Annotated in this window: 106 protein-coding genes, 2 pseudogenes and 1 riboswitch (2 of these 109 cut by a window edge); of the genes and pseudogenes, 63 read left to right on the top strand and 45 right to left on the bottom strand. The window is 44.3% G+C overall.

Annotated features, from left to right (window positions below; translation table 11 throughout):
- The 3 genes in view from OCV19_RS15775 to OCV19_RS15765 are tightly spaced (at most 4 nt apart) and all read left to right on the top strand, a layout consistent with a single transcriptional unit that may run on beyond the window.
- Positions 1 to 582, top strand: the 3' end of a protein-coding gene (locus OCV19_RS15775) for a type I restriction-modification system subunit M (protein WP_065677643.1). Its footprint begins 1,053 nt before the window's first position; the window shows 582 of its 1,635 coding nt (coding positions 1,054-1,635); its start codon lies off the left edge, out of view; it ends in the stop codon at positions 580 to 582.
- A 4-nt stretch (positions 583 to 586) separates the two neighbouring features.
- Positions 587 to 1,816, top strand: a complete 1,230-nt coding sequence (locus tag OCV19_RS15770; protein WP_065677642.1) for a restriction endonuclease subunit S — start codon at positions 587 to 589, stop codon at positions 1,814 to 1,816.
- Positions 1,813 to 3,513 carry an AAA family ATPase gene (locus OCV19_RS15765; protein ID WP_065677641.1) on the top strand — a complete coding sequence of 567 codons (1,701 nt, stop codon included), beginning with the start codon at positions 1,813 to 1,815 and terminating at the stop codon, positions 3,511 to 3,513. Before OCV19_RS15770 ends, OCV19_RS15765 begins: the two co-directional genes overlap by 4 nt.
- 303 nt (positions 3,514 to 3,816) lie before the next feature.
- On the opposite strand, the pseudogene tnpC reads toward OCV19_RS15765, so the two are convergent.
- The 4 genes and pseudogenes from tnpC to tnpA all read right to left on the bottom strand — a co-directional run bounded on the left by tnpC (position 3,817) and on the right by tnpA (position 6,072).
- Positions 3,817 to 5,344: pseudogene (tnpC, locus tag OCV19_RS15760) on the bottom strand (IS66 family transposase).
- Between the two features lie 86 nt (positions 5,345 to 5,430).
- Complete coding sequence (gene tnpB / locus OCV19_RS24985; protein ID WP_390904178.1) at positions 5,431 to 5,619, bottom strand: IS66 family insertion sequence element accessory protein TnpB; 189 nt, start codon at positions 5,617 to 5,619, stop codon at positions 5,431 to 5,433.
- A 7-nt stretch (positions 5,620 to 5,626) separates the two neighbouring features.
- A complete protein-coding gene (gene tnpB, locus OCV19_RS15755; RefSeq protein ID WP_261875682.1) occupies positions 5,627 to 5,776 on the bottom strand; it encodes an IS66 family insertion sequence element accessory protein TnpB in 150 nt (49 codons plus the stop codon).
- Entirely contained in the window at positions 5,773 to 6,072 is a 300-nt protein-coding gene (tnpA, locus tag OCV19_RS15750; protein ID WP_065677713.1) for an IS66 family insertion sequence element accessory protein TnpA, read from the bottom strand. Before tnpA ends, tnpB (OCV19_RS15755) begins: the two co-directional genes overlap by 4 nt.
- Positions 6,073 to 6,148: 76 nt before the next feature.
- Here tnpA and istA point away from each other — a divergent pair.
- From istA to OCV19_RS15725, 5 genes and pseudogenes are all read left to right on the top strand, one after another.
- Positions 6,149 to 7,650, top strand: a pseudogene (istA, locus tag OCV19_RS15745) (IS21 family transposase).
- A gap of 10 nt (positions 7,651 to 7,660) precedes the next feature.
- Positions 7,661 to 8,401, top strand: a complete 741-nt coding sequence (gene istB, locus OCV19_RS15740) for an IS21-like element ISVch3 family helper ATPase IstB (protein WP_065677598.1) — start codon at positions 7,661 to 7,663, stop codon at positions 8,399 to 8,401.
- Positions 8,402 to 8,748: 347 nt separating this feature from the next.
- Positions 8,749 to 9,330: a hypothetical protein gene (locus tag OCV19_RS15735; RefSeq protein ID WP_244499593.1), complete on the top strand. Its 582-nt coding sequence runs from the start codon at positions 8,749 to 8,751 to the stop codon at positions 9,328 to 9,330.
- Between the two features lie 2 nt (positions 9,331 to 9,332).
- Entirely contained in the window at positions 9,333 to 12,527 is a 3,195-nt protein-coding gene (locus tag OCV19_RS15730) for a type I restriction endonuclease subunit R (protein WP_065675940.1), read from the top strand.
- Positions 12,528 to 12,531: 4 nt separating this feature from the next.
- On the top strand, positions 12,532 to 13,590 hold the full coding sequence (locus OCV19_RS15725) for a TniQ family protein (RefSeq protein WP_065675941.1): 1,059 nt from the start codon (positions 12,532 to 12,534) through the stop codon (positions 13,588 to 13,590).
- Positions 13,591 to 14,423: 833 nt separating this feature from the next.
- Here the strand turns inward: OCV19_RS15725 and OCV19_RS15720 are convergent.
- The 3 genes from OCV19_RS15720 to OCV19_RS15710 form a co-directional block, all read right to left on the bottom strand.
- Positions 14,424 to 14,720 (bottom strand): hypothetical protein, encoded by a 297-nt coding sequence (locus OCV19_RS15720; RefSeq protein WP_065675942.1) that lies wholly within the window; start codon positions 14,718 to 14,720, stop codon positions 14,424 to 14,426.
- Positions 14,721 to 14,995: 275 nt separating this feature from the next.
- Positions 14,996 to 15,247, bottom strand: coding sequence for a hypothetical protein (locus OCV19_RS15715; protein WP_065675943.1), 252 nt, complete (start codon positions 15,245 to 15,247; stop codon positions 14,996 to 14,998).
- A gap of 355 nt (positions 15,248 to 15,602) precedes the next feature.
- Positions 15,603 to 16,496, bottom strand: a complete 894-nt coding sequence (locus OCV19_RS15710; RefSeq protein WP_048607574.1) for a DMT family transporter — start codon at positions 16,494 to 16,496, stop codon at positions 15,603 to 15,605.
- A 138-nt stretch (positions 16,497 to 16,634) separates the two neighbouring features.
- Here OCV19_RS15710 and rmuC point away from each other — a divergent pair, with 138 nt between their 5' ends.
- The 7 genes from rmuC to tatC all read left to right on the top strand — a co-directional run bounded on the left by rmuC (position 16,635) and on the right by tatC (position 22,970).
- Positions 16,635 to 18,167 carry a DNA recombination protein RmuC gene (gene rmuC, locus OCV19_RS15705; RefSeq protein ID WP_065675944.1) on the top strand — a complete coding sequence of 511 codons (1,533 nt, stop codon included), beginning with the start codon at positions 16,635 to 16,637 and terminating at the stop codon, positions 18,165 to 18,167.
- A gap of 65 nt (positions 18,168 to 18,232) precedes the next feature.
- A complete protein-coding gene (gene ubiE / locus OCV19_RS15700; protein WP_026012235.1) occupies positions 18,233 to 19,012 on the top strand; it encodes a bifunctional demethylmenaquinone methyltransferase/2-methoxy-6-polyprenyl-1,4-benzoquinol methylase UbiE in 780 nt (259 codons plus the stop codon).
- 98 nt (positions 19,013 to 19,110) lie between these two features.
- Positions 19,111 to 19,716 (top strand): ubiquinone biosynthesis accessory factor UbiJ, encoded by a 606-nt coding sequence (locus OCV19_RS15695; RefSeq protein WP_065675945.1) that lies wholly within the window; start codon positions 19,111 to 19,113, stop codon positions 19,714 to 19,716.
- Positions 19,713 to 21,347: a ubiquinone biosynthesis regulatory protein kinase UbiB gene (gene ubiB / locus OCV19_RS15690; protein ID WP_065675946.1), complete on the top strand. Its 1,635-nt coding sequence runs from the start codon at positions 19,713 to 19,715 to the stop codon at positions 21,345 to 21,347. The genes OCV19_RS15695 and ubiB overlap by 4 nt, the downstream gene beginning before the upstream one ends.
- A 53-nt stretch (positions 21,348 to 21,400) precedes the next feature.
- Complete coding sequence (gene tatA, locus OCV19_RS15685) at positions 21,401 to 21,655, top strand: Sec-independent protein translocase subunit TatA (RefSeq protein WP_017060154.1); 255 nt, start codon at positions 21,401 to 21,403, stop codon at positions 21,653 to 21,655.
- A gap of 3 nt (positions 21,656 to 21,658) precedes the next feature.
- The gene (gene tatB / locus OCV19_RS15680) at positions 21,659 to 22,066 is read left to right on the top strand and encodes a Sec-independent protein translocase protein TatB (protein WP_048612432.1); all 408 of its coding nucleotides are present in this window, start codon (positions 21,659 to 21,661) and stop codon (positions 22,064 to 22,066) included.
- 148 nt (positions 22,067 to 22,214) lie between these two features.
- Positions 22,215 to 22,970 carry a twin-arginine translocase subunit TatC gene (gene tatC, locus OCV19_RS15675; protein WP_017060156.1) on the top strand — a complete coding sequence of 252 codons (756 nt, stop codon included), beginning with the start codon at positions 22,215 to 22,217 and terminating at the stop codon, positions 22,968 to 22,970.
- Positions 22,971 to 23,258: 288 nt separating this feature from the next.
- Here tatC and OCV19_RS15670 read toward each other — a convergent pair whose 3' ends face one another.
- Positions 23,259 to 24,020 (bottom strand): TatD family hydrolase, encoded by a 762-nt coding sequence (locus OCV19_RS15670; protein ID WP_048612433.1) that lies wholly within the window; start codon positions 24,018 to 24,020, stop codon positions 23,259 to 23,261.
- 208 nt (positions 24,021 to 24,228) lie between these two features.
- On the opposite strand from OCV19_RS15670, the gene hemB reads away from it, so the two are divergent.
- The 4 genes from hemB to OCV19_RS25105 all read left to right on the top strand — a co-directional run bounded on the left by hemB (position 24,229) and on the right by OCV19_RS25105 (position 29,502).
- Entirely contained in the window at positions 24,229 to 25,272 is a 1,044-nt protein-coding gene (gene hemB / locus OCV19_RS15665; protein WP_017060158.1) for a porphobilinogen synthase, read from the top strand.
- Positions 25,273 to 25,348: 76 nt separating this feature from the next.
- Positions 25,349 to 25,783, top strand: a complete 435-nt coding sequence (locus OCV19_RS15660; protein ID WP_065675947.1) for a GNAT family N-acetyltransferase — start codon at positions 25,349 to 25,351, stop codon at positions 25,781 to 25,783.
- Positions 25,784 to 26,462: 679 nt separating this feature from the next.
- Positions 26,463 to 29,261, top strand: a complete 2,799-nt coding sequence (polA, locus tag OCV19_RS15655; RefSeq protein ID WP_065675948.1) for a DNA polymerase I — start codon at positions 26,463 to 26,465, stop codon at positions 29,259 to 29,261.
- Positions 29,262 to 29,454: 193 nt separating this feature from the next.
- Positions 29,455 to 29,502 carry a hypothetical protein gene (locus tag OCV19_RS25105; RefSeq protein WP_438356636.1) on the top strand — a complete coding sequence of 16 codons (48 nt, stop codon included), beginning with the start codon at positions 29,455 to 29,457 and terminating at the stop codon, positions 29,500 to 29,502.
- A gap of 266 nt (positions 29,503 to 29,768) precedes the next feature.
- Here OCV19_RS25105 and OCV19_RS15650 read toward each other — a convergent pair whose 3' ends face one another.
- Positions 29,769 to 30,368 (bottom strand): GTP-binding protein, encoded by a 600-nt coding sequence (locus OCV19_RS15650; protein WP_065675949.1) that lies wholly within the window; start codon positions 30,366 to 30,368, stop codon positions 29,769 to 29,771.
- A gap of 218 nt (positions 30,369 to 30,586) precedes the next feature.
- Entirely contained in the window at positions 30,587 to 31,246 is a 660-nt protein-coding gene (yihA, locus tag OCV19_RS15645; RefSeq protein WP_065675950.1) for a ribosome biogenesis GTP-binding protein YihA/YsxC, read from the bottom strand.
- A gap of 148 nt (positions 31,247 to 31,394) precedes the next feature.
- On the opposite strand from yihA, the gene OCV19_RS15640 reads away from it, so the two are divergent.
- The 5 genes from OCV19_RS15640 to hemN all read left to right on the top strand — a co-directional run bounded on the left by OCV19_RS15640 (position 31,395) and on the right by hemN (position 35,935).
- Positions 31,395 to 32,012, top strand: coding sequence for a c-type cytochrome (locus OCV19_RS15640; protein ID WP_012602993.1), 618 nt, complete (start codon positions 31,395 to 31,397; stop codon positions 32,010 to 32,012).
- Positions 32,013 to 32,569: 557 nt separating this feature from the next.
- Positions 32,570 to 33,208, top strand: coding sequence for a class I SAM-dependent methyltransferase (locus OCV19_RS15635; protein WP_019826511.1), 639 nt, complete (start codon positions 32,570 to 32,572; stop codon positions 33,206 to 33,208).
- The gene (yihI, locus tag OCV19_RS15630; RefSeq protein ID WP_017060163.1) at positions 33,208 to 33,765 is read left to right on the top strand and encodes a Der GTPase-activating protein YihI; all 558 of its coding nucleotides are present in this window, start codon (positions 33,208 to 33,210) and stop codon (positions 33,763 to 33,765) included. The genes OCV19_RS15635 and yihI overlap by 1 nt, the downstream gene beginning before the upstream one ends.
- Before the next feature lie 6 nt (positions 33,766 to 33,771).
- Positions 33,772 to 34,260, top strand: a complete 489-nt coding sequence (locus OCV19_RS15625; RefSeq protein WP_017060164.1) for a DUF2489 domain-containing protein — start codon at positions 33,772 to 33,774, stop codon at positions 34,258 to 34,260.
- Between the two features lie 283 nt (positions 34,261 to 34,543).
- Entirely contained in the window at positions 34,544 to 35,935 is a 1,392-nt protein-coding gene (gene hemN / locus OCV19_RS15620; protein ID WP_065675951.1) for an oxygen-independent coproporphyrinogen III oxidase, read from the top strand.
- Between the two features lie 83 nt (positions 35,936 to 36,018).
- On the opposite strand, the gene gepA is transcribed toward hemN, so the two are convergent.
- The 5 genes from gepA to glnA form a co-directional block, all read right to left on the bottom strand.
- Positions 36,019 to 38,601: a phosphodiesterase GepA gene (gene gepA / locus OCV19_RS15615; protein WP_065675952.1), complete on the bottom strand. Its 2,583-nt coding sequence runs from the start codon at positions 38,599 to 38,601 to the stop codon at positions 36,019 to 36,021.
- Positions 38,602 to 38,708: 107 nt separating this feature from the next.
- A complete protein-coding gene (gene glnG, locus OCV19_RS15610) occupies positions 38,709 to 40,112 on the bottom strand; it encodes a nitrogen regulation protein NR(I) (RefSeq protein WP_065675953.1) in 1,404 nt (467 codons plus the stop codon).
- A gap of 121 nt (positions 40,113 to 40,233) precedes the next feature.
- Positions 40,234 to 41,310: a nitrogen regulation protein NR(II) gene (gene glnL, locus OCV19_RS15605; protein WP_019826501.1), complete on the bottom strand. Its 1,077-nt coding sequence runs from the start codon at positions 41,308 to 41,310 to the stop codon at positions 40,234 to 40,236.
- A gap of 168 nt (positions 41,311 to 41,478) precedes the next feature.
- The gene (locus tag OCV19_RS15600) at positions 41,479 to 42,042 is read right to left on the bottom strand and encodes a DUF4124 domain-containing protein (RefSeq protein ID WP_065675954.1); all 564 of its coding nucleotides are present in this window, start codon (positions 42,040 to 42,042) and stop codon (positions 41,479 to 41,481) included.
- Between the two features lie 233 nt (positions 42,043 to 42,275).
- The gene (gene glnA, locus OCV19_RS15595; RefSeq protein WP_065675955.1) at positions 42,276 to 43,685 is read right to left on the bottom strand and encodes a glutamate--ammonia ligase; all 1,410 of its coding nucleotides are present in this window, start codon (positions 43,683 to 43,685) and stop codon (positions 42,276 to 42,278) included.
- 562 nt (positions 43,686 to 44,247) lie between these two features.
- On the opposite strand from glnA, the gene typA reads away from it, so the two are divergent.
- Positions 44,248 to 46,083, top strand: a complete 1,836-nt coding sequence (gene typA / locus OCV19_RS15590) for a translational GTPase TypA (protein WP_017059220.1) — start codon at positions 44,248 to 44,250, stop codon at positions 46,081 to 46,083.
- A 168-nt stretch (positions 46,084 to 46,251) separates the two neighbouring features.
- On the opposite strand, the gene OCV19_RS15585 is transcribed toward typA, so the two are convergent.
- A complete protein-coding gene (locus OCV19_RS15585) occupies positions 46,252 to 46,782 on the bottom strand; it encodes an AAA family ATPase (RefSeq protein ID WP_065675956.1) in 531 nt (176 codons plus the stop codon).
- A 20-nt stretch (positions 46,783 to 46,802) separates the two neighbouring features.
- Complete coding sequence (locus OCV19_RS15580) at positions 46,803 to 47,444, bottom strand: DUF2959 domain-containing protein (protein ID WP_065675957.1); 642 nt, start codon at positions 47,442 to 47,444, stop codon at positions 46,803 to 46,805.
- 206 nt (positions 47,445 to 47,650) lie between these two features.
- On the opposite strand from OCV19_RS15580, the gene OCV19_RS15575 reads away from it, so the two are divergent.
- Genes OCV19_RS15575 through OCV19_RS15565 form a run of 3 tightly spaced genes read left to right on the top strand, consistent with a single transcriptional unit; the run spans position 47,651 to position 49,950 of the window.
- Complete coding sequence (locus OCV19_RS15575; RefSeq protein ID WP_054542072.1) at positions 47,651 to 48,592, top strand: virulence factor BrkB family protein; 942 nt, start codon at positions 47,651 to 47,653, stop codon at positions 48,590 to 48,592.
- The gene (dtd, locus tag OCV19_RS15570; RefSeq protein ID WP_004735590.1) at positions 48,564 to 48,998 is read left to right on the top strand and encodes a D-aminoacyl-tRNA deacylase; all 435 of its coding nucleotides are present in this window, start codon (positions 48,564 to 48,566) and stop codon (positions 48,996 to 48,998) included. The genes OCV19_RS15575 and dtd overlap by 29 nt, the downstream gene beginning before the upstream one ends.
- 16 nt (positions 48,999 to 49,014) lie before the next feature.
- The gene (locus tag OCV19_RS15565; RefSeq protein WP_048607606.1) at positions 49,015 to 49,950 is read left to right on the top strand and encodes a bifunctional GNAT family N-acetyltransferase/hotdog fold thioesterase; all 936 of its coding nucleotides are present in this window, start codon (positions 49,015 to 49,017) and stop codon (positions 49,948 to 49,950) included.
- A gap of 37 nt (positions 49,951 to 49,987) precedes the next feature.
- Here the strand turns inward: OCV19_RS15565 and OCV19_RS15560 are convergent, their stop codons facing one another.
- The 4 genes from OCV19_RS15560 to hslR form a co-directional block, all read right to left on the bottom strand.
- A complete protein-coding gene (locus OCV19_RS15560) occupies positions 49,988 to 51,958 on the bottom strand; it encodes an AsmA family protein (protein WP_065675958.1) in 1,971 nt (656 codons plus the stop codon).
- Between the two features lie 154 nt (positions 51,959 to 52,112).
- Complete coding sequence (pckA, locus tag OCV19_RS15555; protein ID WP_048661293.1) at positions 52,113 to 53,738, bottom strand: phosphoenolpyruvate carboxykinase (ATP); 1,626 nt, start codon at positions 53,736 to 53,738, stop codon at positions 52,113 to 52,115.
- Between the two features lie 337 nt (positions 53,739 to 54,075).
- Positions 54,076 to 54,969, bottom strand: a complete 894-nt coding sequence (hslO, locus tag OCV19_RS15550) for an Hsp33 family molecular chaperone HslO (RefSeq protein ID WP_065675959.1) — start codon at positions 54,967 to 54,969, stop codon at positions 54,076 to 54,078.
- 18 nt (positions 54,970 to 54,987) lie between these two features.
- Positions 54,988 to 55,374 (bottom strand): ribosome-associated heat shock protein Hsp15, encoded by a 387-nt coding sequence (gene hslR, locus OCV19_RS15545; RefSeq protein WP_017062490.1) that lies wholly within the window; start codon positions 55,372 to 55,374, stop codon positions 54,988 to 54,990.
- Positions 55,375 to 55,705: 331 nt separating this feature from the next.
- On the opposite strand from hslR, the gene gspC reads away from it, so the two are divergent.
- The 12 genes from gspC to OCV19_RS15485 all read left to right on the top strand — a co-directional run bounded on the left by gspC (position 55,706) and on the right by OCV19_RS15485 (position 67,271).
- On the top strand, positions 55,706 to 56,587 hold the full coding sequence (gene gspC / locus OCV19_RS15540) for a type II secretion system protein GspC (protein ID WP_065675960.1): 882 nt from the start codon (positions 55,706 to 55,708) through the stop codon (positions 56,585 to 56,587).
- Positions 56,588 to 56,628: 41 nt separating this feature from the next.
- The gene (gene gspD / locus OCV19_RS15535; RefSeq protein ID WP_065675961.1) at positions 56,629 to 58,650 is read left to right on the top strand and encodes a type II secretion system secretin GspD; all 2,022 of its coding nucleotides are present in this window, start codon (positions 56,629 to 56,631) and stop codon (positions 58,648 to 58,650) included.
- On the top strand, positions 58,650 to 60,152 hold the full coding sequence (gspE, locus tag OCV19_RS15530; protein WP_065675962.1) for a type II secretion system ATPase GspE: 1,503 nt from the start codon (positions 58,650 to 58,652) through the stop codon (positions 60,150 to 60,152). Before gspD ends, gspE begins: the two co-directional genes overlap by 1 nt.
- 1 nt (position 60,153) lies before the next feature.
- Positions 60,154 to 61,374: a type II secretion system inner membrane protein GspF gene (gene gspF / locus OCV19_RS15525; protein ID WP_065675963.1), complete on the top strand. Its 1,221-nt coding sequence runs from the start codon at positions 60,154 to 60,156 to the stop codon at positions 61,372 to 61,374.
- A gap of 88 nt (positions 61,375 to 61,462) precedes the next feature.
- Entirely contained in the window at positions 61,463 to 61,906 is a 444-nt protein-coding gene (gspG, locus tag OCV19_RS15520) for a type II secretion system major pseudopilin GspG (protein WP_017062485.1), read from the top strand.
- Between the two features lie 96 nt (positions 61,907 to 62,002).
- The gene (locus OCV19_RS15515; RefSeq protein WP_065675964.1) at positions 62,003 to 62,596 is read left to right on the top strand and encodes a prepilin-type N-terminal cleavage/methylation domain-containing protein; all 594 of its coding nucleotides are present in this window, start codon (positions 62,003 to 62,005) and stop codon (positions 62,594 to 62,596) included.
- Positions 62,583 to 62,978, top strand: a complete 396-nt coding sequence (gene gspI, locus OCV19_RS15510; RefSeq protein ID WP_048607624.1) for a type II secretion system minor pseudopilin GspI — start codon at positions 62,583 to 62,585, stop codon at positions 62,976 to 62,978. The genes OCV19_RS15515 and gspI overlap by 14 nt, the downstream gene beginning before the upstream one ends.
- The gene (gene gspJ, locus OCV19_RS15505; RefSeq protein WP_065675965.1) at positions 62,965 to 63,732 is read left to right on the top strand and encodes a type II secretion system minor pseudopilin GspJ; all 768 of its coding nucleotides are present in this window, start codon (positions 62,965 to 62,967) and stop codon (positions 63,730 to 63,732) included. Before gspI ends, gspJ begins: the two co-directional genes overlap by 14 nt.
- The gene (gene gspK / locus OCV19_RS15500) at positions 63,716 to 64,765 is read left to right on the top strand and encodes a type II secretion system minor pseudopilin GspK (RefSeq protein WP_048612451.1); all 1,050 of its coding nucleotides are present in this window, start codon (positions 63,716 to 63,718) and stop codon (positions 64,763 to 64,765) included. Before gspJ ends, gspK begins: the two co-directional genes overlap by 17 nt.
- The gene (gene gspL / locus OCV19_RS15495) at positions 64,734 to 65,981 is read left to right on the top strand and encodes a type II secretion system protein GspL (protein WP_065675966.1); all 1,248 of its coding nucleotides are present in this window, start codon (positions 64,734 to 64,736) and stop codon (positions 65,979 to 65,981) included. The genes gspK and gspL overlap by 32 nt, the downstream gene beginning before the upstream one ends.
- 20 nt (positions 65,982 to 66,001) lie before the next feature.
- Positions 66,002 to 66,490 (top strand): type II secretion system protein M, encoded by a 489-nt coding sequence (locus tag OCV19_RS15490; RefSeq protein ID WP_019826466.1) that lies wholly within the window; start codon positions 66,002 to 66,004, stop codon positions 66,488 to 66,490.
- A gap of 1 nt (position 66,491) precedes the next feature.
- Positions 66,492 to 67,271, top strand: a complete 780-nt coding sequence (locus OCV19_RS15485) for a type II secretion system protein N (protein ID WP_065675967.1) — start codon at positions 66,492 to 66,494, stop codon at positions 67,269 to 67,271.
- Between the two features lie 102 nt (positions 67,272 to 67,373).
- Here OCV19_RS15485 and cysQ read toward each other — a convergent pair whose 3' ends face one another.
- The 4 genes from cysQ to OCV19_RS15465 form a co-directional block, all read right to left on the bottom strand.
- A complete protein-coding gene (cysQ, locus tag OCV19_RS15480; protein WP_017062477.1) occupies positions 67,374 to 68,201 on the bottom strand; it encodes a 3'(2'),5'-bisphosphate nucleotidase CysQ in 828 nt (275 codons plus the stop codon).
- A 36-nt stretch (positions 68,202 to 68,237) separates the two neighbouring features.
- Positions 68,238 to 68,789: an ADP compounds hydrolase NudE gene (gene nudE, locus OCV19_RS15475; RefSeq protein ID WP_019826462.1), complete on the bottom strand. Its 552-nt coding sequence runs from the start codon at positions 68,787 to 68,789 to the stop codon at positions 68,238 to 68,240.
- Between the two features lie 287 nt (positions 68,790 to 69,076).
- Positions 69,077 to 69,661, bottom strand: coding sequence for a Fe-S biogenesis protein NfuA (nfuA, locus tag OCV19_RS15470; RefSeq protein WP_029405734.1), 585 nt, complete (start codon positions 69,659 to 69,661; stop codon positions 69,077 to 69,079).
- Positions 69,662 to 69,771: 110 nt separating this feature from the next.
- Complete coding sequence (locus OCV19_RS15465) at positions 69,772 to 70,485, bottom strand: ComF family protein (protein WP_167352281.1); 714 nt, start codon at positions 70,483 to 70,485, stop codon at positions 69,772 to 69,774.
- Positions 70,486 to 70,578: 93 nt separating this feature from the next.
- Here OCV19_RS15465 and bioH point away from each other — a divergent pair, with 93 nt between their 5' ends.
- Together bioH and OCV19_RS15455 are read left to right on the top strand one after the other, a co-directional pair.
- Positions 70,579 to 71,355: a pimeloyl-ACP methyl ester esterase BioH gene (gene bioH / locus OCV19_RS15460; protein WP_065675969.1), complete on the top strand. Its 777-nt coding sequence runs from the start codon at positions 70,579 to 70,581 to the stop codon at positions 71,353 to 71,355.
- 341 nt (positions 71,356 to 71,696) lie between these two features.
- A complete protein-coding gene (locus tag OCV19_RS15455) occupies positions 71,697 to 72,170 on the top strand; it encodes an ATP-dependent Lon protease (RefSeq protein ID WP_065675970.1) in 474 nt (157 codons plus the stop codon).
- 253 nt (positions 72,171 to 72,423) lie between these two features.
- Here OCV19_RS15455 and OCV19_RS15450 read toward each other — a convergent pair whose 3' ends face one another.
- On the bottom strand, positions 72,424 to 74,754 hold the full coding sequence (locus tag OCV19_RS15450; RefSeq protein ID WP_065675971.1) for a Tex family protein: 2,331 nt from the start codon (positions 74,752 to 74,754) through the stop codon (positions 72,424 to 72,426).
- Positions 74,755 to 75,418: 664 nt separating this feature from the next.
- On the bottom strand, positions 75,419 to 75,901 hold the full coding sequence (gene greB, locus OCV19_RS15445; RefSeq protein ID WP_048607646.1) for a transcription elongation factor GreB: 483 nt from the start codon (positions 75,899 to 75,901) through the stop codon (positions 75,419 to 75,421).
- A gap of 170 nt (positions 75,902 to 76,071) precedes the next feature.
- Here greB and ompR point away from each other — a divergent pair, with 170 nt between their 5' ends.
- Both ompR and envZ read left to right on the top strand, forming a co-directional pair.
- Positions 76,072 to 76,791: an osmolarity response regulator transcription factor OmpR gene (gene ompR, locus OCV19_RS15440; protein ID WP_008218409.1), complete on the top strand. Its 720-nt coding sequence runs from the start codon at positions 76,072 to 76,074 to the stop codon at positions 76,789 to 76,791.
- Between the two features lie 153 nt (positions 76,792 to 76,944).
- Entirely contained in the window at positions 76,945 to 78,240 is a 1,296-nt protein-coding gene (gene envZ, locus OCV19_RS15435; protein ID WP_065675972.1) for a two-component system sensor histidine kinase EnvZ, read from the top strand.
- Between the two features lie 258 nt (positions 78,241 to 78,498).
- Here envZ and recG read toward each other — a convergent pair whose 3' ends face one another.
- The 4 genes from recG to gmk all read right to left on the bottom strand — a co-directional run bounded on the left by recG (position 78,499) and on the right by gmk (position 84,337).
- Positions 78,499 to 80,577, bottom strand: a complete 2,079-nt coding sequence (gene recG, locus OCV19_RS15430; RefSeq protein WP_065675973.1) for an ATP-dependent DNA helicase RecG — start codon at positions 80,575 to 80,577, stop codon at positions 78,499 to 78,501.
- A 418-nt stretch (positions 80,578 to 80,995) separates the two neighbouring features.
- Positions 80,996 to 83,122 carry a bifunctional GTP diphosphokinase/guanosine-3',5'-bis pyrophosphate 3'-pyrophosphohydrolase gene (gene spoT / locus OCV19_RS15425; protein ID WP_065675974.1) on the bottom strand — a complete coding sequence of 709 codons (2,127 nt, stop codon included), beginning with the start codon at positions 83,120 to 83,122 and terminating at the stop codon, positions 80,996 to 80,998.
- Positions 83,123 to 83,161: 39 nt separating this feature from the next.
- Entirely contained in the window at positions 83,162 to 83,434 is a 273-nt protein-coding gene (rpoZ, locus tag OCV19_RS15420) for a DNA-directed RNA polymerase subunit omega (RefSeq protein ID WP_009848003.1), read from the bottom strand.
- Between the two features lie 279 nt (positions 83,435 to 83,713).
- Positions 83,714 to 84,337 carry a guanylate kinase gene (gene gmk / locus OCV19_RS15415; protein ID WP_065675975.1) on the bottom strand — a complete coding sequence of 208 codons (624 nt, stop codon included), beginning with the start codon at positions 84,335 to 84,337 and terminating at the stop codon, positions 83,714 to 83,716.
- Between the two features lie 348 nt (positions 84,338 to 84,685).
- Positions 84,686 to 84,785, top strand: a riboswitch (purine riboswitch).
- A gap of 58 nt (positions 84,786 to 84,843) precedes the next feature.
- Here gmk and OCV19_RS15410 point away from each other — a divergent pair.
- The 4 genes from OCV19_RS15410 (at position 84,844) to cspE (ending at position 90,138) form a co-directional block, all read left to right on the top strand.
- On the top strand, positions 84,844 to 86,214 hold the full coding sequence (locus tag OCV19_RS15410) for an NCS2 family permease (RefSeq protein WP_065675976.1): 1,371 nt from the start codon (positions 84,844 to 84,846) through the stop codon (positions 86,212 to 86,214).
- A gap of 565 nt (positions 86,215 to 86,779) precedes the next feature.
- Positions 86,780 to 88,912: a bifunctional 2',3'-cyclic-nucleotide 2'-phosphodiesterase/3'-nucleotidase gene (locus OCV19_RS15405; RefSeq protein WP_065675977.1), complete on the top strand. Its 2,133-nt coding sequence runs from the start codon at positions 86,780 to 86,782 to the stop codon at positions 88,910 to 88,912.
- 276 nt (positions 88,913 to 89,188) lie between these two features.
- Positions 89,189 to 89,614 carry a phosphate-starvation-inducible protein PsiE gene (locus tag OCV19_RS15400; RefSeq protein WP_017062464.1) on the top strand — a complete coding sequence of 142 codons (426 nt, stop codon included), beginning with the start codon at positions 89,189 to 89,191 and terminating at the stop codon, positions 89,612 to 89,614.
- Between the two features lie 311 nt (positions 89,615 to 89,925).
- Positions 89,926 to 90,138: a transcription antiterminator/RNA stability regulator CspE gene (gene cspE / locus OCV19_RS15395; protein ID WP_017071067.1), complete on the top strand. Its 213-nt coding sequence runs from the start codon at positions 89,926 to 89,928 to the stop codon at positions 90,136 to 90,138.
- 332 nt (positions 90,139 to 90,470) lie between these two features.
- Here cspE and OCV19_RS15390 read toward each other — a convergent pair whose 3' ends face one another.
- Complete coding sequence (locus OCV19_RS15390) at positions 90,471 to 91,337, bottom strand: YicC/YloC family endoribonuclease (RefSeq protein WP_065675978.1); 867 nt, start codon at positions 91,335 to 91,337, stop codon at positions 90,471 to 90,473.
- 248 nt (positions 91,338 to 91,585) lie between these two features.
- Here OCV19_RS15390 and rph point away from each other — a divergent pair, with 248 nt between their 5' ends.
- Positions 91,586 to 92,302: a ribonuclease PH gene (gene rph, locus OCV19_RS15385; RefSeq protein WP_009847983.1), complete on the top strand. Its 717-nt coding sequence runs from the start codon at positions 91,586 to 91,588 to the stop codon at positions 92,300 to 92,302.
- A 107-nt stretch (positions 92,303 to 92,409) separates the two neighbouring features.
- The gene (gene pyrE, locus OCV19_RS15380) at positions 92,410 to 93,051 is read left to right on the top strand and encodes an orotate phosphoribosyltransferase (protein WP_048607662.1); all 642 of its coding nucleotides are present in this window, start codon (positions 92,410 to 92,412) and stop codon (positions 93,049 to 93,051) included.
- Positions 93,052 to 93,128: 77 nt separating this feature from the next.
- On the opposite strand, the gene lpxL is transcribed toward pyrE, so the two are convergent.
- From lpxL to coaBC, 3 genes are all read right to left on the bottom strand, one after another.
- Positions 93,129 to 94,109, bottom strand: a complete 981-nt coding sequence (gene lpxL / locus OCV19_RS15375) for an LpxL/LpxP family Kdo(2)-lipid IV(A) lauroyl/palmitoleoyl acyltransferase (protein WP_050652095.1) — start codon at positions 94,107 to 94,109, stop codon at positions 93,129 to 93,131.
- 39 nt (positions 94,110 to 94,148) lie between these two features.
- Positions 94,149 to 94,739, bottom strand: coding sequence for a nucleoid occlusion factor SlmA (gene slmA, locus OCV19_RS15370; RefSeq protein WP_050644492.1), 591 nt, complete (start codon positions 94,737 to 94,739; stop codon positions 94,149 to 94,151).
- A gap of 139 nt (positions 94,740 to 94,878) precedes the next feature.
- The gene (coaBC, locus tag OCV19_RS15365; protein WP_065675979.1) at positions 94,879 to 96,120 is read right to left on the bottom strand and encodes a bifunctional phosphopantothenoylcysteine decarboxylase/phosphopantothenate--cysteine ligase CoaBC; all 1,242 of its coding nucleotides are present in this window, start codon (positions 96,118 to 96,120) and stop codon (positions 94,879 to 94,881) included.
- 223 nt (positions 96,121 to 96,343) lie between these two features.
- On the opposite strand from coaBC, the gene radC reads away from it, so the two are divergent.
- The 5 genes from radC to mutM all read left to right on the top strand — a co-directional run bounded on the left by radC (position 96,344) and on the right by mutM (position 99,328).
- On the top strand, positions 96,344 to 97,018 hold the full coding sequence (gene radC / locus OCV19_RS15360) for a RadC family protein (protein ID WP_065676007.1): 675 nt from the start codon (positions 96,344 to 96,346) through the stop codon (positions 97,016 to 97,018).
- Positions 97,019 to 97,310: 292 nt separating this feature from the next.
- Entirely contained in the window at positions 97,311 to 97,547 is a 237-nt protein-coding gene (gene rpmB, locus OCV19_RS15355) for a 50S ribosomal protein L28 (protein WP_004728407.1), read from the top strand.
- Between the two features lie 13 nt (positions 97,548 to 97,560).
- Positions 97,561 to 97,728, top strand: coding sequence for a 50S ribosomal protein L33 (rpmG, locus tag OCV19_RS15350; protein ID WP_002535344.1), 168 nt, complete (start codon positions 97,561 to 97,563; stop codon positions 97,726 to 97,728).
- Positions 97,729 to 97,931: 203 nt separating this feature from the next.
- Positions 97,932 to 98,516, top strand: coding sequence for a hypothetical protein (locus OCV19_RS15345; protein ID WP_083994284.1), 585 nt, complete (start codon positions 97,932 to 97,934; stop codon positions 98,514 to 98,516).
- Between the two features lie 2 nt (positions 98,517 to 98,518).
- Entirely contained in the window at positions 98,519 to 99,328 is an 810-nt protein-coding gene (gene mutM, locus OCV19_RS15340) for a bifunctional DNA-formamidopyrimidine glycosylase/DNA-(apurinic or apyrimidinic site) lyase (RefSeq protein ID WP_065675981.1), read from the top strand.
- 24 nt (positions 99,329 to 99,352) lie between these two features.
- On the opposite strand, the gene OCV19_RS15335 is transcribed toward mutM, so the two are convergent.
- Genes OCV19_RS15335 through OCV19_RS15315 form a run of 5 tightly spaced genes read right to left on the bottom strand, consistent with a single transcriptional unit; the run spans position 99,353 to position 103,636 of the window.
- Positions 99,353 to 100,288, bottom strand: a complete 936-nt coding sequence (locus OCV19_RS15335) for a glycosyl transferase family 90 (RefSeq protein ID WP_065675982.1) — start codon at positions 100,286 to 100,288, stop codon at positions 99,353 to 99,355.
- On the bottom strand, positions 100,285 to 100,764 hold the full coding sequence (gene coaD, locus OCV19_RS15330) for a pantetheine-phosphate adenylyltransferase (protein WP_065675983.1): 480 nt from the start codon (positions 100,762 to 100,764) through the stop codon (positions 100,285 to 100,287). Before coaD ends, OCV19_RS15335 begins: the two co-directional genes overlap by 4 nt.
- Positions 100,733 to 101,791, bottom strand: coding sequence for a glycosyltransferase family 4 protein (locus OCV19_RS15325; protein WP_065675984.1), 1,059 nt, complete (start codon positions 101,789 to 101,791; stop codon positions 100,733 to 100,735). Before OCV19_RS15325 ends, coaD begins: the two co-directional genes overlap by 32 nt.
- Before the next feature lies 1 nt (position 101,792).
- On the bottom strand, positions 101,793 to 102,575 hold the full coding sequence (locus OCV19_RS15320) for a glycosyltransferase family 2 protein (protein WP_065675985.1): 783 nt from the start codon (positions 102,573 to 102,575) through the stop codon (positions 101,793 to 101,795).
- A gap of 8 nt (positions 102,576 to 102,583) precedes the next feature.
- Positions 102,584 to 103,636, bottom strand: a complete 1,053-nt coding sequence (locus OCV19_RS15315) for a glycosyltransferase family 9 protein (protein WP_065676008.1) — start codon at positions 103,634 to 103,636, stop codon at positions 102,584 to 102,586.
- Positions 103,637 to 103,733: 97 nt separating this feature from the next.
- On the opposite strand from OCV19_RS15315, the gene OCV19_RS15310 reads away from it, so the two are divergent.
- The 7 genes from OCV19_RS15310 to OCV19_RS15280 all read left to right on the top strand — a co-directional run bounded on the left by OCV19_RS15310 (position 103,734) and on the right by OCV19_RS15280 (position 109,947).
- Entirely contained in the window at positions 103,734 to 104,441 is a 708-nt protein-coding gene (locus tag OCV19_RS15310) for a 3-deoxy-D-manno-octulosonic acid kinase (protein ID WP_065675986.1), read from the top strand.
- 92 nt (positions 104,442 to 104,533) lie between these two features.
- A complete protein-coding gene (rfbB, locus tag OCV19_RS15305) occupies positions 104,534 to 105,601 on the top strand; it encodes a dTDP-glucose 4,6-dehydratase (protein ID WP_065675987.1) in 1,068 nt (355 codons plus the stop codon).
- On the top strand, positions 105,598 to 106,476 hold the full coding sequence (gene rfbA / locus OCV19_RS15300; RefSeq protein WP_065675988.1) for a glucose-1-phosphate thymidylyltransferase RfbA: 879 nt from the start codon (positions 105,598 to 105,600) through the stop codon (positions 106,474 to 106,476). Before rfbB ends, rfbA begins: the two co-directional genes overlap by 4 nt.
- Positions 106,466 to 107,554, top strand: a complete 1,089-nt coding sequence (locus OCV19_RS15295) for a DegT/DnrJ/EryC1/StrS aminotransferase family protein (RefSeq protein WP_065675989.1) — start codon at positions 106,466 to 106,468, stop codon at positions 107,552 to 107,554. Before rfbA ends, OCV19_RS15295 begins: the two co-directional genes overlap by 11 nt.
- The gene (locus OCV19_RS15290) at positions 107,547 to 108,272 is read left to right on the top strand and encodes a dTDP-4-amino-4,6-dideoxyglucose formyltransferase (protein ID WP_065675990.1); all 726 of its coding nucleotides are present in this window, start codon (positions 107,547 to 107,549) and stop codon (positions 108,270 to 108,272) included. The genes OCV19_RS15295 and OCV19_RS15290 overlap by 8 nt, the downstream gene beginning before the upstream one ends.
- Positions 108,272 to 109,114: a glycosyltransferase family 2 protein gene (locus OCV19_RS15285; protein ID WP_065675991.1), complete on the top strand. Its 843-nt coding sequence runs from the start codon at positions 108,272 to 108,274 to the stop codon at positions 109,112 to 109,114. Before OCV19_RS15290 ends, OCV19_RS15285 begins: the two co-directional genes overlap by 1 nt.
- Entirely contained in the window at positions 109,111 to 109,947 is an 837-nt protein-coding gene (locus OCV19_RS15280) for a polysaccharide pyruvyl transferase family protein (RefSeq protein ID WP_083994285.1), read from the top strand. The genes OCV19_RS15285 and OCV19_RS15280 overlap by 4 nt, the downstream gene beginning before the upstream one ends.
- Positions 109,948 to 109,988: 41 nt before the next feature.
- Here OCV19_RS15280 and OCV19_RS15275 read toward each other — a convergent pair whose 3' ends face one another.
- From OCV19_RS15275 to rfaD, 5 genes are all read right to left on the bottom strand, one after another.
- Entirely contained in the window at positions 109,989 to 110,708 is a 720-nt protein-coding gene (locus OCV19_RS15275) for a glycosyltransferase family 25 protein (protein WP_065675992.1), read from the bottom strand.
- Positions 110,689 to 111,966 (bottom strand): lipid IV(A) 3-deoxy-D-manno-octulosonic acid transferase, encoded by a 1,278-nt coding sequence (gene waaA / locus OCV19_RS15270; RefSeq protein ID WP_065675993.1) that lies wholly within the window; start codon positions 111,964 to 111,966, stop codon positions 110,689 to 110,691. Before waaA ends, OCV19_RS15275 begins: the two co-directional genes overlap by 20 nt.
- Positions 111,960 to 113,018 carry a lipopolysaccharide heptosyltransferase II gene (gene waaF / locus OCV19_RS15265; RefSeq protein WP_065675994.1) on the bottom strand — a complete coding sequence of 353 codons (1,059 nt, stop codon included), beginning with the start codon at positions 113,016 to 113,018 and terminating at the stop codon, positions 111,960 to 111,962. The genes waaA and waaF overlap by 7 nt, the downstream gene beginning before the upstream one ends.
- The gene (gene lpxM / locus OCV19_RS15260) at positions 113,018 to 114,004 is read right to left on the bottom strand and encodes a lauroyl-Kdo(2)-lipid IV(A) myristoyltransferase (protein WP_086738332.1); all 987 of its coding nucleotides are present in this window, start codon (positions 114,002 to 114,004) and stop codon (positions 113,018 to 113,020) included. The genes waaF and lpxM overlap by 1 nt, the downstream gene beginning before the upstream one ends.
- 96 nt (positions 114,005 to 114,100) lie before the next feature.
- Positions 114,101 to 115,042, bottom strand: a complete 942-nt coding sequence (gene rfaD, locus OCV19_RS15255; RefSeq protein ID WP_065675996.1) for an ADP-glyceromanno-heptose 6-epimerase — start codon at positions 115,040 to 115,042, stop codon at positions 114,101 to 114,103.
- Positions 115,043 to 115,193: 151 nt separating this feature from the next.
- Here rfaD and OCV19_RS15250 point away from each other — a divergent pair, with 151 nt between their 5' ends.
- Positions 115,194 to 115,343, top strand: the 5' end (the start) of a protein-coding gene (locus OCV19_RS15250; RefSeq protein WP_065675997.1) for a nucleotide sugar dehydrogenase. The gene runs 1,014 nt beyond the window's last position; only the first 150 of its 1,164 coding nucleotides appear in the window; it begins with the start codon at positions 115,194 to 115,196; its stop codon lies beyond the right edge, outside the window.

Below are 115,343 nucleotides of genomic sequence, written 5' to 3'. Positions count from 1 at the left end.
ATACGTCAAAAGTTGATTGAAGAAGATGTGGTTGATGTAATGGTTGCTGTTTCGACTAACTTTTTTTACACAGTAACTCTACCTTGTGCATTATGGTTTTTAGATAAAAATAAGCCAATTCATAACAAGGATAAAGTGCTGTTTATCGATGCGCGCCCTATCTTCCGTCAAGTGACCCGTGCTGTGCGTGACTATACCAGTGAGCAGTTGAACTTCATTGCTAATATTGTTCGCTTATATCGTGGTCAAGCGGTTGATAATACTTATTTAGAAACACATCCGGATGCAGGGAATGATGGATGTTATACGCTTGAACAGTTTTTTAAAAATGAAGCTGGTGAACTAGATTACAAAAATATCGCTGGTCTTTGTAAAGTTGCATCAAAAGCAGAAATAATTGAACAAGGTTACAGCTTAAACCCTGGTAGATATGTGGGTGTCGCGGAAGGTGAAAAGCTAGAAGATAAAGATTTTAGTTTACAATTCAAAACACTACTTGAAGAGCTAGAAGTTTTAAATATTGAAGCCCATGAATTGGAAACTGTGATTTCCCAAAACGCTAATGCAATTCTAGGTCGCTAATTCGATGACTATTCTAACAAAAGTTAAAATTCAAGACCTTGGTAGAGTATTTACTGGAAGTACACCTCCAACTAAAGATGAAATGATGTGGGGAGGGGATCACCTTTTCGTTAAACCTTCAGATTTAGTTAAAGGTTCAAGACGAATAAATTCCACCGAAAATATGTTAACTGAAGCCGCAACTAAAACTGCCAAAGGTAGGCTATTACCAGCAGGGACCACATGTGTTGTAACAATAGGAACTATTGGGAAACTGTGTCAGTTACATAAACCTGCTGCAACAAACCAACAAATTAATTCCATTGTTGTGGATAGAGACAAATACGACGAAGACTACATTTATTATCTGATGTCTCAAAGTATTGATAAAGTAAGAGTTGTTGAGGGGGGATCTGCTTCTGGGAGAGAGCATGTCAAAAAAAGTACTTTTGAACAAATTGAATTAGAAGTACTTCCACTTGAGAGTCAGAGAAAGGTATCAAAATTAGTTGCTCAATATGACAATCTAATCGAAAACAACAATCGCCGTATCGCTATTTTAGAAGAGATGGCGCAATCACTTTATCGTGAATGGTTTGTGAATTTCTCCTATCCAGGCCATGCGGATTGTGCCCAGAGCAGCAAAAAACCAACCCTAATAGACTCTCCCTTAGGTAGCCCAATCCCCGACGGTTGGGAGGTTAATTCACTTAATGAGCTTATCGACTTTAAGAGGAATACAGTTAAAAAAGGAAATGTTTCTCCTAAGACACCATACATGGGGTTAGAGCATTTCCCTCGTAAATCGATTGCCTTAGCCAATTGGGATGAAGTCGATGAGATTGGTAGTAATAAACTTGCTTTTGAGCGTGGAGATATCCTATTTGGAAAAATAAGACCTAACTTCCATAAAGTGGGCGTTGCGCAAATTGATGGGCTTTGCTCATCAGATACGTTTGTATTATCTCCAGTAGATTCCGATTATCATGCACTTATTAGCATGGTGACATTTTCAGATGAGTTTGTGGCACAGGCAGTTCAGACTTCGCAAGGTAGCAAAATGCCTCGTGCGAGTTGGGATGTATTAAAAGAGTTCCCTGTTTGTATCCCACCACAAGATATCCTTGCAAAATTCAATGCCGCTGTAACTCCTGCAATTGAACAGGTCAGGGTCTTAAGTCTTAAAAACAGAAACCTTAAAAAACAGCGTGATATGTTACTGCCTAAGCTGATCTCTGGGGATATTGAACTATGAAGATTTTCTATCAAGGCTATGGAGCTAGAGGAATTAAACCAAGGGCTTTGGCAGCGGAGCCTAATGCGTTAGTTTTAACCAAAAATAGCTGGGATGACTATGGAGTAAAAACAACATTTGATGCGGACTTATACTTTGACGGCGAAAAGTTAGATTTTAGTTTCCATGTGAAGATTCTGATAGAAGGTAGTGTTGACACCTCTTCAACACTAGATTTTCTTATAGCGGATGGATGGAATGGTCTTTTCCCTATACCAGATAAGAGTTATGTATCCTTACCATCAGATATAGAGTTCTACTCAATTATAGTATCCAAATTAGGTAAAGATAAGGCTGGGGAACTACTAGATAAGCTTGCGGAAGCTGGGTACTTGGAGAATATTCTTCAAGAGGGTTCGGTAAATGTTCTTACCAGTAGTGCTGAGTTCTCTGGTTCTTTACTGCGAGAGAGTGGAGCTATTAATGCTTTTAGAGATGGATGGAAACTATTTTATGATGAAGATATTCGAATTGAAGACTTTGAGCTAAATGTACAGACTCGGGATAACACATCGGTACCTATACCATTTAAGTTTAGCTCAAGGACTCTACCAGCAGATATAAATGTCTTAATTGGTCCTAATGGTATTGGAAAATCATTTTGCATTAAGTCATTGGTCGAGTATTGGTTAAGAACTGGAATGGGGGCACCAGATGAGCTCGAACAATCAAAGCATACCCCTTTCGATATAACACCTAATTTCACCAAGATGGTTTTAGTTTCTTATAGTTTATTTGAAGAGTTCCCTCTCGATTTGGAGGGTGCAGATGATCTTAATGACAAGCAAGCTTATAAGTACTTTGGATTTCGAAAGCGATTTGAGGGTAGTGAGTGTATCGAGAAAGACTTACCAAAGCATCAATCTGCAGAGTCGATAATTAAGATCATTTATGATGATTACAAATTTGATTTTGTTGAAGGGCGGGTTAAGAAGTTTCAAGCTGTGGAAGAAGCTATGCAAAGAGCCTTTCATTATGATGCTTTGTTATTAGAAGTATTAGATGCAGAAAAACTAGACGAATTACCTGAAGCCATACTAGAAATAGTTTTACTAGAAATTGATGGGAAACAATACCTTAAACTTTTCCCTCAACTACCGAAGTATTTAGGTAAAGAAACAGCTCTTGAGGCATTCAACTTAAAGGCTGGTATCGAGTTTACTTATAACCAACAGTTGTGCCAATTGAGTTCAGGGCAATATCTTTATACCTGTACGTCCATTAATGTCGTTGGTGAACTGAGAGAGAATTGTCTAGTAGTAATCGATGAACCAGAGCTCTTTTTACATCCTACATTAGAAATTGAATTTATTTCACTTCTCAAAGCGATACTGGAGCCGTTCAAATCTAAGGCTATTCTTGCTACTCATTCGCTATCGGTTGTTCGGGAGGTTCCATCTCGATGTGTGCATATATTTAGACATGGAGAGTTTGGGCTAGATATTGTCCCTCCTCCATTCGAAACTTTTGGTGGTGATATGCAAAGGATTTCGACATATGTGTTTGGGGAAAACTCTGTAAGTAAGCCTTTCGAAGAGCGACTCGAAGCATTAGTCGTTGAGCATGGTAGTAGGGAGTTGATCAGAGAGCTTCATCGAGAAGTCAATGAGGAAATGATCATGAAAATAATGGACTTAGGGCATAAATATGGTTGCTAAGCTAGATATTGCATATTTCGGAGCATTCCGATCAGTCATTTCGGGATTATCCGATCACCCATTTCGGTTTAAACCGATCACTGATTCCGCGATTATCCGATCACTTTTAGTCAAACTCCGAAATCGGTGATCGGAATAGCGAAAACCGCGATCGTAATGGCCGAAATCCTTCCTTTTTCTCTTTTAAATCAATAGCTCGCTATTCTTTACTTCTTAAACAAGAAGGAAAGGAAGCGACAATGGCCAAAAAGAGAACTCCAATGAACAAAATCAAAGGTAAGCGTCTAATTAAGCAGTGAGGCCTTATTCAACCTCATCTATTTCTAAGTTCCAAGGCATAAGATCGTTCAGATCGTCTTGAAGGGATCGCGTTGGTAGCACTTTGAACAAGTGTGCGAAGTAGTAATACGGGTTGATATTATTCGCCCGACACGTCATCACTAAGCTATACAAGTTGGCACTTGCTGTAGCGCCCTCAACCGAGGTTGAGAACATCCAGTTTTTCCGGCCCGTTGTAAACGGGCGGATGTCTCGCTCAGTCACATTATTATCAATGCTGATGTCGCCATCTTCTAGATAGGTGAGCAACTTAGGCCATTGATTGACCGTGTAATTGATGGCGCCACCGAGCTGACTTTTCGGTAGCACTTTTTCCTGGCTTTCCAGCAACCACTCGTGGAACTTGTCTAAGATAGGTTTTGATTTTTGTTGGCGTAACTGCTGCCTTTCGATAGCACTTAAGCCTTTAGCTTCTTGCTCAATGCCATAAAGCTTGGCGATAAAGTTAATTGCCTTTTCAATACGGCCTGATTTCTTCTTCGGTTGGGCTTTTTGTGCATCAGTAAATTTGCGCCTGACATGCGCTAAGCAACCGGCTTGGCTGACATTGTCGAGACCGTTATAAGCTTGATAACCGTCGGTAAGCAGGTAACCGGAATAATCACCTAAGAAGTCTTTGACGCATTGTCCCGCTCGACTTGGTTGATAGTCGTAAATCACCACAGGCTGTTTGACGAACTCGCCGCTACGATAGACCCACATGTAAGATTTGCTCTGAGCACTTCGGTCTTGCTCTCGCAGTACTTGAACGGTGGTTTCATCGGCGCAGATTAGCTTCTCATTCAGTAAATGGGCTTTCATCGCTTCAACGATGACATTCACCTTATTACCCAGTTGCACACACCAGTTGGCAAGCGTCCCACGGCTTAAGTCAATATCAGAACGTTTTAAAATCTCAACCTGACGATACAGCGGCAGCGCATCAACATACTTCGCTGTCACGACTGCGGCGAAAGCTTCAGGGCTACCCATGCTTTTCGGGAGCATATTGGCTGGTCGAGGCGCTGTGATAATTTTGCTGCTGGTTTGTGTCTTTTCACACTGACGGCAAGCGTACTTGGTACGCTCATGGCGCACGACGCTGACTTTCTGAGGGATGATTTTAGCTCTTCCGAGACTTCGGTACCGCATTCATGCAGCGGTTCATTACAGCATTCACAGTAAGGGGCATTGAGTGTGTGCTGATGTACTTCACGCTCTAACTCTGCAGGAGCACTTTCGGCCCTTCTTATGATGCTTGGGAGCTGGTTTTGGTAATGCATTCTGCTGCTCGGCTTCGTTGAAAGTGCCTTTGGGCTCTTTTTCGCTTTTGGCCGAGAAGCGTTTGGATTTACTCAAGTTAAGCTGCTCAAGGAGCAACTGCATTTTGTTTTCTAACTCAACGACTTCCTCAGCTTGAGTGTCGACCGTCTTTTTTGAGTGCACTGTTCTCTTCCTGTAGCTTAAGCAGCATCGCTTTGAGTTGTTCTACATCATCAGGAAGTTCGGTCATGGTTAGGGCTCGTTATCTATCATTTCCACTTAGTCTGACAGCGAAAAAGGATCGTTCAAGCCCAATATGATGATCAGTATTCTAGCTCACACTTCTCGACCATAAAGGGGCTGATGAGCCTTAGGGTTTTCAAGATTCAGCCCAGATAATAGCCAGTTAAGTTGTTGAGTTGAGATATGGATATGACCCGCTGCTGTAGGTCTGGGCCATTTAAAGCGGCCTTTCTCTAATCGGCGATAGTAGAGCCAAAATCCGTTGGTGTCCCAAAAGAGAATTTTGATTTTATCTCGGCCACGATTGCAAAAAGATGAACCACGCGCTGCTTAATGGATCCATTTCTAACACGTCTGCGACAATGAGAGACAGACCATCAATCGACTTTCTCATGTCGGTAATACCCGAGACGAGATAAACGGCACCACTTGGGATCATTGCAGCGCCTTAAGCCAAGTTTGAATTTGTGTCAGTGATAACGAGGTCGGCAGCTCTGCTTTAAGTCCATTCGGTAGATGAACAACAACCGTCTCTGCACTTAATGATGGACGATCATTCATTACCACTTGGTGGGCGATTTGTTCATCATCAGTTTGTTTGAGTTTCTTCAACCAATAATGAAAAGTGGCGTAATTGATGTCGTGCTCTTTGCAAAACTGCGGAACAGAAAGTCCGCTTTCTTGCTGGTTAGAGACAATGGTCGTCCAATGTTGGTGTTTTTCAGATTGAGTCATAGTTCCTCCGTTAGGTTGGAAAAACTATGACAAAGGCTGGTTGGAATTAGAACGTGTGGTTAATTAGACGCTTACAATCAAAGAGGTATTACGCCTTAAATACGACTGCGGTCTCTCAAATCGTGGTATCGCTTCTTGCCTTAAACTCGGCCCGTCCACCGTATCAGAACTCCTTACTCGCTTTAAACAAAGCCAACTTGGTTGGCCTCTACCCGACAGTTGCAGCGATGCAGATCTCACACAGGCGCTGTATCACGGCAAGAAAGTCAGTCGAGATAAAGTTATGCCAGACTTCACTCAATACGCAGTCGAACTCAGGCGTAAAGGTATGACAAAGATGCTGCTCTGGCAGGAGTATCATGAGCAATATCAAGAGCAAGCTTACGCTTACACTCAGTTCTGCGAGCACTTCACTCGTTGGTTCAAAACCCAAAAACGCAGCATGCGCCAGCTTCATGTTGCAGGTGATAAACTGTTTATCGATTACTGTGGGCCTCGGCTTCAGGTGGTCAACCCTGACACAGGCGAAGTGCGCGAAGCGGAGGTGTTCGTCGCGACTTTAGGCGCGTCCAATTACACTTATGTTGAAGCCTTCCCCAGCCAAGGGAAGCCCTACTGGTTAGAGGCGCATGCGAATGCGTTCGAACACTTCGGTGGCGTACCACAACTCTTAGTTCCCGATAACCTACGCAGCGCAGTCACCAAAGCCAATCGTTATGAGCCGAGACTGAACGACAGCTATCAAAAGCTGGCTAATCACTATCAAACAGCCGTGATGCCTGCTCGCCCCTACAAACCGAAAGACAAAGCCAAGGCAGAGAATGCCGTGCTCCTAGTAGAACGCTGGATCATGATGCGGTTGCGACACCAAGCCTTCCACACTTTTAAAGAGTTGAATCTCGCCATCCGTGAACTCATGAATGAGTTAAATCAGCGTGAGATGAAACAGTATGGCGCCAGCCGCCAAGCGCTGTTCGATAAACTCGACAAACCTGCATTAAAGCCACTGCCTAGGCAGCGTTACCTGTATACCGAAACTAAACGAGCCAAAGTTGGCCCTGACTATCACATCGAATATCGCCGTCATTACTACTCGGTTCCCCATCAACTTGTTGGTCACCATGTCGAGTTGGAAGCCTCTAATCGCCTGGTGCAGATCTACCATCAAGGTAACTTGGTGGCCCAGCATCCACGTAGCCAAAGAGAGCGAGGAAACAGCACCCAACCAGAGCACATGCCAAGCAACCATCAACATCAGAAGTGGTCGCCAGGGCGCTTGCTTAGCTGGGGAGCCAATATCGGCCCAGCCACACGAGAAGTCGTCAATAAGATGCTGAACTCCAAGCCTCATCCAGAGCAGTCTTATCGTTCCTGCCTTGGCTTGCTCAGCCTCAGTAAAACCTATGGCGAATCGCGCCTAGAGCAAGCCTGTAAAGATGCGCTGATGCTGACAAAATCCAATTACACCTTCATCAGCAATTTGTTGAAAACAATCGTGAAGGACAACTGAGTAAAGACAACACGAGTACGCCAAATCTTGTTCATAGCAATGTTCGTGGCCCGAACAGTTATCACTAGGAGAAAGGATATGAATGCACTGAACGACCAACTCAAAACCCTACGCTTGAGCCATGCAGCGAAAGCATTAGAGCAGCAGCAAGAGCAACTGACCACCTACGCAGAACTGGACTTCGAGGAAAGGCTAAGCCTACTTCTGGAAAGCGAGATCTTGAATCGCAATCAGAGCAAAATCCAACGCTTAAAACGACAAGCCAAGCTGAGAGTAGATGCGCAGCCGAGCCAACTTATCTATAAGGAGGGACGAAACCTCAATCGTAAACAGATGAGCGAACTTCTGACGGGCAGTTATCTATACAAACACCAGAACATCTTGGTTACAGGCCCAACAGGCGCAGGCAAAACGTATCTTGCCTGCGCACTGGCAACCAGCGCCTGTGACCAACAACAAACGGTTAAGTACTACCGATTAACTCGCTTGCTTGACGACCTGACCGCTGGTCGTCTGGATGGTAGCTATCAAAAGCAACTCCAATCGCTGGCTAAGAAAGCCTTACTGATCCTCGACGACTGGGGGATGGAAAAACTCACTCAAGAGCATGCGGGTCACTTATTAGAAGTGCTGGAAGAGCGTTATCAAAACAGCAGCACAATCGTCATCAGCCAGTTACCTGTAAGGGAGTGGTACAACATGATCGGCAACGCCACCGTCGCGGACGCGCTAATGGATCGGCTAGTACACAATAGTCATAGAATAGAACTGGGAGGTGAGTCAATGAGAAAACTGGCGCAATCCGATCACTTAGAGTAAAAATAAGAAGAGGGAAAAACGGTAGGATCAGGTGATCGGAATAAACCGAAACGAGCGATCGCAATCACCGAAATACGCAAGATATGCCAACTGAGTGTTCACTATCCATTTTGGACTCTGTAATAGATGAACGAAGCAAGTATCTTCCATTAAAAGATTTTTATGATGATGCAAGGCCTCACCTAGGCAACCAATTTAGGTTGTATCTTAGTATGAGGGGCAACCCTGAGTTTATTAAGCCTTTTGAACTTCAAAGGGTTACCAGAAACCCAAAAGAGAGAAAGCAGACTCTAATTAATTTATATTCGCCGAAAGAACATCAGTTACCCTATAAGATATTGAAGCATATGAGAAAAGAACATGGTCTTCTATGTTGCCCAAGTTGTGGGGAAGAAGGAGCCCCTGGAACTCTCGACCATTACCTTCCCAAAGATATATTCCCAGAATTTGCAGTTTGCTTGGCTAACTTGACGCCGATGTGTAATCGATGTCAGGAAGTAAAATCAACAAAGTATTTAACGGATTCTAATCGAAAAGCTTATATTCATCCTTATTTTGACAAGATAGATGAAAGCTATTTTCATATCGAAATCCGTCCACCGTTCAACTCACCAACATTCGAAATAAAGATTGTTCGTGGTGAAATAAGCGTTGTTAAGTTGCTGATTAGACATGTCATAGGGGTGGACTTTCAAGAAAGATTGAAATCTTTTTGTAGATCAAAGCACATTCATTTATTGAAATTGATGACTAAAAGAAGAAAGCGTAGCAATCCTTCTGAGGTAGAGGATTTGATTGAAATGTATTTAGAGCCAGAACTAGAGAAATCAATAAACTCTTGGCCTGCTATTTATTACAAATCAGTATTGGCTACGCCCGAACTATTAAAACATTTGGACAATGGACCGTTACCACAAAATTTGGGTTGAAAATGACATATACAGAAGATGGTTTAGTTGAACAACCAGCCATAGCGCTATTTGATAGTCTTGATTGGCATACGGAAACTTGTTGGGATGAAGCTTTTGGTAGTAATGCTGAAGGTGATCTCGCGTTTGGACGCGAAAATCGTAACGATGTTGTATTAACTAACCGTCTTCGTGAGGCTTTACTGAAGCTAAACAAAGGTATCTCACCTCTAATATTGCAAGAAGCAATTGATGAGATGTGTCGTGACCGTTCATCTATGAGCGATATAGCTGCAAATGAAGCGATATACCTGTTATTAAAAGATGGCTATACATATACCGCGACTTCTGATGATGAAGAAGATTATGTTGTTCGTTATATCGATTGGGAAACAGCTGATAACAATGACTTTTTGCTTTGCAGTCAGATGTCTATTTCTGGAGAGATTGAAACTCGACGCCCAGACCTATTAGGTTTTGTAAACGGCTTGCCATTGTTGTTTGTTGAACTTAAAACTAGTCATAAGAACCTCTTCAATGCTTACAAAGATAATCTAAAAGACTACCGGAACACCATTCCTCAGTTATTCCACTACAACCAAATCATCGTGTTATCTAATGGTATTCAGTCACGAGTGGGTTCCATTTCTAGCCAGTGGGAACACTTTGCGGAATGGAAGAAAATAGAAAGTGAAAAAGAGCCCCGCAGAGTAAGCCTTGAAGTCGTTATCAGAGGTGTATGTGAGCGCACTCGCTTTTTAGATATTATTGAAAACTACATATTATTTGTGAAGAAAAAGCAGACACTCAAAATCGTTGCTAAATACCATCAGTATCTCGGGGTAAACCAAGCTTTAGAAGGGCTTACCAATGTAAAAGAGCGTTCAGGTCAATTGGGTGTTTTTTGGCATACCCAAGGCAGTGGCAAAAGCTTCTCAATGGTTTTCTTCTGTAAAAAAGCATTCCGAAAATACACTGGAAACTGGACGTTTGTGCTTATCACTGACCGTACAGATTTAGACGACCAAATATATAAAACTTTCCACTCTTCTGGCGCATTAACAGAAAACTGCCAAGCTGAATCTGGTGCTGAGCTTAAAGCGTTACTAGCAGAAGACCACCGTTTCGTTTTCACATTGATTCAAAAATTCAAAGGGGACGAAAAAGGCAATTATCCTCTATTATCTGAACGTGATGACATCATCGTGATCACCGATGAAGCGCATAGAAGCCAATATGACTCTTTAGCTATGAACATGCGTAGTTCCATGCCAAATGCTTCTTATATGGCCTTTACTGGTACTCCTTTGCTGTCTGAACAGTTATCTGAAGAAGGAAGCAAAGAGAGTGGAAAAACCCAAGAGATATTTGGTGATTACATCAGTATCTATAACTTTGCGGATGCTGTTGATGATGGTGCGACATTGCCTTTGTATTACGAAAATAGGGTACCAGAAGTCAACTTATCCCGTGACGATGTTGGTACTGAAATTGCGGATATTATTGAGCAATCAGGTCTGACCGATGAGCAGGAAGAAAAGCTAGAGCGAGAATTTAGTAAGTCGTATCACATCATTACCCGTGACGACCGATTGGAAACAATAGCCAAAGACTTAGTCGAGCACTACATCAATAGAGCCGTTTTCAAAGGTGGTCAGTTGGGCAAAGCAATGGTTGTCTCTATTGATAAAGCCACTGCAATTAAAATGTACGATAAAGTATCAGCTGCGTGGCAAGTGAAGCTAAAAAGCCTAAGGTCTCAGGCTAAGTTTGCGAAAGGTAGTCGACTGGCGAAACTAGAGTTTCAAATTGAGCACATGGAGTCGACAGACATGGCAGTGGTTGTGTCTGGTGAACAGAATGATGAAGAACGTTTGGCTAAGAAAGGTCTCGGCTATAAGACACACAGAGAACGTATGGTCAAAGAGGATATTGATGAAAAATTCAAAGACCCAGATGACAACCTTCGTATCGTTTTCGTTTGTGCGATGTGGCTTACTGGCTTTGATGCGCCATCAGTCTCGACCCTCTATCTAGACAAGCCACTTAAGAACCATACCTTGATGCAGACTATTGCTCGTGCGAACCGAGTCTTCCCTGGTAAGAGTGCTGGTCAGGTCGTCGATTATATTAATATTTTTAGTGCATTACAGATTGCCCTTGGCCTATATGGTGGAGGGCAAGTTGCAGAGCCAGGTGCGGGGTATGGTGTTGATAGCCCTGCTAGGGATAAGCGAGAGCTAGTTGCAGCATTAGCCATTGCGATTGGTGAACTAAAGGCTTTCTTATTAAAGCAAAATGTTGACATCGATGCAGTGATATCTGCCCCCGCAGAAGGTTTTACAAAGCTGCAAATGCTTGATGATGCAAGTGAAGTGCTGCTTGCGCCCGATCTCAAAGATGAGTTCACAGCTTTTGTTCGCCAAATAAATCGAATATTCAAAGCTGTACTTCCTGATGATGATGCAAATGAATACGTACCTCATCGAATCGCTATTAATGTTATTTATGCTCAGATGCGACAGAAATCAGGTGTCTCAATTGATGATGAGGATGTGCTAGATGTGGTGCGCCATCAAGTTAATGAACTGCTTGATGAGTCCATTACGACCATTCAGATAAAGAGCAACCTCCCTGAGCCAATCAATATCGCGGGTATTGATTTCGATGCTCTGGCTGAAATGGTAACGAAGATTAAAAAGCCTCAGAAGTCAGACGCAGAACGCTTAAAGAATATTATTGAACGAAAGCTGCAACCAATGATGCTGAAAAACAAGTCACGTCAGGACTTACAGCAAAAATTCCAAGAGCTCATTGATGAATACAACCTTGGAGCTTATACCGCAGAGGAGTTCTTCCAACGGTTATCTGGCTTCTTACATGACCTTGACCACGAAGAAAAAAGAACGGTTAGAGAAGGACTTAGTGAAGAAGAATTAGCCGTCTTTGATTTAATGACTCAAGAATTACCGCTCAATGAAAAAGAGCGAAATGAAGTTAAGCGAATAGCAAAGGAGCTGGTTGATAACATGAAAGAGCTACTAGTTATCGACTGGCGTAAGAAACAGAGAACTAAAGCTCGCGTTCGTAGCTATATTGAAGATGTTCTAGACCGTTTACCGGAGTCATACGATGATGACCTATGGCCAAAGACTTGTTCTGAAGTGTATATGCATGTTTATGAGAAGTATCCAGGCCTGGGACAGAGTGTTTATTAGTTAGATGGTTGAGCTCAAATATTTTGAGGATGAGTCTGTCCAAAGCTGGATCTTCCGCAACTTAGTTGTCGAAGGTGAAATTGACCTCTCTAGTATTCTTAGCTCTGAGGGGGATTGGTACAATAACGTTAGCTTTAGAAAAGCTTGCCCTGAAAGAATGACAAGAACTTGTGATGTTGAGTTGCTTCGTTTTCTCAGAAACTCGGGGCTAGCATTAAAATATGCAGAAAAATATGATAACCCTGTTGATTACCTAGATAGAATCTACAGTATCTTCCAACCCCTTGATTATCCCATACCTAAAACCAATGCTGATGGCTCGATAGCGATTCGCTTTTGTCCAGAATGCATATTACAGGCAATCCAGGAGTATGGATTTGGGTATTTTAAATGGGAATGGTTACAAGGGTTGCAATGCCTGAAACATGGTCGACTCCTTTCCCAGCTAAAAAAGTCGAAGAGAGAAACTATGGTTTTGACCTTACTTAAGGTTTTGTCTGGTTGCCCATTAGATGTAAGAGAGCTTACTAACTTAAGTGTAAAACATACTCAAAGGTTAAGTCGTGTCAGTGTTGATTACCACATAATGCCCTGTTTTATGGTTGATTTTTACCTTTGGGCGACCATGCGAAGAAATGATCATAGTCTTGGGGATGGATTTCATGATTGGTACTATCAAGATGGAAGAAGGAAGCCAGTATCTCGTGAATGTTTAATCCAAATCTATGAGTACTACAATAAATTCTTTCCAGAGCAAAGCCACCGATTCATTAAAGAGAGAGGCGAAATTAAATTTGTAAGGTTTGGTATAAATCAGCCTGGCTCTCTTTCTGAAAAACTCCTAAAAAGTAGTAAGCATAACTGTTCGTACTGTACTAAATGGGAGGCATTTGGAGAGTGTCCAGCAAAGCCTATCAAGCTATTTGTTATAGAGCCTCAATATACATACACAGGCTTAAATCCATGCGACTTCTTCTTAAAGTTCGGAACACCATATTTTCCACGTAGGCCAGTTGATCGGCATATCCAAGAAATAGATTTTGACCTTTTATTGCCAACTTAATGCTCCTATGCGGTGTTGTTTTTTGAAACTGATTCTGGACGAAAGTGAGCTAGAATAAGTTCTAATGCTCCCCCTCCTGAGTAAGACTTTAGATGCTTTTAACTACACATCGCAACTTGCGCATCGCAACTTGCGATGTGTGGTTACGTAAGAGGTGTTGTTGGACAAATAGTTTGATCGAAATCTGTCACTTCGAAGTTCTCAGATAGCAAGAGATGTAAAGTCTGATCATTTTAGAAGCTCATTTCGCAGGTTGCGATTCGCACACTGCGAAATGAGCGCCTAACTCGAAAAGGAACAGAATGTAAGCTTGCTACATACTGTTCTTAGCTTTAGACTAACGTTGAGAGCCTCGGGTATCCCTGCTTTTTCTTGGAGATACTATTTACTGTCTGGCCAGAAGTAATTGTATCGAATTGAACTTGGCTTATTTGCAAAGCAGACCACCGAGGACATATGATAAGTCTAGGTGCTTTCCCTCCCCTTTGGTGATAAAACACCCGACGCTACACACAGAATGTGTTCCCTCTTCGATTTGAATGACAAACATTCTGTAGCTGTTTACAAAGCCATAGGCATTGCCTGTGGCTTTGTCGTATCTGGGACTAAAAAAACTGGTGCAGCAGGCTTACACACAAATTAATATATTGATAGTTTCTTGTGTTCTAAACTGATGTTTAGGGGCAAAGGTAAGTTATCACGCGAGTTGCGTGACGCAGCCTGCGTGATGGATTTTTAACGCTAAATGGGGCATTTTTGATTTTGACTGATTTGTGCAACAGGCTGTTGCACAATTGGGAAACGGCTTGTTTCACTAACAAGCGAGTCTGATTTTAGCCACCAACAGGTTGTTGACCAAATTTTTCATCGGGAAGGTCTTGCTGATCATCGAACATCACAATGCTTCTACGATGCTCCTTTAGAGCAGATAATGCAACTTGAAAACAACTTTCACACATATCAAGGTGGTGGGTAATACCGTCCATTTTTGACCCAAATCCCCAGCTAGCAGTCAGTACACCAACCTCTTCTAACTTAACGCCATTTGAATCTACCATCACGCTAGTACCACAGATATCACAGCATCGGTCAACAACGACCTCTATCGTTTTTTGTCCATAAACTTTCATTGTGAACTCCTGTCGCTGATAAGATTAATCATGACTTGAATGTTAGCTAGTACCAAATAACAACTAAGTAGTAGCTGAAATTATAGCTGTCCTATAGGCAACTGAGCAATTAACAAAGTCGCTGAATTTTCATTGTTACTCAGCGAAGTATCCTTCTTATGTAGACACGTTAAACGTATTAGTAAAACTAAGTCATGAGGCAGAGCAACAGGGAACAGGCTCAATTGACGCTGGCATGAATGGGGCAAAGCTGAGTCAGCTGATGGCTAGCTAACTTAAAATGGGAAGTGGTCTTTTTCATACCTTTCAACCCAAGTTACTAGCTTTTCAAGTTCATCACCTTCGGGTGTGCCTGGTTCAGCAACATCAAATAAGGATTCAATTCTTTTTAAAGCGGCTTTATAGTCGCGTTCTGAGGGTTCGAGTCCCACTTCATCTAATGAAACTGTAGCAAGTGCATCAGCGTGGGCAGTATTAGGTGTAATATTCTTAAGCAGTTCTTTTTCTGATAGCTTTTTTTTGCTCATAAGTCGTTTCTCGATTCAAAAATGACATTATATAATTTATAGCACAATGGGTTATTAGCCGTAATATAGAACCTTATTCGAAACCCACAATGGAGCGTGAGACGTGAGGTCGTATGAAGCACCATTCATCGCTTGATGTGTGAATCGTTACGGACAAACTTTATTGTCTCATTTGAGTCTTACGGACAAACTTTATTGTCACTGCACAAAGCTTTTAGCTTACTTACTAGATTTTAAATTATATAAAAATGGCGAGTCATACGACTCGCCATTTTTGTATCTAACATTGTGTTCTAGCTCTAAATTCGACTTTATCGATAGCTTTTCGTGCTCAATCGAATCTTTTAGCTCTTATTTACGCAGCTTTGTTTTTTGAAAACTTGATCTGTTGAATCACCAAGCCAGCAATGATCAGTACCAAACCAAAAAGTGTTGCTGGGTGAATCTCTTCGCCAATGATGGTTGAAAGCAGCATCAGTGAAATAAACGGTGAGGCAAAAATCAGGTTGCTGATACGCGCCGTATTGTTGGTTAGCTTGAGTGCTGATAGCCACAACACAAAGGTAATGCCCATCTCGAACAGACCAACGTAAGTCACCGCCATCCAACCCTTCGCTGTGATTTGGCTAAAGCTTTCACCTTCGTAAAGGGTTAAACCGATCGCAAATGGTAATGCCACTAAGAACCCAAGCAGCACGCCAACCACTGGGTCAGCCTTGTTTTTGGTGTTGAGAATCCAATATCCCGCCCAAAGCAGAGTAGAAAGCAGCGCCAGTGCTACACCTAGTGGACTGTCGAATTGCATGCCTAATACATCGCCTTTGGTCGCAATAACTACTACACCCGCATAGCTGAAGGTACACGCAATCCAGTCTTGCTTACGAATCTTTTGCCCCAGAAAAACCGCCGCCATTAAGGTTAGCGTGATAGCCCAGCTGTAGTTGATGGCTTGAGCTTGAGAAGCGGGCAGCAGGTCGTAGGCTTTGAATAGAATCAGGTAATAGGCCAATGGGTTAACCAAGCCGAGCAGCAGGTAATACCAAGGGTTTGAAAGGAACGTTGTACTCAGCTGAGAAAGCTTGCCTTGAAAGGCGCAGACTGCGATCAGCGCAATCGACGACACAATACTGGCAATGGTCAGCATTTGAATAGGTGAAAACTCAGCAAGGGTCAGCTTAAAAGCAGTAGCGACCGTTGACCACAGCAGTACTGCGGAAAGGCCAAAGCCCAAGGCACGACGTTCGTTCATGGCAACTCATTCTAATTTGATGAGACAGAATACGGAGCGCCTAGTCTATCTGTCGAATTTTAATACGGCAAACTGGACATTTATCCAGTATCAAAATACCATTTAATGAGTTATTTCCAATTAGGCTAAATCATTATCATGCAATGGATTATCGAACATCAGGCAACGCTTATTGCTGCAGTTTCTGGCGCGCTCGTCAGCGGTGGTGTGGTGGGTTGGTGGATTAAACAGAAGCTCTCTTTTCAGCAGCGATTGCTCGAGCAGCAGCTAGAGTCCGATCGTTTGTTGCATGAATCTCAGCAAGCTCAGCTCAAAGCATCACTCGCAGAGGCGCAACAAGAACTCAATGAGTTAGATGATGACCGAGACAAAGCGGCATTCGAGCTCAAGCAGGCGCACGGTAAGATGATGGCTGCGATGGAAAAGCTGCGCTACTTTGAGGCGGTAAAGCAAGAGCGCCAGCAGTACGCTGATGAGATCAATGTGCTTAAAGATCATAAGTCTGAATTAGAAGCCGAGCTGCGCGAGCAAGAAGCAAGGCACGACCAAGAAAACCTCGCCAATAGCGAAAAGCTGCAGTTGCTAGAGCAAGCTGAATCACGACTTAAGCAGCAGTTTGAACTGTTAGCGAATCAACTGTTTGAAACCAAAACCGCCAAGGTCGATCAGCAGAATAAGCAGAGCTTAGAAGGTTTGTTGTCTCCATTGAGAGAGCAGTTGGAAGGCTTCAAGAAACAAGTGAACGATAGCTTCAGCCAAGAGGCCAAAGAGCGTCACACCTTGGTGCATGAGCTTAAAAACCTGCAGCGTCTCAACGAGAGTATGACGCGTGAAGCGGTGAACCTGACTCAAGCGCTAAAGGGCGATAACAAACAACAAGGTAACTGGGGCGAAGTGGTACTGGCACGGGTGCTTGCTGAATCAGGGCTGCGCGAAGGCCACGAATACCAAACGCAAGTGAACCTGCAAAACGATGCGGGCAAGCGTTATCAACCGGATGTGATTGTGCATCTGCCACAAGATAAGCAAGTGGTGGTCGATTCTAAAATGGCGCTGGTGGCCTTTGAGCGCTACTTCAATGCTGAAACCGATCAGCAACGCGATGCTGCATTGCGTGATCACTTGGTGTCACTGCGAGCGCACATTAAAGGCTTGAGCCAGAAAGATTATCATCAGCTCAAAGGCATACAGAGTCTGGATTACGTGTTGATGTTTATCCCGGTTGAGCCAGCATTCCAAGTGGCGATTCAGGCGGATCCTAGTTTGGTGAAAGATGCGATGGAGCAAAACATCATCTTGGTCAGCCCAACCACTCTGCTGGTGGCACTGCGTACCATTGATAACCTGTGGCGTAACGACAGACAGAACCAGAACGCACAAGTTATCGCGGAACGTGCGAGCAAACTTTACGACAAGCTGCGCCTGTTTGTTGATGATATGGAAGGCCTTGGCAGCTCACTTGATAGAGCCAACCAAAGCTACCAAGGGGCGATGAATAAGCTAGTGACGGGGCGGGGCAACGTGATTCGTCAGGCAGAAAGCTTCAAGCAATTGGGTGTTGAAGTGAAGAAACCGATCTCGATTGGTTTGGCTGAAATGGCGCAAAATGAGGCTTTTTCAGAAAATGCCTCCTTAGTAGAAAGACAACCTGCTGAGGATAAAGTAAACTAATCGGCCGCAGCGCCTCTAAACACAAAGAGCGCTGTCGATGAGAACTTACCATGGTAGATAACAGCATTATGGACACAAGCGTGCAGACAAATTCAGCAGTAGAGTCAGAAACCACACACTTTGGTTTCGAAACAGTCGCAAAAGACGAAAAAGTCGCGAAAGTAGCAGAGGTTTTTCACTCTGTAGCCGCTAAATACGACATCATGAATGACTTAATGTCGGGTGGTGTTCACCGTTTGTGGAAGCGATTCACGATTGATTGCAGTGGCGTTCGCCCGGGTCAACGTATCCTAGACCTTGGTGGTGGTACCGGTGACCTGACTGCGAAGTTCTCGCGTATCGTTGGTGAAAAAGGCCACGTGGTTCTTGCTGATATCAACAACTCAATGCTGAATGTTGGCCGTGATAAGCTGCGTGATAGCGGTATTGTTGGCAACGTACATTACGTTCAAGCAAACGCTGAAGAGCTGCCTTTCCCTGACAACTACTTCGATTGCATTACCATTAGCTTCTGTCTGCGTAATGTTACCGACAAAGACCAAGCGCTGCGTTCAATGTACCGTGTGCTGAAGCCGGGTGGTCGTTTGTTGGTTCTTGAGTTTTCTAAGCCAGTACTTGAGCCGCTATCAAAGGTTTACGATGCCTACTCTTTCCACCTGTTGCCAAAAATGGGTGAGCTGATTGCTAACGATGCAGACAGCTATCGTTATCTTGCAGAATCTATCCGCATGCACCCTAACCAAGAAACCTTGGAAGGCATGATGCAGGAAGCGGGTTTCGAGAATACGAAATACTTCAACCTAACGGGCGGCATTGTTGCGCTGCACCGCGGTTACAAGTTCTAGTCGAACTTGGTAGCAGGCTCTTAGGGCGTGCTAAACAATAAGAATAAAGACAGAACGGATAGGTTAAGGCTTATCCGTTTTCAAAGGTAAGGACAGTCATGCCATTTGATCCATTGGTCACCGCAGTTATTGAAACCTCTTTAAATACTTTCGTGAACGATGATCCAGCCTTGGTTCGTCGTTTGTCTCGTTTAAAGGGGCAGATCATTCAAGTTAATTTGAAAGAGTTGAATAAAACACTCACTTTCGTTTTCAGCCAACAAATTGATGTGTTGTCGGAATACGAAGGGCAGCCTGATTGCTACTTATCTTTGAACCTATCGGTGTTACCTGAACTGCGTGAGCAATCGAACATCACCAAGCTGATCAAGCAAGATAAGCTGATCTTAGAGGGTGACATTCAACTGGCTCAGAAATTTGCTCAGCTGATGACAGACTGCAAGCCTGATTTGGAAGAGTGGCTATCGCGCGTAACGGGTGATGTGGTTGCGCATACCTTGGTCCAAGGCGTTAAAAACGTCGGTGGCTTTGTAGCAAAACAGGCAACTAAGCATCAAAACCATGTTGCTCAGGTTCTGACAGAAGAGTGGAAGATTGCACCCGCACCGTTAGAAATCGCGTATTTTTGCGACCAAGTTGATGACGTGAAAAGCTCGGTAGCTCGCCTTGAAGCTAAGTTGAACGCTCTGTTGGAGAAAATATGACCCCAACAGAACTGAAACGTCTTTATCATATTATCAAGGTACAGTTAGAGTACGGCCTTGATGAGTTGATGCCGGAACACCAACTGACTAAAGCCCCTTTGTTGGCGCGAAAGTCACTGTTTTGGCTCAAGAACAAGCATCAAGATAAAGAGTTGGGTCATCGCTTGCGCCTTGCACTGCAAGAACTTGGCCCAGTGTGGATCAAGTTTGGACAGATGATGTCGACACGTCGTGATCTGTTCCCTCCTCATATCGCCGATCAGTTGGCGTTGTTGCAAGACCAAGTTGCGCCGTTTGATGGACAACTGGCGAAGCAAGATATGGAGAAGGCGCTCGGTGGCAGTTTAGATAACTGGTTTACCGACTTTGATATCGAGCCACTGGCTTCTGCTTCTATCGCTCAGGTGCATACCGCAAAGCTTAAAGAGAGCGGTCGTGAGATTGTTCTGAAGGTCATTCGACCTGATATTCGCCCGGTGATTGACGCAGATCTAAAACTGATGCACCGAATGGCGCGTATAGTCGCTAAGTCGCTTCCTGAAGCACGTCGTTTGAAACCGGTTGAAGTGGTTCACGAGTACGAGAAAACGTTACTTGATGAGCTAGACCTGCGCCGAGAGGCGGCCAATGCCATTCAACTACGACGTAATTTTGAAGGCAGTGAAGAGCTGTATGTTCCAGAGGTTATCCCTGATCTAAGCAGCGAAACCCTGATGGTGTCAGAGCGAATCTATGGTATTCAAGTCTCCGATATTGAGACGCTAGAAGCCAACGGCACCAACATGAAATTGCTCGCGGAACGCGGTGTGACGGTATTCTTCACCCAAGTATTCCGAGACAGCTTTTTCCATGCAGACATGCACCCGGGCAACGTATTTGTTAACCCAGATAATCCAGATAACCCTCAGTGGATTGGTTTGGATTGTGGCATTGTCGGCACGCTCAACAGCGAAGATAAGCGCTATTTAGCCGAGAACTTGTTGGCTTTCTTCAATCGAGATTACCGTAAAGTTGCCGAGCTACACGTGGATTCGGGGTGGGTGCCACACGACACTAACGTCAATGATTTTGAGTTCGCGATCCGTATGGTGTGTGAGCCAATTTTTGCAAAACCACTTGGCGAGATCTCATTTGGCCATGTGTTGCTAAACTTATTTAATACAGCAAGACGTTTCAACATGGAGGTTCAGCCTCAGTTGGTACTTCTACAGAAGACCTTGTTGTATGTGGAAGGCCTAGGTCGTCAGTTGTATCCGCAACTTGATTTGTGGGCAACCGCCAAGCCTTTCCTTGAAACCTGGATGATGAATCAGGTGGGGCCGCAAGCTGTGATCAACGCAGTAAAAGAGCGCGCGCCATTCTGGGCAGAAAAACTGCCAGAGCTGCCAGAGCTACTTTATGACAGCTTGCGCCAAGGTAAAGCGATGAACCACAGAATGGATCAGCTTTATCAAGGCTACCGAGATAGTAAGCGTCAGCAAGCAACTGGAAAGTTTTTGTTTGGCGTTGGAGCCACTTTAGTCGTATGCTCCGCAATATTAGTTTCAAGCCCTTATGAGCAGCTATCTATGGGCTGTGGCATTGCAGGTGTCACATTTTGGTTGCTTAGTTGGCGAGCTTACCGTCGTTAGACAGTAGACTCTCTTAATATTTTTATGTGTAGACAGACCCGAGGACAATGACAATGGGTGGTATCAGTATTTGGCAACTTCTAATCATTGCTGTAATTGTAATTTTGCTATTCGGAACAAAGAAACTGCGCGGTATGGGTGGTGACTTAGGTTCAGCGGTTAAAGGCTTCAAAAAAGCGATGAGCGATGAAGACAAGCCTGCAGATAAGAAAGATGCAGACTTCGAACCAAAGAATATTGAACAGCAGAAGACAGAAGCTCACGCTGAAACGACTGCTGAAACAAAGAAAGACAAAGAGCAGGCGTAAATCGTGTTTGATATCGGTTTTTGGGAACTGGTATTAATATCTGTCGTTGGGTTAGTGGTTTTAGGGCCTGAGCGTTTGCCCGTGGCGATTCGCAGTATTTCCAAGTTTGTTGGACAAGCGAAAAGCATGGCAAACAGTGTGAAAGATGAACTTTCTCATGAGCTTAAGGTGCAAGAGCTGCAAGAAAACCTACGCAAGGCGGAAAAAATGGGTATGGAAGATTTATCTCCAGACCTTAAAGCGTCAGTCGATGAACTCAAGCAGGCCGCTGCTGAGGTTCAACGTCCGTATGCTAAGCCTGAGTCTGATAAGCCAAGTGAGACTAAACCTAGTGTCACGGAAACTGTGGAATCTGAAACCATTCAGGTCAACAGCGAAGCTTCAGCACCGTCAGATAAGAAAGCCGAATAGTCTCGCAAGGAGGAGTCGCCGGATACTTGATTCGCTAGATGTTTAAATAGATAGCTATTCAAGTAAATAACTATTCAAGTGGATACCAATTCAACTGGATAGATACACGCGCGGCTCCTTTTCGATCTTCCTGTTTAAGAGGTTTGACATGTCTTCGACTGAGCAGACACAGCCTTTAATTAGCCACCTTCTAGAACTACGTAATCGCCTACTACGTGCGATTGTCGCGGTGCTAGTGATATTTGTCGGGCTAATTTATTTTGCTAATGATATTTATGAATTCGTATCAGCACCTTTGGTAGATCGTCTACCGGAAGGGGCGACGATGATCGCAACCGATGTTGCATCGCCATTTTTTACACCACTGAAATTAACCTTGATCGCGTCTATATTCCTCGCGGTTCCGTTTATTTTGTATCAGGTGTGGGCTTTTGTTGCTCCGGGTTTATACAAGCATGAAAAACGCTTGATCATGCCGCTATTGGCTTCAAGTTCATTGCTGTTTTACTGTGGTGTGGCGTTCGCTTACTTTATTGTATTCCCGTTGGTATTTGGCTTTTTTACGGCCATATCATTAGGGGGAGTAGAGTTCGCAACCGACATCTCAAGCTATCTTGATTTTGTACTCGCGCTGTTCTTTGCTTTTGGTATTGCCTTTGAAGTGCCTGTTGCGATTATCTTGTTGTGTTGGACGGGGGCAACAACGCCTCAATCTCTGTCTGAAAAGCGTCCTTACATTGTGGTGGGTGCTTTCATCATCGGTATGATGCTGACACCACCAGATATGATCTCGCAAACACTGTTGGCGATTCCAATGTGTATTCTGTTTGAGATTGGTCTGTTCTTCGCACGCTTTTATACGCGTAAGCCAGATGCGGATGAAGAGGAAGAAGCTGAATCTTGATTCGGAATGCTTCAGTAAAAATCACATAATAAAAAAGCGGCCTAGGGCCGCTTTTTTATTATGTCTGTTTATCGAATCTTTAACTGATAGCCACAATTCTGACATATATAGAGCTCTTTGATGCCCAAAATCTTATGCCATAGAGTTCGATGTTGACGTTGTAAGTGTTGTGAATGGTCACACATAATCAACTACTTCCATATGCAGGTGGTTGATACTATACATGTCACTGAGCTTTCTCAAATAAATTCAGGAAAAATCCGTAATAATTACTTATTAATAGATTTGTCATAAATTAAACAATGCCTTAGCATTTTTGGTGGTTATGTTTTCGACTTCTTCAATGGTAATTCCGCGTAATTCGGCGATGCGTTTTGCTACTAATTCTGTGTAGGCCGGTTCGTTGCGTTTACCGCGATTTGGTGTTGGTGCTAAATATGGGCAATCAGTCTCTAGAATGACGTAATCCATATCGAGATGTGGGATCACCTTGTCCATCCCTGAGTTTTTAAAAGTCGAAACGCCGCCTAAACCTAAATGAAAGCCTAGTTCGTTGATCGCTTGAGCTTCCTCTAAGCTGCTACCAAAGCAGTGGAATACCCCGCGTAAGCTGCCATCTTGTTCTTTACGAAGTAGGGCAAGTGTCTCTTCAATGGAATCACGAGTGTGGATCACCACGGGTAGATCAAGCTCTTTTGCCCACTGCAGTTGAGTCACAAACGCCATCTCTTGTTCAGCCTTGAAGGTTTTATCCCAGTACAAGTCGATACCAATCTCACCCACGGCGATGAAGTCATGCTTATCAAACCAAGCTCGAATAGTTTTGAGGGTTTGCTCGATATTCGCATCCACATAACAAGGGTGTAAGCCCATCATTGAACGGCACACATCAGGAAACTGAGCTTCTGTCGCTAACATTGGTTCGATAGATTCTAAATCGATGTTCGGCAATAGAATGGTATCAATCCCTTGAGCCAGTGCACGCTGCACAACTTGTTCGCGGTCTTCATCGAATTCACTAGCGTAAATATGAGCATGGGTGTCGATCATTGTTTTGTCCTGAAAGCGGTCTTTACTGAGTTGTCATGAGTATACGGCAGTGTGAGGAGAAGGTCATTTTTTGCCATTTATCCCTATTTTTGAGTGGGTTTCATATTTTACTGCTAGCGTCCTGAGCCATCAGTGATATGCTTTTGCCTGTATTTAGCACTTTTCATATCTAAGTATTTCGGTGCTTAGACTAGGCAAGGAGAATCTAGTGTCTGTTTCAATTCAAGGTCAATTCCCAGGTCGCCGTATGCGCCGTATGCGTAAGCACGACTTTAGCCGTCGCCTAATGGCAGAAAATCAATTGTCTGTGGATGATCTAATCTACCCAATGTTTATCCTGATGGGTAAAGACCGCCGCGAGCCTGTCGAGTCAATGCCAGGTGTTGAACGCTTGTCGATCGATTACATGCTCGAGGAAGCAGATTACCTGTCAAAACTGGGTGTTCCTGCGATTGCTCTATTTCCAGTAGTGAACCAAGATGCTAAAAGTTTATGCGCAGCTGAAGCTCATAACTCAGAAGGTTTGGTGCAGCGCGCTGTACGTTTACTAAAAGAGCATGTGCCAAACATTGGCGTTATTACTGACGTAGCACTAGACCCGTTCACCACTCACGGCCAAGACGGCATCATCGATGAAGATGGTTACGTGATGAATGACGAGACGACTGAAGTGTTGATCAAGCAAGCATTATCACACGCTGAAGCAGGTGCTGACGTGGTTGCACCGTCAGATATGATGGATGGTCGCATTGGTAAGATCCGTGAAGCGTTAGAAGAAGCAGGTCATATTCATACTCAAATTATGGCGTACTCCGCGAAATACGCATCGTGCTACTACGGTCCATTCCGCGACGCAGTCGGCAGTGCTTCGAACCTGAAAGGTGGTAACAAGAAGAACTACCAGATGGATCCTGCGAACAGCGATGAAGCGATTCACGAAGTCGCGATGGATCTTAATGAAGGTGCGGACATGGTGATGGTTAAGCCTGGCATGCCTTACCTAGACATCGTGCGTCGTGTGAAGCATGAACTTCAAGCGCCGACATTTGCATACCAAGTGTCTGGTGAGTATGCGATGCATAAAGCAGCGATTCAAAACGGTTGGCTGAAAGAGCGTGAAACTGTCATGGAATCACTGCTGTGCTTTAAGCGCGCTGGTGCTGATGGCATTCTTACTTATTTCGCTAAAGATGTGGCTGAGTGGCTTGCAGAAGACAATGCACAAGCCGCAGAGCACTTAAAAGAAAAGTAATCGTGTAGAGCTCACTTAAGTGATCAGTAAAGGGTTGGCCATTGTGCCAGCCCTTTCGTTTATAAGGATGAATAAGATGTCAGTTGTCGTACGTGAAGGTTCTTTAGAAGAAGTGGTGTCTGTGGTCGAGCTGATCTCTGAGTTCGCTAAAAAAGAGAGCGTCGCTTCTCTTTCAGAGCGGCTAGCAGGGAAAAAGAACCTTATCTTAGTGGCTGAAGAAGCTGGCGTGTTGCTTGGCTTTAAGATTGGCTATGAATTGGGTCAAGATACTTTTTACAGCTGGTTTGGTGGCGTGTCACCGCTCGCGAGGAACAAAGGCGTTGCACAAGCGCAATTAGACGCTCAGGAACAGTGGGCGAAAGAGCAGGGCTACAGACAGTTAAGGGTTAAGTCTCGTAACCAGTTCCCTGCAATGTTGCGCCTGTTATTGAGAAACGGTTACCTAATCGAAAAATTTGAAGAAAAAGAAGACATTAATGACCATAGAATCCATTTTTTGAAGCAAATTTAAGCACTGTTGTTAACGGTTCATAAATTAAATGAGATTTATTATCATTTAATTGTTGACTATTAAATGAGAATTATTATTATTAACTTCGTCTTAGGGAATGAGGAAATGTTCACAAGGATGTTAAGTACTCAAGTATCTACTTGGTTACCCAACAGAATTCTCGCGAACTTGTACTAAGTTCTTTTTGACACGACATTGCTCACATTGCTTCCAGTGTAATTTATAGCTTTTAGGTAAAGCTGTGGTATTCAATTTGAATGGCTTTACCGGTTTTTGCTAGGCGACATCTTCGGGTGTCGCTTTTTTTATACCTACCATTTCAACAAGATGCATATTTAGTGGCACGTATTTTTATGAATAAAATGCCATCAGCATTCTTTTCCACAACGCAAGATCGAGAAAAGATCATTGATCATCTGTTCGATCTGTAAAATTGTTCTTTATTTTCAGTTGTTTATTGGTGTTTTTTGAGTTGTTCACCTTAGTTCTCAACAGGGTGGATAAATAATATAAACAGAGTTATCCACAGAACGCTTGCGTCTAAGAACAAAAAATAACAACAAATCGATTATAACGAACACAACCGAGTGAACGGATACAGATCGACAACGTGGAATCCAACCAACAGACGTGGCATTCTTAACAGATAATTTCTGTACTTACTGGATACACAAACATTATGGCTCGTATTCCTGATAATCCATTGATTCTGATCGATGGCTCTTCTTACCTATATCGCGCGTTCCATGCTTACCCTGGCACAATGAGCAATGGTGATATCCCAACTAACGCTGTTTACGGTGTAGTTAACATGCTGCGCAGCATGATGCGTCAATTTGCTTCTGATCGTATTGCGGTAATTTTTGATGCGAAAGGAAAGACGTTCCGTGATGACATGTACCCAGAGTACAAGGCAAATCGTCCACCTATGCCTGATGATCTTCGTTGCCAGATTGAGCCTTTGCACAATGTGATTCGTGCAATGGGTTTGCCACTTATCTCTATTCCCGGCGTTGAAGCGGATGACGTGATCGGTACGCTTGCTTCTCAAGCTTCTGCGATGGGTATGCCTGTGCTTATTAGTACTGGCGATAAAGATATGGCCCAGCTTGTCGATGATAATGTTACTCTGATCAACACCATGACCAACGTGGTAATGGATCGTGAAGGCGTGATTGAGAAGTTTGGCATTCCGCCAGAGCTGATCATCGACTACCTTGCGCTGATGGGTGATAAAGTCGATAACATCCCTGGTGTTCCGGGTGTCGGTGACAAGACAGCGACCGCTCTGCTGCAAGGCATTGGTAGCATCGAAAAGCTGTATCAAAACCTTGATGATATTGCCGCTCTTGGCTTCCGTGGTTCAAAAACTATGGCTAAGAAGCTGATTGATAATAAAGACAACGCTGAGATGTCTTACGAGCTTGCAACGATCAAGCTGGACGTCGAGTTAGAAGAGACACCTGAGTCGCTTGTAAAAGCACAACCAAACACGGATGAGCTGATTAAGCTATATGGTCAACTGGTCTTCAAGTCTTGGTTGAACGAGCTACTTGAAGGTGGCAGTGGTGTGGTTGAGGCGGATGAAAAGTCGGGCGCAGTGCGCAGCAATACGGCATCAACCACTTCTACCGTAGAAATGAACACCTCTGCCGTGACGATTGATCGCAGCAACTACGAAACCATCCTCGATGAAGCGTCATTCAATGTTTGGCTAGAGAAACTGAAAGCGGCTGAAGTGTTTGCTTTCGATACTGAGACAGACAACCTAGATTACATGGTGGCGAACCTCGTTGGCCTGTCATTCGCGACTGAAGAAGGCGTTGCCGCTTACGTACCGGTTGCCCATGATTACCTAGATGCACCGCAGCAGTTGGATCGTGATTGGGTACTTGAACAGCTTAAGCCGATTCTTGAAGATGATGCACAAGCGAAAGTAGGTCAGAACCTGAAGTACGATATGAGTGTGCTAGCGCGCTACGGTATCGAGATGAAAGGCATCAAACACGACACCATGTTGGCGTCTTACGTTTTCAATAGCGTAGGTGGCAAGCATGATATGGACAGCCTAGCGCTGCGTTTCCTACAGCACAGCTGCATCTCATTTGAGCAAATCGCAGGTAAAGGTAAGAAACAGCTTACTTTCAACCAGATTGAGTTGGGTGAAGCGTCTCCATACGCAGCAGAAGATGCTGACGTGACACTACGTCTTCATAACCGTTTGATGGAAAACATTGAACAAGATGAAAAGCTAAAAGCCATCTATGAAGAAATCGAAGTACCACTGATCCCTGTAATGTCTCGCATTGAGCGTACTGGCGTATTCATCGATGACATGCTGCTAGGCGCTCAATCACAAGAGATTGCGGTTCGTCTGGATGAGCTAGAACAGAAAGCCTACGAGATTGCTGAGCAAGAGTTCAATATGAACTCGCCAAAACAGCTGCAAGCGATCCTGTTTGAAAAAATGGGTCTGCCTGTTATCAAGAAAACGCCATCAGGTGCACCTTCAACCAACGAAGAAGTGCTGCAAGAGTTGGCTCTTGATTACCCGCTACCTAAGCTGATCATTGAGTATCGTGGCCTTGCGAAACTAAAGTCGACCTACACGGATAAACTACCGAAGATGATCAACGCTGAAACGGGTCGTGTTCATACGTCTTATCACCAAGCGGTGACAGCAACGGGTCGTTTGTCTTCAACAGATCCAAACCTACAGAACATCCCAATTCGTAATGAAGAAGGCCGTCGTATCCGCCAAGCATTTGTTGCACAACATGGCTGGAAGATTCTAGCGGTCGATTACTCTCAAATTGAATTGCGTATCATGGCGCACCTTTCGGGTGATAAAGCGCTTCTGGAAGCATTCCAACAAGGCAAAGATATCCACGCGGCAACGGCTGCTGAGATCATTGGCGTTGATATTGAGAGTGTGACTACTGAACAACGTCGTCGTGCTAAAGCCGTTAACTTCGGTCTTATCTATGGTATGAGTGCCTTTGGCTTGGCTAAGCAACTGGGTATTCCTCGTGGTGAAGCACAGCACTACATGGATACTTACTTCGAGCGCTACCCTGGTGTGATGCAGTATATGGAAGACACGCGCAGTGCCGCCTCAGAGCAAGGCTTCGTTGAAACCATTTACGGTCGTCGTCTGCACCTTCCTGAGATTCAATCTCGTAATGGCATGCGTCGTAAGGCTGCTGAACGCGCGGCGATCAACGCGCCAATGCAAGGCACAGCGGCTGACATCATTAAGAAAGCGATGTTGTTGGTGGATGAGTGGATTCAAGCGGAAGGCGATGGTCGTGTAAAACTGCTTATGCAGGTACACGATGAATTGGTGTTTGAAGTGGAAGAGTCATCTTTAGCCGAAATTGAAAGTAAAGTACAAGAATTGATGGAATCTGCTGCAGAGCTAGAAGTGCCGCTTGTCGCGGAAGCTGGCCACGGTGACAACTGGGATCAAGCCCACTAATCAGTTTTTGACCTTAATAAGCAAATTAGTATGAGCCAGTGCACAAACACTGGCTTTTTTTTGTCTCAAATAAAGTTAAGTCGCAATAAGAATTTAGGTGTTTTAATAAAACATTCATGAAAAAAAACTACAAAAGTTGTTTTCATTTCTGAGCAATTGTTGTACATTAAATCTCGTAGGGTACAGAGGTAAGATGTTCTATCTTTCAGACCTTTTGTTTCACGTTATTGGATTAGGCTGATTCAGCCGCCCCAGTCAGTATTTGACTGGGGCGTTTTTTCTTGTGCGAAAGAAAAATATTTCCAACCTACCATTCCCCCGTAAAACCTCTCATTTTTAGCGCCTTTTATTACACTTTCTCAAGCACAGTGATAAACCCCTGATTTGCCTTAGATCTGGAATTCGATCAGCGTTTGGTAATTTAAATCCGTCTCTAAGTCGATTGTTTTATCACTTGAAATAACTTTTATTTTACAAGTTATCGATAAAGGATTGATGGCTCACGCCTTATTTATCAGTGTATTGAGTCGGTGAATGCTCAATGTAATCCATGATTTTCTGTTGTTTCTCGGTGCTGTATTTCAGTGCTTCGGCGGTGATCTGGATGGATTGCGCCATCGAAGAGATATTGTTGGTCGCTTTTACCAAGGTTTGCTGCATGGGTTTCAGGATAAGCAGATAGATAGCGGTCAAAGCGATAATAATCACACCGATAACGGCTGCCAGCGCAATGATGATCTTGGTCTGAATGTCATCCAACAGCACTTGGCTGGTTTGTTTAAAGGCGAGTCGAGATTGGTCTAAGGCCTGTGGCAGTTGATTGAGGGATGTCTTGGTGGAGCTCGCAAGCTTATTGATGCTTTCAACGGTTTGATTGAGGGCTTGTTGCTGGTCGTCGCTTAGATTGGGGTTGTTGACTATCGCCTGCAAAGATTGCGATATCACCTCAAGAGACTCACTCGCATCTTGGGCGTACTTTTCCATGCCATCTAGGTCTAAGGTCATATCGACATTGATCAGTGGGGCTTGTTCTTGTTCTGGTTCAGAGGCAAATCCTGTCAGTGAGACCAACATAAGTGCAATGATGGCCAATGGTGTTTTCCACATGAGTATTCCTTTCTCATTGTTTTGATTATTTAGATGTGTCTTTTAGTATGGTTCACTTCTATTGGTTTTAGTGGGTAAATCCGATCTTTAACACTAAAAACTTAGGCTTAACTCACTAATTTTTGGGCAAAAAAATACCCCACCTATATAAGGAGGGGCATTGATAAGGCTAAATCACGTGTTGTCAGTGAGTTAACCTATAGCGATAAGTAGGGAAACTACTCTGAGTCGTTGTGCTCTTCGTCCGCTAACTCATCAATGATTTGATCAGCAAGCGCTGGGGCAAACCACTCATCCATCTTGGCACGCAGTTGGTCTACGCCGATGCTCTTCATTGAAGAGAAGACATCAACCGCAACATCACCACCGAAAGATTTTGCATCGTTACGGATTTTCAGTAGCTGTGCTTTACGCGCACCACTTTTCAGTTTGTCTGCTTTTGTTAACAAAACCTGTACTGGGATGCGGCTATCGATAGCCCAGTAGATCATTTGTTGGTCAAGGTCTTTCATTGGGTGACGGATATCCATCAATACCACTAAACCTTTCAGGCTTTCACGTCGTTGTAGGTATTCACCTAGCGACTTCTGCCATTTTTTCTTCATCTCAAGTGGTACTTGAGCAAAGCCATATCCAGGTAAATCGACGATATGACAACCGTCCGTTACCTTAAATAGGTTGATTAGCTGAGTTCGACCGGGTGTTTTACTGGTTTTCGCCAAGCTTTTTTGGTTAGTAACGCGATTTAGCGCGCTAGATTTACCAGCATTGGAGCGTCCTGCAAACGCAATTTCGATCCCTTCGTCTTCTGGTAAATGACGAATATCAGGTGCACTGGTAATGAAATGCGTGTTTTGATAATGAATTTTTACGCTCACTGTTAACTCCATCTCGACTTTGTGTAGTCGATTGATTACTTTTTTGTGAATTTGTGTAAAATAACCGTGCTCGGCATAAGGTCGCCTATTGTACCATGAGTGGCAACATAGAGTGGTACTGGAAGCTTGATAATTATAATGGAATGTCATGAAGAAATTAGCGCTAATTTTGAGTCTTTTAGCCAGCTGCTCAGTATGGGCTCAAGGTAGTATTGAAGCTGGTAAAGCCAAATCACAAACATGTGTTGCCTGCCACGGTGCTGACGGCAACAGTCTGATCACTCAGTACCCTAAGCTGGCCGGTCAACATGAGAAGTATCTAGAGAAGCAGTTAAAAGAGCTTAAGCTAGGTATGACAAGTGGTGGTAAGCAAGGTCGTTACGAACCTGTAATGGGTGCAATGGCGATGCCTTTATCTGAAGAAGATATGGCTGACCTAGCGGCATACTACGCCTCTCTACCTATCTCTAGTAACTCTACGCCTGAAAATGTAGTAGATGAAGGTAAGGTTCTTTACACAGCGGGTAACGCAGAACGCGGCGTAACGGCGTGTATTGCTTGTCACGGCCCACGTGGTAATGGTACCGAACTTTCTGGTTTCCCTAAGATTTCAGGTCAGCACGCAGATTACATCAAGGCTCAACTTGAAAAATTCCGCGATGGTGACCGTAATAACGACATGAATGCGATGATGCGTGATGTAGCTAAAAAGTTAACAGACGCTGATATTGATACCTTATCGAAGTACGTTGGTGGTTTACACTAATTTGTCGGTTTCTTGCTCTTAGCCAGAGTAAAGGAATGTACGTTCGAGCGAGAGTGAAGAGACGCCCCGATCAGTAATGGTCGGGGCGTTTTCTTTTGTATTGGTTTTATTAATGCATTTTGCATTTATGTCTGATTTATCAATGTGTGATCGATTTGTATACAAAAGTGTGAAGTCGCACTCTTGTAGTCTTTTTGTAACACGGTAAAGTAACCGCCATCAGCTAGGAGCTGACTTAGATATGGATGATCATCTAGTCTAACGGTATAGACAGAAACGGATCAGGCTAGGACAGCCCAGCAACAAGGTGTTAGAAAAGGATAGCCAAAACTCATCAGGACGATGAACAACAAACAAATTTGGCATGGAAAGCACCAATAACAAATGGAGATTTGTGTACCAAGTTGAGTATGCAAATTTTGGCCGATATAGGCAGATTTAGAGAGCGATAGGTTTTCCTATCGCTTTTTTTATTGATTTGATGAAAAAACACCCAATACCTCTCCACTATAAACTCAGTTTCTGGTATGTTTCGCATCCCTGTTTAAGGATGTGCTATGTATACTTGTCCCTTATGCCATCACCAAGGCGTGAATCACTATTTTGAAGACAAACGCAGAGCCTATCTGCAGTGTCAGCAATGTGAACTGGTATTTGTTAAACCTGAACAAAGGTTAGAAGCAAAAGAAGAAAAAGCACACTATGATCTCCATGAGAACGATCCTAGTGATGCAGGCTATCGCCGCTTTTTATCTCGCATCGCGGATCCACTAACAGACAAAATTTCATCTAACTCACAAGGGTTGGATTTTGGTTGTGGCCCAGGCCCTACGCTATCTATTATGTTAGAAGAAGCCGGACACACCATGGAGTTGTACGATATCTATTACCACCCAGAACCCTCTGTGTTGGAAAAAACGTATGACTTTATGACTGCCACGGAGGTGATAGAGCATCTTTATCACCCAGACAAAGTGTGGCAGCAATGGTTGAATTTAGTTAAACCCAAGGGCTGGATTGGTCTTATGACTAAACTAGTAATAGACGTAGACGCGTTTGCTGGTTGGCACTACAAGAATGACCCGACACATGTCGTCTTCTTTAGTCGTCAAACATTCCAGTTTTTGGCAGAGCGGGATAAGCTCGAACTAGAATTTTTTGGAAATGATGTAATTTTACTGAGGAAAGTGCAGTAATGGGTCGTAGTAAGAAATCAAGAAAGCCGGGAGCACTTGGCGCTCCGGAGCCTATGGTTACTCGTAACCGTAGTGAATCTGATGTTGAAGGTCGTGAACGTAAGCGTGTTAAAAAGCGTAAAGGCCTTAAGTCTGGCAGCCGTCACTCAGATGGTAGCGAAGCAAAACAGCGTAAAGCTGCACAAGCTCGTGATCCACGTTTAGGCAGCAAGAAAAAAATTCCGCTGATCGTTGAACCAGCGAAGAAGCCGACTAAACAAGAGCGCAAGCTATCTAACGAACAAGAGTTAGAGATGCTTGAGAATGATGCTCAACTGAACACACTGCTAGATCGTATCGAAAATGGTGAAAACCTAGGTGCTGGTCTACAGAAGTTTGTTGATGAGAAACTTGATCGTATCGAACACCTAATGGGCCGCTTAGGTCTACTAGAGCCAGAAGACGATGAAGAAGAGATCTTCGAAGAAGCACCGGTTGCCTCTAAGAAGAAAGCGAGCTCTGACGAAGACTTGCTATCTCAATTCGAAGATTTCGATTTAGACAGCTTTAAAGGTTAATAGCCAATGAACGTAACCTTATTAGCAATTGCTGGTGGAATTATCATTCTCGGCTTGGGCTCTTACGCAGGTTACCTTCTACTTCAAGTGAAGAAGCAGACGGAGTTGCAAAAGCAGCATCAAGCACTTGCCATTGAAAAACGTAACGCGACGATTTACGAAAACGTAAATACTTTGTGCTTAGCGGGCATTCAAGGGCAATGTGACTTACCTGAGATCAGTATCCGAGTGTGTATCATTATGGATAATGTTCAGGGTGATGAGCGTGTCGATTTTGATTCTGAGTATCCTGCTCTTTCTGAGTTGTACCATATCGTAAAAGATATGGCTCGCGGAGAGGCAAGACAGGAACTGACGAAGAAAGAACGCATGCAGCAGAATCTCACGCGCCACAAGGCAGAGACTCGCTTGAATGATGCGGTCATTGAAGATCTGAAAAGGTTGCAAGAGAAGGTTAAACCTCTCAACAACCAAATCAACATTCAGATGATCTAGTCGCTAAGACTTTTAAAATAGAGGCTTGTTTAATACAGGGTGTTCTTGAGACACCTTATCTTTAGAGGTAGTGTTAAATGAGCCTTCTTACCTTTTGCGTCTCGTTAATCCCGACGCTTTGTTAGTGATCAAGCTAGCAGTTCTGAGTTTTTGTCTAAAAAATTGATTTTGTCTTGGAACGACCTTACAGGTCGTGTGGCAAAATAACCCGTCTATATTTTAATGTATGTAAAATGATTTGAGAGACCTTAGGTTCTCGCGGATCTAAATTGGAAATACCGCTATGTCGAGCAAGCCAGTAACAACGAATCAGCAAATCGTTTGGGATCAAGAGATCTTAAACAAGTACAACTATTCGGGACCTCGTTACACCTCATACCCAACTGCGTTGGAGTTTCATGAAGCGTTTACCGTCGCTGATTACGACATGGCGTGTACTCAATATCCTGAGCGTCCACTCTCTCTTTACGTGCATATCCCGTTCTGCCACAAGCTTTGCTACTACTGTGGTTGTAATAAGGTCATTACTCGTCACTCGCATAAAGCGGATGAGTATCTTGATGTGATTGAACATGAAATCCGCCAACGCGCCTCTTTATTGAATGGCCGTGAAGTGACGCAATTGCACTTCGGTGGTGGTACGCCAACGTTCTTGACCAAGACACAAATCACTCGCTTGATGATGATTCTACGTGATGAGTTTAACTTCACCGCTGACGCTGAAATCAGTATCGAAGTTGACCCGCGTGAGATTGAGCTAGACGTACTCGACCACCTACGTAGCGAAGGCTTTAACCGCCTGAGTATTGGTGTTCAAGACTTCAATAAAGAAGTACAGAAGCTGGTTAACCGTGAGCAAGATGAAGAGTTCATCATTGCAATGGTTCAACGTGCCAAAGAATTAGGCTTCCGCTCAACTAACCTTGATTTGATCTACGGCCTACCAAAGCAGACTCAAGTGTTGTTCGCTGAAACATTGAAGCAAGTGCTAGAGATGAAACCAGGTCGTTTATCGGTATTTAACTACGCACACATGCCTCAGCTGTTTGCGGCGCAGCGTAAGATTAAAGACGAAGATCTACCTGAAGCGAAAGAGAAAATGGCTATCTTGCAAGATACCATCGAGACGCTAACGGGAGCGGGTTACCAGTTCATCGGTATGGACCACTTTGCTCTACCTGAAGACGAGCTAGCAGTAGCACAGCGTGAAGGCATTCTGCATCGTAATTTCCAAGGCTACACCACCCAAGGTGAAGCTGACCTAATTGGCTTCGGTGTTTCTGCTATCTCTATGGTCGGTGATGCTTACGCTCAAAACCAGAAAGAGCTGAAGAAGTACTACGCACAAGTTAACGACCTGCGTCATGCACTTTGGAAAGGCGTTGCTCTAGACAGTGACGACCTTCTACGTCGTGAAGTGATCAAGCAGCTTATCTGTAACTTTAAGCTTGATAAAACGATGATTGAATCTGAGTTCTCGGTTAACTTTAATCGTTACTTCAAAGAAGATTTAGGGCTGCTGCAAACCTTCATCAACGATGAGTTGGTTGAAGTCGACGACAAAGAAATCCGCGTGACTCTGCGTGGTCGCTTGTTGATTCGTAATATCTGTATGTGTTTTGACAAATACCTACGTGCCAAGGCTCGCCAACAGCAGTTCTCTCGCGTGATCTAATCGCTCGATTGAGAATAGAAACATAAAAAATGCCAGCATCATGCTGGCACTTTTGTATCTGACTCATTCGATTTCTGCCTGATTTAGGTGAGGCTCTCTTTGGTATTTTGCTTGACCTTGGCACTTTGATTAGTGTTACTGAGGTCGGTAGGCCATTGGTCAAACGGAACTGGGCGACTGTATAAGAACCCTTGAGCAAGCGGGCACTGCAGCTGCTTGAGAAGTTCAGCCTGTTGTTGTGTTTCAACGCCCTCTGCCACCAAGCTTACTTTGAAGCCCTTAGTGATGTTAACGATGGCCGCGACGATGGAGCTATCTAGGTTCTCTTTATCAAGTTTGCTGACAAAGCTGCGGTCGATCTTAAGGCAGTCGAATGGCAGTTTGTGTAAGTAAGCCAATGACGAATAGCCGGTACCAAAGTCATCAATCGCAATTGATATCCCTAGTGCTTTTAGAGTCAGCATGTTATCGATGATGGTCGGGTCGTTGTCGACGATGCGTGATTCGGTGATCTCTAGTGTCAGGTTGCTTGCTGGCAGATTTGTGTCTCGCAACGTGCCTTTTACTTGTTCCACAAAGTCACTTTCGCTTAGCTGAACGACCGACAGGTTGACGTGAATAGAGAAGTCCTTGCTCCATTTTCCTGACTCAATCGCGATGGCTGTATCTCGACACGACTTATGCAGAATTTGTTTTCCGATATCGTAAATGAGCCCGCTCTCTTCCGCGAGAGGAATGAACTCGAGTGGCGAGATCATTCCTTCATCGGTTATCCAGCGAGCTAAAGCTTCTGCTCCTATGGTCGAGCCAGATTCCAGATCAATAATAGGCTGGTAAAACGGTTCGAACTGCTGAAGCTCAATCGCTCGATTCATCCGCGCTAGCATCTTGGTTCGATGTCTTGATGCTTTGCCCATTTCAGGGCTATAAATACTGACACTGGTTTTGTCTTGTTTCGCATTGCTCAATGCAATGCTGCTGCTGCGTAGCAGGAGTGTAATGTCGTGAAGATTCGAGACATTCACTATCCCCATCGATACCTTAATCACCACGCTTTCCGATTCCATTGAAAATGGGGAAGCGAAGGTTTGAAGTAAGCGGTTAGTCAGCAGCTGAACATCATCGCTTTGCGTTACGTTTGGCGCGTAGATGGCAAACTCATCACCACCAGTGCGAGCTAGTAGGTATTCGGATGGCAGTGTGCCTCTTAAACGAGCGGCCGCAATGATAAGTAGCTGGTCGCCATTGTAATGACCTAGGCTGTCATTGATGTCTCGGAAGCGATCAATACCAATCAAATACAGTGTGCCTTTTTCGTTGTCAGGGTGTTTCTTGGCAGCATCAATAAAGCCTTCACGGCTGTATAGTTTGGTTAATGAGTCATAGGTAAGCTGAGACTGTAATGCATGAAACGAAGCCTTTAAGTTGTTGGTCATTTCATTGAATGACTCGACCAGCATGCTGGTTTCATAGATATGCCCTGTTTTTGGCATGCTCGCGTCCCAATCGCCCTTAGCAAGGCGTCTTGCCGCATCTGCTGTCGAGGTGATGGGTTGGGTTGCGCGATTAAAGGCAATTAATCCTGCAATGACCCCAATGCAGCTCAGTGCTAGCCCAAGCAACCAACTGTTTCTTTGATTTTCTGGCAATTCACCGAGCAGATTGCTTTCAGGGATCGACACCCCAATAAACCACGTGAGCCCGTGCTCATCTTCGTATGGGGTGATTTGGTTGAAGTAGCGTTCGCTGTCTAGGCTAAAGCTAAAGCGCTGCTCGCCCAAATTCTCGATTAGGTGGAATTGCTCTACGTAGCTAGCACTCTCACGTATGACTGGGTTAGCACTCTCTGTTGCCAGTTTGCGTTGCCCTTTGTTGGTTTTTCCTGTGCCCCATGAAACGACACTGCCTCCACCTGAGTGTGCGACCAAGCGTTGCTGTTTATCGATGATATAAACAGAGGCATCTGTTCTATCTTTGAGTCTTTTGAGAAACGCATTGAAGGTATTGATTTTGATGTCGCTGACGACGACTGCTTTGAATTCATTATCATCATAGATCGGCGCGAGAGCGGATAAGGTGATTTCTTGGCGTTCGTCAGCATTGGCATAAATTGGTGACCATACTGCTCTTTTCTGTGTCGCAACGGGTGTGTACCAAGGACGGATTCTTGGATCGTAACCTGAAATCACCGATCGAATGTCTTCACTAATCTTACTACCACGGTAAATGACCAACTGATCATTGGTGCGCTCGTCTTGCACCATCAAGGTGTAGCCTTTGTTGGCTTCTTTACGGAAACCAACGTAGTTACCATCTTCAGAACCAAAGCCGATTACATCGAGTTGAGGTACAGCAGTATAATGGTCTGAAAACGTATAAAAAATATAGTCTTGAACCTTGCTGAGATTACCGGGCTGATAAAGATGGTGGTAGCCGATGTTATGGCTGAGCGAGAGGTTCGCGTGAAATGGCTTTTCTAAAAAATTGGACAGGCTTTGGTGAACGTGATCAGTAAGTGATGTTAGCTGGCGTGCACTAACATCACTCACCATCTCTTTGTAGCTTTGCTTTTGAGTAAAAACCATTACGCCCATAGTGAATAGAAAAATCATCACGAATGGCAGAACCACTGCGGTTCTCAAGGTAATTTGTGTTTTCAAAGACATCTTTAGCTACAACTTTGGTGAATAGTGTACTGTAATTGTACCGACACTATTCAAACCAAGCGACACTTTTTTGGTTAAAAAGTAGCTGCATCGAGAGTCATATTAGGTCAGTACAGCTCTTTAAGCTTGCGAGTTAGGGTGTTTCTTCCCCAACCTAAAACCTTGGCAGCATCTTGCTTGTGACCATTAGTATGGTTGAGTGCAGCCTCAAGCAGTATACGTTCAAACTCTGGTAGCGCATAAGTCAGCAGTTCTTTTTCTCCTGAATCAAGCGCACACTTCGCCCAATTAGCGAGCAGTTGTTGCCAGTTATCTCCACCCCCTGAGGTTGTCACCACTTTTTCTTCTATCAGCTCTGGTGGTAGGTCTGAAGGAAGAATTTCGCTGCCGCTCGCCATCACGGTGAGCCAACGACAAATGTTCTCTAGCTGACGCACATTACCCGGCCAATTGAGCTGGTTGAGCTTCAAAATGGTCTCAGGATGCAGCGTCTTCACTTCAACACCGAGCTCTTCGGCGGCGGATGCTAGGAAGTGATGAGTCAGCTTTTCAATGTCTTGTTTACGTTCGCGCAGTGCCGGGATATGGATTCGGATAACGTTGAGTCGGTGGAAAAGGTCTTCACGGAAGTCGCCTTCATGTACCAAGCGCTCAAGATCTTGGTGGGTTGCAGCAACGATACGAACGTCAACCTTAACCGCAGAGTGCCCACCCACACGATAAAATTGGCCATCAGAAAGTACACGTAGTAAGCGAGTCTGAATATCGAGTGGCATGTCGCCGATTTCATCAAGAAACAGGGTGCCACCGTTGGCTTGTTCAAAGCGTCCTTGGCGAACGCTGTTAGCACCGGTAAAGGCACCTTTTTCGTGGCCAAACAGTTCAGACTCGATCAGATCTTTGGGGATTGCTGCCATGTTCAAGGCAATGAAGGGCTTCTTAGCTCTTGGGCTGTGACGATGCAGAGCGTGAGCGACCAATTCTTTACCAGTACCAGATTCACCATTAATAAGAACCGAAATGGATGAACGAGATAAACGGCCAATCGCTCGGAAAACTTCCTGCATTGCCGGTGCTTCACCGATGATTTCTGGTGCATTGGTGTCTTCGGCTACTTCGCTGGCTTGTTCTCGCTTTTGCTCTTGGCTGTGTGCGATGGCTCGCTCTACTAGAGTCAGTGTCTCATCAATATCAAACGGCTTAGGCAGATACTCAAAAGCCCCTTTTTGATAAGCATTCACCGCCGCATCAAGGTCTGAGTGCGCGGTCATAATGATCACGGGCAGGTCGGGAGAGCGCTGGTGAACTTGGTGTAACAGCTCAATCCCATCAATGCCGGGCATGCGAATATCAGACACCAAAACGTCTGGCGTTTCTCGTTCAAGCGCAAGTAACACGCTCTCAGCATCAGCAAATGTTTCGCACTTTATATCCGCAGATGAAAGTGTTTTCTCTACTACCCAGCGGATAGAGCTGTCGTCATCGACGACCCAAACGTATCCCTTACTCATAATTCAATTCCTTTGCAGCCAAATCTATTGTGATAATCATTGTTGTTTTTATGATGTCTTAATCTTTGTGTTACCGAGTTAAGCCTTTCATCTCGCTGTCCAATCACGAGGTTCTTGTGACCTAAATCGGTAGGTAAATCGTGAATGTGGTGTTGCCCGGCCAGCTTTCAACATCAATTTTCCCATTGTGTTGATCGATCAGGTTTTGAGAAATCGATAGCCCCAGCCCTGTTCCACCTTCTCGTCCGCTGACCATTGGGTAAAACAAGGTATCTTTTAAATCATCGGGGATGCCCGGACCGTTATCGCTGATCTCAATACGAGCCGCGAGTTTGTGTCGCTGTCCGTGAATATTTGCTTGATGCACCGTTCTGGTGCGAATGGTGATTTTTCCAGAATCCTGAGTCTTTAGAATCTGCGCTGCATTGCTCACGATATTGAGCATCGCTTGTTCAACCTGTGCCGAATCCATCAAGATGTCCGGTAGGCTAGGGTCGTAATCCCTTTCGATGGCGAGCGTTGAACCCGATTCGAGCTCTACGAGCTGCCTGACTTTCTCAAGTATCTGGTGAAGGTTCTCTTCTGATTTAGTCCCCGGCTTCTGTGGGCCAAGCAGACGGTCGACTAATGCTCTTAAGCGGTCGGCTTGCTCAATAATGATCTGCGTATATTCATTAAGAGACTGATCAGGAAGCATTTTCCCAAGCAACTGCGCCGCACCTCTTAAGCCACCTAGTGGATTTTTGATCTCATGTGCTAACCCGCGTACCAGCAGCTTAGCCGCTTGTTGTTGTGCATGTTGGTTTAGCTCTTGGCTAAGGCGTCTTTGCTGGTCTATTTTGCGCATCTCAACCAATAACAGCGTCTCTCGCTGCCAAGATATTGGGCTAACCGTGACTTCAAGCATCAGTGGGCGGTTATCAACAACGAAGGTAACGTCACTGTCGGTAATGCTCTGGCCACTTTGTAGCGGTTGCGTCAGAAGCGCCAAATCAAGTGAAGCGTGTTGGATAAGTTGGCTCAGTGGATGATCAACGATGCGTCGTGCGCTCTGTGAAAAGAGCTGCTCAGCCGCCGGATTGGCGTATCGGACATACAGTTGCTCATCGAGCATCAATGTCGAAGTCACCATATTGTCGAGAATGGCGCTGGAAAGATGATGTGTATCTATGCTGTCGCTTTTGGCTGATCGATTCACTATTTCGTCCTTGAACTGGTGTTTTTCTCACTGCACCAAATTGGTGCGTAGCTAAGTTCAAGTATGGCGCATATCAACCAGAAGCTAAAGATAATTCATTAGAGTCGCTGAAAGCTGCTTCGATTAGGTGAAAAGTAGAGGTTATTTGGCCTCTTTTAACACATTGGCCTACTTGAGCGTCGCTCGATGTAAATACACGGTGACTGGACTAGTAGATGCAATAAGCTTGCCGCTTCTATGTGCTTGAATTGCAATGGTGTGAGTACCTCGATCGATACCTTTTAATTCCCAAATAGGTTGGGTCTGTGGGGCGCCATATCGACGGCCATCGAGTATCAATTGTAATTGCTCCCCGATACCAAGTTTTCGGTTGAGCTCTATCTGAATCGGGATTAAGCCGCGGTTGTTGCGAATGGTTTGATCATGAACTGGTGTCAGCATGGTGAGGGCTAATTGAGTGGGAACCTCGCGCTCTGTGGTTTCGGTTTCTGCCTGGGCTTTAGCTGGTGTTTTAGTTGTAGAGGAAGCAGCGGCGTCAACCGGAGTCGAGGCCTCAAATTTAGGGGCGGGTGCTGAAGCTTGCACATCTGGCAGGCGAAGAGCCTCGGCATCTTGAGCACTAGGGTTATCACTAAAGTGGAGCACGCCATCTTCATCTACCCAGGTATACACCGTTTGAGCAGAGCACGAGAGCGTGACTGTTAACCCGATGAGGAACAGTATGTTTTTCATATCTTTAGCCTCTTTTCACCGTTAGGTGATTTCACGTTTGGCGTTAGCTTTGTTATTGATTTTATTGTATTTAGTTCGACAGGCTCTGAGGGCTTTTGTCTATTATCTAAGGCATGGTACGAGGAAGCAGGGGGAGGGAGAATATAAAAAAGGCCCGCCTGCGAGGCGAGCCTAATATTTAGTCAGCGATTCTTACAAGGTTGCAGTAAGAAATGGCTTATCTCTACCAGAGATTAAACTGAGTAGTACAGTTCAAACTCAAGTGGGTGTGTAGCCATGTTCACGCGTTGTACGTCGTCAGATTTCAGAGCGATGTAAGAATCGATGAAGTCGTCAGAGAATACGCCGCCAGCGGTTAGGAACTCACGGTCTTCGCTAAGCGCTGCTAGAGCTTCTTGTAGAGATTCTGCAACTGTTGGGATTTCAGCTGCTTCTTCTGCAGGAAGGTCGTATAGATCTTTATCCATAGCTTCGCCTGGGTGAATCTTGTTCTTGATGCCGTCAAGGCCAGCCATAAGCATTGCTGAGTAGCATAGGTATGGGTTAGCTGCTGGGTCACCAAAACGTAGCTCGATACGACGTGCTTTAGGGCTTGGTACTACTGGGATACGGATAGAAGCAGAACGGTTACGTGCTGAGTAAGCAAGCATTACAGGTGCTTCGAAACCAGGTACAAGACGCTTGTACGAGTTAGTTGATGGGTTAGCAAACGCGTTGATTGCACGAGCGTGCTTGATTACACCACCGATGTAGTAAAGAGCCATTTCAGATAGGCCGCCGTACTTATCACCAGCAAACAGGTTAACGCCGTCTTTTGCTAGAGATTGGTGAACGTGCATACCAGAACCGTTGTCACCAACTAGTGGCTTAGGCATGAATGTCGCTGTTTTACCAAATGCGTGAGCAACGTTGTGTACAACGTACTTGTAGATTTGAGTTTCATCAGCTTTCGCTGTTAGCGTGTTGAAGCGAGTTGCGATTTCGTTTTGACCCGCAGTTGCTACTTCGTGGTGGTGAGCTTCAACAACTAGGCCCATCTCTTCCATTACTAGACACATTGCTGAACGGATGTCTTGAGATGAATCTACTGGAGCTACTGGGAAGTAACCGCCTTTAACGCCAGGACGGTGACCTTTGTTACCGCCTTCGATGTCAGAACCTGTGTTCCAAGCTGCTTCTACGTCATCGATCTTGAAGAAAGAACCAGACATGTCGTTTGAGAACTTAACGTCATCAAATAGGAAGAATTCTGGCTCTGGACCAACTAGAACTGTGTCTGCGATACCTGTAGAACGTAGGTACTCTTCAGAACGTTTAGCGATAGAACGTGGGTCACGGTCGTAGCCTTGCATTGTTGCAGGCTCAAGGATGTCACAACGGATGTTTAGCGTTGCGTCTTCTGTGAATGGGTCCAGTACAGCAGATGCTGCGTCTGGCATCATTACCATGTCAGATTCGTTAATGCCTTTCCAACCAGCTACTGAAGAGCCGTCAAACATTTTGCCTTCTTCGAAGAAGTCTGCATCAACTTGGTGAGAAGGAATAGAGATATGCTGCTCTTTACCTTTTGTATCAGTAAAACGTAAGTCGATAAATTTAACTTCGTTCTCTTGGATCAGGGATAGTACATTTTCTACTGACATCTTGGATAACCTCCAGTGTTATTAATTCGGTATTAGCTCGATTCGGTTGAAACTAGCATTGATTAATGTCTATAAGTGCATTAATCGATGCTGATTTATCTATAGCCAAAAACGTGCCAAAAAAATTATTCCATTAATTTCAATGATTTACTTGTTTTGCGGTTTTGCTTAATCTGGTTTTTGCACCAAAATGATCTCTAGTTGCACTTTATTGGTGCAACCGTTTGTCTGTGCACCAATATGAGACATAAGCGAGCACCATTCAGCAATGAATTGCCTAAGTTGTCAATTCACTTTTGTTATTTTGCGGGAGATTTGGCTCGCCACTCGCAGGTGATACTTTTTTAGAGTCCTACGAATTTGGCTGCTCAACACTGTACTGAATCAAAGTTAAGCGGATATGAATCGCTAATAAAGAAAAAAGCCTTGGTTCAGATCACATATTTCTGGGTTTTTGTCTAGAATCTGGTATATTATTGACCGTTTTTTAAATCAAGCTAGCGGTTATTATCCAAACTTTTGAGATAAGTGACGGCTACTTTTATGAGTGAATCGAGAATCCATGTCTACTCCACAGATTGATAAGTTAAGAAATATCGCGATCATCGCGCACGTTGACCACGGTAAAACGACTTTGGTTGATAAACTGCTACAACAGTCAGGCACTCTTGAGTCTCGTGGTGAAGCTGAAGAGCGTGTCATGGATTCGAATGACATCGAAAAAGAGCGTGGCATTACCATTCTTGCTAAGAACACAGCAATCAACTGGAATGATTACCGCATCAACATCGTAGATACTCCGGGACACGCGGACTTCGGTGGTGAAGTTGAGCGTATCATGTCTATGGTTGACTCTGTTCTGCTTATCGTTGACGCAGTTGATGGCCCAATGCCTCAAACTCGTTTCGTAACGCAAAAAGCATTCGCACACGGTCTTAAGCCAATCGTTGTAATCAACAAGATTGACCGCCCAGGCGCTCGTCCTGATTGGGTTATGGATCAAGTATTCGACCTTTTCGACAACCTAGGTGCTACTGATGAGCAACTAGATTTCACAGTTGTTTACGCTTCAGCTCTAAACGGTTGGGCAACAATGACTGAAGGCGAAACTGGCGAGAACATGGAACCATTGTTCCAAGCTGTTGTTGATACAGTAGACGCGCCTGCAGTTGACCTTGACGGTCCACTACAAATGCAAATTTCGCAACTTGATTACAGCTCTTACGTAGGTGTTATCGGTGTTGCTCGTGTTACTCGTGGTTCTGTTAAACCAAACCAACAAGTAACTATCGTAAATGCAGAAGGCAAAAAACGTAACGGTAAAGTAGGTACAGTTCTTGGTTACCTAGGTCTTGACCGTCACGAAGTTGAGCAAGCTAACGCTGGCGACATCATTGCAATCACTGGTCTTGGTGAGCTGAAAATTTCAGACACTATCTGTGACGTAAACAATGTTGAAGCAATGACTCCGCTTTCTGTTGATGAACCGACAGTAACAATGACGTTCCAAGTAAACACTTCTCCGTTCGCGGGTAAAGAAGGTAAGTTCGTTACTTCACGTAATATCCTTGAGCGTCTAGAGAAAGAACTAGTACACAACGTTGCACTACGTGTTGAAGAAACTGATAACCCAGATCGTTTCCGTGTTTCAGGTCGTGGTGAACTTCACCTATCTATCCTGATCGAAAACATGCGTCGTGAAGGCTTCGAGCTAGCTGTATCTCGTCCAGAAGTTATCATCAAGAAAGACGAAGATGGCAACCTAACTGAACCGTTTGAAACTGTGACTATCGACGTGCTTGAAGAGCACCAAGGTGGCATCATGGAAAACATCGGTCTACGTAAAGGTGAGCTAACTGATATGTCTCCAGATGGCAAAGGCCGTGTTCGCATGGACTTCATGATGCCTTCTCGTGGTCTTATCGGTTTCCAAACTGAGTTCCTAACTCTAACGTCTGGTTCTGGTCTTCTTTACCACTCATTTGATCACTACGGTCCTCACAAAGGCGGCGTAATCGGTCAACGTAACAACGGTGTTCTAATCTCGAACGCAACTGGTAAAGCTCTGACTTACGCACTATTCAACCTACAAGAACGTGGTCGTCTATTTGCTGAGCACGCAGACGAAGTATACGAAGGTCAAATCATCGGTATTCATAACCGTTCAAACGACCTAACAGTAAACTGTCTGAAAGGTAAGCAGCTAACGAACGTTCGTGCATCTGGTACTGATGAAGCACAGGTTCTTTCGCCACCTATCCGTCACACTCTAGAGCAAGCTCTTGAGTTCATCGACGAAGACGAACTAGTAGAAGTAACGCCTGTAAGCATTCGTATCCGTAAGAAGCTTCTTACTGAAAACGAACGTAAGCGTGCAGCACGTCCAGCTAAGGCTTAATTGCCAGCTGACTAGCTTCTAGCTAAGTAGATAAGAAAGCCCTGAGTAGCCTAGCTGCTCGGGGCTTTTGTTTTTTAGTTAGCTAAGATACGAGTAAACGAGATGCGGGATCCGAAGAGCATTTAAGTATTAGTCATCCTCAAGAGGGAGAGACGACCGAGTGGGGATTTAGCTTTTGATACCAAGGTGGCTTTTAACAAATAGAGCCCGCTCTTCGACTGACATAAATGGCACCTCGACAACCTCATACCCAAGCTCTTGATAGACTCTGACCAACGCGTGGTGAATCTCTAATGCCTCTTCAAACGGATAAGGTCTCACATCATCTTGTACATAAATTGAAGCTTCAGGGCGACAGAACAAGGCTTGTGAGTGATAGCATTGGCTTGCTTCTCGATAGGTCGCATCTATCTCTAGATTAGCCTGAGTTAAGTAACCGCAGATATCTGGAATGGCGCGATCGAGAAAGGCAATTGGATGCTGACTGGCCTGGTCTTTTTGTTCGCTCATGACGGTTAAACATAGGCGAGCAAAGCCCGGAAGGTCTAACCAAGGTAAGATACCGTTCTCAAGTTGGCTCTGCTGTTCTATCAACTGGCGAGAGGACTCAGCGAAGGTTGGGTAACCCATGTCACCCAAGGCATTAATCAGTGTTGTCTTCCCGGCTCCGGGGCCGCCAGTAATAATGATAGGTTGCATCGTGTTCTTTATCTGTAGGGCTACTTCTGGTTCAGTTGGGCTAGGAACTTATCCGATTCGGCGATCGCAGCATTCATTTGTTCTATTGCGTAGGCGATGTCTTTTTCTAAGCTCATAAACTCACCCTGCAGTGAACCGACAGCGCTCGCATTGAGGTTGTGCTTCAAGTAAAGCGTGTTGTCGCGAAGGGTATTGAGCACAGGGTCCATTTTCTTCTCGGCGCGCTTCATTGCTGACAGCATCGTTTGGTAAGACGATTTAGTTTCACGAAGCTTTTGCTCGCTCGAGCGGCGCAGTGAATCACTGGTGTAGAGATCTAATTCATTCTGCCACTCTTCAAACAGCGCATCCGACACATCTTCAATCGCAGCAATGCGATCACTGACATCTTGCGCGGCTTTCTCGCTGTCTTGGTATTTATCATTAATCTTGTTGTACATGTCTTCAAGGTCGCCGCCACTGAAGTTCGTCAGGCTACTTAAGGCTTCAAGTGCGCTGGTAAACTCTTCCTGAGCATCCTGCTGTGACTCTTTAGCGTCTTCCACTCTATCGACCATAATGTCGCGCTTGTGGTATCCCACTTGCTCCATAGCCGAGTAATAAGCGGACTGGCATCCAGTTAGGGTAAAAATAGAGAGGACTATAACTATTAAATAAGGCATCCTAGTTTCCTATAGTTAAATGATATCAATCGTAGTAAATAACTGCTCAACCTAGCTTGTTAAAATGCTCGATAACTGCGTTAGAATTTTTGATTGTAGAATAACTACTTATCAAAAAAACTCTTCCTTGTTCTCAAGCCTTTTTCCTACGCTATTTTTGAACATTTTCTTACTGTGATTGATATGTCGGAATATTAATTAGGACTATGAACGAGTTACCAGGGAGTTACAAGTTGAAGATAAAAAACGCAGTCACAGGGAGCATTCAGTTTTCCCGCTATCTTTTGGCGCGAATGACGCACGATAGGGTCAATGTGAATGCGGGTTACTTGGCGTACATTACTTTGCTCTCGATCGTACCGATGTTGACGGTTTTGCTCTCCATTTTATCGTCATTTTCAGTCTTTGCTGATGTTGGCCTAGTGATTCAAAACTTCGTTATTACCAACTTTGTTCCAGCATCTGGGGATGCGGTACATGGTGCTCTACTCGAGTTCGTTGCCAATACAGGGAAAATGACGGCGGTGGGCAGTGTGTTCTTATTCATTGCAGCATTGATGCTGATCTCCAACATCGATAAGAACCTTAACTACATCTGGCGAGTAACAGAAAAGCGTCGGGCTGTGTTGTCCTTTTCAATGTATTGGATGGTGCTAACGCTTGGACCTATTTTGATTGGGGCGAGCATTGCAGCAACGTCGTATGTGACATCATTGAACTTGTTACAAAACGAAGTCGTGTCGAGTGCCTTTAATACCGTGATTCGCAAGCTCCCTTTGATTACCTCATTCTTTGCGTTTTTCGGTCTGTATCTGTTAGTTCCCAACAAAAAGATACACTTTTCTCATGCGGCAGCGGGCTCTCTGGTTGCGGCTCTGTTGTTCGAACTCAGTAAGAAAGGTTTCGCGGCTTACATTACTCAATTCCCTTCTTACCAATTGATTTATGGCGCATTAGCGGCGATTCCCATTCTTTTTGTCTGGGTGTATTTGTGCTGGTTGATTGTGTTGGTGGGTGCTGAGGTGACTGCTGCATTGGGCGAGCAGGAACAGTGGAGTGACTCTCAAGAAATGGTACACTCGTCGGATAAAGACAAAATCACAGAGCAAGGAAACAACAGTGATAGCACTGATCCAGAGAGTAAGTGAAGCTGCCGTCCGTGTTGATGGCGAAGTAGTTGGTGAGATTGAGCAAGGCTTATTGGTTTTGTTAGGCGTAGAAAAAGGTGATGACGAAGCCAAAGCCAAGCGTTTGATGGAACGAGTAACTACTTATCGTGTCTTTGGAGATGAAGACGATAAAATGAACCTCAACGTGAAACAGGTAGAAGGTAAGGTATTAGTGGTGTCTCAATTCACTCTGCCGGCCGATACCAAGAAAGGGACTCGAGCAGGGTTCTCTCGTGGTGCTCACCCAGAAGATGCTGAGCGTCTTTACAACTATTTCTCTGACCAATGTGAATCAGTGTTGCCAACGGAACGTGGCCGATTCGCAGCCGACATGAAAGTGTCTTTGGTTAATGATGGCCCAGTGACATTCTGGCTGCAGGTTTAGGCTTAAAGGAATAAGCATGTTTAAACTCATAACACCGACCACCGAAAATCAGCTAAACAAGTATTACCATTTTCGTTGGCAGATGCTCCGTGAACCTTGGCGAATGCCGGTAGGTTCTGAGCGCGATGAATATGACCCAATGAGTCACCATCGCATGATTGTTGATGGTCGTGGTCGCCCGATGGCGATTGGTCGTCTGTATATCACCCCAGACCTGGAAGGTCAGATCCGCTATATGGCGGTGAAGAAATCTCGCCAAAGTAAAGGCATGGGTTCGTTGATTCTAGTCGCGCTTGAATCACTGGCTCGCCAAGAGGGTGCTAAGCGCTTGGTGTGTAATGCTCGTGAAGATGCGATCTCATTCTATGAGAAGAATGAATTTGAACGTCGCGGTGAGATTAACGATCAACGTGGCCCTGTGCGTCACCAACAGATGGTTAAGCATCTTGACCCAATGGCAGACGTTCTACGTAAGCCTGAGTGGTGTAATGAGCTTCAGCAGCGCTGGGAACATCAGATCCCGATCAGCGACAAGATGGGCATCAAGATCAACCAATACACGGGTTACCAATTTGAGTGTAGTGCTCAGCTGAATCCCAACTTGAACCCACATAACACCATGTTTGCAGGCTCTGCCTTTACCTTAGCGACCTTAACTGGTTGGGGGATGACTTGGTTATTGATGAAAGAGCGCGGGCTGACCGGTGATATCGTGCTGGCAGACAGTAATATTCGTTATCGTCACCCGGTTGAGCAAAACCCTGTTGCCTCTACTTCATTGGATGGGATCAGTGGCGACTTGGATCGCCTTGCGTCAGGAAGAAAGGCACGTATCATCATTCACGTGACCATCCATAGCGGCGATGTGGAAGCGGTAGAGTTTACGGGAACCTATATGCTGATCCCTGACTACAAAAAGATACTCTCGACAGATACCAATGTGAGCGAATAGCTAACACCGGTAATACTGTCGATATTGACTGAAAGCGCTACTCCTGAGGAGTGGCGCTTTTTTGTTGGCAGTCGTTAATCTCCGAATACTCAGCTTGGGTGAGCTTTCCTGAGATTTGATGGCATGGGTCCGATAGGGTAATCGAGAGGGTGTGTTGCTCGGCTTTAAGCAAGTCGAGTTCTCCAGAAGCCTCGCCATTGAGCGTTTGAACCCTTTGTTCGCCTTGCTCTGCTGCTGATGCACCAATAATGTGCATCGGTTCGAGAGTGAAGCGCCCACGGTCAAAATGCGCATTAAGCTCTGGAATTTCAAACACGTTATCAGTCGATGTTTCAGAAAGCTTGTCATTAAAGGTCATCACACCCTGGCGAACGCTGCCAGTGAGTTGCCCTGTGGTTGAGTAACCGAGCATCAGTGTGTCGCCATATAAACCTGCGGCTTGAAGTTCAAACTCGCCATACCCGGTTGCATCGAGCGGTAATTCAAGTTGCTGCAGCATCGGCGCAATAGGTAACCCATCGGCAGAAATGTCTAAGCTCCATGGCTTGCTGATTTGGTTAAAGTCGAGTGTTGCATTGGCTTCAATGTAGCCATTCCTGAGTGGTGCAAACAGACGTGTCAGCGTCCATTTCCCTTGTTCGCTATTCATCTCAACCACAGGCTGTGCGCTGAGAATATTTTGATAGCTGGCATCATTGGCGCTCGCCATCAGTTTCCCTTGCCACAGGCCTAGTTTTCTATCTTGCAGCAGTTGAACCTGATGCCCCTCGACATGAAGCCCTGAGACCTGCCAGTAAGGTTTTTTTGCGAGTTGGATGAGTTGGCTACGCTCTATGTTTAGTCGATGAATAGAGGCTTGCTGTAGCTGTGTAAGCCAAGGGATTAAACGAGTGGCCGGTAGATTTTCATCTTGGCTTTCAGTAATCCATTTTATGCCCTGAACATCAAGTTGTGCGAGTTCAACTGAGCTTGGTGTAACCGTCCCGTTCATTTGGATACTGCCTTGTCGCCATTGCGTATAGAAATCCTCAATCAGAATTTGGTTTGGTTCTAGGTTGAGCTTGAGGCTTGGCTCGATGAACATGTCATCATCAATGGTCACTCCTTCTGCCTGCAGAGAAAAAATGGCTTTCTGTTGTTTCCAGGTTTCAAAAGGCAGTTGGATATTTTCTAGTGAGGCATCAAAGGCTGCGAGGTGGCCATCTTGCCACTCTACGTCACTACGTAGAATATCTAAGCTATTAATGTGATTGATCTGAATACCTGCTACATCCCATTCTTTGTTTAGTAGGCTTTGGGTCTGTTTCTGATTGAGTCGTAAGCCATCGACGGTCACGTTCACCAACGACCAATCTTGTTGATACTGCTCTGCTTGACCGGAAATCTTGGCGCCACGCCAGTCAAATGAAGCACCATAAAGCGTGCTATCGCTAGGTTTTAAGTCTAGGTCAATCAACAGATTATCGAATGCTTCACTTTGCCAATACAGTTGTGAGGCAGAGAGTTGGGTTTTTCCATAAGGGAGAAGTGAGTTGTCGTTGTTCCATTTTGGGGCGGAGATCTGCAGGTCGATGCCTCGCGCATTAAACTCTGGCGTCGAAAAGTCGAGATTGTTGATGGCCAGCTGGTGGAGCTTGATGTTTGGCTGGGTAAATAAAGATGTCAGTGTTCTTAGATCGTCTGCTTCTAATTGCAGGCCACTGATCAAAACAGATTCAAAGACCAGTTTGGCCTCTGTCATCGAGCTGGGGCTGAACCAAAGATCGATCTTGTCGATATACAGAGGTGCCTGTTTTTCAGGTTGGCTTTGGGTAATGCCCATTAAGGTGATGTGATAAGGCGCCTGATACTCAACATCTTCAATGAGTACAGGTTGTTCAATCGTATGTTTGATAAAAAAGTTAGCAACATCCGCACGGTATTGGGTCTGCAGGCTTAATAGCAGCGCTGCGATAGTTGCAACGGCGATAGCCAACACAATGCCGAACACCATGAATACCTTTTTCATTCCCTGAAAGCCTTAAATTTCAATAGTCTCAAAACAGAGTGGAACAAAAAGGGGCAAGCAGCAACAAAAAAGCCCCTCAAAAGAGGGGCTTGCTACAAAAATATCACTTTAAATTGGGCGTTCGTTTTTGGCTAAGCCCGAGCAGATGGTTGGGTTAGTCCAGTTGAGGGCCAGCCGCAACCAGTGATTTACCTTCAGCGTTGTCAGTGTACTTATCAAAGTTGTTGATGAAGCGCTCTGCTAGATCTTTCGCTTTGCTTTCCCATTGTAGAGGGTCAGTGTACGTATCGCGTGGGTCAAGGATCGCTGGGTCAACATCGTGTAGCGCTAGTGGCACTTCTAGGTTAAACATAGGGATAACTTTAGTATCAGCCTTGTCGATTGAGCCATCTAGGATAGCGTCGATGATGCCGCGAGTATCTTGGATAGAGATACGTTTACCAGTACCGTTCCAACCTGTGTTCACTAGGTAAGCTTCAGCGCCAGCTGCTTCCATACGCTTCACCAGCACTTCAGCGTACTGAGTTGGGTGAAGAGTTAGGAATGCCGCACCAAATGCCGCAGAGAACGTTGGCGTTGGCTCAGTAATACCACGCTCAGTGCCCGCTAGTTTCGCAGTGAAGCCAGATAGGAAGTGGTACTTCGTTTGCTCTGGAGTCAGTTTAGAAACGGGTGGTAGTACACCGAATGCATCAGCAGTCAGGAAGATAACCTTTTGAGCGTGACCGGCTTTTGATACTGGTTTAACGATGTTATCGATGTGGTGAATCGGGTAAGAAACACGAGTGTTCTCAGTTTTTGAACCGTCATCAAAATCGATAGAACCATCACCACGAACCGTTACGTTTTCTAGTAGTGCATCTCGACGGATTGCATTGTAGATTTCAGGTTCTGCTTCTTTAGATAGACGAATAGTCTTCGCGTAACAACCACCTTCGAAGTTGAAGATACCATCGTCATCCCAACCGTGCTCATCATCACCGATTAGCTCACGTTTAGGATCGGTTGAAAGCGTAGTTTTACCTGTACCAGATAGGCCGAAGAAGATGGCTACATCGCCTTTCTCGCCGACGTTTGCACTACAGTGCATTGAAGCAATGCCTTGCAGAGGAAGCAGGTAGTTCATCATTGCAAACATGCCTTTCTTCATCTCACCGCCGTACCAAGTACCACCGATGATTTGAACGCGCTCTGTTAGGTTGAAAGCAACGAAGTTTTCAGAGTTTAGACCCTGCTTTTCCCAGTTAGGGTTAGTTGTTTTAGCACCGTTCATTACCACGAAATCAGGTTCGAACGTTGCTAGCTCTTCGTCTGTTGGACGAATGAACATGTTCTTAACGAAGTGCGCTTGCCACGCTACTTCAGTGATAATACGCACGCTTAAGCGCGTATCAGGGTTAGCACCACAATAACCGTCGATGACAAACAGGCGCTTGCCAGATAGCTGAGTTGTCACAAGCTCTTTCAGCTCATTCCATACTTCAGTTGTAATCGGTTTGTTGTCATTTTTGCCTTGATCTGACCACCACATGGTATCGCGGGTCGTGTCATCTTTAACAATGTACTTATCTTTTGGTGAGCGGCCAGTAAAGATACCAGTGTCTACCGCAACAGAGCCTAGTTCCGTTACTACGCCTTTTTCGTAGCCTTCCAAACCTGGCAGTGTTTCTTCAACGAATAACTGCTCGTAGCTAGGATTACGAAGAACTTCAGTAACGCCAGTCAGTCCGTGCTTAGTTAGATCAATTTGTGCAGCCTTTGTATGTTCCATAACGGTCATAGGTGCTCCTTGTAGGATATTTTGTAGGGATTTTGTATTAATTTTTTATTGTTATCTGCTCACCATGCTAGCAACGAGACTCGGGGGAAACAGGGATATAGCTCAAAAAATATCCATATTAACCATGGGGTTTTAAGCGCCTCGTCACATATTGGCCCAACTAGTCTATCCTGTACGCAAACCTTTGCGCTAGGGGCGAGAACATTATTAATTGATTAAAATTAAGCGGTGATTTTATTACGAGATGTTACGGAGTTTGCGCTATTTTGATCACAAAAAAGGCCAGCTGAGTGCTGACCTTTTTGGGGTAAATTACGTGTTTTTGGTACGCCGTAAATTAATGAACCGTATTGCTGCCTTTATCTGCTGCTTCTGCGTACAGTGCATCAACATCATTCTTGTCGAACGAGTAGTTTGTGCCACAGTAATCGCAGTGTAGACCAACGCTTCCTTCGGTGCTTAGGATGTCGTAGATCTCTTCTTGAGCAACAGTAATGATTGCTGCTGCACTTCGATCGCGTGAACAGCCACAGAAGAACTCAACCGGTTGTGGTGTGAATAGCTGTACTTTCTCTTGGTTGTACAAACGGTAAAGCAGTTCGTTCGCTTCTAGAGTGAATAGCTCTTCGTTTTTCACTGTATCTGTTAGTTGCTCTAGGTGTTCGAAGTCATCTGGAGTACCAGTACCGTCAGGCATTACTTGTAGCAACATACCTGCAGCGTGTGCTTTGCCTTCATGCTTGCCAGTGCGTAGCCATAGACGAGTCTTAAGCTGTTCAGAGTTAGCGAAGTAGCCTTCAAGCACTTGTGCCAGCGTGTCACCTTCAAGACCAACGATACCTTGGTAACGCTCACCTTTCTTAGGATCAATGGTGATCACTAGGTGTCCTTTACCCATTAGGTCGTGTAGACCAGCGTCGTCTGCGATATCGCCTTCAAAGCGAGCAACACCACGGATCTTCTGATCGTGATCGCCATTGATAACTGCTAGAGATACTGGGCCGTCACCTTGCAATTGCATTGTGATAGAACCTTCAAACTTTAGGGTCGCCGTTAGTAGCGTCGTTGAAACCAGTAGCTCACCCAACAGCTTTTGTACTGGAGCTGGGTATTCCTTGCTAGAAATAATCTGTTGGTACGCTTCGTCCATCTGCACCAATTCACCACGTACTGATAGGTCTTCAAATAGGTAGCGATTTAAAACATTACTTGTAGACATTGGGTCTGCCATTTGGCTATTCCTTCTAGCTTATTGAGTCTTGAACTTGATGATGTCACGACGTTGCTTTTTATCTGGGCGACGTTCTGGTGCTGGGCTATGAGCATTTAGCTTGCGCTGTTGTGCAAACTCTTCTCTTTTTGCCAAGCTCTCGGTGGTTTCTTCATAGAGGGTTTGAGCGATCGGGGCTCCACCACGATGGGCTGAGATTTTCTCGATAGTCACCGTCTTTTCTTCATTACCTTGACGCAGTGTAATTACTGCCCCAAGTTCGACAATTTTACTTGGCTTGCTGCGCTGACCATTATAGTGGACTTTGCCACCATCGACCATGTTACGAGCAATAGACCGGGTTTTGTAAAAACGAGCTGCCCACAACCATTTATCGAGTCTGACAGCTTCATTAGCAGTTTTCATATAGGGCTGTGCCTTATTAAGTGAGAAATGAATGCGGTTTAACTGTAATGAACAGTGCGCAACATGTTTTTGATGATGCTTATCACATTAAGTAGAAGCTTAAAGTGGAGGCGGTTGGCATTTTTTTCAAGTCATAATACAAAATAGCCATGTTATACCGATTTATCGATTTGCTATGGTATAGTTCAGGATCTTATTGCTTAAATAAGTTTGGTATCGAACGAATGAATAAAAAAGCTGAAAGTTTAATGATTTGCAGCGTTTGTCGTCATGAAAAGGGACTAGGAAAGTGAACTTTTTAGAGCTCAAAAATCGCGTAGGGAATTCTCCTATGTTGAGCCGCTTATTAGAGAATGGATTTGTACTTCAGCAGAAACTAAGCTTAGCGACCTGTTGTGTATTGATTGCAGCTTCCGCATGGATTTTAGGACAGCTTGCATGGTTTATCGAACCTGCTGAGCAAACCGTTGTGCCTTGGGTAGCGACGGCTTCATCGTCTTCAGCACCTCAATCGACCCTTGATATCTCTTCTTTGCAGCAGAGCAACATGTTTGGTGCTTACAACCCAAGCACGCCCGCTGTGGTTGAACAGCAAGTTATCCAAGATGCGCCTAAGACGCGATTAAACCTCGTTTTAGTGGGCGCAGTTGCGAGCTCGAATCCAAAACTGAGCTTAGCGGTGATCGCCAATCGCGGCACGCAAGCGACCTACGGAATTAATGAAGAGATTGAAGGCACTCGAGCCAAGTTAAAAGCCGTATTAATCGATCGCGTGATCATCGATAACTCAGGACGAGACGAAACTTTGATGCTTGAAGGTATCGAGTACAAGCGTTTAGCCGTATCAGCGCCTGCAGCACCTCGTAGCTCTTCTTCGGTTCGTGGTAATAACCCGGCTTCTGCAGAAGAGAAGCTTGATGAAATTAAAGCGAAGATAATGAAAGATCCGCAACAAATCTTCCAATATGTTCGACTGTCTCAGGTGAAGCGCGACGATAGCGTTATTGGTTATCGTGTGAGCCCTGGCAAAGATTCAGAACTTTTTAACTCAGTAGGGCTCCAAAACGGAGATATTGCTACTCAGTTAAATGGTCAAGACCTGACTGACCCCGCCGCTATGGGCAACATATTCCGTTCTATCTCAGAGCTGACAGAGCTAAACCTCGTCGTCGAGAGAGATGGTCAACAACATGAAGTGTTTATTGAATTTTAAAACTTTGCGTCTAACGAAGGACGAAAGTGTAGGAGAAGTACGTGAAGCATTGGTTTAAGAAAAGTGCATGGTTATTGGCAGGAAGCTTAATCTGCACACCCGCAGCCATCGCGAGTGATTTTAGTGCCAGCTTTAAAGGCACTGATATTCAAGAGTTTATTAATATTGTTGGTCGTAACCTAGAGAAGACCATCATCGTTGATCCATCGGTGCGCGGAAAAATCGATGTACGAAGCTACGACGTATTGAATGAAGAGCAATATTACAGCTTCTTCTTAAACGTATTAGAGGTGTATGGCTACGCGGTCGTCGAAATGGACTCGGGTGTTCTTAAGATCATCAAAGCCAAAGATTCGAAAACTTCGGCGATCCCTGTTGTTGGTGACCGTGATTCGATCACTGGTGATAGCGTAGTGACACGCGTAGTGACGGTTCGTAACGTATCGGTTCGTGAACTTTCTCCTCTGCTTCGTCAACTGAACGACAATGCTGGCGCGGGTAACGTTGTGCACTACGACCCAGCCAACATCATCCTTATTACAGGCCGAGCGGCGGTAGTAAACCGTTTAGCTGAAATCATCAAGCGTGTTGACCAAGCGGGTGATAAAGAGATTGAAGTCGTTGAGCTAAAGAATGCATCAGCGGCAGAGATGGTGCGCATTGTTGATGCTCTAAGCAAAACCACAGATGCGAAGAATACGCCTGCATTTCTACAGCCTAAATTGGTTGCCGATGAGCGTACTAATGCAATTCTTATTTCCGGTGACCCTAAGGTACGTAGCCGTTTAAGAAAGCTAATCGAGCAGCTTGATGTCGAAATGGCAACCAAGGGTAACAACCAAGTTATCTACCTCAAATACGCAAAAGCAGAAGACTTAGTCGATGTACTGAAAGGCGTGTCGGATAACCTGCAACAAGAGAAACAATCATCAACCAAAGGCAGTTCATCACAACGCAACCAGGTAATGATCTCAGCTCACAGTGATACCAACTCTTTGGTAATTACAGCGCAACCAGACATTATGAACGCGCTACAAGATGTGATCTCCCAGTTGGATATTCGTCGTGCTCAGGTATTGATCGAAGCCTTGATTGTTGAAATGGCAGAAGGTGACGGCGTTAACCTTGGTGTGCAATGGGGTAATCTAGAAACGGGAGCTATGATTCAGTACAGCAATACTGGTGCATCGATTGGCGGTGTGATGGTTGGTTTGGAAGAAGCAAAAGATCAAACGAGTACAGAATACTACACTGACAATAATGGTAATAGAGTCCCTTATAGCGTGACCGAATCCGGTGACTACTCATCTTTAGCCTCCGCACTTTCTGGTGTTAATGGCGCGGCAATGAGCGTGGTAATGGGTGACTGGACTGCCTTGATCAGTGCAGTAGCGACCGATTCAAATTCAAATATCCTATCTTCTCCAAGTATCACCGTGATGGATAACGGCGAAGCGTCGTTCATTGTGGGCGAAGAGGTGCCTGTTTTAACTGGCTCTACCGCAGGCTCAAGTAACGATAACCCATTCCAGACGGTCGATCGTAAAGAAGTGGGTATCAAGCTTAAAGTGGTGCCACAAATCAACGAGGGTGACTCGGTTCAGCTGCAAATAGAACAAGAAGTATCGAACGTATTAGGCGCAAATGGTGCGGTTGATGTGCGTTTTGCTAAGCGTCAATTGAATACTTCAGTGATTGTTCAAGATGGTCAAATGTTGGTGCTCGGTGGCTTGATTGACGAGCGTGCATTAGAGAGTGAGTCTAAGGTGCCATTCTTGGGTGATATCCCATTGCTAGGTCACTTGTTCAAATCTACCAGCACTCAGGTTGAGAAAAAGAACCTAATGGTATTCATTAAGCCAACCATCATTCGTGATGGCATGACGGCGGATGGTATCACTCAGCGTAAATACAATTTCATTCGTGCAGAGCAGTTGTACAAGGCGGAGCAAGGTTTGAAACTGATGGCTGACGATAATATTCCAGTACTGCCTAAATTTGGTGCAGACATGAATCACCCGGCTGAGATCCAAGCCTTCATCGATCAAATGGAAACAGAATAATGGCTGAATTGGTAGGGGCGGCACGTACTTATCAGCGCTTGCCGTTTAGCTTTGCGAATCGCTACAAGATGGTGTTGGAATATCAGCACCCAGAGCGTCCGCCGGTACTTTATTACGTGGAGCCTCTAAAATCGGCGGCGATCATTGAAGTAAGCCGTGTGGTGAAAAATGGCTTCACGCCACAAGCGATCAGCGCAGACGAATTTGATAAAAAATTAACCGATGCGTATCAACGTGACTCGTCGGAAGCTCGTCAGCTAATGGAAGACATTGGTGCCGACAACGACGATTTCTTCTCATTAGCAGAAGAGTTGCCACAAGATGAAGACTTGCTCGAATCGGAAGACGATGCGCCAATCATCAAGTTAATCAATGCGATGTTGGGCGAGGCGATCAAAGAAGGTGCTTCGGATATTCATATCGAAACCTTCGAGAAGTCACTGTCTATCCGTTTCCGTATCGATGGCGTGTTACGTGATGTGTTGGCGCCGAGCCGTAAACTGGCTCCGCTGTTAGTTTCGCGTGTAAAGGTTATGGCTAAGTTAGATATTGCGGAAAAACGCGTGCCACAAGATGGTCGTATTTCTCTGCGTATTGGTGGTAGAGCGGTTGATGTTCGTGTTTCAACCATGCCGTCTTCGCACGGTGAGCGTGTGGTAATGCGTCTGTTGGATAAGAACGCTACTCGTCTAGACTTGCACAGTTTAGGTATGACGGCCGAGAACCACGAAAACTTCCGTAAGCTTATTCAGCGCCCACACGGCATTATTTTGGTTACTGGTCCTACGGGTTCTGGTAAATCAACCACTTTGTACGCTGGCCTGCAAGAGCTCAACAGCAACGAGCGAAATATCTTAACCGTTGAAGATCCAATCGAATTTGATATTGATGGTATTGGCCAAACGCAGGTAAACCCTAAGGTTGATATGACCTTTGCGCGTGGTTTACGTGCCATTCTTCGTCAAGATCCCGATGTGGTAATGATTGGTGAGATACGTGACTTAGAGACCGCAGAGATCGCTGTTCAAGCCTCTTTGACCGGTCACTTGGTAATGTCGACTCTGCATACCAATACGGCAATCGGTGCGATTACGCGTCTACGTGATATGGGCATCGAACCCTTCTTGATCTCTTCTTCACTGCTGGGTGTTTTGGCTCAGCGCTTGGTTCGCACACTGTGTAACGACTGTAAAGAACCTTATGAAGCGGACAAAGAGCAGAAAAAACTGTTTGGGTTGAAGAAGAAAGACAGCCTGACGCTTTACCATGCCAAAGGTTGTGAAGAGTGTGGCCATAAGGGTTATCGAGGTCGTACGGGTATTCATGAGCTTCTGATGATTGATGACTCAGTACAAGAGCTGATTCACAGTGAAGCGGGTGAACAGGCAATTGAGAAAGCAATTCGTGGCACAACACCAAGTATTCGAGATGATGGCTTGAGCAAAGTTCTGAAAGGGGTCACGTCCCTAGAAGAAGTGATGCGCGTGACCAAGGAAGTCTAGTATGGCGGCATTTGAATACAAAGCACTGGATGCCAAGGGTAAAAGCAAAAAGGGCTCGATTGAAGCGGATAACGCTCGTCAGGCTCGCCAGCGCTTAAAAGAACAAGGCTTGATGCCGGTTGAGATGACTGAAGCCAAGGCAAAAAATGCCAAAGGCTCTCAACCTTCGACCAGTTTTAAGCGTGGTATCAGTACACCTGATCTTGCTTTGATTACTCGCCAAATTTCCACCTTGGTGCAATCAGGCATGCCGCTAGAAGAGTGCTTGAAAGCCGTTGCCGAACAGTCTGAAAAACCTCGTATTCGAACCATGTTACTGGCGGTTCGTTCGAAGGTAACGGAAGGTTATTCGCTAGCGGATAGTTTGGCTGATTACCCTCACATCTTTGATGAACTGTTTAGAGCCATGGTCGCAGCTGGTGAGAAATCGGGTCACTTAGATGCGGTATTGGAGCGACTGGCTGATTACGCAGAAAACCGTCAGAAGATGCGCTCTAAGTTGCTGCAAGCGATGATCTACCCAGTCGTGCTAGTGGTGTTTGCGGTTACGATTGTTTCGTTCCTGTTGGCAACCGTGGTACCTAAGATTGTCGAGCCTATTATCCAAATGGGCCAAGAGCTTCCTCAATCGACACAATTTTTATTGGCATCGAGTGAATTTATCCAGAATTGGGGTATCCAATTACTGTTGTTGATCATCGGTGTGATTGTGTTGATTAAGACCGCGCTGAAAAAGCCGGGCGTTCGCATGAGTTGGGATCGCAAGCTATTAAGCATTCCACTGATCGGAAAAATCGCGAAAGGGATTAATACTTCTCGTTTTGCACGAACACTCTCTATCTGTACCTCGAGTGCGATTCCTATCCTTGAAGGGATGAAGGTAGCGGTAGATGTGATGTCGAATCACCATGTGAAGCAGCAAGTACTGCAGGCGTCAGACAGTGTTAGAGAGGGGGCAAGCCTGCGTAAAGCGCTCGATCAAACCAAACTCTTCCCTCCAATGATGCTGCATATGATCGCCAGTGGTGAGCAGAGTGGTCAGTTAGAGCAAATGCTGACAAGAGCGGCGGACAACCAAGACCAAAGCTTTGAATCGACGGTGAATATCGCGTTAGGTATCTTTACGCCAGCACTTATCGCTTTGATGGCAGGCTTAGTGCTGTTCATTGTGATGGCGACTCTGATGCCGATGCTTGAAATGAATAATTTGATGAGTGGTTAATCAACTGCTCATAAGACGTTAGTTTTTGGATTAACGAGAAGAAGGACATTATTACCTTCAACTCGCTGTCTGTAATTTGGAGAAAATAATGAAAAACAGAATGAAGAAACAATCAGGCTTTACTCTACTCGAGGTGATGGTTGTTGTGGTTATCCTTGGCGTATTGGCGAGCTTTGTTGTACCTAACCTATTGGGTAATAAAGAGAAGGCTGACCAACAAAAAGCCATCACTGATATCGTGGCGCTAGAGAACGCGCTAGATATGTACAAACTGGATAACAGCGTTTACCCAACAACGGATCAAGGTCTTGATGCATTGGTTTCTAAGCCAAGCAGCCCAGAGCCTCGTAACTACCGCGACGGTGGCTACATCAAGCGCCTGCCAAACGACCCATGGGGTAACGAGTACCAATACCTAAGCCCTGGTGATAACGGCACTATCGATATTTTCACTCTTGGTGCTGATGGCCAAGAAGGTGGTGAAGGTATTGCTGCGGATATCGGCAACTGGAACATGCAGGATTTTCAATAAGCTTCAGCTTATTGTTTGATTCGTTGCTGTTGGTTGATAAGTTATTGAGCTTGATACGTTATTGATGGTAGGACGTAAACAGATGGAGTCTACAAGGTGAAAACTAAGCAAACACAGCCAGGTTTCACCTTGATTGAGATTCTTTTGGTGTTGGTATTACTGTCAGTAACGGCGGTTGCGGTGATCGCGACCATTCCTACCAATAGCAAAGATGTTGCTAAAAAATACGCTCAAAGCTTTTATCAGCGAGTTCAATTACTCAATGAAGAGGCGATTTTGAGCGGCTTAGATTTTGGCGTTCGAGTTGATGAAAAGAAATCGACCTATGTACTGATGGCGCTTAAGTCTGAAGGCTGGCAAGAAGTCGATTTTGAAAAAATCCCCTCTTTAACTGAACTACCGGAAGAACTCGCATTGTCACTGACCTTAGGTGGTGGCGCATGGGAAGACGATGATCGGTTGTTCAATCCAGGAAGCTTGTTTGATGAAGATATGTTTGCTGATCTTGAAGAGGAAAAGAAGCCGAAACCACCACAGATCTACATCTTGTCGAGTGCTGAAATGATGCCATTTGTATTGTCGTTTTATCCAAATACCGGAGACACCATACAAGATGGTTGGCGTATTCGAGTATTGGACAATGGTGTGATTCGACTGCTAGAACCGGGAGAAGAAGATGAAGAGGAATAACCGTTCTCCTTATCGTTCTCGTGGTATGCCCCTTGGTTCTCGAGGAATGACGCTGCTTGAGGTATTGGTTGCGCTCGCTATCTTTGCGACTGCGGCGATCAGTGTGATTCGTGCTGTTACTCAGCACATCAATACCCTCAGTTATCTAGAAGAAAAAACCTTCGCGGCTATGGTCGTTGATAATCAAATGGCTTTGGTGATGCTGCATCCTGAGAAGCTAAAAAAAGCGCAGGGCACACAAGAGTTGGCCGAGAGAGAGTGGTTTTGGAAGGTCACGCCAATCGATACTAGCGATGATTTATTAAAGGCGTTTGATGTGAGTGTGGCAACCAGTAAACAAGCTTCTCCAGTGGTCACGGTGCGCAGCTATGTGGTTAATTAAAAGCGTGTCGTTAGCTCAGAGCAAGTCGCTAAGTAAGAGCATGTCCGCCAATAAACGTGTGCCTCGTAAACAAGGACTATCTTCGAAAGGGAGAGGCTTTACCTTAATTGAGGTTTTGGTCTCGATCGCTATCTTTGCCACGTTAAGCATGGCGGCTTATCAGGTAGTCAATCAGGTTCAGCGCAGCAACGAGCTTTCAATCGAACGCAGTGCTCGTTTAAATCAACTGCAGCGTAGCTTGGTCATTTTAGATAATGATTTTCGCCAGATGGCGGTGCGACAATTTCGTACCAACGGTGAAGAAGCATCATCTAAGCTGATCTTAATTAAAGAGTATTTACTGGATTCCGACAGCGTTGGCATCATGTTTACTCGCCTTGGCTGGCATAACCCACAGCAGCAGTTTCCTCGCGGAGAAGTCACCAAAGTGGGTTACCGCATTAAAGAAGAAACACTTGAGCGTGTGTGGTGGCGTTACCCCGATACCCCTGCAGGTCAAGAGGGTGTGATTACGCCTTTGCTTGATGATGTTGAAAGCTTGGAATTCGAGTTTTATGACGGAAGCCGCTGGGGGAAAGAGTGGCAAACCGACAAATCGCTACCGAAAGCGGTAAGATTAAAGCTAACCTTGAAAGATTATGGTGAGATAGAGCGTATTTATCTCACCCCAGGTGGCACGCTAGATCAGGCCGATGATTCTTCAAACAGTGACTCTTCAAGTAGTAATGAGGGGAATAATGACTCATCGAACTAACAAGCTTGCACTGACAAGGTCTGCCATGGGGCGCAAGCAGCGTGGTGTTGCGCTGATCATTATCCTGATGCTACTGGCGATCATGGCAACCATCGCTGGCAGTATGTCGGAACGCCTGTTTACTCAATTCAAGCGCGTTGGCAATCAATTGAATTACCAACAGGCTTACTGGTACAGCATTGGTGTAGAAGCGCTGGTGCAAGACGGCATTAGGCAAAGCTACAAAGACAGTGATACCGTCAACTTGAGTCAACCATGGGCGTTAGAAGAACAGGTATACCCATTGGATTATGGTCAAGTTAAAGGCCGTATTGTTGATGCTCAGGCATGTTTTAATCTCAATGCGTTGGCTGGTGTGACGACGACTTCAAGTAACCAAACGCCTTATTTAATTACGGTTTGGCAAACCTTGTTGGAAAACCAAGATGTTGAGCCTTATCAGGCCGAGGTTATCGCACATTCAAGCTGGGAATTTGTTGATAGTGATACCCGAACCACCTCTTCAGCAGGTGTAGAAGACAGTACTTATGAGGCGATGAAGCCATCTTATTTGGCAGCGAATGGCTTAATGGCCGATGAGTCCGAGCTACGCGCGGTTTATCAAGTCACGGGTGAGGTGATGAATAAGGTTCGCCCCTTTGTTTGTGCTCTGCCGAGCGACGATTTCCGTTTGAATGTGAATACTCTTACGGAAAAGCAGGCGCCGTTATTGGAAGCGATGTTTGCCCCCGGCTTAAGTGAATCGGATGCCAAACAGCTGATAGACAAACGCCCATTCGATGGCTGGGATACGGTGGATGCGTTTATGGCTGAACCTGCCATTGTGGGTGTGAGTGCCGAAGTTAGTAAAAAGGCGAAAGCATATTTAACTGTAGATAGCGCCTATTTTGAGCTTGATGCAGAGGTATTAGTTGAGCAGTCACGTGTACGTATACGGACGCTTTTCTATAGTAGTAATCGAGAAACAGTGACGGTAGTACGCCGTCGTTTTGGAGGAATCAGTGAGCGAGTTTCTGACCGTTCGACTGAGTAGCGAACCACAAAGCCGTGTGCAGTGGTTAGTTTGGTCGACAAGCCAACAAGAAGTGATAGCAAGTGGCGAACTGTCTAGCTGGGAGCAGCTTGATGAGTTAACGCCTTACGCTGAGAAGCGCAGCTGTATCGCTTTATTGCCGGGAAATGAATGCTTAATTAAGCGTGTTGAGATCCCGAAAGGTGCTGCTCGCCAGTTCGATTCTATGCTGCCGTTTTTATTAGAAGACGAAGTCGCACAAGATATCGAAGACTTACACCTGACTATTTTAGATAAAGACGCAACGCACGCGACAGTGTGTGGTGTCGATCGTGAATGGTTAAAGCAAGCGTTAGACCTGTTTCGCGAAGCCAATATTATCTTCCGTAAGGTGTTGCCAGATACACTGGCCGTGCCTTTTGAAGAGCAAGGCATCAGTGCATTGCAGATCGACCAGCATTGGCTATTACGCCAGGGTAACTCTCAACATCAAGGTAACTATCAAGCCGTATCGATCAGCGAAGCATGGTTACCGATGTTTTTGCAAAGTGATTGGGTTGTTGCTGATGACGAAGAGCAAGCGACGACTATCTTCAGCTACACCGCAATGCCGAGCGAAGACATTCAACAGCAAAGCGGCGCGAATTGGCAAGCAAAGCCTGCGGAATTAGTGATGTCTTTGCTGAGCCAACAAGCGATCATCAGCGGCGTAAATTTACTGACTGGCACCTTTAAAACCAAATCTTCATTCAGTAAATATTGGCGTGTATGGCAGAAAGTCGCGATTGCTGCTTGTTTGCTGGTGGCTGTGATTGTGACTCAACAAGTGTTGAAGGTTCAGCAATATGAAGCGCAAGCACAAGCCTACCGCATGGAGAGTGAGCGTATCTTTAGAGCGGTGCTGCCTGGTAAACAGCGTATTCCGACGGTCAGCTACCTTAAGCGCCAGATGAACGATGAAGCCAAAAAATATGGCGGCTCGGGCGATGGTGACTCTTTATTGGGTTGGTTAGCATTGCTGCCTGAAACCTTAGGTCAGGTGAAATCAATCGAAGTTGAAAGCATTCGTTACGATGGTAATCGTTCTGAGATTCGATTACAGGCGAAAAGCTCTGACTTCCAACATTTTGAGACCGCGAGAGTGAAGCTCGAAGAGAAGTTTACCGTCGAACAAGGTCCATTAAACCGTAATGGCGATGCCGTATTTGGCAGCTTTACTCTTAAACCCCATCAATAACCTGCGTAAGGAGATCAGTGATGAGAAATATGATTGAGCCACTCCAAGCGTGGTGGACTTCAATAAGTCAAAGAGAGCAACGATTAGTTATTGGTTGCTCAATTTTATTGGTGGTTGGTGTCGTTTATTGGGGGCTAATCCAGCCACTCAGTCAGCGAGCTGAACTTGCGCAGACCCGTATTCAAAGTGAGAAGCAACTACTGGCTTGGGTAACCAATAAAGCCAATGAAGTAGTTGAGCTACGAGGTAGCGGTGGCATCAGTGCTAGCCAACCTCTGAATCAATCTGTGCCTGCTTCTATGCGTCGTTTTAATATCGAGCTGATACGTGTACAACCACGTGGCGAGATGCTGCAAGTGTGGGTAAAACCAGTGCCTTTTAATAAGTTCGTTGACTGGCTAACATATCTGAAAGAAAAACAGGGTGTTGAGGTCGAGTTTATGGATATTGATCGCTCTGATAACCCTGGGGTTATTGACGTCAACCGACTACAGTTTAAACGAGGTTAATGTGAAACGCGGTTTATCTTTTAAGTATGGCCTGCTCTTCAGTAGCATCTTTATCGTCTTTTTCTCGGTCAGCTTGTTGCTGCACTTGCCGGCTTCTTTTGCTCTCAAGCAGGCTCCTGCTGTGCGCGGCTTGAGTATCGAAGGCGTGGAGGGCACCGTTTGGCAAGGCAGCGCTAACAACATCGTGTGGCAGCGCATCAATTACGGTTCAGTGCAGTGGGATTTCCAGTTTTCTAAGCTATTTCAAGCCAAAGCAGAACTAGCGGTTCGTTTTGGCCGCAACAGCGACATGAACTTATCAGGTAAAGGGCGTGTCGGGTACAGCATGAGTGGTGCGTATGCAGAGAACTTAGTGGCCTCAATGCCTGCTATGAACGTGATGAAATACGCCCCAGCCATTCCAGTACCGGTTTCAATTGGCGGACAAGTTGAACTGACGATTAAGCATGCGGTTCACGCTCAGCCTTGGTGTCAATCTGGCGAAGGTACACTGGCTTGGTCTGGTGCCACAGTCGACTCTCCTGTTGGTTCGTTAGACCTTGGTCCTGTGATTGCGGACATAACCTGTGAAGACAGCGCAATTGCAGCGAAAGGCACTCAGAAGAGCGATCAGGTAGACAGTGAGTTCTCAGCGAGCGTAACACCTAACCAACGCTACACGTCGGCGGCATGGTTTAAGCCGGGAGCGGAATTCCCGCCAGCAATGCAGAGTCAACTTAAGTGGCTGGGCAACCCTGATAGCCAAGGTAAGTACCAGTTTACTTATCAAGGTCGTTTTTAGCTAAATAGCTAAGGCTTACTAAATTACGAGATATAAAAAACGGGCACCTCATTAAGGTGCCCGTTTTGTTTGAATAATGAGAGTTACAGGGAGCAAACTCGCCTAGTCTTTGCCTTGCAAAATTTCTACCCACGGTAAGTCTGCATCACCGAGTACAATGAAGTTCGGGTTTTCTAGCGTTTCTCTTTCATTGTACGAAAGCGGCTCTAGCTGAGTACTTAAGATACGTCCGCCAGCTTCTTCAACAATGCACTGCGTTGCGGCGGTATCCCACTCTCCGGTTGGTCCAAGGCGCAGGTAACAATCCACAGCGCCTTCTGCGACTAAACAGGCCTTAAGCGCTGCTGAGCCAAGAGGAACCAAATCATAATTCCATGCTGAGCTCATACGGCTAGTGATGCGATTGATGTCTTGGCGACGGCTGATCGCCATAGCGATTGACTGGTTTGGCAGCTCGTGACGATGCGTTTTGATTTTCACGCTGTCATTAAGGTCTGGGATCTTCCAAGCGCCTTTGCCACTGTAAGCGTAATAGCTCACACCTGAAACGGGTGCGTATACCACGCCCATCACTGGCTTGTTATGCTCGATTAGGGCGATAATTGTCGCAAAATCACCACTTCGTGCGATGAACTCCTGGGTGCCGTCCAGTGGGTCAACTAACCAGTAGCGATCCCATTGAGAGCGTTGCTCTAGGCTGATGTCGGCGTCTTCTTCGGATAATACGGGAATATCAGGCGTCAATTCACTGAGTTTTTTTAATATCAGCTTATGTGCTGCAAGATCGGCACTGGTTACAGGAGTGTCATCACTCTTAATGAACTCTTCGTAATCCTTTTTCTCGTAGATCTCTAAAATCAGTTGTCCTGCAGAGCGAGCAATCTCAATGACAGAGGGTAGGAGGTGAGACAAATCTTTTGTTATTGGCATAAATGTTCTCTTACTCTTAGAGCGAGCCTGAATGTTCTAGTTATTGTTTAATACACGAAGGCTTAAAAGCAGGGCTGTAATACTGCGAGCCTCACAGAAATCGAGATGTGTTAACAGTTCTTCGGCTTGAGCAAGTGGCCAGCGCACAATATCGAGTGGCTCTGGTTCATCACCTTCAAGTTTTTCAGGGTAGAGGTCTTCGGCGATAAACAGCGTCATTTTGCTAGAGAAGTAAGAGGGTGCAAGGATCACTTCCTTCAGCGGAGTAAGCTTGTTGGCACCGAAGCCTATCTCTTCTTTGAGTTCGCGAACGGCGGCTTCGTTTGGCTGCTCACCTGGATCGATAAGCCCTTTCGGAAAGCCCAGTTCATAGCGTTCTGTGCCCGCTGCGTATTCACGCACCAATAGAATGTCGCCTTGTTCAGTAATCGGAACCATCATTACTGCGTTGCGGCCACTAGGCTTCATGCGTTCGTAAGTGCGCTGTTCGCCGTTTGAAAAGCGTAAATCGAGAGACTCGATAGAGAATAGTTTTGATTGAGCGACAGTTTGCTGAGCCAAAATCTCTGGCTTGGTCCTTTTTGTCATTGTGCTCGCTCCTTAGCTCATTGGAATTCTTTCTTATAAAGTCATTCTAATATAGGGGAAATGACGTTGAGTTCCTAGATCCGAGTTTTCATATCCTAGAATTATTAGAGCAGGAACCGATTGCGATCACTTGAATACCTTACTCAAGATGGTAACCAACCGAGAATTCTGGTTATTTCGTTCAGGAATACAAGAGCATAGGGGGCGTATCAACTTAGCCTCAAAACAAAAAAGGTTGATGCTTGCGCATCAACCTTTTTAATCAGTGATTCATACTAACTGAGTAATTAGTAGTAAGAGTGCTCACCACGATCGTGCTCAGTTGCGTCACGAACAGCAGTCAGTTCACCTTCGAATTGTTGAAGAAGTTCTTTCTCGATGCCTTCTTTTAGCGTTACATCAACCATAGAACAACCGTTACAGCCGCCACCGAATGCAACGATAGCAGCGCCGTCTTCAGTGATTTCTACCAAGCTAACGTGACCACCGTGACCAGCAAGCTGCGGGTTAACCTGTGTTTGGATTGCGTATTCAACGCGCTCTACAAGTGGTGCATCATCAGATACTTTACGCATTTTAGCGTTTGGTGCTTTAAGCGTTAGTTGAGAGCCCATTTTGTCAGTCACGAAGTCAATCTCAGCTTCGTCTAGGAATGGTAGGCTTAGCTCATCTACGTATGCAGAGAATGCTTCGAAAGAAAGTTTGGTATCAGACGCTTCGATAGCATCTGTTGGGCAGTAAGAAACACCACACTCAGCGTTTTGTGTGCCTGGGTTTACCACGAACACACGAATGTTTGTACCTTCAGGCTGCTGTGACAGCAGATTGGCAAAGTGAGTTTGAGCTGTTTCTGTAATAGTAATATTTGACACGACGAATACCTGAGTAGATTTGTAGGTTATTAGCACCATTCTACTCCTGTCAGATTTGTAATTCAGCCCTTTTTTTGTTGGATTGCTGTACAAGTAGTGATTCACAGCTTTTATCCAGAGGGCTCAGGAGTGCGGCAGATGCAGTAAATATCAATCCTTTTAACGCCCACTTCAAGTAGTAATTGGCATAATTGATACACAGTACTGCCGGTGGTTACAACATCATCAATTATCGCGACATGAGAGGGAACCATTCCTTGAAAGTCTTGTTTTCTCAGCGCAAAAGCGCTCTTTAGATTGTGTAATCGTGCGGATTTAGTCAGCCCCTGCTGGGAAGCTGTTGAGCGAATTCGACGAAAGAGCACATCACTTTTAACGCCAAGCTCTTGAGCCGTGTAATTGGCTAGCAGCTGACTTTGATTAAAGCCACGATGAGTGTATCGGCGCCAATGCAGCGGTACGCTGGTGAGCAACGGAGCAGGTTGATCGATACGTGATGCCAATAGCTTAGACAGATCACGTGAAAACCAAAACTTATCAGCGTATTTCATTTGTTGGATATAGCCTGCTGTTGGGAAGGTGTAATCACCGACGCAATAGAGCCGATGCCAAAGCGGAGGATTAGCTAAGCATTCACCACATTGATCGACAGTGGTGATGGTTTTTAAGCCACATCTTTGACAGCGTGGTACAGGTTCAAAGAGCTTGAGACAAGAATTGCACCATCGAGGATGTGCGTCCTCGGGAAGCTTATCGAGCTTACATAGGTGGCATTGAGGTGTGACCAGACGTGGTGTGTGTTTTTGTAGCCAATCGGATAACATAGCTCGCGATGCTTTTGGGTTATGGTGTTCCTTTTGCTAACCATACTGAAAAGCGCGGATTATCGCTGATGGAAAAAGTAGGGAATATTGAGAATGAGTGACGCGTTATATTGGCATGTTTCTGGGCAAGGGCCTGATTTAGTACTGGTTCACGGCTGGGGAATGAACGGTGCGGTATGGCAACAAACCGTAAATGCATTACAAGCTGATTTTCGAGTGCATGTTGTCGATTTACCAGGGTATGGACACAGCGCGCACTGCCACGCTCAAGATCTTGAAGAGATTGCTCAGCAACTGTTGGCCGAAGCACCAAAGCAAGCGATTTGGGTCGGTTGGTCACTTGGTGGTTTGGTCGCGACGCACATGGCTCTGCATCATTCAGATTACGTAAGCAAGTTGGTGACGGTCGCCAGTTCTCCCAAATTCGCCGCTGCAAAAGAACCTGTTTTGTGGCGAGGCATTCAACCCAATGTATTAACGGCTTTCACTGAACAGTTAGTGGAAGACTTTCAGACCACCATCGAACGCTTTATGGCATTGCAAGCTATGGGCAGCCCTTCAGCAAGGCAAGATGTAAAACAACTCAAGCAAGCAGTGCTTTCACGTCCGTTGCCGAATCCAGATTCTTTATTGGCGGGCCTAAAGATGCTGTCGGATGTTGACCTGCGTGAACAGCTGCCTGAGATCTCAGTGCCTATGTTGCGCTTGTATGGTCGATTAGATGGGCTTGTGCCAATCAAGGTTGCAAAAGACTTAGGCACTGCCTTGCCTCATACCGAGCAATACATCTTCACACAGTCATCCCATGCGCCATTTATGACCGAAGCCGATGCCTTTTGTAGCGAGCTGATCAGCTTTGCCCAAAAATAATCGCTAAATTTATCGCTGGCTTGGTCGATATATAACCTAATACCAATCAAAGTAAGTAAGTGTTCAAAAATAGCGTAGGAAAAAGGCTTGAGAACAAGGCAGAGCTTTTTGATAAGTAGTTATTCTACAATCAAAAGTTCTAACGCCGTTATCGAGCATTTTAACAAGCTAGGATGAGCAGTTATTTACTACGATTGGTATAACACCAACGTGTTGCTTGATACTCAGACCTCACTCTCTCCTGAGCTGATTGCGCTAAGTTGGGCTATGCCTGTTGTGCTGACTCACAGTACAACAGCGTTATAGCAAAAACGATGGGCGATTCTTGAGGAGAGTTCGCGATGATTGTGTCACCTGCAACTGCAGTGAGTGTGCCACTAATCGCCCCGTCCGTTAATGTGCAAACAGAGCAAGTTGCGCGTGATAATAAAGTCCGAGAGCCTGTTGCTCCCGCAGTAGCATTGGCGAGAACCAATGCAGAGCGCAAGGTAAAGTCGGACGATAAACGAAGGCAGCAGTCGGCTTGGGATCCTTCAGATCATCCTGGTTATGAAATGGAGAACGAGTCAGAGGCCAATTCGGTTAGCCAAGAAGAGTCACAAGATCCTTTTGATAGACTGTTCAGCTTGTTGGCCCTGAGAACATACAGTGCCGACCAAGGAAAAGGCTATACCATGCGTTTCCGCCTGCCAAAGCATGTTTTAGATGCGGCGATTCAGGAGGGACAGATGGAGAAACGACGTAAGGTCATAAAATATCATTATGGTCATGCTGTTGCGCCTCATACTCCATCAGAGATGCTGGTCGTGTTGTAATTATACTCTTCATACTTGAAGCCGCAGCGTTGTTAACTGCGTAAGTTCACCCTAATCACATAGAACCCCTATGCTCATAGGGCTGAACTTCATTCCTTTGTAAGGAAAAGGTTACCTAGCTGCAACTCCAATTATTTTGAGTATAAGCACGAAGAATACAACCAAGCTTCGATGTCTTTTTTGAACACATAATAAAAACCTGCATACCCTTAGGGATGCAGGTTTTCTGTTTTAGGCGAATCAGTTTAACGGATTATTTCTTCGCTTTAGCAAATGCAGCAGCGAACGCACCACCCATCGCCGCGTTTTGTTGCGGCTCTTCGCGACGGCGTTGTCCGCCTTGTGAATTTTGGTTCGGGCGGTTTTGCGTGCGAGGCGTGCTTGAGCGTTGCGCTCGGTTGTCTTGTCCCGGCTCGTCCTTCATACGCATGCTCAGTGCAATACGTTTACGCTGAACATCGACTTCCATCACCTTCACTTTGACGATGTCACCCGCTTTAACCACTTCACGGGGGTCAGAGACAAAGCGATCGGTGAGCGCTGAAATATGCACTAAGCCATCTTGGTGAACACCGATATCAACGAAGGCACCAAAGTTGGCCACGTTAGACACCACACCTTCTAGAATCATGCCCGGTTCTAAGTCTGAAACGCTGTTTACGCCATCAGCGAAGGTGGCGGTCTTGAACTCAGGGCGAGGGTCGCGTCCCGGTTTATCCAGCTCCTTGATGATGTCGCTTACCGTTGGTACACCAAAGTTTTCATTGGTGTAATCAATCGCATGCAAGCCACGCAGGAAGTCTGTGTTACCCACCAGAGATTTGATGTCTTTGTGGTTTTTCTCAGCGATGCTTTTCACCACAGGGTAAGCTTCTGGGTGAACCGATGATGCATCGAGAGGGTTCTTGCCGTCCATAATTCGTAGGAAACCCGCACACTGTTCAAAGGCTTTAGGACCTAAACGAGCCACTTTCTTCAACGTAGTGCGCGCTTCAAAACGACCATTCTCATCACGGAAATCCACGATGTTCTGAGCGATGGTGCTAGACAGGCCAGCAACACGAGTCAGTAGCGCAGCCGAAGCGGTATTCACATCAACACCAACCGCATTTACACAGTCTTCGACAATCGCATCTAAGCGCTTAGCAAGCATAGTTTGGCTCACATCGTGTTGGTATTGGCCCACACCGATCGATTTAGGGTCAATCTTCACTAGCTCTGCCAGTGGATCTTGCAGACGACGAGCAATAGACACCGCACCACGAATTGATACATCCATGTTCGGGAACTCTTTTGCTGCTAGTTCAGACGCAGAATACACCGATGCGCCCGCTTCGCTAACAATGATCTTTTGCGCTTTTAGGTTGCCACGCTTAATTACATCAGCCACAAAGCTGTCGGTTTCGCGTGAAGCCGTGCCGTTACCAATCGCAATCAAATCAACATTGTATTGACGAACCATCTGCTCAACCACGTGTGCAGATTTGTCGTATTGCTTTTGCGGTGGGTGAGGGTAAATCGTTTCTGTTGCCAAAACCTTACCGGTTGAATCCACGACAGCGATTTTCGACCCGGTACGTAAACCCGGGTCCAAGCCTAAAGTTGCACGAGGGCCAGCAGGCGCAGCCATGAGTAGGTCTTTTAGGTTAGTTGCGAATACTTCAATCGCTTCGATCTCTGCACGCTCTTTCATTGCGCCCATCAATTCAGTTTCCATGTGCATCGAAACCTTGATGCGCCATGCCCAGCTAATCACTTGCTTACGCCAAGCATCCGCAGGTGCGCTGCTTAAGGTAATACCGTAGTGATCAGAGATGATGTTCTCGCAGTATGAACCACGCACACCTTCTTCTTGCTCTGGGTCTGCGTTCATTGCCAGCGTTAGGAAGCCTTCATTGCGGCCACGCAACATGGCAAGTGCACGGTGAGACGGTACTTTGCTCAGAGCTTCGTTATGCTCGAAGTAGTCTTTGAACTTCTCACCTTCGTTCTCTTTGCCAGCCACAACACGAGCACCAAGCTCTGCATTACGGTTTAGGTGTTGGCGAATCTTTTCAAGCAGGTTTGCGTCTTCCGCAATGCGATCCATGATGATCGCACGTGCGCCATCGAGTGCAGCTTTGGTATCGGCAATGCCTTTATCGCTGCTGATGAAGTTAGCCGCTTCCGTTTCCGGATCGTGCTGTGGTGCATTCCATAACGTATCGGCAAGTGGCTCTAAACCTGCCTCAATCGCGATCTGACCTTTGGTACGGCGCTTTGGTTTGTATGGTAGGTATAAATCTTCTAGGCGAGTCTTGCTGTCTGCTTGAGTGATATCACGCTCGAGTTCTGGCGTGAGTTTTCCTTGGTCTTGAATCGACTTAAGAATCGTTTGGCGACGATCGTCTAACTCGCGAAGGTATGAAAGGCGGCTATCAAGGTTACGTAGTTGGGTATCGTCTAAGCCACCCGTAACTTCTTTACGGTAGCGGGCAATAAAGGGAACGGTGTTACCGTCATCAATTAGGTTTACTGCGGCAGTGACTTGCTCAGAACGGACATTCAGTTCTTCAGCGATCAGTCGACAGATAGCTTGGCTCATCCGATGAATCTCTTATTTAATATCATGACAAATACATGGGGGTGAGCGTACGCTTTTTCTAGCTTTGGCTGTGTAATTATCCTGTCAGAAGTCGAATTTCCGTTTCTGATACCTGCTTTGTGCGAGATCTCTTACAAGTGATGTGAGACTAAGTCGCTTTAAACTCAGTAAATTGTCCCAATAAAGATGTAAGTTTATGATTTTATTGGTTTTGATGTTTTAGGGTGTATTTACCACAGTAAATATTTTTTAGGACTATCTAGGAAACTCGCGCAATTACCGTAATATTTAACTTGTCGACAGGGAGTTGGCAGGAACAGGAAAAAGCCTAATGGACTAGGTATCTTCAGGATGAAGATTTGATTACTTAGGATGAGTGGTCAGCAAGGAAGTGATAATCTCTGGATGAGATTCGCCAGTCAGGATGACAGGCTAGAATGGACACCGCTAGGATGGCGATGAACAAAAAGGAAATTGGTTAAAGGATTTAGCCACTATCAAGGAAAGATGCAGGGAGCACCTTATCTCGAAGAGATAAACAGTAGCCGGATTGCTGCGATAGAGACTTAACCCCGCTAGGCGAAAGCCTTGCGGGGTTTTCTTTTATCTGGAGTTTGGGTTTGCTTAGACACTCAGCTCATCGCTAAGTGTCTATTAGGTTTGGTTATTCGTTATCTGCGTAGCTGATCGAGTTAATGAACCACTCTTTGTCGCCTTCCGGTGTTTTTACCGTAAACTCATCATCTACCTCTTTCTTGAGTAGAGCTCTAGCCATTGGTGAGTCGATAGAGATATAGCCTTTAGCATCGCCGTAGATCTCTTCGGGGCCAACAATTCGAAACTTCTTAATTTCTCCATCATCATTCTCAATTTCGACCCAAGCACCGAAAAAGACCTTACCTTCTTGTTGTGGTGAGTAATCCACGATTGTGACATCAGGTAGGAACTTTCTTAAGAAACGCACTCGGCGATCAATCTGACGAAGCAAACGCTTATTGAAGGTGTAATCTGCGTTTTCTGAACGATCTCCGAGGCTTGCAGCCCAAGTGACTATTTTGGTGATCTCTGGACGCTTCTCGTGCCATAAGTGGTCATGTTCTGCTTTGAGTTTGTTATAACCTTCTCGGGTGATAAGTTTGGTTTTCATAAATCGGACTTAATGAAATGATGATCTAAGATAGAATATATAGAAAGGCAACATACGTTAACAATTATTTAGGCGACTTTTTCTCCAATAATGTTACATTTTTAATGTCTTATACAATTTACCAAGAATGCTTAACCTTAGGTTTAAGCTTTAATAGGTGGAACCATTACATGCAAGAAAACTACAAAATTTTAGTGGTCGATGACGATGCTCGTTTACGTGCACTGTTAGAGCGCTATCTGTCAGAGCAGGGCTTTCAAGTGCGTAGCGTGGCAAACAGTGAGCAGATGGACCGCCTGTTAACCCGTGAAAATTTTCACTTGATGGTATTGGATTTAATGTTGCCGGGCGAAGATGGTCTATCGATCTGTCGTCGTTTACGAAACGCAAACAACTCGCTACCAATCCTGATGCTTACAGCAAAGGGTGATGAAGTGGATCGCATTGTGGGCTTGGAAGTGGGTGCTGATGATTACCTGCCAAAACCATTTAACCCACGTGAACTGCTTGCTCGTATTAAAGCGGTACTGCGTCGCCAAGTCATTGAAGCGCCGGGCGCACCAAGTACAGAAGAGTCTGTGGTTGAATTTGGTGAATTCCGTTTGAACCTAGGTACTCGCGAAATGTTCCGCGGTGAAGAGCCAATGCCTCTTACTTCGGGTGAATTTGCGGTACTTAAGTCATTGGTAACGAATGCTCGTGAGCCAATGTCTCGCGATAAGCTGATGAACATGGCTCGTGGCCGTGAGTATTCAGCAATGGAACGTTCTATCGATGTTCAGATTTCACGTCTGCGTCGTCTAGTTGAAGAAGATCCAAGCAAACCTCGCTACATCCAAACGGTGTGGGGCTTGGGTTATGTATTCGTTCCAGATGGCAAAGCTGTGTAATTCAGCTTAATAAGCTCTACAGCAGCTTTATCGATTCTGTGAATCTTACGGGTCATCTCATTAATATGCGATGGCCCGTTTTCTATTCAGCACAATGTTTTAGAGTTATAGTCATATAACACTTTCTTTATCTTTCTACATCTCGGGTACCCCATGCGTATACGTAGCTCCTTTACTCAGTCGATAGTGCTTTTCTTAACGCTATTGGTCGCTAGCCAAATTTTTTCTTATTACGCGGTTTTTAACTATGCGTTGATGCCAAGTTTGCAGCAGTTTAATAAGATTCTGGCACACGAGCTAAACCTGGTATTGGACCAAGGCAGTGATATCGAGATTGATGCGCCACTACGTCAGCGTGTACTTGAGCAGCTAGGGGTAACTGTTCACGCGAAAAACAGCGAAGCCGCGGGTGAGTATTACCATGCAGTAGCAATCGACCTGATGAGTGAGGAGATGACCAAGGAGCTGGGTTCTGAAACTGAAGTGCGGCTGATCTTGGGTAAAGAGAGCTATGTGCTGTGGATGGACATTGCGCAGTTACCCAACTCTTTAATTCGTATTCCGTTATCAGAGCTGCAAGAAGAGGATTTTGCACCACTGTTTCGTAACAGTCTGATCATGGCGCTGTTGATTGTCGCAGGTGGTTGGCTGTTTATCCGATTGCAAAACCGTCCGTTGATAGCGCTAGAGAAAGCGGCGCAAGGTGTCGGGCGAGGTGATATTCCACCGCCATTGCCAGTTCAAGGCGCACAAGAGATTCGCTCGGTAACTCGAGCCTTTAACCAGATGTCTAAAGGCATCCAAGAGCTAGAGGAAGACCGCGCCTTGTTGATGGCAGGTATCAGCCATGATTTACGTACTCCGTTAACGCGTATTCGCTTAGCGACTGAGATGATGTCACCAGAGGAAGCCTACTTAGCCGACGGGATCATCAGTGATACTGAAGAGTGTAACGAGATCATCAGTCAGTTTATGGATTATTTAAAACCCGTTGATCGAAATTCATTCCAAGAGGTATTTGTCGATGATATTGCTCGTGAAGTATCAAGCTCTGAGGGTGGCTACGAGGTTCAGATTGAAACCGATATTCCAGAGTCAATGAAGCCTGCGCTAGGTAACCCGATCGCGATGAAGCGTGCCGTGAGTAACTTGGTGGTGAATGCGCTGCGCTATGGCAATGGTTGGGTCAAGGTATCGACTGGCATGACGGCGGATAATAAACTGGCTTGGGTGACCGTTGAAGATAATGGCCCTGGGATCCCGCAAGACCAGGTCGGTAAGTTGTTTGAACCGTTCACACGTGGTGACACCGCTCGTGGCAGTGAAGGAACAGGTTTAGGTTTGGCGATTGTGAAACGTATCGTTAGCCAACATCAAGGTGCGGTGGTGGTCAATAATCGCAGTGAAGGTGGCTTGAAGGCGCAGATCAGTTTCCCAGTTAAGCCCTAGTTATCATCGGTCCGTATGATGACGATAAGTTCGGTTCGGGGAACTGTTAAGAGATCCCCGACTCGGTCATTCTTCCCTCTCGGGGATGACGAATTGCTAACCATGTACCTTGATGACGGAAGTTTATTTTGATCGTCATTCCCTATCGTGAGGAACGAACGAGTAGGGAATCTCGCTCTTGCTTGTGAAAGTAACGCGTACTAATAAGGCTTCCTTGGGGAAGCCTTATTACGTTTTAAGCTGGAATAGGCGGGCTAATTACGCCTTAGAATAGACATCTCGTTCACCTAACCAACGATTGATGATCGCCTTGGCGTTGTCTGGGTAGCTATCGTGAATATGACGTGCAATACGCTGAACTTCTGGGATCAAATGTTGGTCTCGTACCAAGTCGGCAATCTTGAAATCCGCCAAGCCTGTTTGCTTGGTGCCAAGTAGTTCACCGGGGCCACGTATCTCTAAGTCACGCTGTGCAATCACAAATCCATCGTTACTTTCACGCAGCACACCTAAACGTTTCTGAGCGGTTTTAGACAGTGGTGAGTGATACAGCAATACACAATGGCTTGCGACCGAGCCACGGCCAACACGGCCTCGTAATTGGTGTAGTTGCGCTAGGCCGAGACGCTCTGGGTTCTCTATGATCATTAAACTCGAATTCGGCACATCCACGCCCACTTCAATCACGGTAGTCGCGACTAATAGGTGCAGTTTGTTCTCCTTGAACTCTCGCATCACCGCCTGTTTCTCGGCAGGTTTCATTCGCCCGTGCACTAGACCAATTTTGACGTCAGGCAGTTTGCGTTGCAGCTCTTCTGCGGTATCAGCAGCGGCTTGCGCTTCCAATACTTCGGATTCATCAATCAGCGTACATACCCAGTAGGCCTGTTTTCCTTCATTAAGACACGCATTACGCACCCGCTCAACGATATCATCGCGTTTGGTATCAGGAATCGCCACGGTTTGAATCGGTGTACGACCCGGTGGCAGCTCATCGATAATCGAGGTTTCGAGATCGGCATAGGCCGTCATGGCGAGCGTTCGTGGAATTGGTGTTGCTGTCATCACTAACTGGTGCGGGTAATAGCCTTGTTTTGCCCCTTTTTCACGTAGCTCTAAACGCTGGTGGACACCAAATCGGTGCTGCTCATCGATGATCACTAAGCCAAGGTTTTTGAACTCGACATGTTCTTGGAACAAGGCATGAGTACCGACCACCATTTGCGCTTCGCCGCTGGCAATGCGTGCCAGTTCGGTTTCACGGGCTTTGCCTTTGAGCTTACCTGCCAGCCAACCGACTTGAATGCCCATTGCTTCAAACCAGTTAGCAAAATTAATCGCGTGCTGCTCGGCTAATAGTTCTGTTGGTGCCATCAAGGCGACTTGTTGGCCATGCTCTAATGCGCGAACCGCCGCTAGAGCAGCAACCAAGGTTTTACCTGAACCTACATCCCCTTGCACTAAACGCATCATAGGGTGCGGTTTTTCCAAGTCAGCTTCGATCTCCTTGGTCACTCGTGTTTGCGCATTGGTCGGAGAAAAAGGCAGCTGAGCCAACAGCTTATCTTTGAGGGTGTTCACAGGAGGAAAAGGCATCGCCTTGTCTTGCTGTCCTTTGCTACGAACCGACAACATCGACAGGTTTTGAGCCAGTAACTCTTCCATAATTAGGCGCAGCTGTGCAGGGTGTTTACCTTCATCAAATAGCTCTAGGTCGATACCTGGAGGTGGTCTATGAATGGTATGCAGTGCTTGTGCTAGAGTAATTTGGTGGTCGTACAAGCCAGACGGTAGCAGCTCATTGACGGCAGCTTTGTCGATTAGCTCTAGAGCTTGGTCAGTGAGGTTGCGCAGTGTGACTTGTCTTAGCCCTTCAGTGGTTGGATACACCGGGGTTAGGTTCGCTTCAACGTCTGGCTGTTGCCTTGGGGCAAAGAACTTGTAGTCAGGGTGAACAATCTCAAGGCCCATGTTGCCACGCTTGATCTCACCGTAGGCGTGTACTTGTTTGCCTTCGGCAAAGTTATTCTTCATTCCTGCAGTAAAGTTGAAAAAGCGCAGCGTAATCGTACCGTTACCATCGCTGATCTTTACTGCGAGCATCTTACGTTTACCGAAAATGGTATCGACGTGCATTACTTTGCCCTGTACAGCAGCCCAAAGGCCGGCGTGCAACTTTACGATTGGATAGATACGTGTCCGATCTTCGTAGCGCAAAGGAAGGTGAAATAGCAGGTCTTGTACGTTGTTAAGCCCAACCTTTTCCAGTTTCTCTGCGACTTTAGCGCCGACTCCAGATAAAGAGTTGAGAGGGATAGCAGATAAAAGCTGTGACATAACAAGGCTCATAAACGTAAGAGAGATAATCTATTCAAGCATTTTACTGGATTTTTGTACAGGATAAAGCGAAAGAGCAGATTAGAAGCAGATACGGGATTCGAGTAAACGAGATTTAAAGGAAGAAGAGCAGATGCGGGATACGGGTAAACGAGATGCGAAGGGATAAGAGCAGATGCGGGATGCGGGTAAACGAGACACGAAGGAATGAAGAGCAGATAAGGGGTACGAGTAAACGAAATACGAAGAGTTGAGGTGGTGAAAAGCTTTGCTCTTCGCATCTCGAGACTCGTATCTCTCGTCAGCTTTATTTATCGAGATACTAAAAGATTAAAAAAGATGTGGAGCCAAGATGGTGAGTCACGAAGTCTTTTGCTCTTCGCATCTCGCCATCTCGAATCCCTCATCTTTATTTTGATCAGTTCTTACGACGTCTTACTTTCAGCGCGTGTGGCATCACACGTAGCTTCTTCATAATGCTCGCAAGGTGAACACGATCTTTGGTGGTCAGCAAGATTGTCACTGTGTACAAGCGTCCATCACGTTCTTCGGTTGAAATACCGTGAATGTTAGAGCCTGTTTTCGAGATAACATTGGTTAGCTCAGCCAGTGCACCTTGATGGTTCTGCAGATCAACCTGAAGCTCAGCAGTGAACTCTTGGTTGTAATCGTCAGACCATTCAACCGCCATGTATTTATCTGGTTCTTTCTGGTAACCACGAACGTTTGGACACGTTTCGCGGTGAACCACAAGGCCACGACCTGGAGATACATGAGCAATGATGTGATCGTCTGGAATCGGGTGACAACAGTTAGCGAACGTCAGTAGCAGGCCTTCAGCACCACGAATAGGCAGTTTCTTCCTAGGCGCATCGCTGTTGTTTTTCACTTCCGTCAGTTCGTCAGCATCACCTAGCAGGCGACGAGCAATCACGATACTCATCAGCTCACCAAGACCAATTGACGCTAGCAAGTCTTCAATGCTGTCGAGACGAAGATCAGACAATACATGTTCAACGTTCTCTTGGCCGATATCGGTAATAGAGTGCTCGCCAAGTGCGTGGTTCAGTAGACGACGACCAAGGGTAATCGACTCTTCACGACGCATGGTTTTCAGAACCTGACGGATCTTAGTACGTGCACGTGATGTCACTACGTAGTTGAGCCATGCTGCATTTGGACGTGCGCCCGGAGCACTGATGATCTCAATGGTTTGGCCATTCTTCAGCGATTTGCTGAGTGGGTAAGGGTTCATGTCTACACGAGCACCTACACACATGTTGCCGACGTCGGTATGCACCGCGTAAGCAAAATCGACCGCTGTTGCGCCTGCCGGAAGTTCGACAATGCGACCCTTCGGCGTGAACACGAAGATCTCATCTGGGAACAGATCAGACTTAACGTTTTCAATGAATTCGAATGAGTTACCCGCGCTTTGTTGCAGCTCAAGTAAGCTCTGCATCCAACGTTGTGCTTTAACCTGTGCGGTTGTGCCATTACTGCTGCGTGAGCCGTTGCCTTTATAAGACCAGTGCGCCGCGACACCTTTGTCTGCCATTTGATCCATGTCTTCAGTACGGATCTGAACCTCAACTGGCACCCCGTGAGGGCCGATCATTGACGTGTGCAGAGATTGGTAGCCGTTGGCTTTTGGTACCGCAATGTAATCTTTCATGCGGCCAGGACGAGGCTTGTACAGGCTGTGAGCCTGACCAAGTACGCGATAACAAGTATCTGGGGTATCAACCACCACGCGGAAAGCGTAGATGTCCATAATGGTGTGGAAGCGCTGCTCTTTGGTTTTCATCTTGTTATAGATGGAAAACAGGTTCTTTTCACGACCAAGTACGCGAGCAGGCAAACCGACTTCTTCAAGGCGGCCTTCGATTTCGCTATGGATACGTTGGATCATTTCCTTACGGTTACCACGCGCAGCTTTCACTACGTTTTTCAGTACGCGATAACGGTTAGGGTAGAGGGCTTCGAAGCCCAGCTCTTCTAGTTCGGTCTTGATGTTATGAATACCAAGACGGTGAGCTAGCGGAGAATAGATCTCTAGGGTTTCACGAGCAATACGACGCTTCTTGTCAGGACGAAGTGCCCCAAGCGTGCGCATGTTGTGAGTACGGTCAGCTAATTTGATCAAGATAACGCGGATGTCTTGCACCATGGCGAGAACCATCTTACGGAAGTTCTCTGCTTGCGCTTCTTTGCGATCACGAAATTTAAGCTTATCCAGCTTAGATACACCATCAACCAGTTCAGCAACGGTATTGCCGAATTGAGCTTCCAGCTCCTCTTTTGTAACTTCAGTATCTTCAATTACATCGTGGAGTAGGGCGGCTTGCAGAGTTTCGATATCCAGACGCATTTCTGCCAGGATTCTTGAAACAGCAACAGGGTGGATTATGTATGGTTCACCCGTTGAACGGGTTTGCCCTTCATGGGCATTTCTCGCTACCACATAAGATTGACGCAGAGCCTCAATTTGAGGCTCTGTTAGGTATTCTTGGGCAACGTCTTTGAGGCTATCGAATAGATACAAATTAAAGGCCCGGAAGGTTAATTAGTTCGAATGACGTTCTTATCGAGTGTGAGCGATGCTGCTTACTGCTGCAAGTTCAGCCGCTTCTTGCTCTTGTTGCTCTTGACGTTCACGAGCATCTAGTACGTCTTTAGTGATAAGACCTTCTTCGATTTCGCGAAGAGCGATAACCGTTGGCTTATCGTTTTCTTCAGGCACTAGTGAATCTTTACCGCCAGTTTGCATTTGACGTGCGCGGCGAGCCGCAATAAGAACTAGGTCGAAACGGTTGCCAACTTTTTCAACAGCGTCTTGAACAGTTACGCGTGCCATGAGGACTCCAAATAGTAATTAACTAATAAATTTTTGATGACGAGAAAGTATACAAGTTTAACTAGAGATTTTCTAGATCACCGTATACTTATCTCAATGGAAAATCCAGTTATACCAATCACAGTAAATAAGTGCTCAGAGATAGCGCCGGAAAAAAGTTTGAGAACAAGGAAGAATTTTTCGATAAGTAGTGACCCTACAATCAAAAATTCTAACGACGTTATCAGGCTTTTTCACAAGCTAGAATGACCAGTTGTTTACTACGATTGGTATCAGAGATTATTCCGCTAGTAGTGCTGTAAGCATGCCGCTGTATTTCGCTGCTTGCTTATCTTCTTTCAAGCGCTCCGCACGAATGATAGCTCTGAAGTCCATTAGGGCTGCATCAAAGTCGTCATTCACGATCACATAATCATATTCTGCATAGTGAGAAATCTCTGATTTTGCTTCGCTCATGCGTTTCGCAATAACTTCGTTGCTGTCTTGACCGCGAACATTCAAACGACGCTCTAGTTCACCATTTGATGGTGGAAGAATGAATACACTCTTCGCTTGAGGCATTTGTTCACGGATCTGACGAGCACCTTGCCAGTCGATATCTAGGAATACATCGATACCGCGGTTTAGGTTTTCTTCAATCCAAACGCGTGAAGTACCGTAGTAGTTGCCGAACACTTCAGCGTACTCTAGGAATTCACCTTTAGTAATTAGGTCTTCAAAATGATGCTTCTCTACGAAGTGGTAGTGAACACCATTTTCTTCACCAGGGCGCATACCGCGAGTGGTGTGTGAAACAGATACCTTCATTGCGTAGGTTGGATTGGTTTCTAGCATTGCTGAGATCAAGCTCGACTTACCTGCGCCACTAGGTGCAGATACGATGTAAAGAGTACCTTTGCCCATCTGTATATTTCCACTGTTGGTTGGATTGAGTGAAGGCAATAAACCTACACTTTAAAAGATAGCACTGACTCTAATTTTTGTTCCGATGGTGCATCTACTAATTGTTCCGTTGGTTACGTCTGTAAAGAGATAACGAGTAAAACTAATAGAAGCAACTGGTGAAAATTAGGTCAGAAAAATGGAGGCGAAGAGTAGCATATTTAGATGATTGAGAACAACTGGCTTGATCGTTATTTATTAGCGAATGATCTTCTCAAAGATCTTTGTATAAATGTAATGACTCGTCATCGGTACTTTTTTATGTGATCTGGACAAAATTTGTTGAAGTTTTAATCTCAATCCTTACAATCCGCGCAAACGATTAAATGCTGTATATATTTGATGAAATGGATCAAATGTTTCTACTACCATGCCTACCTTGGTGACTACAGTTTTTAGTGTAGAGACCTCTCTATTCTCACAGCATTTGAATCACCAAATTCTTAATTTATTGCATAGGTTTTGTTGTGAGTACCGATTCCACCCTGAAAGCCCAGAAAACCCCTGGCTCGCTTGATTCGATGTTTAAAATCACTGAAAGAAAAACCACGATTGGCACTGAGCTGTACGCAGGTTTCATTACTTTCTTGGCGATGAGTTACATTCTGGCGGTTAACCCAGCAATTTTGGGTGATATTCCAGGCATGGACAAAGGTGCCGTGTTTACTGCAACGGCTCTGTCTGCGGCTATCGCAACCCTCATCATGGGCATTTGGGGCAACTACCCAGTGATGCTTGCGCCGGGCATGAGCATGAACGGCTTCTTCAAAGGCTTACTATTGAGTGGTTCAGTCGCAGTACTTTGGAATGAGGCGCTGTTCGGCATCTTCCTGTCAGGTATCCTGTACCTCGCGTTCTCGTTAACCAATATTCGTAAATCGATGATTGAGTCGATTCCTGAAGATTTGAAGTTGGCGATTACCGTGTCTCTCGGACTGTTCATTGCTTTCTTAGGTCTTAAGAATGCGGGCATCATCGTTTCTAACCCATTCGTATTGGTTGGCTTAGGTGATATTTCCGATCCAAAAGTGATCATCGCTTACGTGAGTATCTTTATCGCATTGGGTTGTATGGTTCGTGACATCAAGCTAGCAACGTTCATCTCGTTCGTTTCAGCTATTGTGTTGACGATTCTTGCTGACGTCTTCATGGGCACTTCAAATGCACCAATCCCAGAACAGTTCATTGCTATGCCACCAAGCATGGCTGGCAGCTTTGGCGCTATCTTTGATTTCTCTGCTTTCACGCCAGAGAAAATGTTCGACCTACTGTTCATCGTACTTATCTTCTTGATTGTCGATTTCTTTGATGGCTTGAGCACCATTGTCGGTGTTGGCCGTGATGCGGGTATCATCGATAAAGACGGTAAGGTGCCAAACGCGAAATCAGCTTTGGTTGCTGATGCGGGCGGAACAGTGATTGGTTCGATCCTAGGTACCACATCAATTACCGCATTCTCTGAGTCTGGCATTGCGTCTTCTCAAGGTGCGAAAACGGGCTTGGCAGCAGTCATGGTGGCTGGTCTGTTCTTAATCTCATTGTTCCTATACCCAATCTTCTCTATCTTCTCGGCTGCAATGGTTGCACCGGCGATGGTCGTGGTTGGCATCTACATGGTAGGTCGTCTTGGTCAGATCAACTGGGAAAAGAAAGAGTCACGCATTGCAGCCTTCTTTACCATCATGTTCACAGTGCTAAGCTTCTCTCCAGCGAACGGTATGGCGATGGGCTTCATCAGCTACGCATTCACAATGGTTGTGGCAGGTAAGCGTAAAGAAGTGCACCCGCTAATCTACGGACTGTGTGTGGTGTTCTTAACTTACTTGATCATGTTGTAATACTAATACCTTTCATTTTTACGATCTAAGTATTAAATATAAAGAGAAATTTATATTTAATTTAGAGTGTGAATTAAAAACCCAATACTTTTGCGTTGGGTTTTTATATTTATCAGATTGCTTTTATTTTTAATGTTACATTTGTATGCAATGTTTATTAATGTTTTATTATATATTAAGTTAATGTTTTATTAACTTATTTTTATTTTAAATATAATTTAAGCCTATATGTTTTTTAATTTAACTTTTTTATTTTAATTTCCAGGCTAATTACATTTAATTTAGCCATGAAAATATTTTAAATTCATTGAAATAATCCTATTTTAATATCGATTTCTTGTGGCTTGCAAATTGAATTTCCATTCTTTTTCTTTTTATTTCAATAACTTATCATTTGTCATGTTTGTATTTTGTTACCTGGTTGTGATATTTTTGTTGTCTTATATGACTAATTTTAATTGATTTAACTATGATGTGTTTAGTGTTTACTTTAAATGTCTTGTTATTTATCATCTCATTTTAGAGTATATAATCTATTATTTAAATTAATCCCTTTGGAGTTAAAATGACGTTTAATGCTACAAAGCTACTACTTGTTTCGAGTGTTGCTATTGCACTAACGGGATGTAATAGTTCATCAAATAGTGATGAATCTATTACTCTCGATCTTCGTTTGATGGAAACAACAGATATCCATACAAATGTAATGCCTTATAATTACTTTATAAGCAAAGAAGATAACGAAAATAAAATGCCAGAGTGGGGACTTGCTCGAACTTCGTTGGTGATTGACGCCACGCGAGATGAAGTTGCTAATAGCATGCTATTTGACAATGGTGATTTGATTCAAGGTAGCCCAATGGGTGACTACATGGCGGCAAAGGGTGTTGACCATCTTAGAAACAATCACCATCCGGTTTACAAGGCGATGAACCACTTAGATTACGATGCAGCAAATTTGGGTAACCATGAATTCAACTATGGCCTTGAATACTTAGATGAAGCACTTAAAGGTTCTAATTTTCCTTATGTGAGTGCTAACGTATGGAAAAATGACAACTCACTCGAGAAAGTAAGCAACAAAGCGGAAGAGTGTGAAATCCGTATCACTGAAGAGATGTTCGATATTGCGGAACACATGTATGACCCATATGTGATTCTGGAGCGAGATTTCATTGGTAGCGACGGTAAAAATCACTCTGTTAATGTCGGTGTAATTGGTTTCACACCACCTGATATTATGGGTTGGGACGCTTCACACCTTGTATGTAACGTTTTAGTCTCAGACATAAAGAAAACAGCTGAACATTACGTACCAATCATGAAAGCAGAAGGCGCGGACGTTATTGTTGCCATTCCACACTCTGGATTGAATAACAACGATAATGAGTTTGCTGAAAATGCTTCACTTCACCTAGGATATGTTGAAGGTATTGATGCCATCATGTTTGGCCACGATCACCGTGAGTTCCCAAATCAGACGGGTGAATATGGTGATATTCCTGATGTTGATGCAGAGAAAGGCCTGATCAATGGTGTACCAGCGGTTATGCCGGGTTACTGGGGCGCTAAACTGGGCGTGATTGACCTAAAATTACGTTCAGAGAATAACGGTGAAACTTGGGTTGTTGACCATACTCATTCAACAACGGAGCTTCGCTCTCTAGTTGAAGGTTCTGATGCTACTATTGAAGATCTTGTTGAAGAAGAGCATGAAGGCACCGTTGAGTACATGGCAGAGACCATTGCTGAGATTGATGTCAACATGAACAGCTTCTTCCCACAGCTCGTGCCAGATTTGTCAATTCAAGTGGTTAACGAAGCACAGCTACATCAATTGCTTAAATGGAAAGAAGACGGTGAGTTCGCTAGCGCAGATGAAAATGCCTTGTTCTTGTCAGTATCAGCGCCTTTCAAATCAGGTCGTAATGGCCCTGCAGACTACACCAACATTCAAGAAGGTGAGTTAACCAATGCATCTGTTGCGGATATTTATGTATTCGATAACAACACTCCTGCGGTATTGAAGTTGTCAGGTGCCGACATGAAGCGTTGGATCGAATGGGTTAATTCAAATGCCTACAACACCTTACCATTGGCTGGAAATGAAAGATTCTTGATTGAAAGTTTTCCTGGTTACAACTTTGATGTTTTCTATGGTGGCTTTAGCGAAGAGGGTGAAGGTCGTTTAAAATACACAGTAAATGTTGAGAACAACTCTAAGTTTACTGAGATCAATGGAACAGAGTTCGTTGAATCAGATACCGACCACCAAATCGAATCATTGACATTTGACGGTGTAGATATTGCTGATGATGCTGAAATCTATGTGATCACGAATAACTACCGAGCTTCAAATTCGGCTATGCCAGGTATTGATAACGCAGAAATCGTTAAAGAAGAAGCTGCATTCAATAACCGTGAGCTTGTTCAGTTCTACTTAGCTGATCGATTAGAGCAAGAAGCGAGCTCTTATCTAGCATTCCCGAATGCAGAGGTGTTCCAACTTATTGCACCGAATACCGATAGTGTTGAGTTTGCATCGGCGACACTGAAAGAAGCGACACGTTGTGCAACGGGAGAAATTACTGGTTTATCGACTAAAGGTGACGAAGGCGATAAAGATAGTTCGGAAGGCTTTACGATGTACAAATTCGACTTCAATTATGATGGCGAATTTAACTGTTCTGCGAAGTAATCTCATCGTGATATAGCAGCGTTACTGTTGCTTAATGATGACCTATTCTTTGCGATGTTCTAGGCCTAGCGCTTATCTAGCCTGAATATGGATAGTCAAACCCTGCACTGATCGACGAAACTAGATTCGTCATCTGTGTAGGGTTTTTTTATGGGACCACGATAAAGATAATCCAGCAATCTGACTCACCATTAAATCGCGATAAAAGAGCGTACGCGACTTATATTGATGCATGCTATTGTAGAGACTGGATTAATTATTTCTTGAAGAGTGACTATGCCTTCTCACTTACCCAAATCTTTTAGTAAGCCGTTTTTAAAAGTGTTCCACATTATGGAAGCGGTATTGCTGGTGGCGATCACGCTCGCGACCTTGTTTGCGATGGTCGAAGAGTTCATGCATGTCTTCGCTGAACGCCGAGTGCAATTGACCGACATTCTGCTGATGTTTATCTATTTAGAAGTGTTGGCGATGGTTCAGCAGTTTGTGATGAACGGTAAGATTCCAGTACGATACCCGATCTATATCGCGATGATGGCGATTGCTCGTTACATCACTTTAGGCATGAAAGAACTCGATGCGGTATTGATCGTTTGGTTATCTTTAGCGGCATTTATCTTGGCCGCGGCAACATTGTTGATTCGTGTTGGACATCATTATTGGCCGTATGTAGACCTTAGAACCAAGCAGCCAGATGAGTAACACTTTGAAGGTTAAAGTCTTATAAATGAAGCCCAACGATATCGTTGGGCTTTTAATTTAAGCCAGTTGAACAAAAAAACATCAAATTGTCCAAATAACGCTTTACAAGCAGGCTCAGATCACCAAGAATGGCGTCGCTCTGTTCTCAGGGTTATTAAATGAAACATCCAGTTGTAAAGTAGAACCCTTAGTATTGCTTCATTGTTATTCTCAGTGTTTCCCTTAGCTTCATAGATACATTAAATAATTCAAGCTTTCAGCGCATCGCACTTTTGGCGATTAATTTTTTATTTTTATATAAGGGACACATCATGTCTAACAAAGTAAACGGCGTAGTAAAATGGTTTAACGAAGAGAAAGGCTTCGGTTTCCTAACTCAAGACAACGGCGGCGCTGACGTATTCGTACACTTCCGTGCAATCGCTTCTGAAGGTTTCAAGACTCTTAAAGAAGGCCAACAAGTGTCTTTCGAAGTAGAGCAAGGCCAAAAAGGTCTTCAAGCTGCAAACGTTGTAGCTCTATAAGATTTTAAGTCGGCGCAGGTTGCAACAGCAATTTGCGTCACTTTCTCTCTCAAATTTGTTTCCCCCCTCAGTTTTACCGCAACACTCTTCTCCATTAGCAATACCCTCTCTAAGTATTCAAAAATCCTGTTTTACATCCGCCATCTCGTTCTAACTATCGTTGTATCTATTTCTTGCTCTAAGTAAATCTCCAGCGTAACTATCCGCTTACTGACTAGCCTTGATTTTCATTACTGTATCCATAAAAAAAGCCCCTAAAACTAGGAGCTTATCTTGATCTAATCAACACTGATTCAGCTAATGGCTATTCACAGTGTGTTACTGACAAACTGTTATTCAATATTCTGGATCTGCTCACGCATCTGTTCGATAAGAACTTTAAGCTCTACGCCCGATGCTGTGATGTCTGTGCTGATAGACTTAGATGCTAGCGTGTTTGACTCACGGTTGAACTCTTGCATCATGAAGTCAAGCTTACGGCCACAAGCGCCGCCTTTCTTCAGTACTACATTCGCTTCTTTCACGTGAGAGTCTAGACGGTCTAGCTCTTCTGCTACGTCTGACTTCTGCGCTAGTAGGATAAGCTCTTGCTCAACACGAGAACCTTCAAGTTCGATTTTCGCATCTTCAAATTTGGTAAGAAGACGCTCACGTTGCCACTCTAGGATCTCAGGCATGCGTGCACGAACTTTCACTACTTCTTCAGTGATTGCATCTAAGCGCTGTACGATTAGCGCCTTCATGTTCTCACCTTCACGAGCACGAGCATCAATGAACTCTGCGATAGCATCGTTGAATGCGTCTAGCAGATCTTTGTTGATAGCATCCATGTCTTGCTCTGGCGTTTCCATCACACCAGGCCAGTTCATGACTTGGAATGGGTTCAAACGGCTCTCTTCACCTGTCATCGTCATTACTTGGTTTGCCGCATTGATTACTTGCTGAGCCAAACCTTCGTTAATGCTTAGCTCGCCCTTTGCAGCAGGGTTTGCTTCAAAGCGTAGGTTACATTCAACCTTACCGCGCGCTAGACGCTTACGGAAACGCTCACGCAAGATTGGCTCTAAACCACGGAACTGTTCAGGCATACGGAAGTAAGTTTCTAGGTAGCGTTGGTTTACACTACGGATTTCCCATACTGCTGTGCCCCAATCGCCTTTTACTTCTTTGCGTGCGTACGCGGTCATACTATAAATCATCGAATTTTCCTGTCTTTTATCATTCTGAAAATAACGCGCACGCATAGTATCACGATATGGTGTGCTCTCGAAGCCTGTCGCTTTTCACTATAAATAGCCTTTCGTGATAAATAGCTTTGAACGGTAAATAGATTTGCACGATAAACTGCTATATAATCTTGCCCCAATCAAAACTGTCTCACCCCTTTCTTAGGTGATGCACTCTTTCGATAGAAAATCACTTCAGACTGTTAATAAGGTAGATACCAATGCGTCCAAATGACCGCGCTGTAGATCAAATTCGTCCAATTAAAATTACTCGTAACTACACAGCTTATGCTGAAGGTTCTGTATTAGTTGAGTTCGGCAACACTAAAGTTCTATGTAATGCGACGGTAGAAGAAAACGTGCCGCGTTGGTTAAAAGGCCAAGGAAAGGGTTGGGTAACCGCTGAATATGGCATGCTGCCACGTGCAACGCACACTCGTAACCGTCGTGAAGCGGCGAGCGGCAAGCAAGGTGGTCGTACGATGGAAATCCAACGTCTGATCGCTCGTAGCCTACGTGCTGTTGTTGACCTGAAAGTAATGGGTGAAATCATGATCACTGTCGATTGTGATGTTATCCAAGCAGATGGCGGTACTCGTACTGCTTCTATTTCAGGTGCAAGCGTTGCAATGGCTGATGCTATCAACAGCCTACTAGCAAGCGGCAAACTGAAAAAGAACCCAATGAAAGGCCACGTAGCGGCAGTTTCAGTGGGCATCGTTGGTGCACAAGCACTGTGTGACCTTGAGTACGTTGAAGACTCAGCAGCCGATACCGACATGAACGTTGTAATGACGGAAGACGGTAAGATGATTGAGATTCAAGGTACCGCAGAAGGCGAACCGTTCAGCCACGAAGAGTTGATGCAGCTTTTAGCCCTGGCGAATAAGGGCATTGCCGATATTGTTGAAGCGCAAAAAGCTGCGTTGGCCGACTAATCATTTTTAATAGCTCCTTTTAAAGGGGCTATTTTTTTGTCTGTAAAACTCGAAAGAGTAGTGCAGAGCGTAAGTTAAGTTTTATTGAATAAACGTAGAGGAAAAACATGAAAGCATATCAACGTGAATTTATTGAATTTGCACTAGAGAAAGAAGTACTTAAGTTTGGTGAGTTTACTTTAAAGTCTGGCCGTAAGAGCCCTTACTTCTTCAATGCTGGATTGTTTAATACAGGTCGTGACCTAGCGCGTTTAGGTCGCTTCTACGCAGCAGCATTGGCGGATTCTGGTATTGAGTTTGATGTGCTATTTGGCCCTGCATACAAAGGTATCCCAATTGCAACGACGACAGCGGTTGCACTGGCAGATCACCACGATGTGGACACGCCTTACTGCTTTAACCGTAAAGAAGCGAAAGACCACGGTGAAGGTGGCAATCTAGTCGGTAGTGCACTTGAAGGCCGTATCATGCTGGTAGACGATGTGATCACTGCAGGTACTGCGATTCGTGAGTCGATGGAAATCATCCAAGCAAATGGCGCTGATTTAGCGGGCGTGCTTGTTGCTATCGACCGTCAAGAGAAGGGCAAAGGCGAGCTGTCTGCAATTCAAGAAGTTGAGCGTGACTTTGGTTGTGCAATCATCTCAATCGTTAGCCTGACTGACTTGGTTACTTTCCTTGAAGAGAAAGGCACCGACGCAGCGCATCTAGAATCTGTAAAAGCCTACCGCGCTCAATACGGCATCTAATACTACTCGTAATTAGACTATAGAATGCACAAGGGGCTGATGATTCATCAGCCCCTTTTCTTTTGGTTCAGTATTCATTATTTATAACGAATGCCGCGCTCCACTTCTGGGTCTTCCATGGTCTTAAAGCGCTTGTGTAGCCACATCCACTGTTCTGGTGCTCTTAAGATAATCTTCTCAAGATAGCTGTTCATGTAGGCAGCGGCCGCTTTCTCATCTTTCTGTGGATAGTTATCTTCGATCGATTCATCGGCCATGATTTCATACTTACCATCGGCATTTCTAAAACCAGAACCCGGAACAAGTGCGCATCGACTGGTGTAAGCCAGAATACTGGTGCCTGTTGTGGTACATGCATCTTCTACCGCGAAGAAAGGCACAAACACAGACTTGTTACGACCGTAATCATGATCCGGTAGGTAGAAAAGGATCTCACCCTGGCGCAGGATTCGAATCATACGCTTTACGTCTTTACGGTGAATCAGGCGGTTGCCGTTCTGAGTACGACCTCGGTATTGAATGAACTCATAAGCTGGATTGTTGTGCGGGCGGTAAACACCTAAACCAGAAATACCGAGAACAGCCATTGCACGCGCAGTGATCTCTAGGTTCAAGGCATGCACACAACACAACAAAACACCTTTGCCGTTGGCTTTGTGCGTACGCAGAGTTTGGGTGTCTTTATCTACTAGGATTCGCTTGAAACGCCACGTTGGCCAAAACCAGGTAATACCTGTTTCGATGAGTGCCATACCGGTGTTCTTGAAGTTCTCACTGACCATAGCCGCGACTTCATCTGCAGGCTTATCTGGGAAGGCGAGTTCCAAGTTACGTGTTGCGACCGCGACGCGCTTTTTACCATAGCGAGCACCCAAAGAGCCTAACGATCGGCCTAACAGCAGTAAGAGGCGATAAGGGAGAACGTTAACGATAAGCGCCAATAACCCAAAACCGAACCATACTCCCCAGTATTTAGGGTGGAGTAACGCCAGAGTAAAAGGTGGCTTAGTAATAACGTGTTGTGCAGTGCTGTTTGTCGGAGAAGTTTTCGTCGTCATAACCATCACTTAAGATTTGATTGCTACTTAATTTGATTGTTACTTAATCTGAGCGCTTAGCAGAGCCCAATAAGCATCAAAGTTTTCTGTCGGTTGATATTTGAAGTCTGAGCGAACAAATCGATTCAAGCTGCCTTCAACTTGACCGAGCAGTTGAGCGGCTAAGATTTTCTCATCAACTGGGAATGATTTCCCTTCACGAAGCTTTCTTTCACGCAGGATCTGGCGAAGTTGCGTCTCAATGCGTTCGAAAAGTTGGTTGATGCGATCACGCAGGCGTTCATTTTCAAACATTAGAGCATGACCCGATAAAATACGAGTTAAGCCCGGGTTGCGCTCAGAGAAGACTAAGATCAGTTGCATCACGAGTCGTATGCGCTCGAGCGTGTCTTTCTCTTCATCCAGAATGCGGTTGATTCGAGACATCAACGCTTCTTCAATGAACTCGATCAGGCCTTCAAACATGCGGGCTTTGCTTGGGAAGTGGCGGTATAACGCAGCTTCAGAAACACCTACTTGCTTGGCCAACTTTACCGTTGTGATACGAGAAGCACCTTCGGTTGATTCCAACATTTGTGCGAGAGCTTGTAGGATTTCTTCACGACGGTTTGATTTTCGAGTACCAGCCATCTATTTACTTCCTTTCCTAAAGATGAGGATTGAGTGAAGCAGGATTATAAACACCATTCAATTCTGTTTCCTAGTTTTGTGAGCCCTAGGTCAACAGAATCGAGAGGTGTCAGCAGATTGTCAGAGCAAATTTGTGCGTTTATGCATCAATAAGCTGTTGGATCTGAGCGAGGATCTGGAAACCAAGTGTGTCTTTGCTTTCCAGTGGCAGAGATTTATCGCCGCCTTTCCAATAAAGATGCAGTTCATTGCTACTGCTATTGAAGCCTTGCCCTTCGACAGAGACATCGTTGGCGCAAATCATATCGAGGTTCTTTCTTTCCAATTTGCCGCGCGCGTACTTCTCAACATCTTGAGTTTCTGCTGCGAAGCCGACAGTAAATGGACGGCCTTCGGTCATTGAAGCGACAGAAGCGACGATATCTGGGTTCTTAACCATTTGAATGGTCATGTCGTCTTTACCGTCGACCTTTTTAAGCTTTTGGTCTGCGATGGTCTCAGGGCGGTAATCGGCAACCGCGGCGCAGCTGATGAAAATATCGTGTTGAGCCGCGTTGGCAGTAACGGCATCAAACATCTGTTGTGCGCTGTCGACATCAATGCGATTAACCTTGTTTGGCGTCGCGAGTGATACAGGGCCACTGATTAGAGTCACTGTTGCGCCTTGTTTCGCGGCCGCTTCAGCCAGTGCATAGCCCATCTTGCCTGAGCTGTGGTTGGTAATGTAACGCACCGGGTCAATGGCTTCACGAGTCGGCCCTGCAGTAATAAGCACAGAACGGCCAGTAAGCGGCTTAGGTTGGAAGAAGTCTTCACAACGGTGCACGAGCTGCATTGGCTCTAACATACGACCCATACCGACATCACCACACGCTTGTTCGCCAGCCGCTGGCCCCCAAATTTCACAACCACGACGTTTTAGTGTGGCGATGTTTTCTTGAGTGGCAGGGTGGCTGTACATCTGTTGGTTCATTGCCGGAGATACCGCAACTGGCGCATCGGTTGCTAAAACCAGAGTGGTCAGCAAGTCGTTGCCCATGCCCGCCGTCATGCGAGCAATAAGGTCAGCCGTTGCTGGCGCTAATAATACTAAATCAGCCCATTTCGCGAGTTCGATGTGCCCCATCGAAGCCTCAGCAGCAGGATCAAGCAAACTATCAGACACCGGTCTTCCAGAGACGGCTTGCATGGTGAGAGGAGTGATGAACTCCTTGGCTGCATTTGTCATCACGACTTGTACTTGCGCCCCACGTTCAATTAAGCGTCGAGTCAGTTCGGCACATTTATACGCAGCGATACCACCACTAATGCCAAGTAGGATTTTTTTCCCAGCTAGGCCTTGTAGGTCAGCGTTATCCAGTTGATTAACCAATGTTTGCATGATTCTGTTCCTTAATTTCTCTGGGACTTACGATATCAGAACAAAGGATTAGTGCCTAGAAGCAGAATTCGAACAGACTTGATGCTCATCAAATTGGTGTTATCAAACTTATCAATTACACAGTTTTGCTAGCGACTCGTTTCCTTTTCTCTTTATCAAAGGATTTCTGGTGGCAAGCTCATTAAGCTGACGGGTTGTATTCATGACCCTAAATAGCCTTTATATGCCTATAAGTAAGATGCCTGTTGAGTCGATGCCAAGAGAAAAGTTACTCAATAGAGGGCCAGACTCTTTGACTGATGCAGAGCTGCTCGCGATATTTCTTCGAACGGGTACACAAGGAATGAACGTTCTAGAGCTAGCCGACAAGTTGATCAAAGACTTTGGCTCTCTCCGTCATCTTTTTTCAGCAACGCAGGAAGAGTTTTGTGCTCATAAAGGGATGGGGCAGGCCAAGTATGTTCAATTGCAGGCTGTGTTAGAGATGACACAGCGCTATCTAGCAGAGACATTATCTCGAGGGGACGCGTTGACCAGTCCGAATCATACCAAGTTGTATCTTTCGAGTATGTTGCGCGATCGCCAGCGAGAAGCCTTCTATATATTGTTCTTAGATAATCAAAACCGGGTAATAAAGGATGAAGTCATGTTTGAAGGGACCATCGATGCAGCGTCGGTTTACCCAAGAGAAGTGGTCAAAAGGGCACTTCATCATAACGCAGCAGCATTAATCCTAGCGCACAACCATCCTTCTGGTGTCGCGGAGCCAAGCCAAGCAGATAGGCGAATTACACGTAGATTAACCGATGCATTGGCGCTGGTGGACATCCGAATTCTCGACCATTTTGTGGTTGGAGATGGTGAAGTTATCTCTTTTGCAGAGCGCGGATGGATTTGAATCACATTTTAGGTTGTTAGTTGCGTTAAATCTGCTATCATTCCGCCCACATTTTAGAACCTTAAATCAGCTCTGATTACTCAAATAGCTGCCCTGTTCAAAAAAAGATCACGAAATCCTTAAAAAGGATCTGTTCGGGTCTTGAGCAATGCATGTCAAGTTAGTATAATACGCGACCTTTGATAGCCTTGAATGGATTTTCCATTATGGTTTTTACCTCTATTTTCAGAATTGATAGAGAGGTTCGGCCACCAAGGTTGATATCGAGCTGAAACGATTTGGAGAGACATTCATGTCCCGAGTATGTCAAGTAACTGGTAAGCGTCCAGTAACGGGTAACAACCGTTCACACGCACGCAATGCTACCAAGCGTCGTTTTCTGCCGAACCTACAAACTCACCGTTTCTGGGTAGAGAGCGAAAAACGTTTTGTTAAACTACGTCTAACTGCTAAAGGCATGCGTATTATTGATAAGAAAGGCATCGATGCTGTTCTTGTTGATATCCGTGCACGTGGCGAAAACGTTTAAGAGGAATTAAGCAATGGCTAAAGGCATTCGTGAGAAAATCCGTCTAGTATCTTCTGCTGGAACTGGTCACTTCTACACAACTGACAAGAACAAGCGTAACATGCCAGGCAAATTTGAGATCAAAAAGTTTGATCCAGTAGTTCGCCAGCACGTTATGTACAAAGAAGCTAAAATCAAGTAATTGATAGCCCCTTTGTCTCTTCTTTTATAGAAGAATAAATTAAAAACCCAGCTTATAGCTGGGTTTTTTTATATCTAAAATTTGAGCAACTCAATTGCTCTTGCTTGATATAGCGCCTGATAGATAGAAAACCGTGCAACATAGAAAACATGGCCGTTTTCACGATATACTGAACACTCAATAGGTTAGATGAGCAGAATCAGATGAGATATCGTGGACGCCGATGGAACAACATACTCATGTTCAGTGTGATTGCTTTTATTGGGGTGTTAAACCTTCCAACATTGATCAAAGCTTATTTGATCGAGCCCGAACCTGAAATTACGGTCAGCAGCCCTTATCCTTATCTCCTGAACCCAACAGCAGAGCTTCAAGCGTTGCACTTTGCTAAGTGGTCTGTCATTCAACAAGACAATCAATGGGTTTATCAATTTAAAGAGACAAAACTTCCTCAAACTGCCAATGCACAAGAGTTGTCACAACGTTGGAAAGAGCTTGTGGGCACGGAAGTCGACTCACAGACCTACACAGACCTTACGCCTCGGTTAAACACACCACACACCATCGAAGTATGGTATCAAGACCAAGAAGAGCCTCAACGTATTACCTATTATCAATTACCTGAGTTCTGGTTGTTAAAAAACTGGAATGATCAGTGGTTGGCGGTGTCTATTGAAGAGAGCTACTTGTTTCCAAGCTTTGGCTCAGAAGATTCATTTAAATCAGACCATCTCTTTAAAGCAGACAAGCTATCTATACCAGACAAATCACCTAAATCGGATGACTGACTATGCCTGAATTACCCGAAGTCGAAGTAAGCCGTATGGGGATCTCACCTCATTTAGTCGGCGAGACCATTAAAACGCTTACCTTTCGCACGCCTAAGCTGCGTTGGGATATTCCTCAAGAACTTAAGCGATTAGAAGGGCAGGTGATTCGCTCTATCTCACGTCGCGCAAAGTACCTATTGATTGAAACCGATATGGGCACAGCTATAGTTCACCTCGGTATGTCTGGCTCACTGCGCGTATTAGACGCTGATTTCCCAGCAGCCAAGCACGATCACGTGGATCTTAAGCTCACCAACGGTAAAGTATTGCGCTATAACGATCCGCGCCGCTTTGGTGCATGGCTATGGTCAGCGCCTGATGAGATACATACTGTACTACTTGGCTCTGGTCCTGAGCCGCTCACTGACGACTTCAACGCCGAGTACATAGCCGAGAAGGCAGAAAAACGTAAAGTGGCCGTGAAGCAATTCATCATGGACAACAAAGTGGTGGTGGGTGTCGGAAATATCTACGCCAACGAAGCGCTATTTGCTTCACGTATTAGCCCTTTGCGCCCGGCAAGTAAAGTGACAAAAGCAGAGTGGGCCTTGTTGACCAAAGAGATCAAACAAGTGCTCGCCACCGCCATTAAACAAGGCGGTACTACCTTAAAAGATTTCGCACAAGCAGATGGCAAGCCCGGGTACTTTGCCCAAGAACTACAAGTGTATGGCAAAGCAGGTGAAAAGTGCCCTAATTGTGAAGCTCTGATTCAAGAACTAAAAATAGGGCAGAGGAACACGTTTTTTTGCAAGGAGTGTCAGAAATAGATGCTTGAGAGGAAGAGGGCAAAGTTATATTTGCCCAGATTTCTCGAAGTACTTTTTCGCTACCAGAAGTGAAATCAAGCGCTCTCGCTTTTGGTCTCTGAATTGGTTTACCCACTGGTTAGCATTTTTAATAATCAGCTCTGCTTCATTAGGGTGTTTATCATAATATTCTATTTTTTCAATTAGATCTGAGAAATCATCTTTTACTTCAACGTAGTGGATACCTGGTTGGAGTCTCCCTTCCATAAACCAGGTTTCATATTTGAGTTTAGGCGTAATGCAAAGGGAATTTGAAGACATGATCCACTTTAAGTTCGTGGCAACATCTTTCCCTTCAAGGCTGAGTATATAGCGATATTCAAGTTGCTGAACAATCGTCATTGGCTTTGTTAGGTATTTGCGTTGTTCTCCTTTAGCCAAATGTTCATCAACTCGGCCCAAATTACATTTTGGATGTCCGAAATATTTTTCTAGTAGTATACTTCGGTTCGGGCGAAATCCTGCTCCACGCCAAACAGCCATATTCTTCTTACTCTTATATGGTTTATCTTTCTCTATAAATAAGTAGTGTCTAATAGCGTTGAGCTTGAGGATGATCGAGTTATCATTATCCCCATCGATTGGACGACTTTTTAAAAAACTAGGTTCTTTGGGGACAGTAGTTACATCACCATTTACATAGTTAAATGCATATTTACTGGGAAAAGCTTTAACGACTTTGAGTAAATCATAGTAATAAGTTGTGCCACCTGTCTTCGTGAAGTGTTGTACGAGTGTTGAGTTTTTTTCAGAAAAATTAAAGTTGGACTGAAGTTTACAATAATAATCAACGCGTTGTTGAATATAATTTTGATCGTATTTACATACAGAATCTAAAGTTTTTTTTGCGTATTGGCGAAAAACAACAGCAGGTAAAATAGTAAATAAACTATTTGATAAGTAATACTTTAATTTTCTCATGACTTTAGCTTGTGTAAGAGAGCTTGATTAACAGGAGAAGGTACAAATTGAGCGACATTTCCTTTATGTATTGCAACTTCTCGGACGATTGTTGATGAAAGAAATGCATACTCTTCACTTGGGGTTAAGAAAATACTTTCAAGCTCAGGAAGGAGCTTTCTATACATACTAGTTAAACCAAACTCATACTCAAAGTCCATAGTAGTGCGTAAGCCTCGAATTAGAATATTTGCTTCTTGTTCTCTCGCGAAATCTACTAGTAAGCCACTAAAGCCCACAACGGATACATTTGTGAGATGCTTACATGACTCTTGAACTAGATTGACTCTCTCATTTAGGCTAAACATGGTGTTCTTTGATGGGCTTGCGGCCACCCCTATAACTAGGGAATCAAACATACTAGATGTGCGCTCGATGATATCAAGATGTCCATTAGTTAGGGGATCAAAGGTCCCTGGGTAAATTACATGTTTCATTTTTAACCTTGTTATAAATCTTTTCGTATTTTTGAGCTGCAGAGCCAATATCAAAAGTCTTTATCTTCTCTTGTCCACCAATTATCAGCTTTGCTTGAAGACTTGCGCTTTGTTCAACTTCTATAATAGCTTTCGCTAAAGCTATCGGGTCATTTGTATCTATGAGTAAGCCGCTCGCTCCATGAGTAATTATATCTGGTATCCCCCCTGTATTTGTAGCAATTACAGGCAGTCCAGCTTTAATACCCTCCAAGATGACAGAGCCTAAACCTTCACTATGTGATGGGTGTATTTGTAATTGTGCGGCCGCAAACCAATCCCCCATGTTCGATTGTTTACCTTCAAAGCTGATATTCGTGGCACCATTAGCTATCCTCTCTAAATTATCTCGCTCCTTGCCATCGCCGAGAAGCGCAAGGTGTATATGAGCATGGGCCTCAGATAGCTGTTTCATAGCTTTTATAGAGACATCAAATGCCTTGTGTTTAACCATATTTGCAGCGTGGATAATTAGGAACTTGTTCTCAAATCGTTGCTTTAACTTTTCAAGGTTCCGGTCATTAACGTCGTAACTCACCGGAGAACTTGCAATTTTATAGACAGCCTTATGAGGATATTTATCTTTGATCTCGTTAACTATTTCTGAACTTAGGCCTACAATCGAAGAAGCTCTTGAATAAGCTAGATTTGAAAAAAACCTTTTCTTAAGAGAGTTGTCAATTCGGCGTGTAACTATATATGGGATTCTATAGAGCATACTTTGAATTAATGCCCAATAGATAGCTCTTCCTTCATGTACATGAATTAGCGCGCAGCCATCAGTAATAGATCTAGAATGCTCTTTTAGGAAGTGTGTTGACGGTACCAATTTACAGCTCAGTTGATTAACTGCGGTATAAAAAGGACTAGTGGGGTTAGCAACTACCGTAAGTGAGTACCCTAGCTCTATTTGATGTTTGATCAAAGTGAGAGTTTGGTTTTCTCCTCCATGATAGCCTGACGCTAAGTTAACGTGACAGATCTGCATTCTACCAGACCTTATTGAAGTCAGTTTTCTCTAAGACTGTTGGATCGCGTTGCATCTCTAGCAGTTTGGCATATTTTAAATAGCTATTCACCGCAGAGCTTAACGCTACTGTCATCCCATCAGTGCCCCCTAAGAAACCTTTTTGAAAAACAAACTTTCGAATGAAAGCACTTAAACCATGAATAAATGGTGACATCGAGTTTGCTCTTTTACCTTTTTGATACATTATTTTTGCTGCTCGTCCACTAAAGTCTCTCCCCGGCTTAGCGAAAAGTTGTCCAAGGTTTTCGAATGAATAATGAATTAGGTCTGCATCAAGTTGGCAAGGGTTATTTGCTTGCACTGATGCATGTTGTTTAACAGCAGAAAAGCGAGTTTTATTTCTATTATACAAACGGATACAAAAATCAGGGTACCAACCGCACTGTTTAATCCAGCGACTGCCAATGTAGTTACGTCGACGAAATGCAAATGCATCATGTTCGGTTTGTTTTAGGTTAAGTGCGTTGATTGAGTCTACACACTTATCGGTGAGACGCTCATCAGCGTCAATACTGAGTATCCAATCGTTACTAGCATAGTCTAAACCTACGTTTTTTTGGATACCATCACCTAGATAAGGTTGTGATATTACCTTTGCGCCGAGTTGAGAGGCTAACTCCACCGTATTATCTGTGCTTTCTGAATCAACAATAATCACTTCATTACATACTCTTTGTAATGAAAGGATGCATTCTTCAACATTTTTTTCTTCATTTAGAGTTATTACTACGCCTGTTATCATCGGTTAACCTATTTTTTATTAAGAATGTTGTCAGCGACACAGTTGAATCTTTCAATTACTTTAGATGATGGAATCTGATCCATTGCACTTTTGTCTTTGACGCGAGTTCGCCAGTCGAGATCTTGGCTTTGTTTCCCTGTCTCAGAGAAAATGGCTTCTTCATAAACTGATACAACATAGTTGAGGTAATGATATGGCCCTACTCGTTTTGGGTTATGGTGTGCATAGAGGCCAATCACTGGTGTTTCCATAGCATTAGCCATGTGTGTTGGACCCGTATCTGGAGCTATTACCATATTTACTTTATCAATCAACGCTAACATTTGCATGATTGAACTTTCTCCAACTAAGTTCAGACAAGGTTCTGTTAGTTTTCTCTGTATCTCTTCTGCTAGGTCTATTTCAACTTTCGCAGGGCTACCTGCTAGTATAACGTTCCAACCAGTTCCCCTTGCATGGTTAATTACGTCAACATACCCTTCAGTATTCCAGTTCTTGTATGCTTTACTCGCTCCGGGAACCAATAATAAGTTGGGTTTCTCTGAGTCTAGCTTTGTCTCCGCCCAAGCCTTGTCTTCTTCAGAATAAGACAAATACCAAGATAGCTCAGATTGAGGTACACCAATCTTATGAGCAAAGGCCATCAATCCATCTGCGACATGCAGAGATGAGGGCGAGCTCACTTTGGTATTGGTAAATAACGTCTGAAAATCTTGACTGCGATCGGCCGCAAACCCGAGTTTGTATTTTGCCTTGATACCCAGAGTGGCAAAGCTTGCACGAAGTGCGTATTGCATATGAAGTAGCGCATCAAACTCACGACCTTTGAGCTGCCGCCACAGCGACTTGTAGCCTTCAAGGCCCGCTTTTTTGTCAAAGGTGAGCACTTCCACGCCTTCAATTGCAGCGAGTAATTGAGCTTCTAACTTTCCGGTGATCCAAGTAATCTTGGTAGCAGGCCATTGCTTTTGAATTGCTTGAACAGTGGCGATGGTGTTGCACACGTCACCTATCGCTGAAAGTCGCAAAATACAGAGTGATTTAGGGGCAGATTCGAACAAAGGCATGAAGTGAACTCTATCAAATTGATTAATAAGAATTATGCAGTTGGGCTAGGGGAATGTAAAATAAAACTAAGCAATTAAGTAGGTAGATAGGATGCAAACGCTTAACTTTGACAATCAAGTGATTTGGTTTGACGAATCATTAATTTCACAGGATCAGGCAAAGCATGCCTTTGACGCTGAGTATTGGCAGCAACAAAATAAAATCATAGGGAGCGCCACGGGGCGTGGTACGACGTGGTTTGTTGAGTTAGGCACTATTCAAGCAGCATTGCGCCATTACCGTCGTGGTGGCCTATTTGGCAAGCTTGTAGAAGACAGCTATTTGTACTTTGGCGACAAGGAAACTCGAAGCTATCAAGAGTTTGAGTTGCTGAAGCTACTGAGAGAGGCCGGTGTGAATGTACCTAAGCCGATTGCCGCTCGAGTAGTGAAAAATAGTATTACCTACCAAGCGGATCTTTTGAGTGAAAAGATCCCGAATGCTAGAGATTTAGTGGGAATTCTTGAAAAACAATCATTGTCTGATGTTGCGTATTATGCAATTGGTGTGGAAATCGCTAAAATGCACAAAGCACAGATTAATCACACAGATTTAAACATCCACAATATTCTTATCGATATGAATGATAAAATATGGATTATTGACTTTGATAAGTGCCAGGAGATGGCAGGCTGTCATTGGAAAACGAAGAATTTAGAGCGCCTTAAACGCTCATTTTTAAAAGAAGTAAACAAGCGCAATATTCAGTGGCAAGAAAGTGACTTTCAAGAGTTGCTCGAAGGATATCGAAGCGTTTAAGAGAATCAAATCATTTTGTAGTCGAAGTACTTAGATAAATAGAATTTAACATTAGAAGCACTGCGCTTAATGAGTACTTTAGGGAAAATAACATGAAATTTTTAGTTACAGGTGGTGCCGGTTTTATAGGCTCTGCAGTTATTCGTCATATTATTCATCACACTGAAAGTTCGGTTATTAATGTAGATAAGCTGACATACGCCGGAAATTTAGAGTCTCTTTCAGAGGTTGCCAGCCATGATCGCTACTGCTTTGAAAAAGTAGATATTTGTGACCGTTTAGAGCTGGATCGTTTATTTTTGGAGCATAAACCAGATGTGGTGATGCACTTAGCGGCGGAGTCACATGTCGATCGCTCAATTGATGGCCCTGCCGCCTTCATTGAGACTAATATCGTAGGTACTTATACTTTATTGGAAGCAACGCGCTCGTATTGGAATGACTTGAGTGAAGATAAAAAGAAGGCGTTTCGTTTCCATCACATATCAACTGATGAAGTTTATGGAGACTTGGAAGGTACTGAAGATCTGTTTACAGAAACAACCTCTTATGAACCATCTAGTCCATACTCTGCATCTAAAGCTTCTAGTGATCACCTTGTTCGATCATGGCTAAGAACCTATGGTTTACCAACAATAGTTACAAATTGTTCGAATAATTATGGACCATATCACTTCCCTGAAAAACTCATCCCATTAATGATCTTAAATGCCTTAGAGGGCAAGCCACTACCTGTATACGGTGATGGTATGCAAATTCGTGATTGGCTATACGTTGAGGATCACGCTAGAGCGCTTTATAAGGTTGTTACTGAAGGAGGGGTAGGAGAGACCTATAATATTGGTGGTCACAACGAGAAAGCAAACATTGACGTTGTTAAAGCGATTTGTTTGTTGCTAGAGGAAATGGTTCCTAGCAAGCCTCAAGGTGTTAATCAATATCAAGACTTGATTACATACGTGACTGACCGTCCAGGTCATGATGTTCGTTATGCCATTGATGCATCCAAAATTGAGCGAGAGTTAGGCTGGGTTCCAGAAGATAGTTTTGAGTCTGGCATCCGTAAAACGGTTGAATGGTACTTGAACAATAAGCAATGGTGGAGCCGCGTATTGGATGGTTCGTACAGTATGGAACGATTAGGGCAGGGTAGCGAATGAAAGGGATTATTCTTGCCGGCGGTTCAGGTACGCGTTTGTACCCATTGACACGAGGTGTATCTAAACAACTGTTACCAGTTTACGATAAACCAATGATTTATTATCCACTTTCCGTTCTGATGCTAGCTGGTATTCGAGACATTCTGATAATCACGACACCAGAAGATCAAGAGGGCTTTAAGCGCCTACTTGGTGATGGCTCTGACTTTGGTGTTTCTTTAGAGTTTGCTATTCAACCTTCCCCAGATGGCCTCGCGCAAGCTTTCATCATTGGCGAAGAGTTCATTGGTGACGATTCAGTTTGTCTTGTACTAGGTGATAATATTTTTTATGGTCAAGGTTTTACACCAATTCTACAACAAGCAGCAAATCGTAATGTTGGTGCAACTGTATTTGGTTATCAGGTGAAAGATCCTGAGCGTTTTGGCGTAGTAGAGTTTGATGAGAGCATGCAGGCGGTTTCAATAGAAGAGAAGCCGGAAACGCCGAAATCAAACTATGCTGTAACGGGGCTGTATTTCTACGATAATAATGTGGTTGAGCTTGCTAAAAAGGTAAAACCCTCTGAACGTGGAGAGTTAGAAATATCAACATTGAATCAAATGTACTTAGAGCAGGGTAACCTCAATGTTCAGTTGCTTGGACGAGGTTTTGCATGGTTAGACACTGGGACCCATGCAAGTCTCCATGAAGCTTCATCTTTCGTGCAAACGATAGAAAATGTACAAGGCCTGAAAGTGGCTTGTTTAGAAGAAATTGCATTTTACAATGGCTGGATGAGCAAAGATCAGTTAAAGGCATCTGCTGAAGAGTTGAGTAAAAATAGTTATGGAGCCTATCTCTCTAACTTAGTGAAAGAAAAATATGACAATTAAACTTAATAATCCATTGAAGCCAGATATAGACAAACTAACAAGCTATCTAGAGCAAGTTCATGATAATGGGTGGTATACCAACTTCGGCCCTTTGCACCAGCAACTTACAGATAGACTTGAAGAGTTTTTAGATGTTGAAAACCTGTTGCTTGTTTCTAATGGTACAGTAGCATTACAAGTTGCATGTAAAGTTCTTGGAGTGGAGCGTGCTATTTCAACTCCTTTTAGCTTTGTCGCGACAACATCGGCTCTGATGTGGCAAGGTATTGATGTGGCCTACTGTGATATAGAGGCTAATTCTTATAATTTGTCGCCAGTTGCCATCAAATCTGCTCTGGCGGCAAAAGAAAGCAGATTTGATGGTATTGTTGCAACTCACGTATATGGTAACCCTTGTGATGTAAAAGAGATTGGTCGCGTTGCAGACGTGCACAATGTCAAAGTGATATACGATGCTGCTCATGCTTTTGGCGTTAAGGTTGATAAACAATCTGTTTTGAAGTTTGGTGATGCAAGTACATTGAGCTTTCATGCGACTAAAATATTCCATACAGTTGAAGGTGGAGCGATTGTCTTTAAAAACCGAGACGATTTTTTGCGTGCTAAATCTTTGATCAACTTTGGCATTCAAGATAACGGCTCTCTTGGTGAACCTGGAATTAATGCAAAGTTAAATGAGTACCAGTGTGCTGTTGGCTTAACTCTTCTCGACCAAATCGAAGATATAATTACGCATCGATCTCATTTGTTAGAGCTCTATCGTCAGGGGTTAACTGGGGTTGTAGAAATGCCAACTTGGCATCAAGGTGCATCATATAATGGTGCATACATGCCTATTTTTATTGAATGTGAAGATAAACAAGCTGCTTTATTAGCTGTATTATCTAAAAATAACATTCAGTACCGCCGTTATTTTTCACCTTCTCTTAATATAGCATATCCGAATAATTATGATTTTGGTTGTCCTATTAGTAAGAAAATTGCGCAAGGTATCATTTGTTTACCTCTACATTACAGTATTACTCCGGAAAATATAGTGTTTGTTTGCGAAACTATTTGTGAGGCTTTAAATGATTAATTTATTAGTTGTTTCTGATAATGTCGAATTGGTTTGTCATATAAAAAAAGTATCTATTAACTTAGTGGAAGAAGTTGATATAGATTACTGTTATAGCAGTATAAATAAGTCTCCTGAAATTTTAATTAACTTGGGAATGAAAGAGGTTAATGTAAAAGATGAGTCAGTTGTTTCTTATTTAATAAAAAAATATGATTTAATAATTTCTGCTCATTGTAAGCAAATATTTCCTGAAAGTTTGGTGGAAGGCATTAGATGTTTAAATATACATCCAGGTTTAAATCCATATAACAGGGGGTGGTTTCCACAGGTATTTTCAATAGTCAATAAAAAACCAGTTGGTTGTACTATTCATGTAATGGACAAAAAGGTTGATCATGGTTCAATTATATACCAAAGAGAGGTTGAAATTGAAGCGTGGGATACATCATATGATGTATATAATAAGGTTATCGAGCAAGAAAAAAAACTAATCACAAACAACCTGTCAGACTTAATTAATGGTAATTATTGTCTTGAAAATATGTATTTTGAGGGGAATTATAATTCTATAAGTGACTTCAAAGAAATGTCTGAATTGAAATTAAATAGCACAGGGACATTAAGTGAGCATATTGATTTGTTGCGATCTCTAACTCATGGGGATTATAAAAATGCATTTTTCATTGATGGTAATGGAAGTAAGGTGTTTGTATCGATTAATCTGGAAAAAGAATAATGAAAATATCAGTATTATGCGTTTGTTATAATCATGAGGCTTATATATCTGATGCCATTAATGGTATTCTTAATCAGAAAGTGAATATTCCTATTGAGTTGATAATATATGATGATTTATCAACTGACTCAAGTAGAGATATAATAGACTCTATCATTGATTCTTATAATGGTGATGTCGAAATAAAAAAAGTCTATGCTGAAGAGAATCAATATTCTCAAGGGATTATGACGATGTTCCTTTTACTTCCTTATGTTGAAGGGGATTTCATAGCATTCTGTGAGGGTGATGATTATTGGACAGATGAGTTAAAGTTAGAGAAACAATATAATCTATTATTAGATTCATCAATGAATATTTGCTGCCATCCTGCGCTCACATTGTACAATGGTAACATTGAAGACAAAGGTTACGGTTATCATGGAAAGGATATAAAAGAGTTATCCTATAAAAAAATAGTGAAGTCTAAAGGTGGAATTATGCCAATGGCTTCTATTTTTATTAGATCTCAACCTCTTTTAGACTTTGCAAATGAAGAGCCTGTTTTTTTAAAGAAACACTTCTATCACTCCGTCATACAAATTGTAGTAGCTAGAGATAATGGAGCATTATATTTACCCGATAAAATGTCAGTTTATCGAAGTATGCATGAAGGATCATGGAGTTTTCAACAGTCAACTAACTACAAATTAAGGGAAAAACAATTTCAAGATTTTAAAGAGAGAATGTTTTTCTTTATGAACAAGTATAAGAGTAGACACTTTTTACTTTTCTTTTCACTATACTTGAAAAGGCTGTTGAAAAGTTATAAAAATAAAATTAGAACAGGGAAAATGTTTTGAAAAATTATAGCGGTATTAGAGGGTTCATAAAAAAACTATCATATAAATATGATAAAACTAAAAAAGTAGACTCTCGTTCTGAATTAGCATTGCACTGGTGGAATGGGCGTGTCAACCTTGGTGATGTTGTAAATAAGTACATAGTAGAACAACTTTCTGGTAAGAGTGTAGTGTGGTCATCAGCAAAGTCTAATCAAGAGCACTACCTAGTTATTGGTTCTGTTCTACAGTCTTGCAATGATAATGCAGTTGTTTGGGGCAGTGGGATTATTTCCGATAAAAAAAATCCTCTTTTTAAGCCTAAAAAAGTATATGCAGTCCGAGGGCCTAAAACTCGAGAGGTTTTATTGTCTCGAGGTATTAAATGTCCAGAAATATATGGTGATCCTGCACTAATACTACCTACATTAATTAAACCTAATATTGCTGACAAAAGGTATAAACTAGGGATTATTCCACATTATAAAAATAAAAATGATGGATTCTTTAATCGAGCATTACCAGGCGATGTGAAAATTATCGATATCGAAACTGATAATATTCAAAAGTTTGTTGATGATATTGTATCTTGTGACTTAATTGTATCTAGCTCATTGCATGGTATTATTATTTCTGATGCCTATGGCATTCCAGCACATCACGTTTGCTTTGATGAAATCATCACAGGTGGTGAGTTTAAGTTTTTTGATTACTATCTATCTGTTGGTAGAGAGTGTACACATCCAATTAAGTTGTCCATATCGACTAACTTGGATGAGTTATACTCCTTACCTAAAGACTATAATTTGAGTATTGATATTGTTCCACTACTCAATAGTTGCCCTTTTAAATGATATATTGAAGCCTCTCGATATATTAATATCGAGGGGCGATTTTAATCAGGATGCTTTATTTGACTATCTTTAATTTGCTCATAGATTCGAAATGCTTCTATATAAATCTTATTCCAAATTGTTAGTCCAATTTTTTCTTTTCTCGAGCTACCAATAGTCGACGGAATATCCGCTCGTCTAACTAAATCAGGTTTAAATACATATGTTGAAACACCATGTTTATAAGGCTTTTCCATGTAGTTATCAACAGGCTCTACAAATGTTTGAGCATTTTTTATGAACTTTTCAGCTGCTCCCGGAGTTATAATGTAACCCATAATCCCACAGGTTCTCTTGTGATAGCGAACAATACTCAAACTGTTGTCTATTTTTTTTATGATTTTAAAAGATTTTGGCTTTGTTGCCGCAAGCTTAATGAAATCATAATCACGTGATAGCTTATTAAAATGTAAAAAATGATTAGAGAAGTCTGAAGATAAATCACAATTATCTTCTAGCACAAGGATAGGTTCATTAATTTCTAAGCACTTTTCCCAAGCAAGGTGGTGGCTGGAGAAGCATGCAATTTCATTCTCGACTAAATTATAGCCAAATCGTTTACGAGTAAGAGCTTCATTGCGACGCTCAGAATAACGGAAGTTGGGCTCTGAAGAGTCGACACCCTCTAAAAAGTCAAATTTAATGCCTATGTTTTTTAGAGATGCTTCAATTCTACGTCTTCTATTGATAGACCTTTTTAAGTTAATAACAACAACTTTCATTTATTTCTCTCAATGTTTTTAATAATGAACCAGAATTACTATTAACGAAATGTAATTGCCTTTCTTTAAGTAACTCTTTGCCGTGTGAGTTTTGAATATAACGCCGAAAATAATCTTCAATATTATTAGATGAATACGTAACATCAATGATGTGATTATCTAGCATCATTTCAACTAACTCTTTAAAATTATAGTAACTTGGCCCCGTAATTACAGGTACCCCTAAAGCGGCAGGCTCTAACACATTATGCCCACCCACTTTATCACCAACTAAGCTACCGCCCATAAAGCACACATCGGCAGCCCCAATTAGTATCAACATTTCACCCATCGTATCGCCAAGATAAACTTGGGTTGATTCGGACTGTGATGATTGACTTGTGCGGCGGACGGTTTCAAAGCCTTGTGCTTGGCAAAGCTCAAATACACTATCAAATCGCTCTGGGTGGCGAGGAACTATAATAAGAAGTGCATTTGGGTGTGCCTCTAGAACCTTCTGATGGGCATCCAACACCTGTTCATCTTCACCCTTATGAGTGCTGGCCGCTATCCATACAGGACGGTTTGCACCAAGCTCAGCCCTGAGTGCTTTGCCTTTTTCTCTTACTTCGTCTGAAATTTGAATATCAAACTTAATTGAACCAGTGATAGCCAATTTGTTTTTATCTACACCTAAACATTCGAAGCGTGCAGCGTCAGATTCAGTTTGGCAAAGTATTTTGGTTAGACAGGGATGCAGCAAATTAAATAGCGGTTGAACTTTGGCATAGTTGTTACATGACTTTTCTGATAGACGAGCATTAACGACGGTAATTGGAATTCTTGCGTTATGCACCACGTTAAGCGTATTTGGCCAAAGCTCGGTTTCGATAATTAGCATCTGTGTTGGTTTTATCGCTTTTAGGAAACCTTTAACAGCAAAGCTAAAGTCGATAGGCATGTAACGGTGTTCAACAAGATCGCCGAGCTTTTCGATTTGCTCAGCCCCGGTACTTGTGGTTGTGGTGACCAAAATGGGTTGATTAGGGGCTTGTTTCTTTAGTTCTTTAATCAGAGGTACAGCGGCAATGCTTTCACCAACAGAGACCGCATGAATCCAAATGGGAGATACGTCACTGACTAACTTTGGAGTGAAACCAAAATGCTCTTTCCAGCGAGCACCAAACTTAGGCTTATTGGGTTTATTTTTATATAAGCCAAATAGCAAGATTGGTGCTGCTAGTGTTAGCACAGCTGTATAAAGAATGCGGATTAGCATGCGCTGACCGAAATGGCTTCCAGTTTTTGAATGCTATCGAGCACTTGCTTAGGAGATAGCTCAGTAAGGCATTTCAGGTGCTTGAATTCACACTCGCGCTTGAAGCACGGGCGACAGTCGATGTCAGTATGGACGATTTCGACTTTCTCAGCCAACGGCGGGGTGTATTTGGGAGAAGTAGAACCGTAAACCGCAACGACATTGCAACCGACTGCAGCAGCAACGTGCATTAAACCTGAATCGTTGGCAACCACGGTGTCACACGCACCTAATAAATCAACAGCTTCAATTAAGCTTGTTTGACCAGCTAAAACATGAATACGGTATTGCAGCTCTTTAGGTACTAATGCTCTGATGTTGTTACAAGTTTCCAAGTCTTTTTGAGAGCCAAATAGCCATATTTGTTTGCCCATTTGGCTCATGTTGGTAGCAACCTCTGCGTAGTGCTCTTCCGGCCATTTTTTGGCTGGGCCGAACTCAGCACCTGGACATAAGCCAATAATTGAGCTGTCACTCTCTAGGTTAAACTTGGCAATGGTTGCTGTTTGTTCCGTTTCATTAATGAATAATTGAGGGCGAGGAAGAGTATCTAGGCCACCCAATGATGAAGAGTCAATCATCTCTTTTTCGGTGTAGGCTAGGGCAACATAGCGCTCAACCATGAATTGAAATGACTTCATATTTGGGCGCAGGTCGTTTAATAGGCCATAGCGCATCTCACCTTTCCAACCTGTGCGCAGTGGGATATTGGCAAACCAAGGGATAAGGGCGGACTTAGCAGACTTCGGTAAAATATAGGCGTGGTCATATTGGTTTGCGCGCAAAGATTTACCTATCTCTCGACGACCCAATAAATCAAATGCGCCATGGCCAATAGGCATTTCAATTGCTTGGTGTATTTCTGGCATACGTTCAAGGATTGGTTTACACCACCCAGGAGCAATCACATCTATCTGGCTTTCAGGGTGAAGCTTCTTCAATACAATATAGAGTGATTGAGACATAACCATGTCGCCAACCCATGAAGGACCAATAATTAGGATCTTTTTCATTACTTTATGCGCCAGTCTGTTTTGTATCTTGGTTTGAAGAGGTTGTAGTAATTATTGCCATCTTCTTGAGAGTGCAAAAGCTGAAGTATCCACATGTACTGTTCAGGCTTGTCTCCAACGAAATATTCGATCGCTTGATTACACGTTCTTGCGTCTTGCTCTTCGCCTTTATCGAGTTCAAAAGCCGGTAATATCTCGATATTAAAAGAGCCGTCTTCGGTATTCATTGATGCAAACAATGGCAGGACTTTTGCCCGAGATAGCTTCGCTATTTTCCCCAAGCCTGGCAGCGTCGCTTTTCTTGTCGCAAAAAAATCGACAAAAACACTATGTTCGGGGCCATGGTCTTGGTCTGGCAGGTAGTATCCGATATAGCCATCTCGAATTGATTTCAAAAATGGTTTTATTCCACCAGAACGTTCATATACACGGCCACCGTGTTGAACACGTTGTTTGTGCATAAGCCAATCAGTAACATCATTTTTTTGTTTCTTTGCCATGGCTGATACTGGCATATCCATAGACGCAAGAAGAATGGCTGGTACATCAATCGCCCAGGAGTGAGGTACCATCAATATGACATTCTCATTGGCGTCTATGTGGCCTTGTAATATATCTAAGCCTTTAATCTGGCAGCGCTTCTTTAGCCAGGAAGCGGGTTTCAAACTCAATAAACCAAAGCGGATGAAAAATAGTGATGCAGTAAACAGTGTTTTTTCAATCAGGGCTTCACGCTCTTCAAATGTCTTATCAGGAAAGCAGAGTTCAAAGTTAACACGGCTGCGGTGCGCAGGCCCAGTTTGAGATTTGGCAAGTTTAGCTGCAATGGTTTTAGCAAGCCATTTTTGAGCTTTGAGAGGCAATAGTGCAAAAGGGAGACCAGCAATAACCCCTAACCAAGTTCCCCAAAATTTAGGAGCTAGGAAGCTTCGGTTGAATGTTGGATTATAAGCTTTTGGATCAAAATCGTTTCTTTGGGTCATAATCACTACTACAGCAGTTCATTGTCTGAACCGCTGTTATTATTGAGTATCAAAGTTATATCGAGCATTGAGCATTAAAGTTACATAGAACATTAAAGCTTATTTGTTTTGAAGTGCCATATACTCTGCAACGCCTTGCGCTACGGTTTTAAATACCACATCACAGCCTGCTGCTCGAAGTTTCGTAAGGTCAGCTTGAGTAAACTCTTGGTAAGCGCCTTTTAAATGCTCAGGGAAAGGAATCGTTTCGATTTCACCTTTACCGTGGTGCTTAATTACCGCTTTGGCAACTTCGTCAAAAGACTCAGCATTGCCGGTGCCTAGGTTAAATATGCCAGAAACACCATTTTCTAAGAACCACAGGTTTACTGCTGCAACATCACCGACATACACAAAATCACGCTGGAATGTTTCGCTACCTGCGAACAGCTTAGGGTTCTCTCCCGCGTTCATTTGGTTGTTTAGGTGGAAAGCAACAGAGGCCATGCTGCCTTTGTGTTGCTCGCGTGGACCGTAAACATTGAAGTAACGGAAGCCAGTAATTTGAGGCAATGTCTCGTTATGCGCTGCAGCATCTGCGGTTAAGCGACGAACATAGTTATCAAATTGTTGCTTAGAGTAACCGTAGACATTCAAGGCACCTTCGTATTCTCGCTCTTCAATGAAAGTATCAGTTTCACCGTACGTTGCAGCGGAAGAGGCGTATAGGAAGGGAATTTCACGCTCAACACAGTAATGAAGTAGCTCTTTTGAGTACTCATAGTTGTTAAGCATCATGTACTTGCCATCCCACTCAGTGGTAGCAGAGCACGCTCCTTCATGGAAAACCGCTTCAATATGGCCGAAGTCATCACCAGCCATAACCTGAGTTAGAAAGTCATCACGATCCATGTAATCAGTGATGTCTAGGTCTACAAGGTTCTTAAATTTCTTACCATCTTTTAAGTTGTCGACGACTAGAATATCGTTGTGGCCCGCTTCATTAAGCGCCTTAACAATATTGCTGCCAATCATGCCAGCACCACCAGTTACGATAATCATAATTTCTAACTCTTTTGAATATAAAACTTTCACGAGTATAGCAAGGAATGGATAAGGCGGGCTAGTGGAATAATTCTCCAAGCAGAGTATGATATGACCAGTAAATTTATGGATTAAATTGAGTAAATAACTCAAAATTATAGGTATTAATATGAAAATTGCAGTAGCCGGTACTGGATATGTTGGCTTATCAAATGCGATGTTATTGGCACAAAACCATGAAGTAGTCGCGGTAGATATTATTGAAGAAAAAGTTGCAATGCTGAATAATAAGCAGTCGCCGATTGTAGATAATGAGATT

The organism is Vibrio celticus (genome assembly GCF_024347335.1).
GTDB classification, from domain to species: domain Bacteria; phylum Pseudomonadota; class Gammaproteobacteria; order Enterobacterales; family Vibrionaceae; genus Vibrio; species Vibrio celticus.
Note: the sequence above shows the minus strand (reverse complement) of the source record. Positions and strands in the feature narration are given on the sequence as shown.

Bases quoted from the DNA above. Each gene is read 5' to 3' on its own strand.
- OCV19_RS15345 (WP_083994284.1), top strand. From the start codon at position 97,932: ATGAGATATCGTGGACGCCGATGGAACAACATACTCATGTTCAGTGTG.
- OCV19_RS15640 (WP_012602993.1), top strand. From the start codon at position 31,395: ATGAAGAAATTAGCGCTAATTTTGAGTCTTTTAGCCAGCTGCTCAGTA.
- OCV19_RS15695 (WP_065675945.1), top strand. From the start codon at position 19,111: ATGCCATTTGATCCATTGGTCACCGCAGTTATTGAAACCTCTTTAAAT.
- tnpA (WP_065677713.1), bottom strand. From the start codon at position 6,072: ATGACTCAATCTGAAAAACACCAACATTGGACGACCATTGTCTCTAAC.
- OCV19_RS15730 (WP_065675940.1), top strand. From the start codon at position 9,333: ATGACATATACAGAAGATGGTTTAGTTGAACAACCAGCCATAGCGCTA.
- OCV19_RS15765 (WP_065677641.1), top strand. From the start codon at position 1,813: ATGAAGATTTTCTATCAAGGCTATGGAGCTAGAGGAATTAAACCAAGG.
- gmk (WP_065675975.1), bottom strand. From the start codon at position 84,337: ATGGGCAAAGGTACTCTTTACATCGTATCTGCACCTAGTGGCGCAGGT.
- pyrE (WP_048607662.1), top strand. From the start codon at position 92,410: ATGAAAGCATATCAACGTGAATTTATTGAATTTGCACTAGAGAAAGAA.
- cspE (WP_017071067.1), top strand. From the start codon at position 89,926: ATGTCTAACAAAGTAAACGGCGTAGTAAAATGGTTTAACGAAGAGAAA.
- rph (WP_009847983.1), top strand. From the start codon at position 91,586: ATGCGTCCAAATGACCGCGCTGTAGATCAAATTCGTCCAATTAAAATT.
- radC (WP_065676007.1), top strand. From the start codon at position 96,344: ATGCCTATAAGTAAGATGCCTGTTGAGTCGATGCCAAGAGAAAAGTTA.
- rpmG (WP_002535344.1), top strand. From the start codon at position 97,561: ATGGCTAAAGGCATTCGTGAGAAAATCCGTCTAGTATCTTCTGCTGGA.
- greB (WP_048607646.1), bottom strand. From the start codon at position 75,901: ATGAAAACCAAACTTATCACCCGAGAAGGTTATAACAAACTCAAAGCA.
- rpmB (WP_004728407.1), top strand. From the start codon at position 97,311: ATGTCCCGAGTATGTCAAGTAACTGGTAAGCGTCCAGTAACGGGTAAC.
- mutM (WP_065675981.1), top strand. From the start codon at position 98,519: ATGCCTGAATTACCCGAAGTCGAAGTAAGCCGTATGGGGATCTCACCT.
- OCV19_RS15290 (WP_065675990.1), top strand. From the start codon at position 107,547: ATGATTAATTTATTAGTTGTTTCTGATAATGTCGAATTGGTTTGTCAT.
- yihI (WP_017060163.1), top strand. From the start codon at position 33,208: ATGGGTCGTAGTAAGAAATCAAGAAAGCCGGGAGCACTTGGCGCTCCG.
- OCV19_RS15735 (WP_244499593.1), top strand. From the start codon at position 8,749: ATGAGAAAAGAACATGGTCTTCTATGTTGCCCAAGTTGTGGGGAAGAA.
- OCV19_RS15405 (WP_065675977.1), top strand. From the start codon at position 86,780: ATGACGTTTAATGCTACAAAGCTACTACTTGTTTCGAGTGTTGCTATT.
- OCV19_RS15390 (WP_065675978.1), bottom strand. From the start codon at position 91,337: ATGATTTATAGTATGACCGCGTACGCACGCAAAGAAGTAAAAGGCGAT.
- rfbA (WP_065675988.1), top strand. From the start codon at position 105,598: ATGAAAGGGATTATTCTTGCCGGCGGTTCAGGTACGCGTTTGTACCCA.
- OCV19_RS15650 (WP_065675949.1), bottom strand. From the start codon at position 30,368: ATGTGGAAAACACCATTGGCCATCATTGCACTTATGTTGGTCTCACTG.
- OCV19_RS15770 (WP_065677642.1), top strand. From the start codon at position 587: ATGACTATTCTAACAAAAGTTAAAATTCAAGACCTTGGTAGAGTATTT.
- gspJ (WP_065675965.1), top strand. From the start codon at position 62,965: ATGTGGTTAATTAAAAGCGTGTCGTTAGCTCAGAGCAAGTCGCTAAGT.
- hslR (WP_017062490.1), bottom strand. From the start codon at position 55,374: ATGAAAACTGCTAATGAAGCTGTCAGACTCGATAAATGGTTGTGGGCA.
- envZ (WP_065675972.1), top strand. From the start codon at position 76,945: ATGCGTATACGTAGCTCCTTTACTCAGTCGATAGTGCTTTTCTTAACG.
- OCV19_RS15320 (WP_065675985.1), bottom strand. From the start codon at position 102,575: ATGATAACAGGCGTAGTAATAACTCTAAATGAAGAAAAAAATGTTGAA.
- pckA (WP_048661293.1), bottom strand. From the start codon at position 53,738: ATGACCGTTATGGAACATACAAAGGCTGCACAAATTGATCTAACTAAG.
- tatA (WP_017060154.1), top strand. From the start codon at position 21,401: ATGGGTGGTATCAGTATTTGGCAACTTCTAATCATTGCTGTAATTGTA.
- waaF (WP_065675994.1), bottom strand. From the start codon at position 113,018: ATGAAAAAGATCCTAATTATTGGTCCTTCATGGGTTGGCGACATGGTT.
- tatC (WP_017060156.1), top strand. From the start codon at position 22,215: ATGTCTTCGACTGAGCAGACACAGCCTTTAATTAGCCACCTTCTAGAA.
- polA (WP_065675948.1), top strand. From the start codon at position 26,463: ATGGCTCGTATTCCTGATAATCCATTGATTCTGATCGATGGCTCTTCT.
- OCV19_RS15660 (WP_065675947.1), top strand. From the start codon at position 25,349: ATGTCAGTTGTCGTACGTGAAGGTTCTTTAGAAGAAGTGGTGTCTGTG.
- coaD (WP_065675983.1), bottom strand. From the start codon at position 100,764: ATGAAACATGTAATTTACCCAGGGACCTTTGATCCCCTAACTAATGGA.
- OCV19_RS15450 (WP_065675971.1), bottom strand. From the start codon at position 74,754: ATGAGCCAAGCTATCTGTCGACTGATCGCTGAAGAACTGAATGTCCGT.
- OCV19_RS15725 (WP_065675941.1), top strand. From the start codon at position 12,532: ATGGTTGAGCTCAAATATTTTGAGGATGAGTCTGTCCAAAGCTGGATC.
- gspG (WP_017062485.1), top strand. From the start codon at position 61,463: ATGAAAAACAGAATGAAGAAACAATCAGGCTTTACTCTACTCGAGGTG.
- OCV19_RS15335 (WP_065675982.1), bottom strand. From the start codon at position 100,288: ATGAGAAAATTAAAGTATTACTTATCAAATAGTTTATTTACTATTTTA.
- glnA (WP_065675955.1), bottom strand. From the start codon at position 43,685: ATGTCAGTAGAAAATGTACTATCCCTGATCCAAGAGAACGAAGTTAAA.
- rmuC (WP_065675944.1), top strand. From the start codon at position 16,635: ATGCAATGGATTATCGAACATCAGGCAACGCTTATTGCTGCAGTTTCT.
- OCV19_RS15720 (WP_065675942.1), bottom strand. From the start codon at position 14,720: ATGAAAGTTTATGGACAAAAAACGATAGAGGTCGTTGTTGACCGATGC.
- OCV19_RS15325 (WP_065675984.1), bottom strand. From the start codon at position 101,791: ATGCAGATCTGTCACGTTAACTTAGCGTCAGGCTATCATGGAGGAGAA.
- bioH (WP_065675969.1), top strand. From the start codon at position 70,579: ATGAGTGACGCGTTATATTGGCATGTTTCTGGGCAAGGGCCTGATTTA.
- OCV19_RS15710 (WP_048607574.1), bottom strand. From the start codon at position 16,496: ATGAACGAACGTCGTGCCTTGGGCTTTGGCCTTTCCGCAGTACTGCTG.
- coaBC (WP_065675979.1), bottom strand. From the start codon at position 96,120: ATGCAAACATTGGTTAATCAACTGGATAACGCTGACCTACAAGGCCTA.
- OCV19_RS15670 (WP_048612433.1), bottom strand. From the start codon at position 24,020: ATGATCGACACCCATGCTCATATTTACGCTAGTGAATTCGATGAAGAC.
- OCV19_RS15400 (WP_017062464.1), top strand. From the start codon at position 89,189: ATGCCTTCTCACTTACCCAAATCTTTTAGTAAGCCGTTTTTAAAAGTG.
- slmA (WP_050644492.1), bottom strand. From the start codon at position 94,739: ATGGCTGGTACTCGAAAATCAAACCGTCGTGAAGAAATCCTACAAGCT.
- OCV19_RS15580 (WP_065675957.1), bottom strand. From the start codon at position 47,444: ATGCCTTATTTAATAGTTATAGTCCTCTCTATTTTTACCCTAACTGGA.
- OCV19_RS15465 (WP_167352281.1), bottom strand. From the start codon at position 70,485: ATGTTATCCGATTGGCTACAAAAACACACACCACGTCTGGTCACACCT.
- gspF (WP_065675963.1), top strand. From the start codon at position 60,154: ATGGCGGCATTTGAATACAAAGCACTGGATGCCAAGGGTAAAAGCAAA.
- OCV19_RS15585 (WP_065675956.1), bottom strand. From the start codon at position 46,782: ATGCAACCTATCATTATTACTGGCGGCCCCGGAGCCGGGAAGACAACA.
- waaA (WP_065675993.1), bottom strand. From the start codon at position 111,966: ATGCTAATCCGCATTCTTTATACAGCTGTGCTAACACTAGCAGCACCA.
- OCV19_RS15285 (WP_065675991.1), top strand. From the start codon at position 108,272: ATGAAAATATCAGTATTATGCGTTTGTTATAATCATGAGGCTTATATA.
- OCV19_RS15490 (WP_019826466.1), top strand. From the start codon at position 66,002: ATGAGAAATATGATTGAGCCACTCCAAGCGTGGTGGACTTCAATAAGT.
- tnpB (WP_261875682.1), bottom strand. From the start codon at position 5,776: ATGATCCCAAGTGGTGCCGTTTATCTCGTCTCGGGTATTACCGACATG.
- rpoZ (WP_009848003.1), bottom strand. From the start codon at position 83,434: ATGGCACGCGTAACTGTTCAAGACGCTGTTGAAAAAGTTGGCAACCGT.
- OCV19_RS15295 (WP_065675989.1), top strand. From the start codon at position 106,466: ATGACAATTAAACTTAATAATCCATTGAAGCCAGATATAGACAAACTA.
- rfaD (WP_065675996.1), bottom strand. From the start codon at position 115,042: ATGATTATCGTAACTGGTGGTGCTGGCATGATTGGCAGCAATATTGTT.
- OCV19_RS15310 (WP_065675986.1), top strand. From the start codon at position 103,734: ATGCAAACGCTTAACTTTGACAATCAAGTGATTTGGTTTGACGAATCA.
- OCV19_RS15275 (WP_065675992.1), bottom strand. From the start codon at position 110,708: ATGAAAGTTGTTGTTATTAACTTAAAAAGGTCTATCAATAGAAGACGT.
- nudE (WP_019826462.1), bottom strand. From the start codon at position 68,789: ATGACAAAAAGGACCAAGCCAGAGATTTTGGCTCAGCAAACTGTCGCT.
- hemN (WP_065675951.1), top strand. From the start codon at position 34,544: ATGTCGAGCAAGCCAGTAACAACGAATCAGCAAATCGTTTGGGATCAA.
- OCV19_RS15600 (WP_065675954.1), bottom strand. From the start codon at position 42,042: ATGAAAAACATACTGTTCCTCATCGGGTTAACAGTCACGCTCTCGTGC.
- cysQ (WP_017062477.1), bottom strand. From the start codon at position 68,201: ATGCCAATAACAAAAGATTTGTCTCACCTCCTACCCTCTGTCATTGAG.
- rfbB (WP_065675987.1), top strand. From the start codon at position 104,534: ATGAAATTTTTAGTTACAGGTGGTGCCGGTTTTATAGGCTCTGCAGTT.
- ompR (WP_008218409.1), top strand. From the start codon at position 76,072: ATGCAAGAAAACTACAAAATTTTAGTGGTCGATGACGATGCTCGTTTA.
- recG (WP_065675973.1), bottom strand. From the start codon at position 80,577: ATGTCACAGCTTTTATCTGCTATCCCTCTCAACTCTTTATCTGGAGTC.
- OCV19_RS15635 (WP_019826511.1), top strand. From the start codon at position 32,570: ATGTATACTTGTCCCTTATGCCATCACCAAGGCGTGAATCACTATTTT.
- lpxL (WP_050652095.1), bottom strand. From the start codon at position 94,109: ATGACGACGAAAACTTCTCCGACAAACAGCACTGCACAACACGTTATT.
- OCV19_RS15455 (WP_065675970.1), top strand. From the start codon at position 71,697: ATGATTGTGTCACCTGCAACTGCAGTGAGTGTGCCACTAATCGCCCCG.
- hslO (WP_065675959.1), bottom strand. From the start codon at position 54,969: ATGGCAGACCCAATGTCTACAAGTAATGTTTTAAATCGCTACCTATTT.
- OCV19_RS15625 (WP_017060164.1), top strand. From the start codon at position 33,772: ATGAACGTAACCTTATTAGCAATTGCTGGTGGAATTATCATTCTCGGC.
- ubiB (WP_065675946.1), top strand. From the start codon at position 19,713: ATGACCCCAACAGAACTGAAACGTCTTTATCATATTATCAAGGTACAG.
- gspK (WP_048612451.1), top strand. From the start codon at position 63,716: ATGACTCATCGAACTAACAAGCTTGCACTGACAAGGTCTGCCATGGGG.
- glnG (WP_065675953.1), bottom strand. From the start codon at position 40,112: ATGAGTAAGGGATACGTTTGGGTCGTCGATGACGACAGCTCTATCCGC.
- gspE (WP_065675962.1), top strand. From the start codon at position 58,650: ATGGCTGAATTGGTAGGGGCGGCACGTACTTATCAGCGCTTGCCGTTT.
- OCV19_RS15715 (WP_065675943.1), bottom strand. From the start codon at position 15,247: ATGAGCAAAAAAAAGCTATCAGAAAAAGAACTGCTTAAGAATATTACA.
- istB (WP_065677598.1), top strand. From the start codon at position 7,661: ATGAATGCACTGAACGACCAACTCAAAACCCTACGCTTGAGCCATGCA.
- OCV19_RS15560 (WP_065675958.1), bottom strand. From the start codon at position 51,958: ATGAAAAAGGTATTCATGGTGTTCGGCATTGTGTTGGCTATCGCCGTT.
- OCV19_RS15575 (WP_054542072.1), top strand. From the start codon at position 47,651: ATGAACGAGTTACCAGGGAGTTACAAGTTGAAGATAAAAAACGCAGTC.
- gepA (WP_065675952.1), bottom strand. From the start codon at position 38,601: ATGTCTTTGAAAACACAAATTACCTTGAGAACCGCAGTGGTTCTGCCA.
- gspI (WP_048607624.1), top strand. From the start codon at position 62,583: ATGAAGAGGAATAACCGTTCTCCTTATCGTTCTCGTGGTATGCCCCTT.
- typA (WP_017059220.1), top strand. From the start codon at position 44,248: ATGTCTACTCCACAGATTGATAAGTTAAGAAATATCGCGATCATCGCG.
- OCV19_RS15565 (WP_048607606.1), top strand. From the start codon at position 49,015: ATGTTTAAACTCATAACACCGACCACCGAAAATCAGCTAAACAAGTAT.
- gspC (WP_065675960.1), top strand. From the start codon at position 55,706: ATGTTGAGCCGCTTATTAGAGAATGGATTTGTACTTCAGCAGAAACTA.